Origin of the sequence: Hymenobacter sediminicola (genome assembly GCF_014250515.1) — a bacterium.
Lineage (GTDB): Bacteria > Bacteroidota > Bacteroidia > Cytophagales > Hymenobacteraceae > Hymenobacter > Hymenobacter sediminicola.
The window spans coordinates 115,343-227,116 of record NZ_CP060202.1; the positions used below are offsets into that span (position 1 = coordinate 115,343).

113 protein-coding genes, 1 tRNA gene and 1 riboswitch (2 of these 115 only partly in view) are annotated in these 111,774 nt (G+C 58.5%); of the genes, 58 read left to right on the plus strand and 56 right to left on the minus strand.

The window, feature by feature from the left end:
• The 5 genes from H4317_RS00465 to H4317_RS00485 all read right to left on the minus strand — a co-directional run.
• Positions 1-2,684: the 5' portion of a S8 family serine peptidase gene (locus H4317_RS00465; RefSeq protein ID WP_185888249.1), read on the minus strand. It extends 904 nt beyond the left edge of the window; 2,684 of the gene's 3,588 nt are visible here — the first part of the coding sequence; its start codon is at positions 2,682-2,684; the stop codon falls past the left edge of the window.
• Between the two features lie 123 nt (positions 2,685-2,807).
• Positions 2,808-3,326, minus strand: a complete 519-nt coding sequence (locus H4317_RS00470; RefSeq protein ID WP_185888250.1) for a Riean_0653 family protein — start codon at positions 3,324-3,326, stop codon at positions 2,808-2,810.
• Between the two features lie 254 nt (positions 3,327-3,580).
• A complete protein-coding gene (locus H4317_RS00475) occupies positions 3,581-5,032 on the minus strand; it encodes a T9SS type A sorting domain-containing protein (RefSeq protein WP_185888251.1) in 1,452 nt (483 codons plus the stop codon).
• 12 nt (positions 5,033-5,044) lie between these two features.
• The gene (locus tag H4317_RS00480) at positions 5,045-5,737 is read right to left on the minus strand and encodes a phage tail protein (RefSeq protein WP_185888252.1); all 693 of its coding nucleotides are present in this window, start codon (positions 5,735-5,737) and stop codon (positions 5,045-5,047) included.
• Positions 5,738-5,770: 33 nt separating this feature from the next.
• A complete protein-coding gene (locus tag H4317_RS00485; RefSeq protein ID WP_185888253.1) occupies positions 5,771-7,363 on the minus strand; it encodes a phage tail-like protein in 1,593 nt (530 codons plus the stop codon).
• A gap of 307 nt (positions 7,364-7,670) precedes the next feature.
• Here H4317_RS00485 and radA point away from each other — a divergent pair, with 307 nt between their 5' ends.
• The 3 genes from radA to H4317_RS00500 all read left to right on the plus strand — a co-directional run bounded on the left by radA (position 7,671) and on the right by H4317_RS00500 (position 11,846).
• Positions 7,671-9,053 (plus strand): DNA repair protein RadA, encoded by a 1,383-nt coding sequence (gene radA, locus H4317_RS00490; protein ID WP_185888254.1) that lies wholly within the window; start codon positions 7,671-7,673, stop codon positions 9,051-9,053.
• 193 nt (positions 9,054-9,246) lie between these two features.
• Entirely contained in the window at positions 9,247-10,719 is a 1,473-nt protein-coding gene (locus H4317_RS00495) for a TlpA family protein disulfide reductase (protein WP_185888255.1), read from the plus strand.
• A gap of 104 nt (positions 10,720-10,823) precedes the next feature.
• Entirely contained in the window at positions 10,824-11,846 is a 1,023-nt protein-coding gene (locus tag H4317_RS00500) for an SPASM domain-containing protein (protein ID WP_185888256.1), read from the plus strand.
• 95 nt (positions 11,847-11,941) lie between these two features.
• Here the strand turns inward: H4317_RS00500 and H4317_RS00505 are convergent, their stop codons facing one another.
• The 11 genes from H4317_RS00505 to H4317_RS00555 all read right to left on the minus strand — a co-directional run bounded on the left by H4317_RS00505 (position 11,942) and on the right by H4317_RS00555 (position 20,025).
• Complete coding sequence (locus H4317_RS00505; protein WP_185888257.1) at positions 11,942-12,283, minus strand: hypothetical protein; 342 nt, start codon at positions 12,281-12,283, stop codon at positions 11,942-11,944.
• A gap of 124 nt (positions 12,284-12,407) precedes the next feature.
• Positions 12,408-12,605: a FeoB-associated Cys-rich membrane protein gene (locus H4317_RS00510; protein WP_185888258.1), complete on the minus strand. Its 198-nt coding sequence runs from the start codon at positions 12,603-12,605 to the stop codon at positions 12,408-12,410.
• A gap of 104 nt (positions 12,606-12,709) precedes the next feature.
• A complete protein-coding gene (locus tag H4317_RS00515; protein ID WP_185888259.1) occupies positions 12,710-13,072 on the minus strand; it encodes a hypothetical protein in 363 nt (120 codons plus the stop codon).
• Positions 13,073-13,099: 27 nt separating this feature from the next.
• A complete protein-coding gene (locus H4317_RS00520) occupies positions 13,100-13,531 on the minus strand; it encodes a hypothetical protein (protein WP_185888260.1) in 432 nt (143 codons plus the stop codon).
• 45 nt (positions 13,532-13,576) lie between these two features.
• On the minus strand, positions 13,577-14,254 hold the full coding sequence (locus tag H4317_RS00525) for a carboxypeptidase-like regulatory domain-containing protein (RefSeq protein ID WP_185888261.1): 678 nt from the start codon (positions 14,252-14,254) through the stop codon (positions 13,577-13,579).
• 675 nt (positions 14,255-14,929) lie between these two features.
• Positions 14,930-15,724, minus strand: a complete 795-nt coding sequence (locus H4317_RS00530) for an inositol monophosphatase family protein (RefSeq protein WP_185888262.1) — start codon at positions 15,722-15,724, stop codon at positions 14,930-14,932.
• A gap of 62 nt (positions 15,725-15,786) precedes the next feature.
• Positions 15,787-17,433: an apolipoprotein N-acyltransferase gene (gene lnt, locus H4317_RS00535; protein WP_185888263.1), complete on the minus strand. Its 1,647-nt coding sequence runs from the start codon at positions 17,431-17,433 to the stop codon at positions 15,787-15,789.
• 7 nt (positions 17,434-17,440) lie between these two features.
• Positions 17,441-18,181 carry a 16S rRNA (cytidine(1402)-2'-O)-methyltransferase gene (gene rsmI, locus H4317_RS00540; protein ID WP_185888264.1) on the minus strand — a complete coding sequence of 247 codons (741 nt, stop codon included), beginning with the start codon at positions 18,179-18,181 and terminating at the stop codon, positions 17,441-17,443.
• 24 nt (positions 18,182-18,205) lie between these two features.
• Positions 18,206-18,463: a 4a-hydroxytetrahydrobiopterin dehydratase gene (locus H4317_RS00545; RefSeq protein WP_185888265.1), complete on the minus strand. Its 258-nt coding sequence runs from the start codon at positions 18,461-18,463 to the stop codon at positions 18,206-18,208.
• 11 nt (positions 18,464-18,474) lie between these two features.
• Entirely contained in the window at positions 18,475-19,035 is a 561-nt protein-coding gene (gene ybiA, locus H4317_RS00550) for a riboflavin biosynthesis intermediates N-glycosidase (RefSeq protein WP_185888266.1), read from the minus strand.
• Between the two features lie 261 nt (positions 19,036-19,296).
• Positions 19,297-20,025 (minus strand): GAF domain-containing protein, encoded by a 729-nt coding sequence (locus H4317_RS00555; protein ID WP_185888267.1) that lies wholly within the window; start codon positions 20,023-20,025, stop codon positions 19,297-19,299.
• A gap of 365 nt (positions 20,026-20,390) precedes the next feature.
• On the opposite strand from H4317_RS00555, the gene H4317_RS00560 reads away from it, so the two are divergent.
• From H4317_RS00560 to H4317_RS00580, 5 genes are all read left to right on the plus strand, one after another.
• A complete protein-coding gene (locus H4317_RS00560; RefSeq protein WP_185888268.1) occupies positions 20,391-20,891 on the plus strand; it encodes a hypothetical protein in 501 nt (166 codons plus the stop codon).
• Positions 20,892-20,918: 27 nt separating this feature from the next.
• Entirely contained in the window at positions 20,919-21,128 is a 210-nt protein-coding gene (locus H4317_RS00565) for a hypothetical protein (RefSeq protein WP_185888269.1), read from the plus strand.
• A 90-nt stretch (positions 21,129-21,218) separates the two neighbouring features.
• The gene (locus tag H4317_RS00570) at positions 21,219-21,917 is read left to right on the plus strand and encodes a metallophosphoesterase family protein (RefSeq protein ID WP_185888270.1); all 699 of its coding nucleotides are present in this window, start codon (positions 21,219-21,221) and stop codon (positions 21,915-21,917) included.
• A gap of 624 nt (positions 21,918-22,541) precedes the next feature.
• Positions 22,542-25,058 carry an autotransporter outer membrane beta-barrel domain-containing protein gene (locus H4317_RS00575; RefSeq protein WP_185888271.1) on the plus strand — a complete coding sequence of 839 codons (2,517 nt, stop codon included), beginning with the start codon at positions 22,542-22,544 and terminating at the stop codon, positions 25,056-25,058.
• 191 nt (positions 25,059-25,249) lie between these two features.
• Positions 25,250-26,320 carry a hypothetical protein gene (locus H4317_RS00580; RefSeq protein ID WP_185888272.1) on the plus strand — a complete coding sequence of 357 codons (1,071 nt, stop codon included), beginning with the start codon at positions 25,250-25,252 and terminating at the stop codon, positions 26,318-26,320.
• A gap of 36 nt (positions 26,321-26,356) precedes the next feature.
• Here the strand turns inward: H4317_RS00580 and H4317_RS00585 are convergent, their stop codons facing one another.
• From H4317_RS00585 to H4317_RS00600, 4 genes are all read right to left on the minus strand, one after another.
• Positions 26,357-27,094 (minus strand): TIGR04283 family arsenosugar biosynthesis glycosyltransferase, encoded by a 738-nt coding sequence (locus H4317_RS00585; RefSeq protein WP_185888273.1) that lies wholly within the window; start codon positions 27,092-27,094, stop codon positions 26,357-26,359.
• A 72-nt stretch (positions 27,095-27,166) separates the two neighbouring features.
• A complete protein-coding gene (locus H4317_RS00590) occupies positions 27,167-27,964 on the minus strand; it encodes a tetratricopeptide repeat protein (RefSeq protein ID WP_185888274.1) in 798 nt (265 codons plus the stop codon).
• Positions 27,965-28,051: 87 nt separating this feature from the next.
• A complete protein-coding gene (locus H4317_RS00595) occupies positions 28,052-28,579 on the minus strand; it encodes a helix-turn-helix domain-containing protein (protein WP_185888275.1) in 528 nt (175 codons plus the stop codon).
• A 122-nt stretch (positions 28,580-28,701) separates the two neighbouring features.
• Positions 28,702-29,643 carry an AraC family transcriptional regulator gene (locus H4317_RS00600; RefSeq protein ID WP_185888276.1) on the minus strand — a complete coding sequence of 314 codons (942 nt, stop codon included), beginning with the start codon at positions 29,641-29,643 and terminating at the stop codon, positions 28,702-28,704.
• A gap of 341 nt (positions 29,644-29,984) precedes the next feature.
• Between H4317_RS00600 and pckA the strand changes: the two genes are divergently transcribed.
• The 3 genes from pckA (at position 29,985) to H4317_RS00615 (ending at position 33,814) form a co-directional block, all read left to right on the plus strand.
• Positions 29,985-31,586 carry a phosphoenolpyruvate carboxykinase (ATP) gene (gene pckA, locus H4317_RS00605; RefSeq protein WP_185888277.1) on the plus strand — a complete coding sequence of 534 codons (1,602 nt, stop codon included), beginning with the start codon at positions 29,985-29,987 and terminating at the stop codon, positions 31,584-31,586.
• A gap of 124 nt (positions 31,587-31,710) precedes the next feature.
• A complete protein-coding gene (locus tag H4317_RS00610) occupies positions 31,711-32,355 on the plus strand; it encodes an RNA polymerase sigma factor (RefSeq protein WP_185888278.1) in 645 nt (214 codons plus the stop codon).
• Positions 32,306-33,814, plus strand: coding sequence for a TonB family protein (locus H4317_RS00615; protein WP_185888279.1), 1,509 nt, complete (start codon positions 32,306-32,308; stop codon positions 33,812-33,814). Before H4317_RS00610 ends, H4317_RS00615 begins: the two co-directional genes overlap by 50 nt.
• An 88-nt stretch (positions 33,815-33,902) precedes the next feature.
• Here the strand turns inward: H4317_RS00615 and H4317_RS00620 are convergent, their stop codons facing one another.
• Positions 33,903-34,145, minus strand: coding sequence for a hypothetical protein (locus H4317_RS00620; protein WP_185888280.1), 243 nt, complete (start codon positions 34,143-34,145; stop codon positions 33,903-33,905).
• 198 nt (positions 34,146-34,343) lie between these two features.
• On the opposite strand from H4317_RS00620, the gene fumC reads away from it, so the two are divergent.
• The 6 genes from fumC (at position 34,344) to H4317_RS00650 (ending at position 38,655) form a co-directional block, all read left to right on the plus strand.
• On the plus strand, positions 34,344-35,750 hold the full coding sequence (fumC, locus tag H4317_RS00625) for a class II fumarate hydratase (RefSeq protein ID WP_185888281.1): 1,407 nt from the start codon (positions 34,344-34,346) through the stop codon (positions 35,748-35,750).
• A 106-nt stretch (positions 35,751-35,856) separates the two neighbouring features.
• A complete protein-coding gene (locus tag H4317_RS00630) occupies positions 35,857-36,453 on the plus strand; it encodes a GNAT family N-acetyltransferase (RefSeq protein ID WP_185888282.1) in 597 nt (198 codons plus the stop codon).
• Positions 36,446-36,850: a diacylglycerol kinase family protein gene (locus H4317_RS00635; RefSeq protein ID WP_185888283.1), complete on the plus strand. Its 405-nt coding sequence runs from the start codon at positions 36,446-36,448 to the stop codon at positions 36,848-36,850. The genes H4317_RS00630 and H4317_RS00635 overlap by 8 nt, the downstream gene beginning before the upstream one ends.
• 96 nt (positions 36,851-36,946) lie before the next feature.
• Positions 36,947-37,423: a DUF6970 domain-containing protein gene (locus H4317_RS19330; RefSeq protein WP_260625762.1), complete on the plus strand. Its 477-nt coding sequence runs from the start codon at positions 36,947-36,949 to the stop codon at positions 37,421-37,423.
• Positions 37,424-37,452: 29 nt separating this feature from the next.
• Complete coding sequence (locus tag H4317_RS00645; protein ID WP_185888284.1) at positions 37,453-37,950, plus strand: DinB family protein; 498 nt, start codon at positions 37,453-37,455, stop codon at positions 37,948-37,950.
• A gap of 84 nt (positions 37,951-38,034) precedes the next feature.
• On the plus strand, positions 38,035-38,655 hold the full coding sequence (locus H4317_RS00650) for a thioredoxin family protein (RefSeq protein WP_185888285.1): 621 nt from the start codon (positions 38,035-38,037) through the stop codon (positions 38,653-38,655).
• A gap of 91 nt (positions 38,656-38,746) precedes the next feature.
• Here H4317_RS00650 and H4317_RS00655 read toward each other — a convergent pair whose 3' ends face one another.
• Together H4317_RS00655 and H4317_RS00660 are read right to left on the minus strand one after the other, a co-directional pair.
• Positions 38,747-39,592, minus strand: coding sequence for a DUF4382 domain-containing protein (locus H4317_RS00655; RefSeq protein WP_185888286.1), 846 nt, complete (start codon positions 39,590-39,592; stop codon positions 38,747-38,749).
• 143 nt (positions 39,593-39,735) lie between these two features.
• A complete protein-coding gene (locus H4317_RS00660) occupies positions 39,736-42,834 on the minus strand; it encodes an AsmA family protein (protein WP_185888287.1) in 3,099 nt (1,032 codons plus the stop codon).
• A 403-nt stretch (positions 42,835-43,237) separates the two neighbouring features.
• On the opposite strand from H4317_RS00660, the gene H4317_RS00665 reads away from it, so the two are divergent.
• Positions 43,238-44,254 carry a PorP/SprF family type IX secretion system membrane protein gene (locus H4317_RS00665; protein WP_185888288.1) on the plus strand — a complete coding sequence of 339 codons (1,017 nt, stop codon included), beginning with the start codon at positions 43,238-43,240 and terminating at the stop codon, positions 44,252-44,254.
• 67 nt (positions 44,255-44,321) lie between these two features.
• The gene (gene gldJ, locus H4317_RS00670; RefSeq protein ID WP_185888289.1) at positions 44,322-45,563 is read left to right on the plus strand and encodes a gliding motility lipoprotein GldJ; all 1,242 of its coding nucleotides are present in this window, start codon (positions 44,322-44,324) and stop codon (positions 45,561-45,563) included.
• Positions 45,564-45,617: 54 nt separating this feature from the next.
• Here gldJ and H4317_RS00675 read toward each other — a convergent pair whose 3' ends face one another.
• The gene (locus H4317_RS00675) at positions 45,618-46,322 is read right to left on the minus strand and encodes a ComF family protein (RefSeq protein WP_185888290.1); all 705 of its coding nucleotides are present in this window, start codon (positions 46,320-46,322) and stop codon (positions 45,618-45,620) included.
• A gap of 223 nt (positions 46,323-46,545) precedes the next feature.
• On the opposite strand from H4317_RS00675, the gene H4317_RS00680 reads away from it, so the two are divergent.
• The 3 genes from H4317_RS00680 (at position 46,546) to H4317_RS00690 (ending at position 48,170) form a co-directional block, all read left to right on the plus strand.
• The gene (locus H4317_RS00680; protein WP_073287018.1) at positions 46,546-46,923 is read left to right on the plus strand and encodes a carboxymuconolactone decarboxylase family protein; all 378 of its coding nucleotides are present in this window, start codon (positions 46,546-46,548) and stop codon (positions 46,921-46,923) included.
• The gene (locus H4317_RS00685; RefSeq protein WP_211539195.1) at positions 46,920-47,285 is read left to right on the plus strand and encodes a hypothetical protein; all 366 of its coding nucleotides are present in this window, start codon (positions 46,920-46,922) and stop codon (positions 47,283-47,285) included. Before H4317_RS00680 ends, H4317_RS00685 begins: the two co-directional genes overlap by 4 nt.
• A 123-nt stretch (positions 47,286-47,408) precedes the next feature.
• Complete coding sequence (locus H4317_RS00690) at positions 47,409-48,170, plus strand: exodeoxyribonuclease III (RefSeq protein WP_185888291.1); 762 nt, start codon at positions 47,409-47,411, stop codon at positions 48,168-48,170.
• Here H4317_RS00690 and H4317_RS00695 read toward each other — a convergent pair.
• Genes H4317_RS00695 through H4317_RS00705 form a run of 3 tightly spaced genes read right to left on the minus strand, consistent with a single transcriptional unit; the run spans position 48,167 to position 50,978 of the window.
• Positions 48,167-49,432 carry a protoporphyrinogen/coproporphyrinogen oxidase gene (locus tag H4317_RS00695; protein WP_185888292.1) on the minus strand — a complete coding sequence of 422 codons (1,266 nt, stop codon included), beginning with the start codon at positions 49,430-49,432 and terminating at the stop codon, positions 48,167-48,169. The genes H4317_RS00690 and H4317_RS00695 overlap by 4 nt on opposite strands.
• 56 nt (positions 49,433-49,488) lie before the next feature.
• Positions 49,489-50,265 carry a toxin-antitoxin system YwqK family antitoxin gene (locus tag H4317_RS00700; protein WP_185888293.1) on the minus strand — a complete coding sequence of 259 codons (777 nt, stop codon included), beginning with the start codon at positions 50,263-50,265 and terminating at the stop codon, positions 49,489-49,491.
• A 35-nt stretch (positions 50,266-50,300) separates the two neighbouring features.
• Positions 50,301-50,978 (minus strand): c-type heme family protein, encoded by a 678-nt coding sequence (locus H4317_RS00705; protein ID WP_185888294.1) that lies wholly within the window; start codon positions 50,976-50,978, stop codon positions 50,301-50,303.
• 214 nt (positions 50,979-51,192) lie between these two features.
• Between H4317_RS00705 and prfA the strand changes: the two genes are divergently transcribed.
• The 4 genes from prfA (at position 51,193) to H4317_RS00725 (ending at position 55,037) form a co-directional block, all read left to right on the plus strand.
• Positions 51,193-52,263, plus strand: a complete 1,071-nt coding sequence (gene prfA / locus H4317_RS00710) for a peptide chain release factor 1 (RefSeq protein ID WP_185888295.1) — start codon at positions 51,193-51,195, stop codon at positions 52,261-52,263.
• Positions 52,264-52,409: 146 nt separating this feature from the next.
• Positions 52,410-53,927: a hypothetical protein gene (locus H4317_RS00715; protein WP_185888296.1), complete on the plus strand. Its 1,518-nt coding sequence runs from the start codon at positions 52,410-52,412 to the stop codon at positions 53,925-53,927.
• A 4-nt stretch (positions 53,928-53,931) separates the two neighbouring features.
• On the plus strand, positions 53,932-54,357 hold the full coding sequence (locus tag H4317_RS00720) for a secondary thiamine-phosphate synthase enzyme YjbQ (RefSeq protein WP_185888297.1): 426 nt from the start codon (positions 53,932-53,934) through the stop codon (positions 54,355-54,357).
• 92 nt (positions 54,358-54,449) lie between these two features.
• Positions 54,450-55,037 carry a hypothetical protein gene (locus H4317_RS00725; RefSeq protein WP_185888298.1) on the plus strand — a complete coding sequence of 196 codons (588 nt, stop codon included), beginning with the start codon at positions 54,450-54,452 and terminating at the stop codon, positions 55,035-55,037.
• 9 nt (positions 55,038-55,046) lie between these two features.
• Here the strand turns inward: H4317_RS00725 and H4317_RS00730 are convergent, their stop codons facing one another.
• Together H4317_RS00730 and gpmI are read right to left on the minus strand one after the other, a co-directional pair.
• Positions 55,047-55,622, minus strand: coding sequence for a hypothetical protein (locus H4317_RS00730; protein ID WP_185888299.1), 576 nt, complete (start codon positions 55,620-55,622; stop codon positions 55,047-55,049).
• 13 nt (positions 55,623-55,635) lie between these two features.
• Positions 55,636-57,183, minus strand: a complete 1,548-nt coding sequence (gene gpmI / locus H4317_RS00735) for a 2,3-bisphosphoglycerate-independent phosphoglycerate mutase (protein WP_185888300.1) — start codon at positions 57,181-57,183, stop codon at positions 55,636-55,638.
• Between the two features lie 145 nt (positions 57,184-57,328).
• Here gpmI and H4317_RS00740 point away from each other — a divergent pair, with 145 nt between their 5' ends.
• From H4317_RS00740 to H4317_RS00775, 8 genes are all read left to right on the plus strand, one after another.
• Positions 57,329-57,727 carry a DUF4783 domain-containing protein gene (locus tag H4317_RS00740; RefSeq protein WP_185888301.1) on the plus strand — a complete coding sequence of 133 codons (399 nt, stop codon included), beginning with the start codon at positions 57,329-57,331 and terminating at the stop codon, positions 57,725-57,727.
• Positions 57,728-57,989: 262 nt separating this feature from the next.
• Positions 57,990-58,391, plus strand: coding sequence for a DUF4783 domain-containing protein (locus H4317_RS00745; RefSeq protein ID WP_185888302.1), 402 nt, complete (start codon positions 57,990-57,992; stop codon positions 58,389-58,391).
• 144 nt (positions 58,392-58,535) lie between these two features.
• Positions 58,536-59,396, plus strand: coding sequence for a carboxylating nicotinate-nucleotide diphosphorylase (gene nadC, locus H4317_RS00750; RefSeq protein WP_260625763.1), 861 nt, complete (start codon positions 58,536-58,538; stop codon positions 59,394-59,396).
• Positions 59,397-59,497: 101 nt separating this feature from the next.
• Positions 59,498-60,127, plus strand: a complete 630-nt coding sequence (locus tag H4317_RS00755; protein WP_185888304.1) for a hypothetical protein — start codon at positions 59,498-59,500, stop codon at positions 60,125-60,127.
• A gap of 58 nt (positions 60,128-60,185) precedes the next feature.
• Positions 60,186-60,536 carry a hypothetical protein gene (locus H4317_RS00760; RefSeq protein ID WP_185888305.1) on the plus strand — a complete coding sequence of 117 codons (351 nt, stop codon included), beginning with the start codon at positions 60,186-60,188 and terminating at the stop codon, positions 60,534-60,536.
• A 10-nt stretch (positions 60,537-60,546) separates the two neighbouring features.
• A complete protein-coding gene (locus H4317_RS00765; protein WP_185888306.1) occupies positions 60,547-60,807 on the plus strand; it encodes a heavy metal-binding domain-containing protein in 261 nt (86 codons plus the stop codon).
• A 167-nt stretch (positions 60,808-60,974) separates the two neighbouring features.
• Positions 60,975-61,724 (plus strand): SAM-dependent methyltransferase, encoded by a 750-nt coding sequence (locus H4317_RS00770; RefSeq protein WP_260625764.1) that lies wholly within the window; start codon positions 60,975-60,977, stop codon positions 61,722-61,724.
• 121 nt (positions 61,725-61,845) lie between these two features.
• The gene (locus H4317_RS00775) at positions 61,846-62,583 is read left to right on the plus strand and encodes a ZIP family metal transporter (protein WP_185888307.1); all 738 of its coding nucleotides are present in this window, start codon (positions 61,846-61,848) and stop codon (positions 62,581-62,583) included.
• A 39-nt stretch (positions 62,584-62,622) separates the two neighbouring features.
• On the opposite strand, the gene H4317_RS00780 is transcribed toward H4317_RS00775, so the two are convergent.
• Both H4317_RS00780 and H4317_RS00785 read right to left on the minus strand, forming a co-directional pair.
• On the minus strand, positions 62,623-62,964 hold the full coding sequence (locus tag H4317_RS00780; RefSeq protein WP_185888308.1) for a MerR family transcriptional regulator: 342 nt from the start codon (positions 62,962-62,964) through the stop codon (positions 62,623-62,625).
• Positions 62,965-63,004: 40 nt separating this feature from the next.
• The gene (locus H4317_RS00785; protein ID WP_185888309.1) at positions 63,005-63,946 is read right to left on the minus strand and encodes a DnaJ C-terminal domain-containing protein; all 942 of its coding nucleotides are present in this window, start codon (positions 63,944-63,946) and stop codon (positions 63,005-63,007) included.
• 237 nt (positions 63,947-64,183) lie between these two features.
• Here H4317_RS00785 and H4317_RS00790 point away from each other — a divergent pair, with 237 nt between their 5' ends.
• Complete coding sequence (locus H4317_RS00790; protein WP_185888310.1) at positions 64,184-64,597, plus strand: DUF6799 domain-containing protein; 414 nt, start codon at positions 64,184-64,186, stop codon at positions 64,595-64,597.
• A gap of 89 nt (positions 64,598-64,686) precedes the next feature.
• Here the strand turns inward: H4317_RS00790 and H4317_RS00795 are convergent, their stop codons facing one another.
• The 3 genes from H4317_RS00795 to H4317_RS00805 all read right to left on the minus strand — a co-directional run bounded on the left by H4317_RS00795 (position 64,687) and on the right by H4317_RS00805 (position 66,277).
• The gene (locus tag H4317_RS00795) at positions 64,687-64,881 is read right to left on the minus strand and encodes a hypothetical protein (protein ID WP_185888311.1); all 195 of its coding nucleotides are present in this window, start codon (positions 64,879-64,881) and stop codon (positions 64,687-64,689) included.
• 29 nt (positions 64,882-64,910) lie between these two features.
• Entirely contained in the window at positions 64,911-65,357 is a 447-nt protein-coding gene (locus H4317_RS00800; protein ID WP_185888312.1) for a septal ring lytic transglycosylase RlpA family protein, read from the minus strand.
• 98 nt (positions 65,358-65,455) lie between these two features.
• Positions 65,456-66,277 (minus strand): glycoside hydrolase family 25 protein, encoded by an 822-nt coding sequence (locus H4317_RS00805; protein ID WP_185888313.1) that lies wholly within the window; start codon positions 66,275-66,277, stop codon positions 65,456-65,458.
• A 123-nt stretch (positions 66,278-66,400) separates the two neighbouring features.
• Here H4317_RS00805 and H4317_RS00810 point away from each other — a divergent pair, with 123 nt between their 5' ends.
• Positions 66,401-66,679: a VF530 family protein gene (locus H4317_RS00810; RefSeq protein WP_185888314.1), complete on the plus strand. Its 279-nt coding sequence runs from the start codon at positions 66,401-66,403 to the stop codon at positions 66,677-66,679.
• Positions 66,680-66,731: 52 nt separating this feature from the next.
• Positions 66,732-67,055, plus strand: a complete 324-nt coding sequence (locus H4317_RS00815; RefSeq protein ID WP_185888315.1) for a hypothetical protein — start codon at positions 66,732-66,734, stop codon at positions 67,053-67,055.
• A 93-nt stretch (positions 67,056-67,148) separates the two neighbouring features.
• Here the strand turns inward: H4317_RS00815 and H4317_RS00820 are convergent, their stop codons facing one another.
• From H4317_RS00820 to H4317_RS00835, 4 genes are all read right to left on the minus strand, one after another.
• Positions 67,149-67,532 (minus strand): Hsp20/alpha crystallin family protein, encoded by a 384-nt coding sequence (locus H4317_RS00820; protein WP_185888316.1) that lies wholly within the window; start codon positions 67,530-67,532, stop codon positions 67,149-67,151.
• 314 nt (positions 67,533-67,846) lie between these two features.
• Positions 67,847-68,803: a T9SS type A sorting domain-containing protein gene (locus H4317_RS00825; protein ID WP_185888317.1), complete on the minus strand. Its 957-nt coding sequence runs from the start codon at positions 68,801-68,803 to the stop codon at positions 67,847-67,849.
• Positions 68,804-68,873: 70 nt separating this feature from the next.
• Positions 68,874-69,239 carry a VOC family protein gene (locus tag H4317_RS00830; RefSeq protein ID WP_185888318.1) on the minus strand — a complete coding sequence of 122 codons (366 nt, stop codon included), beginning with the start codon at positions 69,237-69,239 and terminating at the stop codon, positions 68,874-68,876.
• Positions 69,240-69,304: 65 nt separating this feature from the next.
• A complete protein-coding gene (locus tag H4317_RS00835) occupies positions 69,305-69,856 on the minus strand; it encodes a GNAT family N-acetyltransferase (RefSeq protein WP_185888319.1) in 552 nt (183 codons plus the stop codon).
• A gap of 108 nt (positions 69,857-69,964) precedes the next feature.
• On the opposite strand from H4317_RS00835, the gene H4317_RS00840 reads away from it, so the two are divergent.
• A complete protein-coding gene (locus H4317_RS00840) occupies positions 69,965-70,393 on the plus strand; it encodes a hypothetical protein (RefSeq protein ID WP_185888320.1) in 429 nt (142 codons plus the stop codon).
• Positions 70,394-70,403: 10 nt separating this feature from the next.
• On the opposite strand, the gene H4317_RS00845 is transcribed toward H4317_RS00840, so the two are convergent.
• The 5 genes from H4317_RS00845 to H4317_RS00865 form a co-directional block, all read right to left on the minus strand.
• Positions 70,404-70,850 (minus strand): SUKH-3 domain-containing protein, encoded by a 447-nt coding sequence (locus tag H4317_RS00845; RefSeq protein ID WP_185888321.1) that lies wholly within the window; start codon positions 70,848-70,850, stop codon positions 70,404-70,406.
• A 250-nt stretch (positions 70,851-71,100) separates the two neighbouring features.
• Positions 71,101-71,355 carry an acyl carrier protein gene (locus H4317_RS00850; protein WP_185888322.1) on the minus strand — a complete coding sequence of 85 codons (255 nt, stop codon included), beginning with the start codon at positions 71,353-71,355 and terminating at the stop codon, positions 71,101-71,103.
• Between the two features lie 32 nt (positions 71,356-71,387).
• A complete protein-coding gene (locus H4317_RS00855; protein ID WP_185888323.1) occupies positions 71,388-71,975 on the minus strand; it encodes an efflux RND transporter periplasmic adaptor subunit in 588 nt (195 codons plus the stop codon).
• A gap of 125 nt (positions 71,976-72,100) precedes the next feature.
• Positions 72,101-72,559, minus strand: a complete 459-nt coding sequence (locus H4317_RS00860; RefSeq protein WP_185888324.1) for an Rrf2 family transcriptional regulator — start codon at positions 72,557-72,559, stop codon at positions 72,101-72,103.
• Positions 72,560-72,745: 186 nt separating this feature from the next.
• Positions 72,746-73,600, minus strand: coding sequence for a pirin family protein (locus H4317_RS00865; RefSeq protein ID WP_185888325.1), 855 nt, complete (start codon positions 73,598-73,600; stop codon positions 72,746-72,748).
• A gap of 211 nt (positions 73,601-73,811) precedes the next feature.
• Here H4317_RS00865 and H4317_RS00870 point away from each other — a divergent pair, with 211 nt between their 5' ends.
• The 7 genes from H4317_RS00870 to H4317_RS00900 all read left to right on the plus strand — a co-directional run bounded on the left by H4317_RS00870 (position 73,812) and on the right by H4317_RS00900 (position 79,120).
• On the plus strand, positions 73,812-74,879 hold the full coding sequence (locus H4317_RS00870; RefSeq protein ID WP_185888326.1) for an NADH:flavin oxidoreductase/NADH oxidase: 1,068 nt from the start codon (positions 73,812-73,814) through the stop codon (positions 74,877-74,879).
• A 243-nt stretch (positions 74,880-75,122) separates the two neighbouring features.
• Positions 75,123-75,491 carry a BlaI/MecI/CopY family transcriptional regulator gene (locus tag H4317_RS00875; protein WP_185888327.1) on the plus strand — a complete coding sequence of 123 codons (369 nt, stop codon included), beginning with the start codon at positions 75,123-75,125 and terminating at the stop codon, positions 75,489-75,491.
• Positions 75,488-76,813: a M56 family metallopeptidase gene (locus tag H4317_RS00880; RefSeq protein WP_185888328.1), complete on the plus strand. Its 1,326-nt coding sequence runs from the start codon at positions 75,488-75,490 to the stop codon at positions 76,811-76,813. The genes H4317_RS00875 and H4317_RS00880 overlap by 4 nt, the downstream gene beginning before the upstream one ends.
• A 62-nt stretch (positions 76,814-76,875) precedes the next feature.
• Positions 76,876-77,427, plus strand: a complete 552-nt coding sequence (locus H4317_RS00885) for a hypothetical protein (protein WP_185888329.1) — start codon at positions 76,876-76,878, stop codon at positions 77,425-77,427.
• Positions 77,428-77,651: 224 nt separating this feature from the next.
• Positions 77,652-78,068: a hypothetical protein gene (locus H4317_RS00890; RefSeq protein WP_185888330.1), complete on the plus strand. Its 417-nt coding sequence runs from the start codon at positions 77,652-77,654 to the stop codon at positions 78,066-78,068.
• A 221-nt stretch (positions 78,069-78,289) separates the two neighbouring features.
• Positions 78,290-78,595: a hypothetical protein gene (locus tag H4317_RS00895; protein WP_185888331.1), complete on the plus strand. Its 306-nt coding sequence runs from the start codon at positions 78,290-78,292 to the stop codon at positions 78,593-78,595.
• Positions 78,596-78,781: 186 nt separating this feature from the next.
• Positions 78,782-79,120, plus strand: a complete 339-nt coding sequence (locus tag H4317_RS00900) for a hypothetical protein (RefSeq protein WP_185888332.1) — start codon at positions 78,782-78,784, stop codon at positions 79,118-79,120.
• Positions 79,121-79,199: 79 nt separating this feature from the next.
• On the opposite strand, the gene H4317_RS00905 is transcribed toward H4317_RS00900, so the two are convergent.
• Positions 79,200-80,495, minus strand: a complete 1,296-nt coding sequence (locus H4317_RS00905; RefSeq protein ID WP_185888333.1) for a TPM domain-containing protein — start codon at positions 80,493-80,495, stop codon at positions 79,200-79,202.
• A 179-nt stretch (positions 80,496-80,674) separates the two neighbouring features.
• Here H4317_RS00905 and H4317_RS00910 point away from each other — a divergent pair, with 179 nt between their 5' ends.
• On the plus strand, positions 80,675-81,106 hold the full coding sequence (locus H4317_RS00910; protein ID WP_185888334.1) for a hypothetical protein: 432 nt from the start codon (positions 80,675-80,677) through the stop codon (positions 81,104-81,106).
• An 86-nt stretch (positions 81,107-81,192) separates the two neighbouring features.
• Here the strand turns inward: H4317_RS00910 and H4317_RS00915 are convergent, their stop codons facing one another.
• Both H4317_RS00915 and H4317_RS00920 read right to left on the minus strand, forming a co-directional pair.
• Positions 81,193-81,807 (minus strand): Hsp20/alpha crystallin family protein, encoded by a 615-nt coding sequence (locus H4317_RS00915; RefSeq protein WP_185888335.1) that lies wholly within the window; start codon positions 81,805-81,807, stop codon positions 81,193-81,195.
• Positions 81,808-81,993: 186 nt separating this feature from the next.
• Positions 81,994-82,953, minus strand: a complete 960-nt coding sequence (locus H4317_RS00920) for a pectinesterase family protein (RefSeq protein ID WP_185888336.1) — start codon at positions 82,951-82,953, stop codon at positions 81,994-81,996.
• Positions 82,954-83,485: 532 nt separating this feature from the next.
• On the opposite strand from H4317_RS00920, the gene H4317_RS00925 reads away from it, so the two are divergent.
• Entirely contained in the window at positions 83,486-83,926 is a 441-nt protein-coding gene (locus H4317_RS00925) for a hypothetical protein (protein ID WP_185888337.1), read from the plus strand.
• 1,181 nt (positions 83,927-85,107) lie between these two features.
• On the opposite strand, the gene H4317_RS00930 is transcribed toward H4317_RS00925, so the two are convergent.
• Positions 85,108-87,489 carry a ribonucleoside-diphosphate reductase subunit alpha gene (locus H4317_RS00930; RefSeq protein WP_185888338.1) on the minus strand — a complete coding sequence of 794 codons (2,382 nt, stop codon included), beginning with the start codon at positions 87,487-87,489 and terminating at the stop codon, positions 85,108-85,110.
• 466 nt (positions 87,490-87,955) lie between these two features.
• Positions 87,956-88,918 carry a ribonucleoside-diphosphate reductase small subunit gene (locus tag H4317_RS00935; protein ID WP_073287150.1) on the minus strand — a complete coding sequence of 321 codons (963 nt, stop codon included), beginning with the start codon at positions 88,916-88,918 and terminating at the stop codon, positions 87,956-87,958.
• A 473-nt stretch (positions 88,919-89,391) separates the two neighbouring features.
• On the opposite strand from H4317_RS00935, the gene rplU reads away from it, so the two are divergent.
• A complete protein-coding gene (rplU, locus tag H4317_RS00940) occupies positions 89,392-89,697 on the plus strand; it encodes a 50S ribosomal protein L21 (protein ID WP_073287153.1) in 306 nt (101 codons plus the stop codon).
• A gap of 99 nt (positions 89,698-89,796) precedes the next feature.
• Positions 89,797-90,084 carry a 50S ribosomal protein L27 gene (gene rpmA, locus H4317_RS00945; RefSeq protein ID WP_185888339.1) on the plus strand — a complete coding sequence of 96 codons (288 nt, stop codon included), beginning with the start codon at positions 89,797-89,799 and terminating at the stop codon, positions 90,082-90,084.
• 70 nt (positions 90,085-90,154) lie between these two features.
• Here rpmA and H4317_RS00950 read toward each other — a convergent pair whose 3' ends face one another.
• From H4317_RS00950 to hemW, 4 genes are all read right to left on the minus strand, one after another.
• Positions 90,155-90,922 carry a cyclase family protein gene (locus H4317_RS00950; RefSeq protein WP_185888340.1) on the minus strand — a complete coding sequence of 256 codons (768 nt, stop codon included), beginning with the start codon at positions 90,920-90,922 and terminating at the stop codon, positions 90,155-90,157.
• Between the two features lie 126 nt (positions 90,923-91,048).
• On the minus strand, positions 91,049-91,705 hold the full coding sequence (locus H4317_RS00955; RefSeq protein ID WP_185888341.1) for an alpha/beta fold hydrolase: 657 nt from the start codon (positions 91,703-91,705) through the stop codon (positions 91,049-91,051).
• 95 nt (positions 91,706-91,800) lie between these two features.
• Positions 91,801-92,295 carry a hypothetical protein gene (locus H4317_RS00960; RefSeq protein WP_185888342.1) on the minus strand — a complete coding sequence of 165 codons (495 nt, stop codon included), beginning with the start codon at positions 92,293-92,295 and terminating at the stop codon, positions 91,801-91,803.
• A 149-nt stretch (positions 92,296-92,444) separates the two neighbouring features.
• On the minus strand, positions 92,445-93,590 hold the full coding sequence (gene hemW / locus H4317_RS00965; protein ID WP_185888343.1) for a radical SAM family heme chaperone HemW: 1,146 nt from the start codon (positions 93,588-93,590) through the stop codon (positions 92,445-92,447).
• Between the two features lie 131 nt (positions 93,591-93,721).
• Here hemW and H4317_RS00970 point away from each other — a divergent pair, with 131 nt between their 5' ends.
• Both H4317_RS00970 and H4317_RS00975 read left to right on the plus strand, forming a co-directional pair.
• Entirely contained in the window at positions 93,722-95,647 is a 1,926-nt protein-coding gene (locus H4317_RS00970; protein WP_185888344.1) for a BamA/TamA family outer membrane protein, read from the plus strand.
• Between the two features lie 121 nt (positions 95,648-95,768).
• Positions 95,769-95,841 (plus strand) — tRNA-Met (locus H4317_RS00975).
• Between the two features lie 140 nt (positions 95,842-95,981).
• Here H4317_RS00975 and H4317_RS00980 read toward each other — a convergent pair.
• From H4317_RS00980 to H4317_RS00995, 4 genes are all read right to left on the minus strand, one after another.
• Entirely contained in the window at positions 95,982-96,254 is a 273-nt protein-coding gene (locus tag H4317_RS00980) for a hypothetical protein (RefSeq protein WP_073287169.1), read from the minus strand.
• 96 nt (positions 96,255-96,350) lie between these two features.
• Positions 96,351-98,879 carry a DUF5686 and carboxypeptidase-like regulatory domain-containing protein gene (locus tag H4317_RS00985; RefSeq protein ID WP_185888345.1) on the minus strand — a complete coding sequence of 843 codons (2,529 nt, stop codon included), beginning with the start codon at positions 98,877-98,879 and terminating at the stop codon, positions 96,351-96,353.
• A 250-nt stretch (positions 98,880-99,129) separates the two neighbouring features.
• Positions 99,130-100,263, minus strand: a complete 1,134-nt coding sequence (locus H4317_RS00990) for an alkene reductase (RefSeq protein WP_185888346.1) — start codon at positions 100,261-100,263, stop codon at positions 99,130-99,132.
• Between the two features lie 205 nt (positions 100,264-100,468).
• On the minus strand, positions 100,469-101,548 hold the full coding sequence (locus H4317_RS00995; protein ID WP_185888347.1) for a PA14 domain-containing protein: 1,080 nt from the start codon (positions 101,546-101,548) through the stop codon (positions 100,469-100,471).
• Between the two features lie 170 nt (positions 101,549-101,718).
• Positions 101,719-101,832: riboswitch (SAM riboswitch) on the plus strand.
• Positions 101,833-101,905: 73 nt separating this feature from the next.
• On the opposite strand from H4317_RS00995, the gene metH reads away from it, so the two are divergent.
• The 7 genes from metH to H4317_RS01030 form a co-directional block, all read left to right on the plus strand.
• The gene (gene metH, locus H4317_RS01000; RefSeq protein ID WP_185888348.1) at positions 101,906-105,634 is read left to right on the plus strand and encodes a methionine synthase; all 3,729 of its coding nucleotides are present in this window, start codon (positions 101,906-101,908) and stop codon (positions 105,632-105,634) included.
• Positions 105,635-105,775: 141 nt separating this feature from the next.
• Positions 105,776-106,732, plus strand: a complete 957-nt coding sequence (gene metF / locus H4317_RS01005) for a methylenetetrahydrofolate reductase [NAD(P)H] (RefSeq protein WP_185888349.1) — start codon at positions 105,776-105,778, stop codon at positions 106,730-106,732.
• Positions 106,733-106,825: 93 nt separating this feature from the next.
• Entirely contained in the window at positions 106,826-107,305 is a 480-nt protein-coding gene (locus tag H4317_RS01010) for a tetratricopeptide repeat protein (protein ID WP_185888350.1), read from the plus strand.
• A gap of 243 nt (positions 107,306-107,548) precedes the next feature.
• Positions 107,549-108,136 (plus strand): energy transducer TonB, encoded by a 588-nt coding sequence (locus H4317_RS01015; protein WP_185888351.1) that lies wholly within the window; start codon positions 107,549-107,551, stop codon positions 108,134-108,136.
• A 58-nt stretch (positions 108,137-108,194) separates the two neighbouring features.
• Complete coding sequence (locus H4317_RS01020) at positions 108,195-108,734, plus strand: hypothetical protein (protein ID WP_185888352.1); 540 nt, start codon at positions 108,195-108,197, stop codon at positions 108,732-108,734.
• A 108-nt stretch (positions 108,735-108,842) separates the two neighbouring features.
• Entirely contained in the window at positions 108,843-110,327 is a 1,485-nt protein-coding gene (locus tag H4317_RS01025; RefSeq protein ID WP_185888353.1) for an N-acetylmuramoyl-L-alanine amidase, read from the plus strand.
• A gap of 213 nt (positions 110,328-110,540) precedes the next feature.
• Positions 110,541-111,774, plus strand: partial view of an L-lactate MFS transporter gene (locus H4317_RS01030; RefSeq protein ID WP_185888354.1) — the 5' portion only. It continues 170 nt past the right edge of the window; 1,234 of the gene's 1,404 nt are visible here — the first part of the coding sequence; its start codon is at positions 110,541-110,543; the stop codon falls past the right edge of the window.

The following is a 111,774-nucleotide window of genomic DNA, read 5'->3' on the forward strand; positions in this document are numbered from 1 at the left end:
CTGGCCAGCAGCGTCACGCTATATGTGCCGGGCGTGCTGAACTGTACCTGCGGGTTTTGCGAGGCGGCAGTAGTGCCCCCCACGAACGTTACGCCTGTGCTGGGCGTGATGCTCCAGGTCCAGGTAGTCGGCTGCGACTGGCTTCGGTCGGTGAGGGTGATGGGTACGCCGGGGCACACCAGCGTGCGGCTGGCCTGGAAGGCAATGAGTGGTGGGCCGGGGCAATTGTTGAGCAGGGCTGGCTGGTTTAGGGCCCGCGTACGGCGGCCACGCAGCCCATCCGACGCCCGAATAGGCTGGATGCTGTACCACTGCTCGGCACCGGCACCCACGCCGGTCAGCACCACAGAAGTGCGCGTCACGGTCGTCACAGAATCCATGTATTCGGCGCCCAGCTTATATACCACATAGGCTGAGGCTGTTGTAAGAGTGTCCCACTGCAGCTTCACGGTGTTGGCGCACACGTAGCCCAGGCGCAGGTTGCCGGGCAGCGGCGAAATAGTAAGCGGTACCACTGATTGGCTGCTGGCACTGCCGCGGGTCACGCGCACTTTCACGCGGCCTGAGGCCACACCAGCTGGCACGGTCCAGTCGAAATGACGGGCGGTGGCGGCCACAGCGGCCGAAATTGGCAGCCAAGTAGCTCCGTTATCGGTGGTGTAGTCCAGCGCAAAAGTGCCAGTGCCTGCGGGAGCATCCCAGCGTAGTACTTCGGCTTCGCCGGGCACAAATCCTTCTCCACCCAGCGGGTAGGTCAGCTCCACGCCATCCTCGATGTAGCTGTATACCAGATAGTACGTCTGCGGACCTTGCGGTACGGACGCGCCGCGCACGGTTACGGTATAGGTGCCGGCCGGAGTTTCATCCAGCGTCACCTGCTCCACGTTGTTGATGGAGTCGCGGGCCCGGATGGCGTTGGAATTAAGCTGGGCCGCAGTGGGTCGGTGGTCGAGTACCCAAGGCAGGTAGCTGGTGCCATTGGGCGCGGCCACCTGCATGTTCAGGTCATTTACAAGGTTGGAAGTGGAATTGACAGCCGCCTCATAATCATGCCAGTACACCATCACCCGGAACTGCTTTTTGCCGGCAGGTACCGCAATAGTGTGGGTTTTGGTCTGGCCCGTAGTTAGTGAGTCTTTCAGGTAGGTGCGTTGCTCCAGCACGCGCACGGCGCGCAGCGCATTCACGCGGCCGTAGCCAAAGCGGAAGTCGGGGCCGGGGTTGCCGAGGTCTTCGGCGGTGTTCATCAGGGCTGCTTTCAGCAAAGCCGTGGGAGCTTCCTGCTGGCTGTTGAGCGAACGGTAGGCCTGCACCAACTGGGCCGTAACGCCCGCCACGCCGGGGCAGGCCATGCTGGTGCCCGTAAATACGGCATAAGTATTCGGGTCGACGGTAGAGGTGACGCTGGTGCCCACGGCGCATACGTCGGGCTTGATGCGGCCGTCTTTGGCCGGCCCACGGCTGCTGCTGCCGGCCAGGGCATCAGTATACAGCACGTTGCCCACGGTCATGACGTTCTTGCCCATCTTGTGGCCGCCCGTGATGTTGCCCCAGCCCGCGCCTGCGCCGTAGCCGAAGTCAGACGTACCCGAGTTTCCCGACGAAAACACGTGCAGCAGATAGGGCCGCTGACGTGTCTGCTGGTCCATGGTGCGCGTGAAGCTGGTGTAGCCTGCGTTGTTGCCGTCGCCGTAGCTGGAGTTGGTCACGCGCATGCGGCGCGTGCTGGCGTAGGCTGTGGGCGTGTTGTTGAGGTTGCCGGGGTAGGAGTAGTACAGGTTGAAGGCTGCCGTAGCATTGCCCCGCACCCGTGGGTCCATGTTGCCGGCCCCCATAATAATGCCGGCCACATGGTCGCCGTGGTTGCCTTGGCTGGCCCCGGCAGCACTCTGGTCGAAGCGGCCTTGGTAGTCGATGTGCGGCCCGATGCGGCCGTCGTCGCCGTGGCCTACAGTCACGCCGCGCCCGTCGTAGTGGCGGCCGGCGCCGTAGTCAGTGCTGATGGCGTTGGCGCGGTGGTCGGTGCGGCCCCGGAAGTTTTCGGGCTCAGCGGGTGGCGTAGCAGGCTCCACGGCACTCACCCAGGGCAGCGCCGCAATGCGGGCAATATCGGCTGCGCGGCACAGCACCCGCAGCTGCTGGTCGAACATAGGCTTGCCGGCTTCCTGCCACTCCCTCTGGCGCAGGGCCTGGGCCGCTTGGCTGGGCGTGATGGTGGCATAATACTGCACGTTCACCTCCACTAAGCTGCCCCGCCGCATGTGGTCCGGAATAACGTTGCGGGCTAGGTCGCCGGCCAGCTTCCAAGTGGGCGCTACGGGTTGCACACTCCGTAGCCCGAGCCCTGCCAGCCGTTGGTGGCTGAGCGTAGCGGGCAGCGAAGCCGTCCAGGCGTTGCGGGGCAGGTAGTCGAAAAGGCGCACGCCAGCGGCCGCCAAGGCAGCTTTTTGGGCAGCGGTAGGCAACTGCTCAAACTGCAACACCCGAAACACCTGGCCCTGCCACGCGTCAGAAGGAGCGGTGGCAGGCTGCTGCAGCCATTCGGCGCCGTTGGGAACTGGGGTTACCGGGCCCGAGGCCAGCTGCAGGGCGTAGCGGCCGGCAGGCTGGGCAGGCTGGGCCGAAGCCAGCAGCGGAGCCAGTCCCAGCAGGGCCGCCAGCCCCAGGGAGTGAAGGTGTTTCATGCAGAAAGCAGGAGTAGAGGTTGGGTTCAGATGAAGATAGAATGAAGCGTGGCAGGAAGATACACAAGCGCGGGCAGGTTTGGTGCGAGCCCGGAAAATTGTGGGAGCCAGGCGGAAATGTGGCTATAGTCTGTAGTCGAAGCGGCCCTTCGTAACTTTGAGCGGCTCGCAGCCGGGCTTGGTGAGCGTAAACTCGAAGGTGCCGGAAATGATGTGGGCGCTCAGGTCGAAGCGGGTGACGGTCAACTGGCCCTCCGTCACGGTGCCGGGCTCCTGGGTGGCTAAGTAACAATCTTCACTGCGGCTATCATGGAAGCTGGCCTGCCCGTGCGGCATGCCCAGCGGGTAGCGGCCCGTGCGCGCGACACTATCGATATAGAGCTTCATGCTCTGGAAATTGCGCCCATCGGTTTCGAAGCGTCGCGCCCGTATGTACACCAGCCCCTGGTCATAGTCTATTCCGTCACTGCCCGAGCCGGTGGTGCCGAAAGGCAGCCAGGCCTGCCCGTTGACGAGGCAGCCGAAGGTGCCGGCTCCGGTCTGGGTGGCGGGCGGTAGTTTGTCTTCCGGGTCGTCTTTCTTGCAGGCGCTAACCCCTAGCAGGAAGGATAGCAGCAGTAGCAAATACACGGGGTGGCGCATAAGGAGGGAATCAAAGAGTAGAGACAGGAAAGCAAAAAGCCCATGCCACAGCCGGGCCAAGGGAGGCCGGATAGTGTAGCAAGGGCAATAGGCGGTGGTGCGGGAACGAGGCGGAAGTTGAGGGTAAGGTAATGATTTAGTGAGAACTAGTAGAAAATGCATTCCAGGAATTGCCTCGAAAACACCAGCGTACGGCCCAACAAAAAAGCGCCTCCATGCAGGAGGCGCTTTCTCATAGCTTGTAATAGTGATAATTACTCGCGCACCAGCTTCACAACCTGTTGCTGGCTACCCTGCTGCACACTCAGCAAGTAGAGGCCAGCGGGCAGCTCGGCGGCGCGGGAAAGGGGCTGCTCATTCCAGCCGGCCTGTACGGCTCGCGTTTCCTGCCACAGCACCCGGCCTGTGGCCTCATGCACCTTCAGCGTTACAAAGCCGGCCTCCAGCGCCTGCACGCGCAGCGTGAGCTTGCCAGCGTGGTGCGGGTTGGGGAAGGCTTCGGCCAGCAGCTTCGGAGTAGCGCCGAGCACCTGCACCGTCCGGACGGGCGAGAGGGTTTCGGTGCCATCCTGGTCTACTTGGCGGAGGCGGTAGTACACCGGGCTGGCCTGGTAGCGGGCTAGGTTAAGGTCCAGCAGACGGTAGTCGTGGCGCTGGGCGGTGGTGCCGTGGCCTTGCACCTGCCCGATGCGGCGGAAGGTGCTACCGTCGGCGCTGGCCTCCACCTCAAACCGGTCGTTGTTTTTCTCCGAGGCCGTAGCCCAGCGCAGCAGGCCATCTTCGCCCTGGCGCTCTGCCGTGAACTCAATAAGCTCCACTGGCAGCGGGTTGGCGGCGTTGCTCACCGTAAGCACGCCCAGCACGGCCGTGCTAAACGAGAAGGTGCGGTTAGTAGCCGTAGTGGCAGCTGCGGCCTGTGCGCCGGCTTTGGCCCAGGTGGTAGCGCTGGTAGCCCGCCACGCCTGCGCCTGGGCAAAGCTGCTCAGGTTGTGGTCGTTTTCGGGAAGCCAGCTTAGCGCCACGGCTACTGCGGAGTTAGGGTTGTTGCTGCTCGTAATGCTCCAGATCCGGTCGATGCCTTGTAGGGCTGGCAGGGCGTTGTTCTGGCCGTAGCTCACGTTGGGCAGCAGCAGTCCGGCCGTGCGTTTCACGGTTACGGTACCGATGTTGTTGCCGGGGTTGAGCGTGGCGCCGTTACCGAAGTCGGTCGTGCTGTTGACGCCGGTGCGCGTCACCTGCAGGTTGCCCTGCACATAGCGGCCGGGCGCTTCGCCGGTTACTGTAGCGGTGTTAGGCAGGCTGATGGTAGCGGCCACAGCAGTTCGGACCATACCGCTCGTGAGCGTGAGCTGCTGCGTGATGGCTAGGTCCGTAGGTACGCTGACCACGTTTTGGCCGACTACGCCCGTGTTAGCAATTTCCAGCTGCGTGAGGCTGGACCCGCCCGGGGTCAGGGTTTGGTTGTCGGTGCCAACCATTCGTACTAGTCCGGCCGAGGTAAGGGTGCCGGCGTTGGTCAGGTCGCCGCCTACCTGCGTGGTGCCGGCATTCGAGAACGTGCTACCCGCCTTGTTGTCGAGCGTGCCGGATACGTATAGCGTTGCGCCGGCCTGCACCGTCACAATGCTGCCGTTGTTGGTCAGGCTCTGGGCGGCCAGCGGGCCGGCGGCCAGGCTCAGAGCCAGAAATGGGTAGAGTGGCTTCATAGAAATAAGGCCTTAATTCCGGGAAGGAAAGATGCCTTCCAGCGCAATGCAGAAGTTGATAGCCAGATAAGGCGGCATATTGTTATGCGGCTGGTTGCCACCGGCTATGCCAACACTCTGAGGGGCCAGTGCCGCATTGGCCGTGCCAGCTGCGTACTGCGTGCCCCCTCGTCCGTCGTTTGCCAACAGGGTGCCATCAGGCGAAGCCGACGTGCCGGGAGCAGTAGTGGTGGTCAGGGGGTGGTTGTGCGCAGGCATCTGCGTGGCAAGCAGCGTCACGGCTTCCGCGCCAGCTGCCTCACCCAAGTTGCGTTGCGTGAGGCCCGGACCCGCGGAGAAGCCGGCGTGCATGGGAAACCGGCCGCGCAGATCCGGCAATGCAAAAGTCGTCTGGCCATTGCCGCCGTATGTCGTCCCCAGAAGAGAGAAGAGGGCGGTGTTTTGCGCAATGGACAAGATCTGACCATCACAGAAGGCATACCCTCTGGGTGGAAAGTTGCCGGCAAATATGATGATTTCACCAATAAATGGGTCTGCACCCTGCACCGAGGCTGTGCTACGGGTGCCAGCTGCGGCAGTACCCGCCAGTAGGCTGCCCCCAATGAGGGCGCCGAGGCGCTTGAGCCAGCCGCGGCGCTCGGGCTCGACTTGTGCAGGGATGCTGGACGCCGGTACGATGCCGGCAGGAGTAGCAATGAGTCTCATATAAGTAGAGAGAAAAGTCGGGAGTAGGAAAGATTAATTGACGCGGAACCAGCCGGAGGTGCTGCCATTCACGATATAGACGAACTGCGCCGCGAAATTGGGCAGCAGGTTGCCTGTGCCGCTGCTGCTGATCAGGCTTACGGCCTGCACATCGAGGTTGGTGACAACCAGCGTCTGGCCGTTGGTGCCAGTGCCCAGCGTAATGGTACCGTTGCTGACGTTGGTGTTGTCGGTCAGAATCACCACGCCCGTGGTAGGAGCCAGTGCCGAATTGCCGGTGCTAGGAACGGCAAAGGTGCTAGTTGTCTGGATGTTGGTGGCGGCGGTGCTGGCTGCCGGGGTCTGCCACGTGGCTAGGCCGGTAGCGTCGGAGGTTAGGACTTTGCCTGCACCGGGTGTGCCGCCCGTAATCTTTACCTGGCCGGCCACTTCCAGCTTTGCGCCGGGGGCTGTGGTGCCGATGCCAAAGTTGCCGTTGTTGAGGAAGCGGGCCCATTCCGTTACGACATTGGCCTGCGTGGCGCTACCAAAGCGGATGCCCGCATTGGCGCCGCCCAGGCCTTGCTGGTTCAGCAGCCAGGTTTCCCCGTCGGCGTTGGAGCGGTTCCACTGCAGAAACGCACCCTGCTTGCTGATGGGGTTGAATGTGGCGGCCGAAACACCTCCGTTCACTTCCAGCGCCTGCGCCGGGCTCGTAACGCCGATACCTACGTTGCCGTTGGGCAGCAGACGCATCACGTCGCGGTAGTTCTGGGTTGGGTCACCGTAGCTGCCCTGGCCACTGCTGCCTACGCGCAGGGCTAGTCCGTTTTCGGCCCCACCGGCATTCATAAAGGCCGTGCCTCCGTCGTGAGTGAAGTAGAGGTGGTCCCAGGCGGCCCCGTTGCGCATACCCAGCGAGCCAAGCGCGTCCAGCGTGAGGGCCGGCGTGGTGCCGATGCCCAGGCGGCCTTCCTGGCTCAGGGTCATGAAGGTGGTGTTACGGGCAGACGTAACATCGTAGCTCACCCACTGAAACTGCTTGCCGCCCAGCGCTGGCACCCCAAACGTGAGGGTGTTTGCCTCCATAAATACCCCCCAGCGGCCCAAACCGTTGTAGTTGCCGGAAGTGAACTTGTCCCAGCCGCGCGTGATGAGCGGGGCATCGGCTTGGTTCAGCACTACGCCCTTCGAAGAAGTGGCGAACAGCGTACCGTCGATGTCGATGCGCAGCTTTTCGGTGTTGTTGGTGCGCAGCACGAGGTCCTGCGCGTTAGTCGTGCCCAGAAAGTCGGTCGCCGGGTTGGTACCGGCGTTGCCGGCGCGCAGCCAGCTTTGGGCGCCTGTGCCCGAGCCAATGCCCAGTGGCAGCCACTGCCCACCCTGAAAATACCAGAAGCCTGGCTGCAGACCAGTGGTCTGGTACACAAGCATGCCTTGGCTGGTAGTGGTGAGGGCAGTGCGCTGGGCTTCCGTCATACGGGGCACCAGCAGGCCTTTATTGGCTGCAGTGCCTGCCGAAATATCCAGCGCTGCATTCGTATCGGGGGTGGTAGTGCCTACGCCCACAGCCCCGGTTTGAGCCTGTGCCGTGAAAGCCAGGCCGCTGAGGCCAAGCCCCAGCAACAGACGGTAAGAGTGTTTCATGTAGTAGAATGAAAGGAAGAGAAAGGAGCGAACAAATATACCTGGAATAGTATATACTTCACATTGATATTGGAATTTTACCATAAAATATCTTTGGCAACGACTAAGCTGGTATGCCGTGCTCCTGCCGTTCCCTAATGCCTCAGGTGGTGCAACCGCAACGGCCACAGTATCAGGGGCTACCAACTGAGCTCTTGCTCTCGCTGTGGCCTTGGTGAAAAGCCGCGTCGAACCGGTTAAAAACCCCGTTCTTGCCAAACTTTTTAGCAGCCAAAAGCATTAATTTCTTTTACCCCAACCTCTCAGAATGGCCAAGCTTAAAACCCTTTATTTCTGCCAAAACTGTGGTGCCCAGAGTGCCAAATGGATAGGGCGCTGCCCCAGCTGTGGCGAGTGGAATACCTACGTAGAGGAAGTTATCCAGAAAGAAGACAGCTCGGCAGCGGGCTCCTGGAAAGCCTCGACCACCGTAGGCAGCACCAAAGCCGCCAAGCCCCGGGTTATCAGCGAGATTCACTTTGAGGAAGAGTCGCGGTTTGATACCAACGACGGCGAACTGAACCGCGTGCTGGGCGGCGGGTTGGTGCCGGGTTCTTTGGTACTCATTGGCGGCGAGCCGGGTATCGGCAAAAGCACGCTCATGCTTCAGATTGCCATGAGCCTTACCCAGATGAAGGTGCTCTACATTTCGGGCGAAGAGAGCGAGCAGCAGATAAAGATGCGTGCCGAGCGGCTGGGAGAGCAACACCCCAACTGCTACATTCTTACTGAAACCAACACGCAGAATATTTTCAAGCAGATTGACGCGCTGCAGCCCAATGTGGTTATCGTTGATTCTATTCAGACGCTGCATTCGGGGTTGGTGGAGGCTGGAGCCGGCTCCGTTAGCCAAGTGCGCGAGTGCACCACCGAACTGCTCAAATACGCTAAGGAAACCAGCGTGCCAGTGCTGCTCATCGGCCACATCACCAAAGATGGCTCCATTGCCGGCCCCAAGATTCTGGAGCACATGGTAGATACAGTGTTGCAGTTCGAGGGCGACCGGCACCTGAGCTACCGGATTCTGCGCACCATCAAAAACCGTTTTGGTAGCACTTCCGAGCTGGGCATTTATGAGATGCAAGGCACCGGCCTGCGCCAAGTAAGCAACCCCTCAGAAATTCTGCTCAGCCAGCGCACCGAAAGCCTGAGCGGCATGGCCATTGGGGCCACGCTGGAAGGCAACCGGCCGCTGCTGGTAGAGGTGCAGGCCCTTGTAACGCCTGCCACCTATGGCACACCCCAGCGTAGCTCTACCGGCTTCGATACCAAACGGTTGCAGATGCTGCTTGCCGTACTGGAAAAGCGTAGCGGCCTGCGCCTGGGCCAGCACGACGTGTTTCTCAACATTGCCGGTGGCCTGCGCCTCGACGACCCTGCCCTGGACTTAGCCGTATGCGCCGCCGTAGTTAGCTCCCTGAACGATGTAGCTATTCGCGGGGAGGTATGCTTGGCCGCAGAAGTGGGCCTGAGCGGAGAAATCAGGGCTGTGAGCCGCCTCGACCAGCGCCTGAGTGAGGCCGAGAAGCTTGGCTTTGCTGAAATGTACATCTCGCAGTTCAACGCCCGCGGCCTCGATCTGGCCCGTTACGGCATCCGGGTACAGCCGGCGGGGAGGCTGGATGAAGTATTGGAGGGTTTGTTTGGATAATACCTGCAAAAGCTAGCCAGCGAGTGGCGAGTACGAAAAAAAGGGAGTAAATGGATTGGACTATCACAACCTAAAAGCCGTATCTTCGGTACAGGAATTGACTTTTACCGCGAATGATGTGACGAGGTATTTTTATCCTCTGGGCGTTTTTCGCAGCAGTTTCCAAAGTTATCTGCCTGAACTACTTGCTCCGATGTCGTACTCTATTCGTTTTCTTTCCGGGTGGTTGCTGGCCGTTGGCCTAACGGCCCTGTCCTCGGCGGCGCTGGCTCAGGGCACCGTAACGCTTACTGGCAAAGTAAGCGGCCGGACGAATGACACCGTAGCCGTATCGATACGCGAAAATCCGCTCGACCTTAAGGAGCAGATTACGTACGCCCGCCTCGACGACAAAGGCGAGTTCCGGATGGCGCTGAAGCTTGATGGCCCAGCCCGCGCCGACTTGGTATACGGAGAAGACGTAGCCGACCTGTTTCTGGAGCCCGGCGACGCCCTGGAAGTCCGTTTTCGGGGCAGCGACCTGCCCGGTTCGGTACGCTACAAAGGCCGGGGCGCAGAGGCCAATACCTACCTCTCGGACCTAGACGAGCAGTTCATCGAAAACGACGGATTCCAGGTGCTACCCGACAACATTATGCTGTATGAGGCGGGGTTCGTGTCGTTTCTGGAGTACCGCCGCAAAGAGGAGCAGAAGTTTCTGAAGAATGCCGTTGAGGATAACAAGTTCAGCGACGCTTTCCGCAAATACGCACAGGCCGAAATTGACTACAGCTACGCTAACGATAAGCTAACCTTTCAGGACCTGCGTGAACAAGTAGTAGCCACTGAGGGCCGCCTGAAAATGTCGCCTTCGTACTACGAGTTCCTGAATGATAAGAGCATCGTCAATAACGAGGCGGCGATGCAGAGCGAGATGTATCAAGAGTTTTTGCTCAACTACATCCACCACCTGGCCACGGCGGCCGGCAAGCAGCGCTCCGACCCCGACTTCTACCAGGTGTGCTACGATATGGCCAAGAACCAACTCAGCGGCGGTGTGCGGCCTATCATTATGGGCCGCGTAATGCAGGAGTCGTTCCGGTTTGGGCATGTGCGGCAGTCGGAGGCCATGCTGGCCGACTACAAAAACGTCGACAGTAAGAACCGCTATACTCCGGTACTGCGCCAGGATTTCGAAACGCACAAAGCATTTGCTATCGGTTCGATGGCGCCCGATTTTAAGCTGACCACTGCCAAGGGGGATACCATCAGCCTGCAAAACTTCCGGGGCAAGCTGGTATACATCAATTTCTGGCGCACTACCAGCGGCCTGAGCCTGCGCGACCTGCCTTACGCCGCTGATTTGGCCAAGAAGTTTGAGGACAAGAACATCGTATTCCTCAATATTGCTCTTGATGAAAATGAAGGCGCTTGGAAACAATTGGTGGTGAGCAAGCGGCTGCCTGGCGTGCATGTGCGCGCTATAGGTGGCATGCGGGCTCCGGTTGCCCGAGCGTATGCACTGGAGGATGTGCCGGCGTATTTTCTGCTAGCCGAGGATGGTACCTTTCTGAATACCAAGCCGAAGCGCCTGAGCAGCCGCGCCGCCGTCGATGAAATCAAGCAGTCTTTCGGCAAGGCCAGCACCTACACCAGCCTGCTTACTTCGGAAGCCACAGCCAAGTAACAGCAGTTGCTGCAACCAAAATAATGAAAGCGCCTCCCGGAACATCGGGGGGCGTTTTTGTTTGAAGGTGCGCGCTACCGCTGCCGCCGTACCTTTACCCCCGCATGGCTTCTCTCCTTACCGACTCGCTCAACTTCTTATCTAAAGCAACGCCGCGCCGCGTCTGGAATACGGCGCAGGTGGTGGGCGGCTACGCGCTAAGCAAGCTGACAGGCAACGCGCGGCACTGGGGCCTGCCGGTGGCTCTGAGCTTCGAGCCAACCACGAGCTGCAACCTGCGCTGCCCCGAGTGCCCGAGCGGCCTGCGCTCCTTCACGCGGCCTACCGGCATGCTCCCTGATGAGCTGTTCCGCAAGACGATAGACGAGGTAGCGTCGCGGCTGTGGTACCTGATTTTCTATTTCCAGGGCGAACCGTATCTGCACCCCAATTTCCTGGACTTGGTGAAATACGCGGCCGACAAGGGCATCTATACCGCTACCAGCACCAACGCCCACTACCTCAACGACAATAACGCCCGTCGTACCGTGGAAAGTGGCCTCGACCGGCTTATCATTTCCCTGGACGGCACTACGCAGGATGTGTACCAGCAGTACCGCGTAGGGGGCAAGCTGGACAAAGTGCTGGAAGGCACCCGCAACCTCATAAAATGGCGGCGTGAGCTGAAAAGCCAGACGCCGCGGGTGGTGTTCCAGTTTCTGGTAGTGCGGCCCAATGAGCACCAGATGGAGGAGGCGAAGCAGTTGGCCGCCGAGCTGGGCGTGGATGATGTGTGGTTCAAAACGGCCCAGATCTACGACTACCAGAATGGCTCACCCCTGATTCCCACCATCGACTACTACTCGCGCTACGAGAATAACCAAGATGGCACCTGGAGCATCAAAAACCGCCTGCTCAACCACTGCTGGAAGATGTGGCACAGCTGCGTCATCACCTGGGATGGGCTAGTGGTACCTTGTTGCTTTGACAAGGATGCTGAGTACCGTCTCGGTGACCTGAAAACCCAGACCTTCCGCCAGCTCTGGCACGGCACCAAATACCGCCAATTTCGGGCCTCGCTGCTCAAAGGTCGCGACCAGATAGACATGTGCCGCAACTGCACCGAGGGTACTAAGGTGTGGGGCTAAGGGCAGAATCGATAAGGGCATAAGAAGAACGAGCCGTTCTGTTTCCTTAGCGGGAAGCGGAACGGCTCGTTCTTCTTATAGAAAGTTGATTGCCTCTATTTGTGGCCTTTGTCGAGGTTTTTGCCGAGGTCCTCTACAGTTCTCAGGAACTCATCCACATCAGAATCGGCGTAGGTACCGAAGGCCGTGGAAATGGTGCCTTTCACCCCGTCGTTGGTTTGGATGGCGTACAGGATGGACATATCGTCGGGGTTGCTTTCGCCCTCAAAACGGTAGAAGTCCACGATAGTCACCTCGTTGGGGGAGTAGCCCTTGCTCCGGTCGTTGCCGATGGTGTGCAGGCGGCCATCCATCACGCGAAAATCCTCGGTGAAGCCATCCTTGTTGAGCTTGTGCTCCACGTTAACGAGCGAGCGTTCTTCTTCTTTGTCTTGCATGGTTGTGTGGTATTCGGGGAGGGAAATAGCGCAGTAGTAATGGGGGAATAGCAACGCCCCCATACCGGCTATACGAGGCCGATACGGGGGCGGGTTGTCTTAATTTCAGGAAGCTGAAACCGGGCTATTTCGCCTCGGAGCGGGCCGCAGCCAGCTCAATGGTACGCTGCAACCGGTCTACATCGATAGTGGAGCAGGCGCCGCCGCAGCCTTTGGCGCAGCCCGCCTGGGTTTTGTCGAAGAAAGCTCGCCAGAAAAGCCGGCCAACGTAGAATGCCGCACCCACAAAGAGCAGCACAATGATGGAAGTTTGTAACCACATAACAGCCACAAAACTACGCAGGCAAAGGAAAAGTTTGGTGTTTACCAAAACAACAAGGCCCACTGGTAGTACCAGTGGGCCTTGTTGCTGGGAGCGGCGCCGTTTTAGTTCAGCACAGCCGTCTGCGCTTTCAGGACCTGGCGCGCAACGGCCAGGTTCGTGTCGCGCGAGTTCACCGCCAGATAGATGAACTTGTCACCGGCGGGGGAAAGCTTGATAACGTGCAGCTGGTCGGTCAGCGTGAGCAGGATGTCCTGCACCGTCTGGTTGAGCTTCAGAGCCTGTATAGCTTTCAACTTTTGCTTTACCACTTCGGTATTGTAGGCAGCAGCCGTATCAATATCGAAGTCGGCAATGTTAGTGTGAGAAGCCAGGGCCATGCCCGTTTCGGTTTCTACTACTGCAACGGCCAGCAACGTAGGCAGTTCTTCCAGGATTTCTTTAACGGCTTGTTTGGGGGTTGACATCGGAGTGATGATAGTAAAAAAGGTGAGTTATTGAAGCTGTGCGGTTTGGCGACGTAGTATTTCCGATGCCATACCCAAATTGGTGTCAGCGAAACGAACGGCGAGAAAGCAGTACCAGCCGCGGGTTGGCAGTGGGCGGATCAGATGCAGCTGGTCTTCCAGGAGCAGGGTCATCTCAGTGAGCGGCCCACCCGGAATTTGCCGGGCAGCCAGCGCGGAGTCTGTCTGGCGTAGCAGCTTGGCATACCGCAGACTGATCTGGTTTGGATTCAGCGCCGACGCTGTGGTGTAGGAAGCAAGCACACGGCCTGAAGATACTTCCACCAGGCAGGCCAGCAGCATTTCCGGCAACTCGGTGAGCAGCTGCTCAAGGACCGTCCGGGCCGCCTGGCCCGCTTCGTCTTTAGTCCCAACTGTTATTTTGCGGAGGCTGATTCTGCTTAAGAAAGGGAATTGCATGGAAAAAGCGTAGGAGGAAGGCGGCAGCCTACCATGGCTAGCCTACTAAAACTGCCACCAACGGCGCTTTTTGGCAGCTGCTTCTCGTGGGAGCAGAGTCACATTGTGCGTGCCGCGGCCTTTCATTTGTACTTCTTCCTCGCTGTAGCCAGCATAGCCGTACTGCAGCAAAGGAGCTTGGTTGGCTGCCACGGGCAATACATAGTTGCCAGAAGCATCGGTGGTTACACCACGGCCGCTGCTTTTGTCCAGCACGGTTGCTCCGATAAGTGGCTTACCGTTTTCGTCCAGAATGCGGCCCCGCACGGAAGTCATGCGCAAGGCAGCGGCTTCGGCGCTAGCAGCTTCAACCAACTCAGTCGGAGTTTCAGTTGGCAGGTTTTCGGAAGGAGCAGTAGGCAGGTTGGCACCGGCAAATACTGCGCCACCCACCAGCACGCTGCCCGCCACCAGCGACGCCGCCCGACGGCGGAAGCGCTGCGGCTCGGTGCGGATAAGGTCGAACTGGCGCTGTACCCAGCCAATGGGCTTTACGGCATGGCCGGCCTGGTTCAACTCGAAGTAACGGCGCAGCGTGGCATCACCGTACTGGCTGTTCGCCTTCAGGTAGTTGTCTACCGCTTCGGTGTTTTTGCTGGAAAGGTCTCCACGGAGGTAAGCATCCCGGTACGTCGGCAGCAGTTCGCCAGTAACCGGATGAAAGGGTGTAGCACTTAGTTTCATGAAGCTGACAGGTGTAATTAGTTAAAAAGAGCGCTCGGTGTGAGCCGCAAAGTTACAGGGCTAATTACCTGAAAAATATAACATAGTTTATAGTAGTTATTAAAATCCTATTGTAGTATGGTTGTGCTATTTCGGCGAACTGCCACAAACGCTCTATGAAACCAAGCCCTGTCCAGATCAACATAGTTTTACTGCCTATGAATAGTTATCTGGGTGTTTTTTAAAAATAGTTGAAATAGTACAACATTAAATTTCAATGCGGGAATTTTAATCCCAATATGGGATAAAATGGTTGATGTCTATCTTGGACTATTAGCAGCTAAGTGCGCTGTATACTGGGCATTGTGCAGCTTGGTTTCGTATGACTCTAGATTGTACCCTGTTAAGTCCGTGACACTGTCGTGCTAGGTATTTTAGTAGAGCAAAGCAGCAGAGAACCAGGAGAGTTGCGCTGGCCGATTTCCAACCACTGTTACCGCTTATCCCTTGGTTGAGGTAGGCATAGCCAGTAGTTTTTGCAGATGCGCCTGCGGCTACCGCTTTGTAGCTGGCTTGTAGTAAGTAGTGCCACTTGGTTACTAAGTTGTTTCCAGTCAGCTAGCTACCATAAAAACAGCGCTGGCACCTCCTTACATTGAAAGAGGTGCCAGCGCTGCAAATGGGGAAGCAAATAGCCTACTTCCAGTATTCGCGGATGGTGTCCTGCATCTCCTGGTGCACGTGGCCGTTGCTGGCTACCACCTGCCTGCCAAACAGCGGGTCGCCGTCCTGCAGAAACTCAGTGGTGCGGCCACCTGCTTCGGTCACGAGCAACAGGCCCGCAGCCACATCATAGGAGTTTAGGTTGAACTCGAAGAATCCCTCAAAGCGTCCGGCCGCCACATACGCCAGGTCTACGGCTGCGGAGCCGAGCCGGCGCACCCCGTGCGACTTCCGCATGAACGAGCCTAGCACCTGCAGGTAGTCGCTCATCAGCCCAAAATCGGTGTAGGGAAAGCCAGTAGCAATGAGAGCATTATTCAGGTCGGGCACATCGGATACGTGGATGCGCATGTTGTTGCAGAACGCCCCAGCGCCTTTGGCGGCCCGGAAGCATTCGTCGCGCACTACTTCATACACCACGCCTGCCACCAGTTCCTGCCCCCGAATCAGACCCACGCTTACGGAGTATACCGGCAGCCCGTGCACGAAGTTGGTGGTGCCATCAAGCGGGTCAATAATCCAGTTGTATTCCTCGGCCCGGTGGGCGCCCTCAGTGCCTTCTTCGGTGATGAAGCCGGCCTCCGGCAGCACCTCGCGCAGCCCGGCCACCAGCAGCTTCTCGGTTTCCTTGTCCACATACGACACCAAATCGTGCACGCCTTTGCTTTCAATGTGGCCGCGGTCAAAGGTGGCCGATTCTTGGCGAATGAACTGGCCGGCGCGGCGGCATACCTCGGCGAGTTCGAGGCTGAGTTGAGTGAATTCCATGAGGTCGATAAAGTCAGAAAAGCGGCTGCCGGCCTGCGCCTTTGCAGGATGACAGGCGGAAATTAGATGGCAGGTTGTTTACGGCGCCGCAGCCCCTGCACCGCCGTAAAGCCCAGCAGCACTACGGCCAGCACCTGCGTTGCAGGGCCAATCAGCTCCCCGTGGCGGACATAGAAGGTCAGCTCTTCGTTGAGATGCACGGTGTGGCGGCTGGCCGCCTGCACCCACCAGCCCGTGCGCGTCACGATTTCGCCTTTCTGATTGATGAACGCCGAGATGCCGGTATTGGCGGAGCGGGCCACGTCGCGGCGGGTTTCGATGGCGCGGAGCGTGGCGTACTGCAAATGCTGCTCGTGGCCGGGCGAGTCGGACCACCAGCCGTCGTTGGTGATGATGCCGATGAGCGTGGCGCCGTTCTTCATGTATTCGGCCATGAAGTCGCCGTACACCGATTCGTAGCAGATGGAGGGCGCAAGGCGCAGGTTCGGGTCGGAGGTGCGGAACACGGTGCGCTCCTCCTGGCTGCCATACGAGCCCACAAAGCCGCCTAGGTCGATGTTGTTGACGAGTTTGGCCAGCGCCACCGGCACTTTTTCTACGCCCGGCACGAGCCGTGACTTGTGGTAGAACGTAACGGGCGCGGTAGCGCCCGGCAGATGCACTGCCGTATTCGAGACGTCATAGAAACCCAGGTCGTCGCGGAAGCGGGCAGTGGGCGTTGCTGTTTCCTTGGTCGGGTAAGTCGTGACGCTGGTGATGCCCGTAATCAGCTCCAGACCGGGGTGCGTAGCCAGCCAGGAGCGCAGCCGAAACACTTTCGGGTTCGTGTCGAATGTCTGCTCGAAGTAGGACTCTTCCAGCGCCGTTTCGGGCCAGAGAACCAGTTTGGTCTGAGGTGTAAGCTGCTGCTCGGTGAGGCTGATCAGGCGCGTAATCTGCTCGTCGTAGGGAATGAAGTTGGGCGTGCTGCTGAATTTCTCCAGAAACGGGTCGACGTTGGGCTGCACCACGACTACCTCGGCCGTTTTGCCTTTCTCCTGGTATTGGCTGCCAATCAGGAAAGAGGCCAGCATGGGCAGACCAGCGGCTGCCGCCGGTGCCAGCCAGCGCCGGACCGGGTGGCTGGCCGAGGAGCGAAACAGCGCCCCGAATACCAGGATATTCACCAGCCACATCCAGACCGAACCGCCCAGAAAGCCTGTGTATTCGTACCACTGCACCAGATAGTTCGCCTGCGCAAACCCGTTGCCGAGTGTGAGCCAGGGCCAGGTCAGGTCCCAGTGCAGGTGCAGCTGCTCGAAGGCAATCCAGTAGACGGGTAAGGAAAAGTATCCCAGCGCCGGACCAGCCAGCCGCTTGGTGTGGTAGAACGCCATGACAGGCGCACACATCATCAGCGCATTGCAGACCACCGCCGTAATGCCACCACCTAAGGTGCTGTAGCTCACCCAATAAGTAGTAAAGGCGTTCCAGAGCACCAGGCACAAATAGGTGTAGCGGAATACCTTCCAGCCGCTGGCGCCGCGTTGCGTGAGCAACTGCTCCAAACGCAGGTAGGGTACCCAGGCCACCAGTAGCACCAGCGCCAGCCCGGCCGGGTGCACGGGCCAGCCCAGCCACAGCAGGCCGGCGCTCAGCAGGGCCAGCAGGCTGGGCAGCCAATAGGCCAGACCAGTTGGTGAGGAGGTTCGCGTTTCAGGAGAAGCCAAGGTGGGGTTATTCGTCACGGTCGTCGTTTGCGTAGCGGTGCTGCTTGATACGTTCTTCTTTCTCGCGGCCCTGCACCACCAGTACAATCTCGCCTTTGATGGCCGCACGGGCCGCAAAGTTGGCAGCCAATTCGGCCAATGGGGCCGTTACGGTTTCCTCAAACAGCTTGGTCAGCTCGCGGCTCACGGAGGCTGGCCGGTCGGGACCCAGCACTTCGGCCAGTTGCTCCAGCGTCTTCACAATGCGGTGCGGCGACTCGTAGAAAATCATGGTGCGGTGTTCTTGGGCCAGTTCCTTGAGGCGGGTCTGGCGGCCCTTCTTCACCGGCAGAAACCCCTCAAACGTGAACCGCTCGGCTCCGAATCCCGACTTAAGCAGCGCCGGCACGAAGGCCGTAGCCCCGGGCAGGCATTCCACTTTCAGGCCCCGGGCCAGGCACTCACGCACCAACAGAAAGCCAGGGTCCGAAATTCCGGGCGTGCCGGCATCCGATACGAGGGCCATTGTTTCGCCCTTCTCCAGCCGGTCGAGTAGGCGCTGCACCTGCTGGTGCTCGTTGTGCAGGTGGTAGCTAAGCATGGGCTTTTTCAGGCCCAGGTGCTGCAGCAGGCGGCCACTGGTGCGGGTGTCTTCAGCCAGCACGGTATCTACTTCGCCCAGTATCCGGATGGCCCGCAGGGTAATATCCTCCAGGTTGCCGATGGGCGTGGGCACGAGGTAGAGCAGCGTGGGCGTAGGTTCTGACATGGCAGCAAAGGTAGGGGGTGCTGCCTAAGCTACAGACTCCGCCCCATGCCGGGTGGCCAGTGCCTCAATGCGCTCCGCCAGCCGGTGGTCGCGCTTGGTTACAGTGTTGCCGGCATCGTGGGTGCGCAGCCGGAACTCCACGGTATTGTACTCGTTGGCCCACCACGGGTGATGGTCCTGCGCTTCGGCGGCTTCGGCCACGTCGGTCATGAAGGCGAAGGCCGTTTTGAAGTCAGGGAAACGGTAGCGGCGAGTAAGGGCGTTGTCGTGTTCGGTCCACATGGTTACTGGAGTTAAGCAAGGATATTCCGGACTTCCATCAAAGTAAAGCCCAGCAGATTGAGGCCGGGCCATGCAGCCGGATTGGCGGCCTGTGGGTGGTCTTGCGCCAAACCGATTCCCCACACCGGGTCTACAGGGCTGGCCTCCACGAGGACGCGGGAGCCGGTGCCCAGCAGAAACGCGCGCAGTGCTGGGTGCTGCTCGAACTTAGCCGCGTTGCCTTGCACTACAATAGCAAAACGAGCGGCATTCCAGTGGGCTTCCTCGAAGTTGCGGACGGTGCGGCCCAGCTTTTTCGCTTGGTCGGGATGGGTAGACGCCAAGATGGCCTGCCGGGCGGCTTCATCCTGAAACAAGCGGGCTTTTTCAGCCATCATATAGTGCTCGGCGGTGGCGTAGGTGTCGCCGGCCACCTCAAATGGTGCCGGATACCATTGGCTGAACACTTCCTTGCCGATGCGGCCGGCGCCAGTGTGGCCCCAGAAATACAAGTACTTGATGGCCGCCCCGGCTTCCAGATGCTGCAGCAGGCTCTCAACGGAGCGAATGGCGGGCAGAGGGGTAGCAGACATGATAAACCGGGGAAAGGCAGGAGTATTGTAGAAAACTGAAGATGCCAAAGCTAAGCCCATATCGGCGACCCACTCAAGAACGAGGACGTCTGCGGCGGTTTCGGCAACCGGGAAGGCAAGGAAAGCTACGGCACCGACAGTGACGCGGGCATCTAATATCGCGCAGCCATACCCTGAGTTACACAAGACTTCTTTTTAGATACAGCCTTGTATAATGGCAAGGCAGGAAGCCGCAACTCTAGCGCCTTGTGTGGGGTTGGTTTAGCGGCTAATGCTGGCCAACGCCTGTTTCAGCTCCTTCTGCATGGCTTGTACCACCAGTAGTGCTTCCTCCTGGCTGGACTGACGGTAGGCGCGGGCAGCATCGGTGTCTTCGTCTTCCTCGTGCTTGCTCAACTCGGCCAAGGTATCCATTCGGGTAAGCGAAAAATGGATTTGCTGCCGTACCCGCTCCCACAATCCTCGGCTCAGCGTCTGGTCGTTGGCGAAGGCCGCTTCCAATAGTAGAATATCCGACGCTGCTTGCCCCATGTGGTCGAGCAGTATCTGCTCGGTGAGGGAGAGCATACGGGGTTTTCTGTCTATCACGCACAATGTGCCAACGGCAGATCCATCGGGTGAGCGGAGAGGACGGCCCGCATAAAAGCCAAGCTGAAGTCCGCGCACAGCATCCATATTAACCAGCTCGCAGGGATGCTGCGCCAAGTCCTCGAACACTGTAATGCCTTCGTGCAGAACGGCTACCGAACAGAGACTATTGGAGCGGGAGGCTCGCTGCACTTCCTGCAGACCTACGTTACCGGCAAACACCACCTCCTCGGCCCCGACCAAGGACACCAGAGCCACAGGAACAGCGAAAAGCTTCGCCAGAATGCTTACAAACTCATTAAATAATGGCTGGTTAGGCTGAAAAAGCACCTCATACTGGCTGAGCGCATCAATACGTTGGCCCTCATTATCTGGAATCAGCCCAGGAAAAGTAGTTGGCATATCAAAAGGTAGAGAACAAGGCCACGTATCAGAGACACTTATTGGCTCAGGTTCAGGTGTGACGGGCAGGAGGCACCCGAAAAACGGCGTGCTTACAGCTCGGTAGAGTTGTCATTCTTGCGCGCGCTGGCAACACATCTACTACGTTACGGGTAGTATTCCCGTTCAGCAGAGACGAGTATGTAGGTGAAATAGAGTGCAGCATGTAGTTGCGGGCAGGTCGTTGCGGCTGCGTGCTGGAGTCGGCTTTGCTATCGTGTATAACAAGGACAATAGACCGTACAGCGTGGTATAACCTAAACCCAAATCCGCGAACCACAGTACATACCTCCAGACAGTTCGCCCACCTCAACACCTCTATTCCTATGGCAATTGACCCCAACGACCGTCCCGTACGCGTCATCAACGACGATACTACCGAGCAGGAAATGAAGGCCGGCCACATCACGCCCGGCGGCGACCCACCCAAGAACGAGGACGCCCGCGGTGGCTTCGGCAACCGAGAAGGCAAGGAAGGCTATGGCACTGACAGCGGTGCGGGCATCTCGGCCGTGTCGGTGAACGAAAATGCCGACCGCGCCAGCTCGCCGCCCGACAACATCCGCAGCAACGACGAAGGCCGCCCCGACCGCCCCAACCAGGATATGCCCGCTGAAGACGAACCCGATGTGGAAGCCCGCCGCCCGGTAGATGAGCTGGACCGCGACGATGCCCGCCGAGGGCGCGACGAAATGTCGGACCCCGATTCGCGCGTGGGAATGGGCCAGATGGACCGCCCAACCGGCACCAATGCCGACCTGTCGCGTGCCGGCACCAACGCTGACCTCACTGACCCCAACGCCACCGATACAGCCATCGACCAGTAATATTCCGTTCATTTAACGTGTACTGCCATGTCAGATAAAAGCAATAAGAACGAGCAAAGTCAGAATAGTCCGCGCAAGCCCGACACGGAAACGCAGGCAAAAGCTGATGCGCTGCCAGTAAATGACTTCGATGAGCAAACGGAAGAGCGGCTGGAGCAGGAGGCCATTGATGCCGGTCTGCGCCACCCCAACCGCAACCTCGATAAGCCCGACATCGACAAGCCACCCTATAGCTAGTTCACAGCCAGCACCAAAAAAGCACCTTCCCCGCGGAACGGTGCTTTTTTCTTCTCTACGGTTCTGCTTACCATCTTATCCCTACTTATTATGGCCCGTTATGTTACCACCGACCTGCATGGCTGTCTGCGCACGTTTCAGCACTTGCTGGAGCATGAGTTGCAGCTGCAGCCCACCGACGAGTTGTACTTGCTGGGCGACTATGTGAACAAAGGCCCTAACAGCCGCGGGGTGCTCGACTACCTGATGACGTTGCCAGCACAAGGATACCAGGTGCACTGCCTACGCGGCAACCACGACCAAGAACTGCTTGATGCGGCGCTAGGTCATCGTCACCTCACGTGGGCATCTGCTGCCGACCGGGGCCTAACGCTGGAGAGCTTCGGAGTAAGTCGCGCCGAGGATATTCCTGATACGTATTTGCAGTGGTTGAGCGCCTTGCCGTACCAGCTCGATATTCCGGGCTTCACGCTGGTGCATGCCGGATTCAACTTTCAACTCCCGCCCGACCGGATGCGCACCGACTGGCATACCATGCTTAACATCAAGCAATTCACGGTTGATGCCTCCAGGTTACAGGGCCGTCGGCTGGTACATGGCCACGTGCCCACTCCTACTGCCGAAGTGCAGCGCCGGGTGCGAGTGCGAAGTAGTGCACTAGGCTTAGATACCGGCTGTGTATACCGTCATAACCCGGAGCTGGCTCATCTGGCCGCCCTCAACCTCGACACCTTCGCTCTAACGTTAGTACCCAACCGAGAGCAGCCCTATCCTATAGCTCGCCGCTGAACTTACTTCTACACTGATGGACGTGAAAGCGCCCGGCCCCTGGCTTTTGCAAAACGCGAAGCAAAGAGGCTGGGCGCTTTCATATTTGGGAACAATGGTATTTATCCCGCACTTGGCAGATGTAAAATGTGATTATATAATAAATTGTTCATAATGAATCACTGACTTGTATTGTTATAGTTATAATTATACTTCGATTGAAGGCATCTGTTATCAACTATAAAACAAGATTTAAGAAGCTGATGAGTAGCTGTAAAAGTCAAAAAAGGAAGAAGGTGTTCTGGCGTAATGAAGTTAAAAAATGCTTTTATAGCTTTTTGAAGCAGTATAATAATTAGATATATAGGTGACTTACTACTGATAATGCAAAATTAAAGATGATGCCTATTGCATAGATTCAAATTGAATCTATATTTGAACGATCATATAAACTATGGTTAAGCGAAAAAGCCGTAATTAAACTTTGCTAAGAAGTTTGCGGCTGTAGGTGCGCACTGTGCCCTGCGCTTATGCGGTACATCTGCTATGCAGCAGATGGGATACTTGGATTGTGAAGCCGGCCACTCTGTATGGAAATGGCTTGCTCTTTCGCTCGTTCAATCACGCTTGCCCATTTCTGGTACCATGAAAACACCATTACCTATTACCGCTACCTCTTTCCGGCCCCGCCAGTTGCGCGGGTGGTTGGCTGGATCTTTATTTCTGCTGGCTTCCTCGTCGGCATGGGCCGCCCCGATTGTGAAAACGGTAGGAGCAGCCGGGGCCTACACTACCATTGCTCAGGCACTCACCTCTATTGCCGGTGTGCCAGCACAGCCAGTAGAAATTCAGCTGCTGGACGCCTCTTACACGGAAAATGTGGTAATCAACAAGGCGGGCACGGCGGCTAATCCCATCACCATCCGGCCCGCTGCCGGGGTATACACTGAAATCAATGGTACCCTGACCTTTGGGGCCGGCAGCAGCTACGTGGTAATAAGCGGGCACAATGGTGCCAATGCCCGTACGCTCACCCTCCGCCAGACGGATATTTCGCTGGCTACAGTGCTGTTTCAGGGAGATGCTTCGCACAATAGTCTCAGCCAGACGCGCGTACTGGGTAGCTGCCAAATGCCGGGCCTGGGTGTAATTACCATTGGCAACGCTGCTAGCGGCGGTGCCGGCAACGACCACAACACGCTCAGCGACAACCTGATTTCCAGCGCATCTGCCACCAGCCTGCCCAAAACGCTGGTGTACGCTTTCAATATTCAGCCCGGTACGCTGAATGATGCCACAACTGTCATCGACAATGACTTGGCAAACTTCACGAGCAATGGCCTGCAGATACAAAGCGGCAACGGCCTGAACTGGAACGTGTCGAACAACGACTTCTTCTACGACGCGGCCACTATGCCCAACACCGCCCAAACGGCTATTGCGTTTGAGCCAGGCTCTTCCTCGACCAACAATGTCATCAGCGGCAATACCATTGGGGGGCGCGCTGCTGCTGCCAGTGGCGGAGCTTGGGTAAATACCAGTGCCGAGTTCCGGGGCATTGTGGTGAACTGCGGCGCGGGCACTAGCACCACCGTGAGCAACAACCTGATCAGCAACGTAAGCCTGACCAGCACTACGCAGCCCCTCACGGCGCTGCGCCTGGAAAACGGTTGGGCTTCGGTGTCCAATATCAGTGTCACGAACGTGACCAACAGCGGCCAGGGCGGCGTTATCAGCCTCAACTCGCGCGCTGACACTGACCTGAGCAACTTTACGGTGGCCAGCGGCCAGATTGTGAATGTGGAAGTAGGCGGCGCCCTGACCGTAAGCGGCAACCTGCGCAATGATGGGGTGCTCAAAAATGCCGGCGACGTGCTGGTAAGAGGCAACTTCCTCAACAGCGCCTCCGGTACGTACAACCAAACCCAAGGCACGCTCGAAATCAAGGGCGACATGAACAACCAGGGCGGCACCTTCACCAGCGTTGGGGGCTTGGTGAAGCTTACCGGCAACGGGCCGCAGTTGGTGAGCGGTGGCGTGTATTTCAATCTGGAAATCAACGGTTCCGGCAACAAAACCATCACCAACGATGCCGACATCATCAGCCAATTGACCTTGACTAACGGCATTCTGGTAACCGGCACTCACACAATTGAGCTGCTGGAGCAGGCCAACGTCACGGAGTCGGATAACAGCTACGTACTGGGCAAGCTGATGGCTACCCGCACCGTGCGCGCCAACAACACGGAGCTGTTCGGAGGCCTTGGGCTGGAGCTGACCCCAGCCAGCGGTTCGGTGCTGCCCGGCTCTACAGATGTGCTGCGCGTAACCGGTACGGCCGCCGCCAGCGCCAACGGCAACCAGGGCATCAAGCGCTACTTCGATGTGGTGGCTACCACACCCAATGGGCTGAACCTGAGTATGGTGATGCGCTACCTAGCTCATGAGCTCAACGGTATTACGCCAGCCAATCTGCGCTTCTTCAAATCGACGGATGCCGGCGTGAACTGGCAGATGCGCGGCGTGAGCAGCAGTGGTGCCGGCTACGCTACGCTGAACAGTGTCGATGGTTTCTCACGCTGGACCCTTGGCGACGTGCTTCGTCCGCTGCCAGTTGGGCTTAGCGCATTTCAGGCGGTGCGCCAAGGCCGCCAGGCTCTCATTACCTGGAGCACTGCTACCGAAGTCAACAACCGCGGCTTTGGAGTAGAAGTAAGCACCGATGGCCGCCTGTTCCGGCAGCTTGGCTTCGTGGCGGCCCGTGAGGGCGGCTCTGCAGCTAAGCGCAACTATCAGTTTGTTGATCAGGAAGAAGGCAAGCAGGGTGTACGCTATTACCGCCTGCGGCAGGAAGACCAGGATGGCAAGCTCACCTACTACGGCCCAGCCACAGTTTCCTTCCAGGAAGGGCTGCCCACGCAGCTGGCGGCGTACCCCACGGCCTTCGATCAGCAGCTGACCGTGGAAATGAGCATGCCCACGGCGGCTCCCGTCGTCTTCACCCTCACGGATGCTGTAGGCCGCGTAGTGTGGGAGCAAACGGCCCCACTGGCGGCCGGCCTCACCCAGACGCAACTTGCTCCGCAGTGCCCCGCCGGCCCCTACGTACTGACGGCCCGTCTGAATGGTACGGTGCTGCGCCAGCGCGTCGTACGCCAGTAGCGTACGGAACTATCAAGTATATAAAACAGAAAGAGCCGTTCCGGGTGGAGCGGCTCTTTTTTTGAGCGGAAGCAAGAGTTTTGCGTTGCTACTACGCTTTCTAAGTATCTCAGCAGGCGTTTATACGAAAAGAACCAGCCAATTCGTGTAGCTTTAAAAGCATCATATTATCCTTCTCCTCCGCCGCTATTATGTCTGATATTCCAGCTTCTGCTCCTGCTGGCGCTCCGGCGCTGCCCCACCCGCACCTACCCCACACGGCCCTGTCGCCGGCCCGGCGCCGGAAGCGAGCCTGGGTGAAGGAGCGGGCATTTCTGGTCCAGAATATCGTGCGCGGAAACCTAATCCATAATACCGGTGGTGCTTTGCACGTGATGCGCCTGCTCACGCTGCACAAGATGCCAGCAGGGTTGCTGGAGCCGAGCCACCCGTGGGTGAGTGGCCAAATGCCTGATGGCCAGGGTGCCGTGTGGCCATGTAACGTAGTGTTTCGTACCGAGGTAGCCACCGAGTGGGCCGAAGCTGGGTATGCGCCGGAGTCTGATGAGGTACTGGTGAGCAAAGTGGGCAAGTTTCTGGCAACGATGGTGGGCAAATCGGTGCCGACGCCGGAAATACCGCATGGCACGCGCCGCCGGATGCCGCACGCCATCAACTACCTACATGGGGCCGTGCACTACAACGGCCTGACAGTGCTCTTCAACAACTTCGCCGAAGCCCTGGAGTATCTGGCCGATACCCGTTTCCGCAAAGAACTGCGCCGCATGATAAAAACGGAGCGTCGCGAAGTGACGCTGGTGTTCCGGGAGCGAAACTACGACCCGGTGGAGTACGCCTATTTTTCGGCCTTCGTGATGTCGCATCTGCCGTGGTTTGCCAACGTAAACGGGGCCCAGCGCCGCGTAATGTGGGGCAATCCGTCGCCGTATCCGGCCGTAAACATCATCAATGGCAACTGGGTGGCCGATACGGAGCGCCTGCGCCACGGCGACACTACCAGCATCGTGCGTTCACCGGTAGGGCCGGGGCTGTATTTCCAAGGCCAGTATGGTGTTGCTACCCGTGGAGTTAATAAGCTGGAAAAGACCCACGCCTTTCTGATTAACAACTGGGTACGCCGGCGCGGCTTCCGTGGAGGACTCTACTTCGTAGACCGACGCAAGGTGGAGGCGGAGAAATTCCAGCAATACAAAGCCACCGGTGGCCAGAACTTCATCGGTAACGAGTTAATCCAGAATCCGCTGCGCCGCCAAAAAAAGTAGCGAAAAGCCTCGCCCTGCATGCTGCATGGAGCGTGTCTACACCTTGTCCTGCCGGATGAGGCGGCGGTAAGCATCTACCATACGCTGCTGCGGCATGCCCAGCCGGTACATAGCCGTGATGAGGTAGTAGATGCCCTGTAGCCGCACCACCCCGTTTTCGCGGTACTTACGGGCCGATGTGACGATGTATCCCGGCAGCACCCGAAAAGGAGCCAGTTGCTTAAGCCGCCGAGTAATTTCCTGATCTTCAAAGACAATCATATCTTCCCGGTAGCCTCCTGACTGCGCAAACACAGTGCGCCGCACAAACAGGCTCTGGTCGCCGAAGCGAAATACTTCGGCGCCGAAACGCGTGAACCACGCATTAGCCTTCAGAAACCAGCTGGGGTGGTCGAACTGCAGCCGGTAGCAGCCACTGCCTGCTCCTTGCGCTACTGCCGCCCTGATATCCTGCACAAACCCTTCGGGCGGATACGTATCGGCGTGGAGGAAATAGAGAATGTCGCCGGTGGCCTGGCTGGCCCCGAAGTTGAGTTGCGTAGCGCGGCCTTTGTGCGGGCACTGTATCACACGGGCTCCGGCTTGCTGCGCCTCGGTGGCCGTGGCATCGGGGCTCTGCGCATCAGCCACCAGAATTTCCAGCGCTGCATCAGTGCCCGTAGCTGCCTGCAAATGCCATAGCAGCCGCCCGATATGGCCGGCTTCTTTATACGTGGGAATGATGATGCTGATGGAAACCGGCACAGCAGCCGATTGGGCGGGCGCAGAAGTCATACGTATCCAGACGAAGAAGCTACTGCTCCGGTTGCTGAGGCTTCTTCGGCCTCTTCTTCATCAGCCATTGGCTTAGTCGCGCGGAAATACTGCCTCGTCTTGCAGCACTTTCCGGGCCTCTGCCTGATAAGGGTTCTGAGCATCGTCGGCTACTGTCCGTAGGGTTGCTTCGGCCTGAGGAAGCAAGCCCGTGCGCCATTGGGCCATACCCAAATGATAGAGCGCCTTGCCGGCAAGGGCTGAGCCTGGCTGCCGGCTGGCGCGCAGCAGGTAGGTGCGGGCGGCAGTGGCGTCGTCTTGGCGGAGTAGCACCACTCCTGTATAATAATAAAGCGAATCGGGGCTCAGGCTGGCTTCGGAAATCCGACGCATTGACTGCAGCGCTTCCGGATACTGGCCATTGTGGTACTGGCGCATGGCTTCCGTAAGCAGCAGGTTGCCGGTTCTTTGAGTAGTAGCTTCGCTCAGACCGGGGTCGGGGGAGTAGTAGCGCGTCCAAGCTTCGTCGGGGCTCAGGGTGTGCGGGCGTAGCCACAGCCACAGGGCCAAGCCTACTATCACCAGGAGCACCCCCGATGCTACACCCCAGCGTATTTGGGTGCGGCGGCGACGGCGCTGAATGCGGGCCAACGCATCCTGGCGCTGGTCGAGACGCTTGTCGAGCCCCTTGAGACGGTGGCGCAGGGTTTCGTGGCCGGCCACCCAGCGCAGGTCGGCCGTAAACCGCTCGTAGGCTTCGTAGGCCGCGCTTAGCTGCTCGTCCTGCTCCATCCGCAGCTCAAAAGCAGCCTGCTCACTCTCCGACATCTGCCCATCGGCAAAGCGTTCCAGCTCATCGAGGTAGGGGCGCAAATCGATGGGTGGTGTCATAAGCGGAAGGAGGCGAGAAGAAGGATAAGCAGAGAGAAGGATACAGCGGCGAAGCTACGCAGAAGCCCGCCAGAACCAGCAGACAATTTAAGCGCCGCCGGAAGCCGGGTCAGCCGCCAGTTGGGCGCGCAGGTGCAGGTCGTAGAGGCGGCGCAGGCAGCCCGACTTCTGAAGGCGTGCTACGGTAGCGTTGGCGAAGCCCATCTTGCCCGCTACCTTCTCGAAATTATACCCTCGAAAGTAGAAAAACATAAGTACCTGCTGGCAATCGGCGGTGAGTTGCGTGAACAAGCCGAGTAGCCGCCGACGACGCCCCGATTCAGCGGCCGGCAGTACATCAGATTCGTCGGTAGTGGTTTGCAGATTCTGTGCCGCCATGCCGTAGACGTGTGCTCTAAGGTCAGGCGGCAGCTTAGTAAGACGACCGTCCGCTACCTGGTCGTAGAATTCTACCAGCACCGTGCGCAGCAGCTCATGCGCTACTGCTGGCTGCAACTGATGCTGCCGCCGGGCCCAGCGGGCAAATAGGTCGCGGTTTTCCTGGTAAAATTTGATCAGAAACGTCTGATTGCCAACGCGTAGGTGGGTCAGGGTTTCGGCTAAGGGCTGAGTCACGGCACCAGAAATAACAAGTCGAAAACAGGCCCCAATAGCTACTGCCGGTTGGGGGCGGAACAAGATAACGCAGAAAGTTGGGTTGAAGGACAGTGCATACCGCCGGGGCTGAGATTTCAGGCTCAGGCAGGTAGCTGCTTCTCGCGTTGGGTTTCTGCGGCTACCTTGCCGGCATGGGTCTCGTCGCGGTAGGCCTGGGCCCGGTAGGCTACCGGCGACAGACCTGTGTGTTTGCGGAAAAAGCGGGTAAAGTAGCCGGAATCGGCAAACTGCAGGGTATAGGCAATTTCGGAAATCGAGGAAGAGGTATATACCAAGTGGTTGTGCGCCCGCCGGATGGTGTTGGCATTCACGATTTCCAGCGCCGATTTTCCTTTTACTGCCTGGCAAATGCGGTTCAGATGCACCGGCGTAATATTTAGCTCCCGCGCATAGTCCGAAATCTTTTTCTCAAACGGCGCAGCTCGGGCCACGCTTTTCTGGAATTCGTGAAAGTAATGCAGGTTGCGGTTGGAGCTGCCGGCGGCCTTACGCTCCTGATGCTTCAGGAGCCGGAACAGCTTCACAAACAGAAGCTTGAAATAGCCATTCAAGGCCAATTGCCGCTCTGGTAGCTGGGAGTGCATTTCGGCATGGATGTGCCGCTCTAGGTTAAGTAGCTCCGCAAAACTCTCCTCTTCCGTGAAGTCGCTGAGCACATACAGGCTGTTGAGCTCAATCAGAATAGAAGGGCTCACCTGCAGAATGGTGTCCAGCAGCGCCTCAGCTACTGTGAGGGAACGGCCTTTTACCTGGGGGCTGAATGTGAAGCCGTGCACCGTGCCAGCCGGGATGAGTACCACGCATGGCGTTACCAGTTCCATCGGCTCCGCCACAGCATCGAGGGTAGCTTGCCCCGCCTCCAGAAAGAAGAGCTGGTAGAGGTTGCCGTGCAGATGCGGTTTCAGGCCCCAGTTGGTGGTGCGGTTGCGTGGCGCAATTAGTTGGCTGTAGATGTAGGTGTGCGAGACCTGCGCCTTGTCGTCGCCGTAAAGGCCGTTGTAGTGAGCAATTTGCTTGGACATGGCAAAGAGTGTGTGATCTGCTTTTTAACTGATTTAAACGGAATAAGTCTACCATCTCCTAGGTAAAATGTTCTTTTTGTCCTGAGAATATACCGAAACATCTCATTCATTTCCTGAGCTAGTCAGTAGCTTTGTCCTATCAATTTATGCCGTTTTGCTGAAGCAGGTGCTCTGCTGCCTGTCTGGTTTTCACCCCTTGGTCCTCGTCCTAAATGTTTTGTTTGTCCGCTCATTGCACGAGGATCGACTGATGATTTTTTAGGATACCATAGCTCCAATCCGGCAGTCCCTGTTTCCGGATACCGCCTTCCTACTCAAATTCCCACTTTACCCCTACTCCTATGACTACGCTTGACGCCCGCCTGGCTCCGCTGGGTATCACGCAGGCCGCCCAGGTGCACCTGAACCTGACGCCCGAGCAGCTCACGCAGGAAGCCCTGCGCCGCCACGAAGGCGTGCTCACCGACACCGGTGCCCTGATGGCCGACACCGGCCAGTTCACCGGCCGCTCTCCCAAAGACCGGTTCGTGGTGAAGGACGCCGGCACCGCCGACAGCGTGTGGTGGGGTGACATCAACATCCCCTTCGCCGAAGACAAGTTCGAGCAGCTGCACCAGAAGATGGTGCAGTACCTGGCCGACAAGGAACTTTACGTGCGCGACGCCTACGCCGGCGCCCACCCCGACTACCAGCTCAAGCTGCGCGTGGTCAACGAGCTGGCCTGGCACAACCTGTTCTGCTACAACATGTTCCTGCGCCCCGCTGAAGGCGCCGACACCAGCTGGACGCCCGACTTTAGCATCCTCTGCGCCCCCGGCTTCGAGGCCGACCCGGCCGTGGACGGCACCCGCCAGAAGAACTTTGCCATCCTCAACTTCTCCAAGAAGATGATTCTGATAGGTGGCACGGGCTATGCCGGCGAGATGAAAAAGGGCATCTTCGGCGTGCTCAACTACCTGCTGCCCCACGAGCGCGCCACGCTGCCCATGCACTGCTCGGCCAACGTGGGCAAAGACGGCGACACGGCCATTTTCTTCGGCCTCTCGGGCACCGGCAAAACCACGCTGTCGGCCGACCCCAACCGCGGCCTGATTGGTGATGATGAGCACGGCTGGACGCCGGATGCCGGCATCTTCAACTTCGAGGGCGGCTGCTACGCCAAGGTTATCGATTTGAGCGCCGAGAAAGAGCCCGAAATCTGGAACGCCATCAAGGCCGGCGCCATCGTGGAAAACACGCGCTTCGTGCCCGGCACCACCACCGTGGACTACGCCAACAAGAGCGTGACGGAAAACACGCGCACGGCCTACCCCATCCACTTTATTCCGAACGCCATCGAGCCGAGCGTGGCCGAGGCGCCCAAGAACATCTTCTTCCTGACGGCCGACGCCTTCGGGGTACTGCCGCCCATCAGCCGCCTGGACAAGAGCCACGCCATGTACCACTTCATGAGTGGCTACACGGCCAAGGTAGCGGGCACCGAAATGGGTATCACCGAGCCACAGACCACGTTTTCGGCTTGCTTCGGCGCCGTGTTCCTGCCGCTGCACCCGACCAAGTACGCCGAGATGCTGGGCAAGAAGATGGACGAAAACGAGGTGAACGTGTGGCTGGTGAACACGGGCTGGAGCGGCGGCAGCTACGGCGTCGGCTCACGCATGAAGCTGAGCTACACCCGGGCCATGATTACGGCCGCCCTCAACGGTGAGCTGAACGACGTGGCCTTCCACAAGCACCCGATTTTCGGGGTGGAAGTGCCGGCTGCGGTGCCGGGCGTACCCACCGACATCCTGGACCCACGCGCCACCTGGGCCGACCCGGAAGCGTACGACAAAACGGCCGCCGACCTGGCCCAGAAGTTCGTCACCAACTTCCAGAAGTACGCCGATTTCGCCAACGACGAAATCCTGGCCGGCGCGCCTAAAGTGGCAGTAGAGGTGTAGTACCTGACAAATCTGACCTGATTATTGAGCCCGCCTACTCTTCCGCGTGAAGGGCAGGCGGGTTCTGCATTTGGCCCGTATCTTGGCTAAATCTGCGGGCTGTTGCCCGAGTCTTTCTCACACTATGTTCTTCCGCCGTCGTCCTGCTGACCCTAATGCACTGCCCGATGCTGCCTTGCTGGCACGCTACCGGGAGCAGGGCGCGGTAGCTGACCTGGGCGTGCTGTATGAACGGCATATGCCGGAGGTGTTTGCCATCTGCCGGCGCTACCTGCGCGACGATGCCGATGCGCAGGATGCTGTGATGCAGCTGTTTGAGCAGCTGGTAGACAAGCTGAGGCGCCATGAGGTGGATAATTTTCCGGCCTGGGTGCATGCCACGGCCCGCAACCACTGCCTGATGTTGCTGCGGGCCCGGCAACGGCCCGGCCCCGACCGGGGTGGGGGGCTGATCCTGCATTTTCCGGACGCGGCCAGTATGGAATTGGCAGTGGCGGAGCATCTGAATGATGATGACCCCCAAGAAGCCGAATTCAACGAAGCCCGCCTGCAGGCCCTGGAACATGCGCTGGCTACCCTGCCAGATGGCCAACGACGATGTCTGGAGCTATTTTTCCTGGAAAAGAAGTGCTACCGCGACATTGCTCAGGAAACCGGCTACGACCTGAATGCGGTGAAAAGCCATCTGCAGAACGGCAAGCGCAACTTGCGCCACCACCTTGAATCTCCTCCTACGACTTCGCCTTACTCCTCCGATGCGGCCCGATAATCAGTCTCCGTCCTCTCTGCTACCTGCCGGTTCGGCTGGGGAGCATCTGCCGCTGGCTTTGCTGCGGCAGTATGTGGCCGGTACGCTGCCTGCCACTGAGCAGTACCGCGTAGAGCGCCACACCCAAGCCTGTACGCGCTGCGCCGATGTGCTGGAAGGGTTGTCTCTGACCAGCCAAGCGGCTACTGATAAGTCCCTTTCTGAACTGCAGGCCCGTCTTCGTGCCCGCGTAGCCGAGCTGGAGCCCGATGTGGTAGTTCCGGCCGGGATGTTCGTGCGGTCCTGGCAGCAGCTAGCAGCCGTGGTACTGCTGCTGCTGGTAGGCACTGGCGTATGGCTAGGCCTGCGCCGCTCCTCTGATGGACCAACGGCAGCACCACGTGTTGCTCAGCGCCAGCCAGCTGCTACTCCCGAAACATATGCCACCGTTCCTCCAGACGCAGCTTCGCCAGCTCCTGACGTTGAGGTAGCTGACAAGTCCGTCGTCACGCCTGAAGCAGCCGCTTCAGCTCCGTCAGTTGCGCTGAACACAAGCCCAGTGAAAGCCCGCCGCTCAGCAAAACCGGCACGGACACCAGAGGATACAGCGCTTGAATCGGGTAGCGGTGGCATAGCCATGGCCAGCGCCTCTGTTGCCCTAGCCGATGCGGACGGTGGGCAGGGTATTTCGGAAGAAGCAGAGTCTGCTGCCAATAGAATCAGCACGGCTGACGATGAAGCAACGAAACAGACCGTAGCAGCGCCGCAGGTTATGACTAAGGCGAAAAGCAAAGCCGCTACAGCCCGGATGCAGGCTGCGGCCGCGCCGGCAGCTATTGATAATATGGCGAAAACCCGCACTATAGATGCTAAGGGCCTCAACGCTGGCACCCGCACGGTTCGGGGCCGCGTCACAAACTACGTGAGTGGAGAAGGCCTGGGTGGGGTGCAGATACGAGCCAATGGCGTGAGCACCGGGGTAAGTACTGCTGCCGATGGCTCTTTCAGCGTCTCAATACCTGCCGCTGCCACCACGCTGGCCTTCGAAGCTGCTGGGTATCTGCTCAAGGAACAGGTACTTGCCAAGGATTCCGACGAAGTAAAACTGACACTCGCCCCGAAGCCAACAGAGGCGCCTGTATTGGTGCGCCGCGAAAAGGCCCCGGCAACAATAGACCTAGCAGCTACGCCGGCCGGTGGGCAGCGGGCTTTCCGAGACTATCTGCGGGACAGCCTGGAGTACCCTGAAAAAGCAATGAAGGACGAAAAAGAGGGCAGTGTTAAACTCAGCTTCTTGGTGAACGTCGATGGTACGCTGCAGAATATCAAGGTGATGAAAGGACTCACGGAGGAGTGTGATGCCGAAGCCATCCGGCTGCTACAGGAAGGCCCTGCCTGGCATCCGGCTATCATCAACGGCCGCCGCACAGCGCGCACGGTTCAGATCAGCATCCCGTTCCGAATTGCCGACCATCAGTAAGCGGATACAATAAGGAGGCGTTTGCCTTCAGGATGCCACCGGCACTCTGAAGGCAAACGCCTCCTACACTTTTCAGAATGCAAAGCAGTTAGCCGCTGTAGCCGCCGCCGCTCTCGGGCTCGGTGGCGCTGCCACCGGCTTTGTCGGGTGTGGGTAACTCGGGCTCGGTTTTGAGTTCAACCTGGCTATAGTCGGGCGCACCATTGCCGGCGGTAGCTACTGGCGTTTCGGTGGTGCTGTCCGGACGGGTAGTGCTAGCGGCTTGGGCAGTAGTGGGGGTGTCGGGCTTGGCAGATAAGGCGTCGGATTCGTCTTCGAATGTCTTTTTCATGGTGGGTGGCTTCTATAACGGCAGCGGATATACTGCCTGTTGGGCTATACGCAGCCTGCTGGCAAGGGACCATGCCCAGCAACCGCAGAATTTTGGGGTTTCGATAGGGCGCCGGGTGTGGTTGCGTACTTTTGCCCCGGCGGCTCCGGCCGTAGCTACCTTCCCTGTTACTTCATTCCCTTCTCACCCCACAGAAGCATGACGCAGTTCCGCACCGAGAAAGACACCATGGGCACCGTGCAGGTGCCAGCCGACGCCTACTACGGCGCCCAGACCCAGCGCAGCATCGACAACTTTCAGATTGCCCAGGACATCAACCGGATGCCCAAGGAAATCATCCGCGCCTTCGCCTACCTCAAGAAAGCCGCCGCCCTCACCAACCGCGACGCCGGCATCCTCGACGCCGACAAGGCCGCGCTGATTGGCCGCGTGTGCGACGAAATCCTGGACGGTAAGCTCGATAAGGAGTTTCCGCTGGTGGTATGGCAGACCGGCTCGGGCACGCAGAGCAACATGAACGTGAACGAAGTGGTAGCCTACCGCGGCCACGTGCTGCAGGGCGGCAGCCTCGCGGATGAGAAGAAGGTGCTTGCCCCCAACGACGACGTGAACAAGAGCCAAAGCTCGAACGACACGTTCCCGACGGCCATGCACATTGCGGCCTACAAAATCCTGGTGGAAACCACCATTCCCGGCATCGAGAAGCTGCGCGACACGCTCAAAAGCAAGTCGGAGCAGTTCATGCACATCGTCAAAATCGGCCGCACCCACCTCATGGATGCTACCCCGCTGACGGTGGGCCAGGAGTTTTCGGGCTATGTGTCGCAGCTCGACCACGGCCTGCGCGCCATCAAAAACACGCTGGCGCATTTGAGCGAGCTGGCTCTGGGCGGCACCGCCGTAGGCACCGGCATCAACACGCCCGCCGGCTACTCCGAGAACGTGGCCAAGCACATTGCCGACCTCACCGGCCTGCCGTTCATCACCGCCGAAAACAAGTTTGAGGCCCTGGCCGCCCACGACGCCATTGTGGAAGCCCACGGCGCTTTGAAAACCGTAGCCGCTTCGCTGATGAAAATCGGCAACGACATCCGGTTGCTGGCTTCGGGCCCGCGCGCCGGCATTGGCGAGCTGCACATCCCTGACAACGAGCCCGGCTCCAGCATCATGCCCGGCAAGGTGAACCCCACTCAGTGCGAAGCCATGACGATGGTAGCCGCTCAGGTGATGGGCAACGACGTGGCCATCAACATTGGCGGCATGAACGGGCACTTCGAGCTGAACGTGTTCAAGCCGGTGATGATTTACAACTTCCTGCATTCGGCCCGCCTGATTGGCGATGTGTGCGTGAGCTTCAACGACAAGTGCGCTGTGGGCATCGAGCCTCTGGAAGCCAACATCAAGAAGCACGTCGATTCGTCGCTGATGCTGGTAACGGCCCTCAACCCGCACATTGGCTACTACAAAGCCGCCGAAATTGCCCAGACGGCCCACAAAAACGGCTCGACGCTGAAAGAAACCGCGCTGCAGCTCGGCTACCTCACCGAGGAGCAGTTCAATGAGTGGCTGAAGCCCGAGGACATGGTAGGCGAAATCAAGAAATAACGCCAGCCTCTAGTGGCACCCCAAAACGCTGCTGTTCCACCCCGGAGCAGCGGCGTTTCGGTTTTTCGGGCATCTTTACGCGGCGTACTTCATTTGCCGTACCTGCATGGATTTCACCCGCGACATTCTGCTCGAAAACGACCGGGCTCTGCTGCGTCCCTTGGCTGCTACCGATGCAGACTTGCTGGAGCCCGCTGCCGCCGACCCGGAATTGTGGCGCTACACCCTCACCCGCGCCGACGACCGGGCCAGCCTAGAGGCCTATGTGGCAGCCGCGCTGCAAGGCCGGGCGCAGGCGCGACGCTATCCGTTCGTTATCATGGATAAGCAAACGGGCCGGGCGGCGGGCAGCACCAGCTATTACAACGTGGTGCCCGAGGAACAACGCCTGAGCATCGGCTACACCTGGATTGGCACTGATTTTCAGCGTACGGGCCTCAACCGGGCCGCCAAGCATCTGCTGTTGCGCTACGCCTTCGACGAGCTAGGTTGTGAGCGGGTGGAGCTGGAGACTGACGCCCGTAACTATAAGTCGCAGAACGCTATGCGGCAGATGGGAGCCACCGAGGAGGGCCGGCTGCGCAGCCACCGTCCCACGCAGGGCGGCATCCGGCGCGACACTATTATCTTCAGCATTATCCGGCCGGAGTGGCAGTTGCTGCGGCACACCATCTTCGGCGCTTTCGATACGGCCCGTGGCTAAGTCTGCTCCCCAACCCCGCCGCTTTCCGGCGTTGCTGCGCCAGCGGGCTGCCAGCTTCGGCCACGCTTTCCGGGGTGTCGCGGCAGCGCTGCGCACAGAGGTGCACCTGCAGTTGCATGCAGTGGCCACGGTGGCGGTGCTGGGGCTGGGCTGGTACTTTGGGCTGGAACGGTGGGAGTGGGCGTTGGTAGCGCTGGCCGTGGGGCTGGTCTGGAGTCTAGAACTGGTGAATACGGCTATCGAGGCGGTGGTAAATCTGGTGTCGCCGGAGTACCACCCGCTGGCGGGCCGGGCCAAGGATGTGGCGGCCGGGGCGGTGCTGGCGGGTGCCATAGCGGCGCTGGTGGTCGGGCTGCTGCTATTTGGGCCGCGCGTGTGGGCCTTAGTGGCTGAGTAGTTGCCGAACCCTACGACGGATGAGGGCGTAAGCTCGGGTATGCGGCTGGCTTTTTTGGTCGGCCTGCTTATTTTCGCGCCTTCTTTTTCCGTGCTTATGCGCTCCTCTTCGTTTTTGCCAGCTGCGGCGGTAAGTCTGCTGCTGTTCGGGTTTTCCTGTCAGAAAAACGTCAGCGTCACGACACCTACTGACACACCCGCGTCTGGCACAACGGGTATCACCTCTACGCCTGCGCCGGCTGCCAAAAACACCACGACGCCTGTGCCCGATGCGCCGGTTGCGCAGTTTGACACCACGGCCCGCCCCGGCTGGCTGCGTGCCAAAATAGATGCTCATTTAGCCGAGAAAAAGCAGAACCCGCCTATCCAGATTTTCCGTTACCGCTACAAGGATGCCGTAGTGTACTACGAAACGTCGCCGTGCTGTGACCAGTTTACCAACCTCTACGACCAGAAGGGCAAGCTCATCTGCCACCCGGATGGCGGCTTTACCGGCCGCGGCGACGGAAACTGTGCAGATTTCAACAAAAACAAAACCGAGGAAAAGCTGGTTTGGCAGGACCCGAGACAGTAACCGGAGCCCGGCTCTAATGCCCAAGTACCATGATTAATACCAACGAAAAGCTGGGAGCCTACAACGTGTGGGCTAACGAAACCCTGCTGCACCACCTCGACGGCCTTGTGGCCAATGGCCAGGAAATTCCGGCCGTCTGCCTGCGTCTTTTCAGCCATGTGCTCAATGCTCAAGCCATCTGGCTCGGCCGCCTTACGGCTACGCCCAGCCCCGTGAAGGTGTGGCAGGAGCACGACTTACGGGGCCTGCACCACTGGCACGAGCAAACGTCGGAGCGGTTTCAGCAGTACGTGCAGAACGCCGACGAAGCGGAGCAGTTGCGCCTGATTTCCTATACCAACTCGGCCGGCGACACCTACACCAGCCAGGTGTCAGATATTTTCACGCATGTGCCGGTGCATGCCAACTACCACCGGTCTCAGGTAGCCACTCGCTTACGTGAAAACGGCCTCGAACCCATCAATACCGACTATATCACCTACTGCCGCGAGCTGACAGCTGCCGGCAAGGAGCAGGTGAGTCTGTAAGAATATTGCCGCTTTGTCGGTTATAGAGGCCTTTTCGGAATATTGCCGAAAAGGCTTCTGCATTCTGATCTAACCCTTCCGCCCATGTCCACTACCGCCCAGCCCGTTCCTGTTCTCACGCCCGAGCGCCTCGCTACGGCCTATTCTTACGTCAGCTATCGGCTGCTTATTGATGAGTTGTTGGCCGACAACAAAACCACCGGCCCCCAGCAGTCGGAGGAACTGACCGAGTATACCCGCCTGAACGTGCAGCGCATGAAGCGCCTCGACAAAACGGTGCAGTTGCTGCCTGCCATCCAAACCACTCTAAACCGGATGCAGGGCCAATATGTGTGGCTCATCATCACGGAAGGCTGGTGTGGTGATGCCTCGCAGATTGTGCCGGTGCTGGAAGCCGTGGCCCAGGCCTCGGGAGGCAAAATCACAACGCATTATGTATTGCGCGACGAGCACCCGGACCTGATGGACCGTTACCTAACGGATGGCGCCCGTTCCATCCCGAAGCTGGTAGTGCTGCACGCCGACACGCTCACGGAGGCACTGCACTGGGGGCCGCGCCCGGCTCCGGCCCAGAAGCTGCTACTGGACCTGAAAGCTCGCGGCGCCACCCACGAAGAATACGCCGAGCAGGTACACGGCTGGTACGCCCACGACAAAACCCAGACCACCCAGGGTGAGCTGCTCGCATTACTACAAAACCTGTAGAGCCTAGCCCACAGGGATATTCTTTATAAAAGGAAAGCCCCGCTTGCCGAATGTGCAAGCGGGGCTCTTTCTAGTGTTGTACCGACTCGGATTACTGCAGTGAAATCGAGCCCAAATCTGTTACTTGGTCATTTACAATGGTGACACCAGTACGAGTGACAACACGGTAGGTAGGTTGGCCGGTAGGGGCTGTGGTTGTCGGGAACAGCTCGACGCGGTAGGTGCCCGAGGGCAAACCGCTAAACAGGAATGCGCCTGATGTGGCATCGGCTGCGGTGCTGAATGTGTCGGCGGGCGTGATGGACTGGCGGATGGCCAGCACCTGGGGCCGGGCAGCCGCCGGTGTAGCGGTGCCGCGTAGGCTGGCTCGCAACTCCTGGGCCAGCACCCGAATCACGGGCTTCAGCAGATACCGCTCTTTCTTGTCGTTGCCAGGGTTCCAGTTGCCGCGCTCCACAATGGATTTGGCCACGTCGAAGTCCAGCAGGAGTTGGAATGTCTGGTCGGCACGCACGGTCACGTTGTCCAGTTTCAGCTTCACGCCGGAAGACTGGCCGCTGGGCGTTTTCAGGTCGTAGCGCTGTCCGTCGCGCCCGATTACGTACGAGTCGGGGCCTAGTAGCAGGCGAATTTCCTTCAGGTCGCCGGGCTCAAAATCGGTGCTTACCAGTAGGGCCGAGCGGCCATTCACATACTCCAGCACATTGATAGACTGCGTCTGGAACGGCAGCGTCTGCCAGCCGTCGGGGTTATTTTCGTCTTTGAGGTGCACTTCTATCTGGCGCACATCCAGTACCACCTGCTGGAAGTCGCCGGGACCATCCATGAGGCGCACTTCCAGCTTGGTGTTGCCGGAAGCAGAGTCATCGTCTTTGCTGCAGCCGGTGAAAGCCAGGGCAGCCAGTAAAACTAGTGGGAGGAAGCGAGTCGGTTTCATAAGAGTGGAAAAGGAAGCGTGAGAAAGCAAAAACGGAGCAGTGCGGCGGTATACGTCCGCCGAGCTGCTCCGTTGTGGCAACAAGCGGGCCAGCAGATGGCCTGAACGTTGCGCAATAAAATTCTATTGTCCTTCTTTTTGTGCTATCCACCGGTTTTGGTGGTGTCAGGCTTTGTTGGCTCGGGTGTAGGAGTCGGGGTTGCGGTTGGCTCAACTGGCTTGGCGGGCTGCGTCTTGGGCTTGCCGAACAGGGAGTTGAGGCCTTTGGTGGCTTGCTCTTTCAGCTTGGCCTGGGCCTCCAGCTTTTTCTTCTCGAGTTCCTGCTGGGCCTTGGCCTGTAGTTCCAATTGCTTGCGTTGCAGCTCGCGTTGCAGGCTGTCCTGGGCTACTTTGGCTTTGGCCTGCAGTTGCAGCTTGGCGTCGTCTACCTTGGCCTGCACGATGTTGGTTACCAAGTCTTTGGCCTGCGCTTTCACGCTGCCCGTCGTCAGCTTCACCTGCGGGTTGCTCACGGTGCCGCCAATGGTCAGGCCCAGCGTTACCCGGTCCGTACCCTTAATGTCGGAAACGCCGGTGAGGCGCGTAAGCTGGCTGCTAAGCTGCGAGCCAAGCTTACCGGTAGGTACGTTCAGCGCCGTTACGTACTCTAGGCCGCCGCTGCTGATGTTGTTGGAGCCGCCCACCGTCATCTTGATCTGGCCCACGTTCAGGTCAAACGGCTTCACGATGAAGTTGCCGTTGATGATTTCGGCCGCCACATCTTTGTTATTCACCGCGAAGCTCTTCAGCTCCTGAAACTGGGTGAGGCTGCTGATTTTTTCCATCACCGGCGAGCCGCTCACGGCCGCGCGCACCACTTCAAACAAACCTTTGCCGGTGAGCGTGCTGTAGTTGGGCATCATGTCGGGGCCCATTTCGCCACTCACGTTGAAGTTGGTGGAGAACACGCCTTCCAAGTTATCAGCCAGCGGCACCAGCGTCTTGATGGAGTTGAAGGCCGAAAAGGCGTTCTGGAAGTTCAGGTTCTTAATGTTCAGCCCAAAGTTGAACTTGGGATGCGCCAGATTCTTGCTGCTGTAGGAGCCGGTAGTAGCAAACGCGCCGCCCAGTGTGTTAAATGTCAGGCCGTTGAGCGTGGCCGTCTGGTCGCGCACGCCCACGGTGCCCTTCACGTTTTCGAGCTTTAGATTGTCGTAAATCACCTGGCCCACAGTGGTGTTCAGCGTCAGGTCAAACTCCTTCGGAATCTGCAGCACGCCGTCGGCCTTAGTAGCAGCGGTGGGGGCTTTGGTAGCTGCCACCGCACCCTTGGTCGGCGTGGCCGATACCTCGTCTACCATCCACTCATTCACGTTGAAGCGGCTGGAGTTCACCGTCAGATTGCCACGCAAGGGCTGGCCGGGCACAAACAGATAGCCCATGTAATTGCTGATGGTGCCTGAGGCCGCAATATCCGACGAGCCCACGAAGCCGCTCATGTTCTGCAGCACAATCTTGTCGTTGTTGAACGTGGCTGTGGCTTTGGTCACGCGCATGCCCTGCGGCAGGTCGGCACTCTTATAGGTAATGTTCTGGGCATTCACGGTGCCCGAGGCCACCACCGTCTGGTAGCGGCCAGCCTCGATGTCGGCCATGTTGCCTTTGGCGGCCACGTTGCCGTTGAGGCGGCCCGTCACGGTCATGCCTTCCAGCGGGAAGATTTTCGTGATTTTGGTCAGGTCCACGGTGCCTTTCACGTCGGCATCGAAGCGCAGCTTGTCTACGCCCTGTGTACTCACGCGGCCTTCCAGTGGCTCGCCATCTAGCAGCATCCGAAAGTTGCTGATGTCCACGCGCGTATCGTTCAACTGGCCCGTTGGGTTGTTCACTACGCCCGCCACGGTCAGGTTCTCGATGGGCGCCGGAAACTGCTTGCTCTTCACGTAGCCGTTAGTCAGGTTCATTTTGGCCTGCACCACCGGCATCTGGGTCTTGGAGTAGATGCCCTTGGCGGTGCCATCCACGAACAGCTTGCCGCGCAGCAGCAGGTCCTGCACCGGATACACCTTCATCATCTCGGCCAGGTCCACATTGGCCTTCACGCGGCCATCCACCTTCATCGGCTCCAGCCCATCAATGGCCACGTTGCCGTCAATTGGGTTGGCGCCCAGGTCCAGGTGAAACTGCTTCACATTCACTTTCACGTTGTTGGTGAAGCCCGACGGGTTGTCCACCACCATATCTACGTTGATGTTTTTAGCGGCCTGCGGCAACTGCGGGTACTTGAACATGCCGTTCTTCACCTGTAGGTTTACGCCGTAGCCGGGCATTTTCACCTCGTTCTGTACACCCTTAAAGTAGCCGTCAAATGCCACCTTGCCGCTGGCCTCCACGTCCTTAAATTGCTCAGTATATACACCTGGTACCAAGCTCAGAATCGTTTTGAAGTCGGTTTCCAGCGCCTTAAATGTCAGGTCGTATGTGATGTCGGTGGCATTCGGTAGGCCGATGGAGCCCTGAAACGAAGCCGGAAAATCGTTCAGCTGCACCTTGTTGTCCTTGAACGTGAACAGCATTTTGTCCAGGTCCATGGCCATGGTCACGTCGGCCGTCAACTTCTTCTTGCTCACGTATTCGGTGCCGTCGTAGGTCATCGAAAACTGGTCGGCCGTGGTCTGGCTCACCATGTCGAAGATGTTGCTGGCAAAGTCGCCGGAGCCGGTGTGGTTTAGGCCGCGCAGCTCCATGTTAAAGGGAATCGTACGGTCCTCGTAGCGCAAGTGCCCGTCGGTCACTTCCCATTTGCTGATGGCCAGGTTTAGCGAAGTCGTATCCTGTCCCTGGGCGGCCGCGGCCGAGTCCGACAGCATCACGTCCCAGTTGGCCTTGCCGCTCTTTAGCACCTTCGCGCTGATTTCGGGCCGGTCCAGCAGAATGCTCTTAATCTTGATTTGGTCGCCGCTAATGACGCTCATCAGGTCCATACCCACTCGGAAAGAGGGCAGGTAGGCCAGCGTGTCGCGCGCAAACGAGTCTTTGCCAATCACACGCAGCTCGTCAATGCCCAGCGCCAGGTCCGGGAACGTGCTCAGCAAACTAAGGCTGACGTTGCTTGGGTTGTACTCCACCTTCGCATCCACCCGCTCGGCCAGCTGCTTATCGAGGGCCTGCTTGATTTTGTCTTTGAACAGTAACGGGGTGAGAGCCACCGCCGCTACCAGCACCACCAGAAAAATCAGTAAGCCAATCCAGAATTTGCGCATAATATGAAAGGGTAATGAAGGAAAAACAAAGAGCAGGCCGCTGCTAAACTGCTACAGGGCTGACCAAAAGCCAAGCGCAACGCGCCGTACGAGAGAGGTAATACAACCCGCTATAGTTGCACTTTGGTCCGGCGGGCAGAAGCCGGGCAACAATGCTGCCGCTATCCGCAGGCGCATAGCTGGTCTGTTGCAAAAGTAGCAGCCTCAGCTTGCCGGTGCAGTAGGCCCGGTCTGCAAAATCAGGCCTTTGGTCGATTTATGGGTCTGATATACCGTTATTGAGCAGGGAAATTGGCAATTTAGTTTCCGCAAAGAGAACTGGCCGCGTACGATTCGGGGTCGGAAGGCGTTTAACAGCTTGATGATGGGGCTATTGCTACGGAGAAATAACAGCTGCTATTGCGTGCCGCGCCGCCTGCGCCAGCCCCTGACGGCTGTTGCCGTTGTACTGGCCCTGCCTGCCGCCGCGCAGGATCTGTACTTCTCCCAGCCATATGCCACCCGCCTGCACCAGAATCCGGCTTTCGCTGGTTTGCTCGATGATGCTAGCGTTACGCTCAGCTACCGCAACCAGTTCCCAACCCTGGCCGGCACTTTCCAGACCAGCCAGCTCGCCGCCGACCTACGCTTCAAAGACCAGCACAGCGCCGTGGGGCTACTTGTGAACCACGACCGGACCGGCGGACTCGGCTACACACGTTTTGAGGTAGGTGGCATCTACGCTTATCATATCCGCATCAATGAGGCACTGGCCTTTAGCGGGGGCCTACAGGCAGCCTATGGCAACCAGCGTATCAGCTACGGCAACCTAGTGTTCGGTGACCAGATTTCGGAAGATGGGTCCACGGCGCCTACCACCCGTGAGCCGCTCGATTTCAATCCTGTCAGCTACCTGAGTCTGGGCACCGGCCTTATACTATATAGTGAGAACTTCTGGGTGTCGGTAGCAGGGCATCACCTCAATCAGCCTGACTTAGGGTTCCGCTCTCAAAGCAGCCTACCACTCCGCTATGAGCTAAGCACCGGCTACAAGCACTACTTCGTGCGGCGCACAGAGAAGCGCGTCTACCGCGAAATCAGTGTAACGCCTACCGTGCATTATGTACGGCAGGGCGGTTCGCAACGTGCCGAGGCCGGATTGTACGCTACCGTGACACCTATCACACTGGGTGCCCTGTACCGCGGCATTCCATTGCCCGGCGCTCCACGTCCTCAACAAATTCTGACGGCCATTGCCGGCGTTAGTGTAGGAAGTTTTCGAGTGGGCTATGCTTATGATGTGGGCCTGAGCAGCTTGAGTGCCGACTTAGGTGGGGCCCATGAAATATCTTTGACCCTGCGTGCGTTTGATTCGCTGGAAGCGGCATGGCGCCGACTGAAACGCAGAAATTCCCCGGCGCCTCCTTGTCCATCCTTTTGAATTGTTGTATTATTGCAGCAACTTGCCTTGCCTAACCTCTTTTCTAACAGGTAGTTTCAACTCAATCATGAATTTTTCCAAGTACCTGCGTTTTGCTGTCGTAGGAGCCTGTGCCTTGGCTTCCTGCAAAAGCGGTCCGCCCACTGCTACCAAACCCGGTAAGTACAGCTCGACGACGGGCATCGATTACAATACCGAAGAAGGGATGAAGGTGGCCGATTACAAAGGCATTCCGGAAGGTCCCGGCCTGATCTTCATCGAAGGTGGCCGTACGGTGCTTGGCTCGCAGGAAGAAGACGTAACGATGACTCACGACAACGTGGAGCGCACCGTTACTATCGCCTCGTTCTACATGGACGAAGCCGAAGTGGCTAATATTCACTGGCTTGAGTATCTGCACTATATCCGCAAAGACTCGTCGGAAGAATTCTATCAGTCGGCTCTGCCCGACACTACTGTTTGGGCCCGCGAGCTGTCGTTCAACGACCCGTACGTAGACTACTACCTGCGCTACCCCGGCTTCCGCTTCTTCCCAGTAGTGGGCGTAAGCTGGCTGCAAGCCAACGACTATTGCACGTGGCGTACGTCGAAGGTGAACGAAACACTAGCTTCTAACGCCGATGGTGGTGGAGGCGGTGGTGGCCTATTTAAGAAGAAGAACAAAGGCGGCGACGCAGCGGAAGGAACTGATGGCGACGGCAAAGCCAAAATTGCCATCGAAAACGGCAATACTCTGCCGAACTACCGCCTGCCTACCGAAGCTGAATGGGAATACGCCGCGCAGGCGCTTATCGGTACCCAGGAGACTGGCAACGAAAACCAAGAAAACAAGCGCATTTACCCATGGGATGGCCGTCAGGTGCGGAATCCGTACGGTGGCAAAATGGGCCAGTTCCTCGCCAACTTCAAGCGCGGCCGCGGTGACTACGCCGGTATTGCCGGCTCACTGAACGACGGCGCCATGATTACGGAGTACATTTACGCTTACCCGCCGAACGACTATGGCCTGTACAACATGTCGGGCAACGTGAACGAGTGGGTGCAGGACATCTATCGCCCGCTGTCGTTTGAAGATGTGGAAGACCTGAACCCCTTCCGCCGCAACGGCTTCCTCGACCCTTCGGAGAAGTACGACAAGAAAGGCTACCAGTCGCTCATCGATGACCACGTGCGCGTCTACAAAGGTGGTTCGTGGCGCGACGTAGCTTACTGGCTGTCGCCGGGCACGCGCCGCTTCATGGCCGAAGATTCGGCAACCGCTACTATCGGTTTCCGCTGCGCCATGATCAACGCCGGCTCGAACAAGTAAGAAGCCCTTATACCAAAAGAAGCCGCTCCTCATGGGGCGGCTTTTTTTGTTGAGCTATCTGTCGGCGCAGGCGATGGTGGCGATACTGACTTCGGCGGCCCCGGCGGCCAGGAGCACGGCGGCACAGGCTTCAAGGGTAGCGCCAGTAGTCAGCACATCATCAACTACCAGCACGTGTTTGCCCCGCACAGATTCTAGGTCGGCCACTTCAAATACTTCGGCTACGTTTTGCCAGCGTTGGAGGCGGTTCTTGCGGGTCTGCGAATCGGTGTGGCTGGTGCGGCGCAGAGCGGTGGCGTGCCAGGGCGTGTGTAGCGCTTCGGCCAGGCCCTCGGCAAACGGGTCGGACTGGTTGTAGCCGCGCTGGGCCAGCTTGCGCGGGTGGAGCGGCACGGGCACAATCAGGTCGAAGGTGAGGCCGGCGCGGACCAAGTCGTGGCCGTACCAGCGGCCCAGAGCCAGGCCTACGTCACGCTGGTTCTGGTACTTGAGTTGGTGAAGCAAGTGCTGCACCCGGCCGCGCCGTAGAAACCGCAAGTAGCTCAGGGCGTGGCGCACCGGCAGCTTGCCCCAGAACCGGCGAGCCAGCGGGTTTTCGGCCTCGGGCAGCAGGTGGTAGTCGGTGTAGGGCAGCTGGGCGCGGCAGCTGGTGCAGAGGTGTTCCTCGCCGCGGGCTAGCGGCTCCTGGCAGCCCAGGCAGGTGCGCGGAAAAATCAGACCCCAGAAGTCGGAGAGGATAGTGGCAGCGGCGGCGCGCATGGCGGAATAAGCTACAGGATAGATAAAGGTGCAGAAACTGTAACGGGTGAACTTCTGCCTAATTTTGTGGTTTACCCGAACCGGATGGAAAGTAGCAATTTGCCGGCACAATTGCTGTTGCTGCAGTTACTCTTCGCGTATCGCCGGGCGGTGTCAACGCAGGGCATTCACAGCACGAAGCAGCAGCTTCGCGCTACATTCACATCATCACATCATCACCGATATGTCTCAGGTCACTGAATTCAACGAGTACCGTCAGCGCATGAACGAGAAGATCATGGCGGCGGATAACAAAGTCATCAAGCGGTTCTTCAACCTCGATACAAACACCTACCAAGCCGGCGCCGTGGACGTGAAAACCAAGGAAATGCTGGGCCTGGCCTGCTCCATGGTGCTCCGCTGCGACGACTGCATCAAATACCACCTCGGCAAATGCCACGAAGAAGGCCTCACGGACGCGGAAATCTATGAAGTGTTTGCCATTGCCAACCTCATCGGCGGCAGTATTGTGATACCGCACTTTCGCCGCGCCGTGGAATACTGGGAAATCCTGAAAACCGAAGCTGTAGAAGCTGCGCCCGAACACCGGCACGAGGTATGAGCACCATGCACCCCGACGAAACCGAAACCGAGTTCGAGCAACGCTGGTGGGAGTTTATGAACCAGATGCGTGAGCGGTTCGGCAAAAAGCCCGACCTAAACGCGCTGCTGCTGCTGATTGGCGTGCAGGAGCTGGGGCAGGGCGCGGGCCCCTTCACGAAGGAGCAGAAGCAGGACCTGATGCACATTGCCACCTGCCGCCTGTTCAGCCTCTCGGGTTACTACGAGCTGGAGCAGGTGGATGAGGAAGGCTGGCCGCATTTCCGGCTGGTGAAGCCTGTACCGTTTGCCAGCCTCAAAGAGCAGGAACGGATGCTCAAATGGCACATTCTGGAGTATTTCGCCGAAATGGGCGACGAGTAGCTACAGCCTTCTGTCATCCTGAGCCTGCGAAGGACCCTCTCACGCGGGAACAACTGCCGTGAGAAGGTTCTTCGCAGGCTCAGGATGACAGGCATTCACTCATCTATTCATTCAACTCACGCATTGAATATCATCAGCTACAACGTGAACGGGCTACGTTCGGCGCTCAGCAAAGGCCTACTGGAGTGGGTGCGGGAAGCGCAGCCAGACGTGTTGTGCGTGCAGGAAATAAAGGCTGGCCGTGAGCCACTCGATGTGTCGGGTTTTGCGGAGTTGGGTTACACGGCCTATCTGCACCCGGCCCAAAAACCAGGCTACAGCGGCGTGGCCACCTTCTCGAAGTGCACGCCAACGGCCGTCGTGGAAGGCTGTGGCACCGAGCTATACGACTTTGAAGGCCGGGTCCTCCGGCTGGATTTCGAGGATCTATCGGTGCTGAACGTGTACATGCCTTCCGGCACGAGCGGGCCCGAGCGGCAGGCGTTTAAGGTGGAGTGGCTACACTTTTTCCGCGCCTATGTGCGGCAGTTACGGGCTGAAGGCCGCCGGCTGGTTATCGGCGGCGACTTCAACTGCTGCCAAACGGCTATCGACCTGCACAACCCCAAAGCCAACCAGAACAGCCCTGGCTACACCCCGGAAGAGCGGCAGTGGTTTCAGGATTTCCTGGCCGATGGTTTCACGGACTCTTTCCGCCACCACCACGGCGACGCGCCAGGCCATTACTCCTGGTGGAGCTACCGGGCTGGTTCGCGCGCCCGCAACGTCGGTTGGCGCCTCGACCACCTGCTCGTGGATTCTGAACTGTTGCCACGTGTGACTGGTGCCGGGCTGCTGCCTGATGTAGTGCATTCCGACCACTGCCCGGCCTGGGTGACGGTCTAGGCGAGCAGCATTTCGGCCACTTCGCGGCCGGTAGCCATGGCGGCATTCAATGAAGGATAGGCCGTGTAGTCGCCGCAGCGGTAGAGGGTGCTAGTGAGGCGCAGCTCCTGGCAGGGCGGTTGGCCGCCAGGGTACACGGGTAGCGCATGCGGCAGGTCATAGGTGCGTAGGTGCTGCCACCGGGCTACTTCTTCCCCGAACCACAGCATCAGCTCCGCGCGGAGCAAGGCGGTAAGCGTGGTTTCGGGTAAGCCATGTTCGCCGTGGGTGCTTACTGAAACCAGCGTGCGGCCCTCCGGCGCATAGTCCGGCGCCACATCAGAAGGGAAGCTTACGTTGTGGGCCAACTGGCCCGGCATGGCGTTCAGGCGCAGCAGCCTGTCCTGGCGGCCGGGCGAGGAAGGCGCCGAGAAATACGTGCAAGTGGTGCGCCGCCAGGCCGTGGCATGCAACTGCGGCAGATGCGGGAGCAACCGGGCCGTAGTGTTGCCATCGGTAGCTACCACTATGGCTGCCGCCTCCAGCGTTTCGCCGCCGCGCAGCCGGACGGTAGTGCCTTCTACGGCTTCGGCGGGCGTGTTGAGGCGCACGGTGCCAGCAGGCAGGCGTTGGGCCAGCTGCTCCGGAATCTGCTGCATGCCCAGCGCCGGCACGGCAGCTTCGCCCTCGATAAACTGTTGATAGACAAACTCAAAGAAATTGCTGCCCGTGCTCAAGCCCCGGTCGAGGAACACGCCCCCGAAGAACGGCCGGAAGAAACTGTCGATGATATGCTCGCTCCAGCCGTAGCGCCGCAGAAACGTGAGCGTGTCGGTGGAAGGACGCGCCAGGAGCTCCTCGCTGCCGCGTCGGCTTACGTGCTGGGCCAAGCTGGCAATGCGCAACTTGTCAGGAAGGCTACCAATGGGCGACACGGCCGCCGACAGGGCCGCGGCCGGCTGGCGCAACGGGTTGCGCAGCGTCGTTTCCTGGCCCGAAGCCAGCCGGATAACGGCTCCGGATTGAAACGCTTTTAGATTCAGAGCGCCGTAGTCGAGCAGCCGCTGCACTTCCGGATACTTGGTGAGCAGTATCTGAAAGCCATGGTCGAGGCGGAAGCCGTCGGGTGTTACATCGGTCCGGACGCGGCCCCCTACGGCTTCTGCGGCTTCCAGCACCACCACGGCGCGGCCGGCGCGGTGCAGGTAGTTGGCGCAGGTGAGGCCGGCCATGCCAGCCCCGATAATAACAATAGGCGCGGAAGAGGAATCAGGAGTAGTCATATCAGCCCCAAACTCCAAAACCGGCTCGAAGGTTAGGAAACCAGCCGGAAGCCCGACTATTCAGCGGCCGGACAGGGCGGGCCCAACTCATAGGCTTCGGCCTTGCTGTAAGTGTCCCAGTCGGCCAGGTCCAGGCGCGACTCGTCCCGGTACGACTCCATCTGTTCGATAAGTATGCCGCTACGGAAGTGCCCCTTCATGAATGTTTCTCTCGCTACAAGGCTTTGGTCGGATAATCTGCGCAACTGCCAGCGGCCATCAGGAATGCCTTGTACCACGGCACCCCGCAACTCCATACCGATTTCCCGGCGGTACCACGTGCCGTTGCCATCCTTCACCAACTGCTGGCCCGACTCTTCCCAGAACTGCTGAATCAGTGGGTCCTGGCCGTTGCGGAAACTCAGAATCTGGCGTGGCTTTCCTGACGGGTACCAGTAGGCCCAGTCACCCACTTGCCGCCCAGCCATGTAGCGCCCGCGCGCGGCCAGCTCGCCGGTAGCATGGTAGGTTTCGAACACGCCTTCCTTGCGGCCTTCGCGGTAGGAGCCCTGTAGCAGCAGCAGGTTGTTGGTCATGCGGTAGTCGCGCACGTAGCCCATGAAACGGCCGGCACTATCGAGGCGAGTGTGGCGGCGGATGGTAGCGCAGCCCGGCGGGGTCAGAAGGTAGTCTTCGGAATAGAAGAAGCCTACGCTGTCTTTGCCCAGCACCCGGTAGCACTGGTCAAGCGAAGCTTTTGCTGGCAGGCTTCGCTGGGCCCACGCTGCCGAACCGGTAAGCAGCAAGGCACTAATCAGTAAAGCTGGCCGGCAGTTACTCATGAATAGCATCATACTGGAGATAGGCAGCAGATTGGATAGCCAACTAATCAACGTGTCGTGCGATGCCGCGGCAGCTTGCGGGTTTTCATGGTCCAGAATTCGGCCACGCCGGGGCGCTTTAGGGTCAGGCGCCAAGCGCCCATGCTCTGGCCCAGCGCGTAGCCGGTAGCCTGGTCCTGCGGGTACTGCTTTTGGATGAGGGCGTAGTCAGCATTACGGATGTCTTGGCCTACTTCGCCGTGGCAGCGCAGGCATAGCGCATCATTTATCGTAATAGGGCGCTGATAGAAGAAGGTTTCAGTGTTGGGGCGCGCAATTTGGCGGGCAGTATCGGGCTGCAGGTCAGCGGTTGTAAGCTCGGCTAGGTGTGCTGAGTTGCGCGGTTTGCTGCTTACGCGCCGTACGCTGGCCTGCAGGGTTTTCGCCACCGAGTCTACGGCCGGAAAGGTTTCGGGGCGGCAGTAGGGTAGGGCCGCTGCTATGCCGCCCTGAGCCAGTTTCTCGGTGAGTACGCGGAGCAGTTCCCGGTCGGCGTGGCGTGTGAGTGAGTCGCCGGACCAGCGCGTAGCGCGCAGCAGGTCTTCGGGCATAATGCGCTTCACCTGCCAGTTCTCTGCCTCTATGCCAATGCGTTGGCTTTCTTTAAGGTGCTCAATCTGGTCGGGGCGGCAGGCAGCCGAGAGCAGCAACAGGGCCGCTCCGGCGGCGCGAAACAGGTGACGCATGGCGAAAGACGATGGAAAGGAGGGGCAAGATAAACAAGCCACGCCGCCGTTAGGTTAGCCTACCCAGACTTCGTCACGAGCAGCAGATAGGCAGCAACGTAGTTGCTTTTCGCGGGCCTGCGGCAGCGTCTCTGCATTCCGGAACCGGCACCCCTGGCACGCGTGTTTGTTTTCAGTACCTTTGCAGTTGCAAATACAATTCCCTGAAGGCAAGATGCTAGATAAACTGGAGGCCATTCAACAGCGCTTCAACGACGTGAGCGAACTGCTGACGCAGCCCGACGCCATGAGCGACATGAAGCGTTTCAAGACGCTGAACAAGGAATACAAGGACCTCGGCAAAATTGTGACCGAGTATAAGGCCTACCAGAACGTGCTGGCCAACATCGACGGCGCCAAAGAAGTCATTGCTACCGAAAAGGACGAAGACTTCCGCCAGATGGCCAAGGATGAGCTGGAAAGCCTCTATCCGGAGCAGGAGCGCCTGGAAACCGTTATCAAAGAGCTGCTTATTCCCAAAGACCCCAACGATTCCAAGGATGTTATCATGGAAATCCGGGCCGGAGCGGGCGGCGACGAGGCAGCTATTTTCGCCGGCGACCTGCAGCGTATGTACATGCGCTACGCCGAGAAGCACAACCTGAAAATGGACCTCATTGATGCCACCGAAGGCACTTCGGGGGGCTACAAAGAAATTATTCTGGCCCTGAAAGGCGAGGACGTGTACGGCAAGCTCAAGTTTGAGTCGGGTGTGCACCGCGTGCAGCGCGTGCCGGCCACCGAAACCCAGGGCCGCATTCACACTTCCGTGGCCTCCATTGTGGTGATGCCGGAAGCGGAAGAGTTGGACGTGCAGATTGACATGAACGATGTCCGTAAAGACCTCTTCATGTCGTCGGGCCCGGGCGGACAGTCCGTAAACACTACCTATTCGGCCGTGCGTCTCACTCACTTGCCTACAGGCCTCGTGGCGCAGTGCCAGGACCAGAAGTCGCAGCTCAAAAACTTCGATAAGGCGCTGCAGGTACTTCGCTCTCGCCTCTACGAAATTGAGCTGGCCAAGAAAAACGAAGCCGAAGGCGCTGCCCGCAAAAATATGATTGGCGGCGGTGACCGGTCCGATAAAATACGCACCTACAACTACCCGCAGGGCCGCGTAACCGACCACCGCATCGGCTTCACGGTATACAACCTGGCTAGCGTAATGGACGGCAACATCGACGACTTCGTGGAGCAGCTACGCCTCGCAGAAAGTGCTGAGCGTCTGAAGGAAGGCGTTTCGTAATTTATTGCTGATCTACTCGTTCTGTCATCCTGAGCGGAGCGAAGGACCTTATCACGCCAGACGAGTTGTTGTATTGACAACCGTTTAGTTGATGCGAGAATCCTTTGCTCCGCTCAGGATGAACTTGTTTATATAAGTTGCTGCGTATGCGCTTTTTACTCCCGTTGCTGCTCATCTGCTCGGCCCTGCTGTGCCTGCTACCCGGCTGCGAACCGAAGGAAGACCTGCTCACCACCGACGCCAGCGCCAAGCTGGAATTCTCACGTGATACGGTCATCTTCGATACTGTTTTTGCGCAGGTCGGTACCGTCAGCAAGCGCCTGTGGGTGTACAACCGCAACAACCGCGCAGTAAAGGTGGACCAGATCCGGCTGTCTGATACCAACCCCGGCACCTATTCACTTATTATTAACGGTGATGAACGGCAGGCGGCAGCTGGCCTCGAAATTCGGGGCAATGACAGCCTGCTTATTCTGGTGAAGGCTAAGCTCGGGCCTAGCAACCTGACCAACAGACCCTTCCTGGTAACGGATCAACTCCTGTTTACAACCAACGGCAACGAGCAGGACGTGAAGCTGGTTGCCTACGGCCAGAATGCGTATTTCCACGGTCCGGAAGAGCGAATCAGCCGCAACACTACGTGGCCCAAAAACCGGCCGCACGTTATTTATGGCGTAGTGGTGGTGGATGCCGGTGTCACGCTGCGCATTCAGCCGGGCACCCGCATCTATTCTCATGCCGGCGCGGCGCTGGTTGTGCGTGGCACGCTGCTGATCAACGAAAACACTACGCCTGCCACCGAGCTGGCTCCCAACGATACGGCCACATTCGTGCGCTTCCAAGGCGACCGGCTGGAACCTTTCTATGCCGAAATTCCCGGGCAATGGGGTGGCATTCAGTTTGATGCCAGCAGCCGCAATAGCGTGGTGAACTTCACGGAAATCAAGAATGCTGCGTTTGGGCTGGTCATTGCCAACGTCCGCAACCAGTTGCCGCACCCGCTGGTCACGGTTAGCAACTCTATATTCCGCAATATTTCCGGCGCAAATCTGTCCTTCAATGGCAACGGCAACGGGGCTGGCATCATTGGGCTTTCCGGCGACTTCAATCTGACCAACTGCTTGTTTACCAACTGCGGCGAATACGCCATTCTTGGTATTGGGGGCGGTGCTTATACATTGAACTACTGCACTATAGCCAACTATACGCCACAATTTCAGCGCAAAACTCCTTCTCTATTCTTCACCACGGAGCCTGCTTCCGACGAGCCGCTCATCAGCCAAATTACGGCCAGCATCAGCATTCGTAACTCTATTGTGTGGGGCTCCATCACGGAGGAGCTTACTTTCGAAAACAGCGACCAATACCGCAACAACATCAGCGTCCGTAATAGTCTGCTTCGCACCCGGGATTACGCCGGGGCGAGTGATGCAGCCGGCAAACCGGGGTTAGGCAATCCGGCGTTGAGCAACATCCTGAACGAAAGCCCCCGGTTTAAACGCACTCCGGAAACGGTGAACGACCGGTACGACTACCGTCTCGATACCTTGTCGCCAGCCAGCAACAAAGCAGTATATAACTCCGCTATACCGCGCGACCTACTGTTCAAAACCCGTAGCACAACTGCGCCCGACTTGGGAGCCTACGAGCGGGTAAACCCGTAGCCTGATGGTATATATCCAGAAACGACTGCGCCTTCCGGCTGTGCGGCGGGGCTTTCACCTTGTTACTGACTTGTTGGTAGCCGAACTCCCGGAACTAGAGCGGCTGCGGGTGGGCACGGCGCACTTTTTCATTCAGCATACCTCCGCCAGCCTTACCATCAACGAAAATGCCGACCCCACGGTGCGCCAGGATTTCGAGGCGTATTTCAACCATACGGTGCCTGAAAACGCGCCCTATTTCCGCCACACGCAGGAAGGCCCCGATGATATGCCTGCTCACCTGAAGGCCGCCATGCTGGGCCATGCCGTAAGCATCCCGATAACCAATGGAGAACTGGCACTGGGCACTTGGCAGGGCATCTATCTGGGGGAGCACCGCAACCAGGGTGGGCGGCGCTGGGTGGTGGCTACTCTGATGGGAGCGGAGTAGAATAACACTGGCATCACGCAGAATATTTGTGGGTTAGGCAGGCCGCCGCTGGCGCTTTTGCGTATGCAGGCAAAAGTTTTGCTGTTGCCATCATGCTTTCTACTCTGTTCTTATCTGCTTCCAAAGCCCTGCCCGCCGCGCTGCTCTACAGTGCGCTGGGCCTGCTGGGCTGTGGCATGGAGGACACCAGCCGTATGGTAGGAGCTTCAGACCCAAAGCCGGTGCAGCGGCAGCAAGCAAAGCCTGCTGTACGCAAGCAGCCTTCGGCTCCTAAAGCTGTCTGCACTCTCACCAATGATACATTGGCCGGGCAGCCTTTTGGGGCTGAGCCAACAGTGGAAGAACTGATGCGGGCCGGCGCCAAAGTCAGCTCCCGCAAGCCGTTTGCTAACTTGCACGTAGCCGGCCAGATGGATACCATCCTCACGCTGCGCCACCAAGGCAACCAGTTTGAGTTTTACCGCACGTTTGAGAAAGACCTGCTGCGCCAGGCGGTTATCACCAATTTCCGGCCGAGCTACGGGCAGCGGCTGCGGGCTACTCTCACCGAGTCGACGAGGCAGAACGGTGGCCCTTGCAACCAGCTTCGCATCCGGGACACAGAACGCGCGAACAACGTGTCGGCGACCTTTACGGCTGGCCAGCCCAGCGTAGCCCGTGTGCAGCCTTACTGGGACTAAACGCTGCGGTTAGCGTACTACCTTCACTCGTACTGAGTAGCGTACTGTGTCGAAGAGCACGAGCTTTTGCACGCCCTGCACACTATATTCTGCCAGCTGGCCATTAAGTATGCTCAGGCGCAGACGCTTCTGGCTATAGAATAATGGATTGTCCTGCCGGATAACAGCGGCTAGCTCCTGCGTGGGGCTAGCGGTGGCTGTTGCGGCAGCATTACCAATCACCAGCAGCGCCACGGGCGCTTCCGTACTTGGCTTCAGCTTGTAAGTACTGACACCGTCAGGGGTATTGTACGAGGCTGAAACAGATTTGGAGTAGGCACCCCGAAGGGCCGGCTTGTTGATATCGGCTTGGTAAAAAATCTGCAACTCCTTGCTCCAGTCGGTTTTCGTGACCCGGGTGGTGTCAGTGGTGCCGTTGCGCAGCTGCACCTGTTTCTCCACCACCGGCTGTTGCTGATTGAGGCGTGCTACCTGCCCATCCAGCAAGCCTTTCACGTCAAAGTAGTCGGGCTTGCGGTTGGCTGGGTTGGGGCGCACGGTGGCCTCTTCCGGCCCGCAGGCTGCAAGCAACAGTAGCGCCGCCATGGCCCAGCCGCGGTTAGGCACCGGGAGTGGCGTCAGGTTGGAGCAGGCTCTGGCCCGTCATGTCGGCGGGCTGTGGCAGACCCATCAGAGCCAGAACGGTAGGCGCAATGTCGCCGAGCTTACCATCTGTGAGGGTGCCGTGGTAGTTGTTGTCGGCCAGAATGCAGGGTACCAGATTGGTGGTGTGGGCCGTGTTGGGCGAGCCGTCGGCATTCACCATAAACTCGGCATTGCCATGGTCGGCAATAACGATGCAGGCATAGTCGGCAGCTAGTGCCGCTTCTACTACGTCTTTAGCGCACTGGTCTACAGCTTCTGCAGCCTTCACGGCAGCTTCAAATACGCCCGTATGGCCCACCATGTCGGTGTTAGCGAAATTGAGCACCACAAAATCAGCTGATGTAGCCTGCAGTTCCGGCACCAGCGCATCACGCAGTTCAAAGGCACTCATTTCAGGCTGCAGGTCGTAGGTAGCTACTTTGGGCGAGTTGCGCATGATGCGGGTTTCACCCTCAAACTCCTTCTCGCGGCCGCCCGAGAAGAAGAACGTTACGTGCGGGTACTTCTCAGTTTCCGCAATCCGGATCTGCTTCCTCTGATTGGCCTCTAGCACCGCACCCAAGGTGTTTTCGAGGTTGTCTTTCTCGAAAATCGGGGTGACGCCCGTAAACGTGGCGTCGTAGTTGGTCATGGTGAGATAATGCAGGTTCAGCCGGTGCATCTCAAACGCATGAAAGTCCTGTTGCGTCAGGGCCTGCGTGATTTCGCGGCCCCGGTCGGTGCGGAAGTTGAAGCACAGCACCACGTCGCCTTCCTGAATGGTGGCCAGTGGCTGCCCGTCAGCGGCTACTTTCACAATCGGCTTCAGAAATTCATCGGTCACGCCCTCCTTATAGGAGTCGAGCATGCTCTGAATCAGGTTTTGCGAAGCAGTGCCTTTGCCATTCACCAGCAGGTCATACGCCACTTTCACCCGCTCCCAGCGGTTGTCGCGGTCCATGGCATAGTAGCGCCCCACAATAGACGCAATTTTGCCGCTGGCCCCGCGCTGCAGATGCTGCTCTAGGTCATTGACGTAGCTGACGCCGCCTTTGGGGTCGGTGTCGCGGCCGTCGGTGAAGGCGTGAATGAACACATTGTGCACATCGGCGTCATGAGCCAGCGTGCAGAGCGCCTTCAGGTGGTCGAGGTGGGAATGCACGCCGCCATCGGAGAGCAGGCCCATTAGGTGTACCGGCTTGTTGTTAGCGCGGGCGTATTCGAAAGCTTTTTCCAAGGCGGGCATGGCCGCCAGCTTCCGCTCCCGAATGGCTTTGTTGATGCGCACCAGATCCTGGTACACCACGCGGCCGGCCCCAATGTTCATGTGGCCCACTTCGGAGTTGCCCATCTGCCCGTCAGGTAAGCCTACTGCTTCGCCGGAAGCTTGCAGCTTGCTGTGCGGAAACCGCTCAAACAAAGAATCAACGAAGGGCGTGCGGGCCTTGTCGATGGCCGAAACCTCTTTGTTCTGCGCCAGTCCCCAGCCGTCCAGAATCACCAACAATACCTGTTTGTTCATAAGCGCAAAGATAGGCGGCCTGCACCGGACCGACCACATTTTCTTATCTTGGCTCCCACGGCAAAAATAACCTCACGCCTAGAGCCTGCGTAACGGCAGCTTGGCATAATTTTCGCGCACTGGATGGTGAATTCTCTACTCTAAGATGAAACGTATCTTCTTCCCAGCCTTTCTGCTCGTGTGGCTGTTGCTGTCCTCGATGATGGTGCAGGCGCAGGGCGAGGCGTTTGGAGCTGTACGCGGGGCTCTGCGTAACGCTTCTTCCCGCGAATTGTCTCAGTATTTTGGTGCCACAGTTGGTATTAGCTTCGATGGCGACCGGCAGAACTATAGCTCCACACAGGCGGAGTTTGTGATGAAGGACTTCTTCGCCAAAACCGCACCTTCTACGTTCGAAATAGTGCACCAGGGAGCCAGCCAAGGTGGTATTCCGTACGCTATTGGTAAATACAATGGCAAGTCCGGTTCGTACCGGGTTTTCATCAAGATGAAAAATACCAATGGTGCTCTACGCATCGACACGATGGACTTCACCAAAGAATAGCCACGGCTATTATGGCACTAAAGAAAAAGGCTCCCGTGGAAGCGGGAGCCTTTTTTATGCCTGTTAAATCTTCGTTATTTAGGAACCGGTTCCACTACTTCCGCTTCACTGCTGTATTGGTGCCTCACCTACTTAGCGAGACGTAATTAGTCGCTGAAACCTCCTTCCGAAGCTGCTGGGTGCTTTGTTGTCGCCAGTCATAACCGGGTGTTACAGTTTGGCATAGTTCTCGTATATAGGGTTATACATGTTCAAGAACCTGATGAAACCTACTTTACTCTTCGCGTCTCTGACCCTGTTCTGGCTGACTCTGTTTGTGGGTGTCACGCAGGCGCAGAACGACACGTTTGCTCCCATCCGCAATGCTATCCGGAGTGGCTCGTCTCAGGAGCTGGCGCAAAGCTTTGGGCCCGCCGTGGAAATCAGCTTCGATGGTGACCGGAAGGGCTATAGCGCCACGCAGGCGGAAGCCGTGATGAAAGACTTTTTTGCTAAGAATGCCCCGGCCAGCTTTGATTTCGTGCATTCCGGCGGCAGCAACGACGGCAAACCATACGCTGTAGGCAAGTACGTGAGCAAAAGCGGTACGTACCGTATGTTCGTGAAGATGAAGCCGGAAGGCGGCCGGCCTGTGATTAACGCCATCGACTTTACGAAGGAATAGCGGCACCAGTCTTTATTTATCCGCCCCTGGCACTACGTAGTGCCAGGGGCGGTTTGCGTTTCGGGCTCTGGAGGCTTGTAGGACAGATTAAGGCCCACCGCTTTATATGGCCGGGTAATGGGGTGTTTTTGCTATTTTTGCACCGTGCAAAACACCCCCTACCTCACTTCCGAAGCTCTAGTTGATTTTATCCGCACTGCCCTCCGCGAGGATGTCGGCGACGGCGACCATTCCTCCCTGGCCTCAATTCCGGCCGACGCCCGCAACCGTGCCCGGCTGCTGGTGAAGGATGAAGGAGTGCTGGCGGGCGTGGAACTGGCCCTGCTGATCTTTAAAGAAGTAGACCCGGAGTTGCAGGTGGAGCCGCTACTGGCCGACGGCGCCCGTATCAAGCACGGCGACGTGGTGCTGACGGTGGAGGGCCGCGCCCAAAGCATTTTGACGGCGGAGCGGCTGGTACTCAACTGCATGCAGCGCATGAGTGGCATTGCCACGCATACGGCTCACCTCAACAGCCTGCTGGCTGGCACCAAGGCCCGCCTGCTCGATACCCGCAAGACCACGCCTAATTTTCGGATCTGTGAGAAATGGGCGGTGCTGATTGGCGGCGGCGTAAACCACCGCTACGGCCTCTTCGACATGATTATCCTCAAGGACAACCACGTGGATTACGCGGGAGGTATCCGGCAGGCTATTGAAGCCACGCAGGCGTACCTGGCCCGCACTGGCCGCAAGCTCCCCATCGAAATAGAGACCCGCACACTGGCCGAGGTGCAGCAAGCCTTGGATACCGGCGGCATCGACCGGATTATGCTCGACAACATGCCACCGGCTCAGCTTCGGGAAGCGGTGCAGCTGATAGCTGGGCGCTTTTCCACTGAAGCCAGCGGCGGTATCACAGAGCATACCATTGCGGAAGTAGCGGCTACCGGCGTCGATTTCATTTCGGTTGGGGCCCTGACTCATTCCACCAAAAGCCTCGATTTGAGCCTGAAAGCGTTTTAAATTCTGCGCGAATGGGTAGATGAACACTTGAGTGAAGGTTCATTTGCAGAGGCCACAGTAGGCTGCTCATTTGCCTTTTCACGCACTCACTATTTCTGAAAATGCAACTCCCCAACCAACGCGGCAGCTACCGCCAGCAGCAACAGTCCGCTGGCTCGCCGCTGGCTATCCGTACCAAGAAGCACCAGCTTGATACCAATATGTATACCCGTGTGGCCATGGCCCACGTGTGGCGCAAAGAATGGTGGTATGCCCTGATTCCCTTTGTACTAGGGGTGCTGCCGGCCGCCATCTGGCCCTCGTGGTGGTGGCTAGCTGCTGGGTTGGTACTGGCGCTGCTATTCGTGCTGCTGCGTTCTTCCCAGATTACGGCCGTGACGCAAGTAGAGCAGACCAAACCGCTGTTTGAGCGCATGAGCTACGTTATTGATCAGCGCCAGATTGGGCTGATGCAGAACGAGAAAGAAGGCCGTGGCATGGGCGTGAACTGGGACATGATTGGGAAAGTAAAGCGTGAGCCCGACGGTTATGTGCTGTGGTTCCGCACCCAGGAGGTACCCGCCGAAATTACGGGGTGGCGTGCCTGGGTAGCCCGCACCTTCGAGACGCCCATGTTCCTGCACATTCCGTTTAAGATCTTCAATTCGCCCAACGACCAGAAGCTGTTCGAATCATTGTTGCGGCGCAAAAATCTGCTGCCTGCTCTTGATGCGCCGGCAGACACTAAATAAGGAGGCGCCACCTCGGCGACCCACTTGCATATCTACTCAACATCATTCTCTTCTTCTCATGACTAAGCAACTCCTGCTTTCTGCCCTGGCCGTAGCCGCCCTTTCCCTGTCTGCCTGCAGCAGCGAGCCTTCTGACTGGCGCCCCGACAAGAAAGTATCCTTGGACATGGTGGAGCCCGGCTCCCGCTCTTCCGACAACTTCGACCAGCACACGGAAGCGGCTGCCAGCCAGCATAAAGGCGGTGCCATTGCAGAGCCTATCAGCTCGCATGCAACTCTGGACCAGCGTGAAAAGCCCTCGGCTGAGCATGCTACATCGGCGAATGCGCACGAAACGCTAAAGAACAAGAGCGACGAGACGGCAGAAGAAAAGGCTACTGTTGCTGACCCGGAAGCTAAAAAGCAATAATCGGTAGCGCATGCGTTTTTCTTTTCTGCGCTCTGTAGCGGCTGGTTTGCTGCTAGCCGCTGGCCTGACGGGTTGCGAAAGCAACACAGCAACAGTTAGCACTCCGGCCGCAACGGCCGCTGCTGCTGACAGCACTTCGGCTCCTGTAGTAGCCGCTGCCTATATCTGCCCGATGGCCTGCGAAGGCAGCGCCAGCGACAAGCCCGGCAAATGCCAGGTGTGCGAAATGGCACTTGAGCCCAATCCGGCTGCCAAAACCACCGTTCAGTAGGCTATTCCCTTTCTGTTCCACTTGCCCCGCAGCTTGGTAGCGTACTAAGTGCGGCGCAAGTGGAACAACTGTTGTTGAAGTTATTTTGTAACATTGTTGCAAAATAACCGTTTCTCTGATTTCGCTCCTTTAGCTGGCTTTTCTGTCGGCCCGCTTTGCCTTCCACGATGATGTCACCTGCTGCCGTTGAGCCGGAATGGTTTAGTACCTGGTTTGATTCTCCGTATTATCACCTGCTGTACCACGACCGGGACCAAGCCGAGGCGCAGGCCTTTATCGATGCACTGCTACGGTATTTGCACCCGAAGCCTATGGCGCAGCTGCTGGATCTGGCCTGCGGCAAAGGCCGGCATTCCATTTACCTGAGCGAGCAGGGCTACAGCGTGACCGGCGTAGACCTGTCGGCGGAAAGTATTGCGGCGGCGCAGGCTTCTGCACAGGAGCATCTGCATTTTCGGGTGCATGACATGCGTGAGCCGCTGCCCTGTGGTCCGTTTGACTTTATTTTCAACCTGTTTACCAGCTTCGGCTACTTCCAGCACGAGAGTGAAAACGTGGTGGCCTTGCGCAATGCGGCCGCAGCGCTACGGCCAGGTGGCAAAATGGTCATTGATTTCTTGAACACGGAGCGCACTGTGCGGGAACTGGTAGCGCATGAGCACAAGCTGGCGGGAGGCATTGAATTTCACCTGCACCGCCACCTCTACCACGACTTCATTGTGAAGGAAATCGACTTTCAGACGCCCGATGGTGAGCAACTACACTACGAAGAGCGGGTGCGGGCACTCAGCAAGGAGCGGTTCGAGGAATATTTCCTGATGGCTGGTCTGCGGCTGGTTGAGGTGTTCGGCGACTACCGCCTCACCCCGTATGATGAGCAAGCCAGCCCACGTATGATATTCATTCTTAAAAAGTGACGAGGTGATAGAGTAGCGAGACGACATGTGGCCAGCATACTCCTGCAAGGGATACTACTGGCCACGTTCACCTCACTGCTCTGCTAGCCTTCACCCCATCACCCTTCACCTTATCACCGCTATGTGGTTTGCTGTCCTGCTGTTGTTTCTTACCGTACTCGGGGCCGGCTGGTCTACGCGGCTAGTACCAACGGCCAGTACTATCTGGATGAAGCCTCTGCTGGCATTCAGCGGGGCATACCTGTTTACGCTTACCATCACGCACCTGCTGCCTGAGGCGCTGCTATTGGTGCCCGATGATATGCACCGCATCGGCTATTTTGTGCTGGCAGGGTTCTTTGGGCAATTGGTGCTGGAAGTATTTTCGCAAGGAGTGGAGCACGGGCACGTGCATCATCATACTTCTCATGTAGGGCATGTACCCTTTCTGCTGTTGTTCTCGCTTATTATCCACTCGTTTCTGGAAGGCAGCATTCTAGTGAAAGCCCCCGAGGCAGGCACCGTGAGCGACAATTTCTACGCCATTCTGACGGGTGTGGCGCTGCACCATATCCCGGCGGCTTTTGCCCTGATGGCAGCCCTGATGCTTCGACTGGGTACTTTCCGCCGGGCACTACCCTTTCTGGTGCTGTTTGCGCTGGCGGCTCCAGTGGGCATTGTGGTAAGTAACTTTGTGGTGCTGGAGCAACTACTTACCGGTGGCCTGTATGCGGCCCTGCTGGGTTTTGTGGCCGGCAATTTCCTGCACGTATCTACTACCATTCTTTTCGAAACCAGCCCGGAGCACCGCCTGAACATGCCCAAGCTGGCCGCTACAATGGCCGGCACGGCGCTGGCACTGGCAGTAGAGCTACTCTAGCTAAACGTTAGAGATGCAGCCTTAGCACTGCCTAGGGAGCTAGCTTATGCCCGCTAACTCATCGGCATCCAGCAGCGGACCTGTATTCTGTAACAGCGACTCCAACTGCCGGGCCCGGGCCCGCTGGTATACCAGCTCTGCCTGCAAACTGAGCAGCCGCTGCCGCATAGCCAGCACTACATCAATGCCCTCCCGGCTTAGGCCCAACTCGTGGTGCAGGCGGGCGAGGCGGGCCAGATGGTCGGGCTCGTCGCGGATGGTGCCCGGTGTGGGGCCCGTGCCCAGCAAGCCCAGTTCCACAAAGCCCTGCAAATCAGTTTCACTTAGCTCATACTGGCTGGCGCAGTCGTGGTACGTGATGGTGATGATGTGCGTTTCCATAGCAGTTGGGTTGATTGCTGCCGGTAAATAGGTTGGTTTTTCAGGCTGCAGTTCCGTCAGGACGCAGGGCCGCCAGTTGGCGGAGCAGCTCTTTTTCCTGCTCGGTAAGGTGCTGCGGAAGCTGCACCGTCAGGTGCAGATACAGGTTGCCGAACTGGCCTGCCTGCTTATACACCGGAAAGCCTTTGCCGCGCAGGCGTAGGCGGGTGCCATTCTGGGTTTCGGGCTTGATGTTGATTTTGACGGTTCCTGATAAGGTTTCTACTACCTGCTCACCACCCAGTAGTGCCCGGTACAGCGGTACCTTCACCTCCTGCGTCAGGTCGTGGCCGGTGCGGACGTAGCGCGCATCGGGCCGTACGCGTAGTGTGATGAAGAGCGAGCCATTAGGCCCGCCATTGCGGCCGGGCGCGCCCTGGTCGCGTAGCCGGATGGTTTGGCCGTCTTCCACGCCGGGCTGAATAGTGAGGCGCAGCTTCTTGCCGTTTACTGTGAGCGTGCGCGGGCCACCTTGGTAGGCGTCTTCCAGCGTCAGCTCCAGCTCGGCTTGGTAGTCCTGGCCAGCGCTGGCCCTGGTAGAGCTACGGCCGCCAGCGCCACCCATATTGCCGAAAATGGAGCTGAAAAAATCGGAGAAGTCGCCGCCTTCGCCAAACTCAGCACCTCCAAAGCCCCCGCCAAACCCACCAGAACCGCCCTGCTGTTGGTACTGGCCCCAGTCGAAGCCACCCCGGCCACCGGCACCGGCCTGCTGATAACGCTGCCAGTCGGCGCCCATTCGGTCATACTTTTGCCGCTTATCGGGGTCCGACAGCACTTCATTGGCCTCATTCACTTCTTTGAACTTGCGCTCCGCCTCCGAGTCATTAGGGTTTACATCGGGGTGATGCTGGCGCGCCAACTTTCGGTAGGCTTTTTTAATCTGGTCGGTGGTAGCAGTTTTGTCCACTCCCAGTATTTTGTAATAGTCCTTGTAATCCACGGGGCAAAAAGGTGAAGGAGGATGGTAGTGTGGAGCTTGTCAGATTTGTTTTTGGGCTAAGTCGAAGTTCAGACGAGAAACAATATCGGAAAAAGGCAAAAAAAGAATGCTTACTGCATGCTCCAAAGGCTATTTTTCAAACGAAGGCAGCTACAGGCAGGTTGCCGGAACATAACTGGCCCAGCTTTTGTAAATTACGCTTTCATTCCCACTTACATTTTTCACTTTTTCTCTAGAATGAAACGGACTTCAACGTTTGTTCTCACTTTGTTGCTGGCTGCCGGCTGTTTTGCTGCTCAGGCCCAAACCAAGCTCCCCCCCCGCAAGCCTGTGCAGCCCAGAGGGCGTATGGTTAGCAAAGGCGCTGCTACCCGGGATGGCGCCGTGATGAAAGACGGCAAGGTAGTACTGACCCAGAACGGTCTTACCAACCCCGTGTTGCAGGAAACAGCCCTCATCAACGGCACCAAGATCAAACCCGACGGTACGGTGACCATGACTGATGGCACCAGCACCGTCATGAAGGAAGGCGACTACATGTCGTTGACGGGCCGCCTGACTACTGCCGTAATGAAGGCGCAGCAGGATAGCCTCGCGAAAGCCGCGCAGCTAGACCCCAAAGGCAAAAAAGGCAAGAAGAAGGGCCGGTAAGCAATTCGCATACTACGGCCAGCAAAAGCGGGACGCCCTGAACCAGTGAGGTTTGGAGCGTCCCGCTTCTTGTTCATCACCTTGTGGCCTCAGCGCTGCGTGTAGTCCTGCAGAATCTCCACTGCCTCGGTATCACTTGTGGCTTCCACTACTTCGTTGATAACGAACTGCACCTCGGCTTCCGACCAATGTTGGGCTTCTGCGGCTTTGATGAAGGCTTCGAGCAGTACAAACCGGCCGGGTTTGGCGGGTAGCGTCCAGCTTACTTTTTTCTTGATTCGCATGCAGCAACTAGTTGTTGTGTTGTGGGCTCCTATCCTTTCTTTACCACCTTCAGTTGTACCGGCGCTACTCCGGCATCGATGATGCCTATTTTGCGGGCCGCTTTCTTGGACAGGTCGATAATGCGGCCTTTGGCGTGCGGGCCCCGGTCCGTGACGGTCACCTTGACGGAGCGGTGGTTGCGCGGATTTGTGACCTTTACTACCGTGCCGAACGGGAGGGTGTTGTGGGCCGCAGTGCGTTGGCCAGACCGGTAAATTGTGCCGCTGGCGGTTTTCCGGCCATCGAACTTGTCGGCGTAGTAAGAGGCATTTCCGCTCTGCGTAAAGCCTTTACCACCCGCGCATGCCCCCAGAAGAAGCGGACCGGCTAACAGCAGCGCCACGGCAGTAGCCGCCCGCTGGCAACAGGCCCACACGGTGCGTAAGGCGAAGTCTGATGAGGAAGGCTGCTCAGTCGGTGAAATACTCAGGTTCATACACAATGGGTTTATGATCAGCAGGACAACATCCAACGCCGCCCTTGCTTAGATAGGGCAAGATACCGTGGCATCACCAGCCAGCTGCCTGGGGTGGCTTAATTGGGCGCTCCGCTGGACTTGGGTGGGATGCGCATGGCCAGCAGCGTTTCAAAATTGCCCTGAAAAACATTGAAGTCCACAGTGCCCCGGATACCTGGGATATACGCCTCATCGGAGTGCTGCCAGATAATCCATTTTTCGCGGGGCAGGCTAGGCTGAGCTACCTCGTAGTGAGCCAGCCAAAGCGGATATTTATCGAAATGGCCGGCCAGGTGGCGCTTGTAGAAGCTGTAGTTGGAGTACAGAATAGGCCGAACACCGTAGTGGCGCTCTACCAGCCGTAGCCAAGTAGCTACGTTACGGCGCATATACGCTACGTCATGAAATTCAGCGTGTTCTACATCCAGCACAGGCGGTAAGTCGCCGGGCTGCAACGGGACGGTACGCGTAAACAGGTTAGCCTGCGCAGTACCGTCGTAGTTGGGCTGGAAGTAGTGGTATGCCCCTCGGTACACGCCTGCCTTCCGGGCGGCTTCCCAGTTGCGGCGGAACCGGGAGTCACGCAGCGTCACACCTTCCGAGGCCTTGATGAAGGCAAACTTTACGTTGTGGGTGGCCACTTCCGACCAATCGATACGGCCCTGATACGCGGATACATCAATGCCATGTACGGAGTAGCCATCCAGCAGCGGCGTTTTCTCGCGGCCGGTGAGGTGGCTGCTGATAAGCGTGGCCCAGGTCCGCCGTGCGTATCGGTTCAGCTGCCGCCGATAGTGCCCGTAGAGCGCCAGCCCCGCTACTACCAGCAACACCAGCGCCCAGCGTAGCAGCGGGCGTGACTTAGAGCGGCGGTAGGATGTGGAAGCAGGGCGTTTCATCAGCGTGGTCATGGCAAAAGTAACGCCGGACGGTTTGGGAATAGTGCCCACCCTAGCAAAAGGTACAGGGTGGCCGCTTTTTCCCGAACTTGCTGCTTCTCCTGCTTCATCCGCTGCTACTCTATGTCTGCCTCTTCAACTCCTGCCGATGCCCGCGACGAAAACGGCCGCCTTATTCGTGAGCTGCATGGCGTCACGTTGGCCTCTATCGTGGAATACCTGCATGGGCACTACGGCTGGCCCGGCCTCGATCAGCGCCTGCGTATGAACTGCTTTGCTGTGAATCCTAGCATAAAATCGGCGCTGGCTTTTCTGCGCCGTACGGCCTGGGCCCGCACCAAAGTAGAGGAGCTGTACATCCAGACGCGCACGGCAGAAGTGCAGGGCAAACCAATGCAATAGCCAGCGCCGCATCTGCCTTATCCTTCCGCTTCCCCTTTGTCTTTTACTTTATATGGCTGACGTTACCGAAAAATCAAGTCCGCTGGCTACGGCAGCGGGGGCTGTCGGCTTTCTGGCTTTCGAAATAGGGACCTATTACCTGTTGCGCTGGGTTACGTCGCCATTGGGTATGCCCGACCAGTATCAGCCGGAAAACACGATTGTGCCGAACTGGGCGAAAGCCGTGATAGTGCTGCTGCTCTATCTGCTGCTGGTAGTAGGGGCTGTCCTGACGCTCAGCAACCAGCTGCCTCGCCGCTACCGTGGCCAGATAATGGGGTGGTTTTACCTCTCGCTGCTGGCAGGCTTTGTTGTAGTGTTCATGATAATGGTCTGATTAGAAAGTAATAGAAATAAAAAAGCCACTGCGGAAGCAGTGGCTGGTGAGACAAGTGCCGGTCGGTCCCGGCGTTATAGGCAAGTGCTGAAACTAGCGCTGCTTGATTTTGATTTCGCGCTGCTGGCTGGTAGGGTCAGCGTACGGAATGCGTACGCGCAACTCGCCCTGCTCGTGTACCGCGTCGATGCGCGTCAGGTCCAGGTCAGCGGGCAAATCGAGGACGCGGGTGAACAGTGGAGCAGCCAGCTGGTCTTCGGGCTGATGACGGAATTCGCCAAACACCGACAGGCGGCTGTTTTTGAGCACCACATGGATATTTTCCGGGCTGACCGATGGGGCAGCCACTCGAATAACTACGCCCTGCTCCTGCTTGTCCACGCGCAGCTGGGCTTGCGCGATGCCCCCACCCAGCGTGTTGAGCAGATCCAGCTGCGGGGCCAGGTTACGGATGAATTCTCGGCTTATCAGGTTCATAGAGTGTGTTCCTCTCTTAGTGGTATGAGCTCTATTGCAAAGCATGTACCAACCTAGAATAGCTGTCTTAGATATCTGTTTGTTGCCAGTATGGCTGATTTAAATGTTTTCGTGGCTTCCTGTGCAGCCACTATGTCAGGCGTAGTAGGATGATGACGGTATACTACGTGCCAGCAGAAACCTTCTTGGGAGCCGAAAGAGGCGTACTTGCTTTAGGTATTACCTCAGAGCACTCAGCCTCTTTGAACTGGCTAGATCAAAAAAGCCCTGCCAGTATAACTAGCAGGGCTTCCTGACGAGAGAAGTTATAGCAGCTAGTGTGCTACCTGCACACGATGAACTTCGGTTAGCTCATTGTGCGATGCACGCACCATATAAGTGCCAGCAGCCAGGTCGCTCAGGTCCAGCAAGCCGCTGGCGGGCAGCTGCAACGTCCGCAACGTCCGCCCGGTCGCATCGAGCACCGTCAATTCTACTTTTTTGCCGGCAAATGCTGGGTTGAGCTTCAGCTTGATTGGCCCGGCCGTTGGGTTGGGATACGCCTCACCCGAAAGCAGCAACTGCCCACGGGTACCATTGGTGCGGGTGTACGTAATGCGGATCTTGGGCCGCAGGTTGTCCAGCGTACCAATGCTGTTTGAGGAAGGGGAGAGCGGTGCCGTAATGGCCGCGAAATTGGAATAGCCCAGGATATGGTCGACGACTGTGTACTGCGCCCAGTTAAAAGCATCAGTGGCAGCATTGCCGGTACCCACGCTGTTGTCCCAGTCGGTAAATATTTCCAGCGCCTGCCCGTTATAAGCAAAGGGTGCCGTGAGTGGGAATGCCACGAACCCTATGGTAGCAGGTAGGGCTTGGGTAGCATTGTTGTACACCTGCGTGGCACCAGTGGTGAGAGTCGCCCAGGGAGTAGCCGTAGTATAGGTGGCCTGAGTCGAGTTCTTCATCAGAATGCGGAATACACCCGTGCGAATAGTGGCAGCGGTATTCGTCTTTTCCCATTCTACCTGCGTGATGGCCGAACCGGGGGTAATACCGGCCGCTGTCAGCTCAGCCGCATCGAAAAGGTAGGCATACTGGCTGTAGTAGTAGCCGCTAGAGGCCGATGAGCGGTAGATAGGCCCTGGGTGATAGGATGGAGTGGCTACCGTACCGGTCGTGATAATGGCCGGGCTCTGTGCCTGCGCCACCGAAGAGGAGAGGCAAGTAACAGCCGTTATGGCTGCCAGCCCAAGGTAGCGCAAAGAAAACAGGGAGGAGAAGTGTTGCATACGCAAGGAGTAAAGTGAAACGGTACCGTAATATATAGACAAAAGATATGCTGTTGGCAATGAGAGGTGACTATTCGGCCGGAAGACGGAAGTGCGGGTTCTCAATGACTCCCAGTAGGTTGCCGAACGGGTCCTGCACGGAGCCCAGCAGAATACCGCCTCCCACGTCATGAATAGCTTCGTGGGCCGCCGCTCCCAACGCCAACAGGTGGGTGTAAGCTGCATGGGCCTCCGGTACGCCCCAGTACGTAATAGGGCCGCACTGTCCAGCCACCGGCGCGTCCGGCACCAGGCCTAGCTCATAGCCTCCCACATTGAAGCCCACATAAAATGGCTCATCGAAATACGGCTCTTGGCGTAGTGCCTGGCTATACCACAACTTGGCTTTTACAATATCCCCAGCGGGGTACACAACGGTGCGTAGGCCTTGAAGCATAGTAAGTAGGTGAGGAGTGAAGCAGTGAAGTTGGTAGAATAAGTGTGGATGGTAGCGCTGGCTTCTTATAGCGTGTCGGTTGCGGGTGTCACTGCGCGCTCAAACCGCATGCGGCCCTCAGTGTCGGGGTCGACAAGCTGAAAGTCATTGCGAAGCAGTACCTGCTCCGAGGCTGCATTATCGGGGCGTATATGAGCTATGAGGCGGCGCACCATACCCGTGCTTTCAGCCTGCTGAATCAGGCCGGCTACCAGTTCCGTCGCTAGTCCTTTGCCGCGCCAGTCGGCCGAAATAGAATAGCCGATTTCGGCGGTGCCAGCCGCGTCTGGTGGGCCCCAGAAACCGCCGGCCCCAATCAGCGTGGCTGGTTGCTCATCGGTTGCGCGCAGAATAGCATACCAGCCATACCAGCCGGCTGCCGTGCGTCCGCCGGCCGTGAGCTGGGCCAGGAAGTAGCGGCCGGCTTCCTCGTCGTACTCGCCCGGGGGCCAGTCGGCGGGCATGGCGGCCCCAAGCAGTACCGGAAAATAGTGTGGTTTATGTAGCTCGGCAGTGAGCAGCGCCCGGCTGGCAGCCAGCAGCGTGAGGCGGGGCGTACGGGTAATAAGCGGAATCATGGGCGAAATATACGGTTCGCTGCGTATGGGAGCGGCGGAAATACCTGGCCGCCGTATAGCAGATGGCTGGCTAGCCCCTAGCTTTGCACTTCTCGTTCCGCTTATTCCATGTCTGTGCCTGCCGCCGAATTTCTATTGCTTTCCTATCGAGCTGATTTACAAGTGCTAGTAGGCCGGTGGATGCGCGTAGTGACACTAGCCGAAATGCAGCAGGGCTACGAGCTGCTGTTGCAGGCTGCAGTGGAGCACAGATGCCGCCAATGGCTGCTGGATACCCGCCGCCGCAACAACACCGACGAGGAAGGCGCCCACTGGATGACCCAGGAGTTTCTGCCGCGTCTGCAAGGCCAGTTGGGTGGCACCACGGCGCTGGCGTATCTGCTGCCGCCTGTGCACCTGCGCAACGCCGCCGCCGATGCTGCCTTTCCGCCGGCGAGCTATTTCAAGGACAAACCCTTTATCTCAGACCGGTTCATTGATGAGCGCCTAGCCATAGAATGGCTGCAGTTGCAACAGAGCCTGGCTCCTGCCAGCTGAGAAGAACTACTCAGACCTCCTGAAACGGCAGGTCCATCACAATGGCCTCTAGTGCTTCGGCTACCGTAGCGCCAATGTAGTATAGGCCTTCTTCGCAGGCACCGTAGAAAGCCCCATTAGAAGCCACCAGCAAACAAAGCGGATCGGTATAGGCTTGGCCGATGATGCTGAGTGTGCCCCCGGGCACGCGTGGGACATAGTCGCGGCGCAGGCGCTGCAGGTCAAGTACGGTGGCCGCCTGCTGCACCTCAAACTGCACTGAGGCAATGCTGTGGTCTTGCCGGGCAAAGTAGCAGTGCAGGCCTCCAAACTCGCTGAGAAAAGCGGCTGCCGTCGGCAGCCAAGGCATCTGCACGGCGTGGGCCGCCTGTTGGTAGGCCTGCGTGGCTACGGCCCGGCCGGGGTGCCAGCCGGCTTCCGTCAGTATGTGGTGTACTTCTCCTGAAAAAACAACCATGGAAGCAGGGCAGGCAATGGAAGGCGCAAGATACGGAAGGTTGAGCCGCATTACTACTCCGCAACCTGTGGTCCAGGTTCGTAAAACAGAACAGGGGGTGGATATAACTAACTGTAAGCAAGGTGAATGATACTCGAATATGGATTCTGCGCGCAGTGCAATCGAGCCCTGCAGCCACCCATAATCTAGGCGGATGAATACAGCAACAGGCCCTACTACGGAGCGGGTAGCAGGGCCTGTTATGCGCCGATTAATAACTATGGCTGGCAGCAAGGTGCGTGTCAACGCAGTCCAGCACGTCCTGCACGGTACGCAGTTCCTCGAGCTCGGCGTCGGGAATTACAATATGGAACCGGTACTCTAGGTTCATCGTCAACTCTATCAGGTCGACGGAGTCAAGCCCGATATCGTGTACTAGGCGGGTGGTGGGTTGAAGCAGGAGGTTAGGGTTGCGGCGTTTGCGGCGGAGCATCCGTTCCACCTGATACTTAATCAGCTGTTCCATGGGACAGGAAAAAAACGGGTGTGAATAGTAGCCTAGTCGATGCTGGAAAGCAGCAGTGTGGTATCGTCGGCCGGCGGGGCTGCTAGGGTGGCTACAATGGTGGCGGGGGCCAGATAGTCGCCGGGGGCAACCGTGCGGGTCGCCACAATGCCATCCTGAGGAGCCGTCACGAACAGAAAGCTTAGTTGTGCAGGCGCTTCTGCCAGCTTCTTTTGCGTGCCGGACACTAGGTCTTGCGCGGCGGCCAAGGCGTTGGCTGAAGCGGCCGGACGCTGAGCGGCCAGTACGGTATAGGCCTGCTGCTGCTGCGCCAGCAGTAGCTGAAGCCGGTGCTGTTCGGCGGTGCGGAGCTTTTCTGTCACTTTTACCAGCACTTGACCTTTGCGCACGCGCTGGCCCGCTGAAAAGTACACTTCCCATACCCGCCCTGCTATGTTGGCGGGTACGGCTGTGCCGGGAGCGGCAGAAGGTAGTGGTGCTTCAGTAGGCGGCGCGAGGTAAGCGGTGATGGTAGAAGGAAGGGTGTCCTGGGTGGCTTCGGGCAGGGCACTGCGCAACAAGGCAATGCTTCCGGTGGCTCCCAGCAGAACGACAAATGTCGTCCTAATGAGCTTTTTCATATAAGGAGGTAGTCAGCGCAGCCGGACCCTGAGCAGATGCGCGACAAGTGTTTGGGTGTGCACAAGGGTAGTGCCTGAGAAAGAGTAGGTAACTGACTTGGTTACATTTAGCGACGTATAAAAGCTTATGCCGCTGCCGTGCCGGGACAGCCACAGTCGGTGGGCAGGCGGGCGGCCAGCTCCTGCATCACCTGCTCCAGCGACACAGCCGCCAGCGCCTGATGCATGGCTTTTTCGGCGCTGCCCAGCAGGTCTTCGAGTGTATGCTGCATCACGCGGCCCAGGTCGCAGTGCGAGTTGGGGTTGGTGCTGCCCACCGCAAACAGGTCGGGTTCCTGCTCCCGCATTGCCTTGAACACATCCAGCAGCGAAATGCCGACTGCGGGCCGGGCCAGCAAGGCACCGCCGCCCGCTCCCAGTTGGGTGCGCACAAGGCCGGCACTGCGGAGCGTACCCATCAGGCGGCGCACTACCACCGGATGCGTGCCCGCACTGCTGGCCAGTACCTCCGACGATACTGGCTGGCCCTCAGCGTGAGCCAGATAGGCGAGAATGTGGGTGGCAACCGCGAAACGGGTGTTCATGAAATAAGTGTAACTGATTCGGTTGCAAATGTACGCATTTAAAAGAGGGTGGACAATTTTCTGGAGCAAGTAAGCAAGTAGCCTGGCCGCAGCGTATTCGGGCAGACGTCTGCCTGTCCGAATTACTTTATAGTAGCTCGCCTAATTTTCGGCAGCTACCAGACAGGTCGATTCCCGGATGTGGAATTAGTCCTTCCAGACCCCAAACTTTCCTGCCTGATAATCTTGGTATGCCTGCCGGATTTCTGCCTCCGTGTTCATCACGAAAGGCCCGTGGGCAATAATAGGCTCCTGAAATGGCGCGGCGTGGCCCAGTAGCAGCACGGCATCTGCAAGGGCTTCTACTTGCAGTTCCTCACCATCATAGTTGAACTCCACCAACTGGCGCGCTTCGGTTTCCTGCCCATTCACGCGCAGCTTCCCCCGGATGGTGTAAAAGAAAACCGTCCGCTCGGCCGGAATACGAAGTTGCAGCTTGCCACCCGCCTCAAAATTGATGGTAGCCAGTTGCACATCGGCCAGGGGCTGCACCGCCCCAGCCGTGCCGGCCCATTCGCCCGATACGGCATGCACTGTCACGCGGCCCTCATCGAGCGAAATGGCTGGAATTTCGGACTCCTGCAGGCCCACATAGCGCGGCGCTGTCATCTTGTCTTTGGCTGGCAGGTTCACCCAGAGCTGCAAAATCTCCAGCGGCCCACCCGTGCGCTTGAACTCGTCGGAGGATATTTCAGAGTGAATTAGGCCGCTGCCGGCAGTCATCCACTGAATGCCGCCCGGCCCGATAACGTTCTGGTGCCCGCCCGAATCCTGGTGCATAATGTCGCCGTCCAGAATAAAGGTCACGGTTTCGAAGCCGCGGTGCGGATGAGGGCCGAAGGGTAGGCCACGGTTGGGGGCCGGATATACCTGCGGGCCATGGTGGTTCAGAAACAGAAACGGGTCGAGGTGCTCAACTGCACGTGTAGGCAGGGCGCGATACGTAACCAGGTCGTTGATGGGGGCGCTGATGGCGCGGTGCTGCTGCTTGATGGTGCGCATAACGCGGAACTTGAAGAAAGAGGAAAGATCCTGCAGACAAGTACCCAAAACGCGGCTACATGTTTGGTCTGTGGGCCGGTTTTATAGAGCCCACTATTCCGCCGCTGCTACTGCGGTTTTCTGGAAAGCCGATTACCCGGCTACGATGGCGCCCCGAAACCCCCAGCCCGCCCCAGGAGTTATTCGCTTCTGTATCGAACCACTTCTTTGTATGTCACAGCTATTTTCGCCGCTTACACTGCGCGGCCTTACACTGCGCAACCGGATTGCCATTTCGCCGATGTGTATGTACAGCGCCCAGGATGGCTTCGCCAACGACTGGCATCTGGTGCATCTGGGTAGCCGGGCGGTAGGGGGCGCTGGCCTCATTATCCAGGAAGCTACGGCAGTAGCCCCGGAGGGCCGCATCACCCCCGACGACCTTGGTATCTGGAAACAGGAGCACGTGCCATTTCTGCGTCGTATCACTGATTTTATCAAGGCACAAGGTGCCGTAGCCGGCATTCAGCTGGCCCACGCCGGCCGCAAAGCCAGCCATACCAGCCCCTGGAAAGGCAACGAGGTGGTCCCCGCCGAAGCTGGCGGCTGGACTACGGTGGCGCCCAGTGCTACGCCTTTCACTCCGGAGGAACCTGCGCCGCATGCCCTGAACCTGGAGGAAATCCGGCAGGTAGTAGTAGATTTTCGGGCGGCTACGCTGCGGGCGCTGGAAGCAGGCTATGAAGTAATAGAACTGCATGCGGCCCACGGCTACCTGCTCCACGAGTTCTTTTCCCCGCTGAGCAACCACCGCACCGACGCGTATGGCGGCACCTTCGAAAACCGGATTCGGCTGCTGCTGGAAGTAGTAGAAGCCACCCGCGCCGTGCTACCCGCGCAGTTGCCGCTGCTGGTGCGCGTGTCGGCTACCGACTGGGTGGAAGGCGGCTGGACGCCTGCAGACACGGTAGCACTAGCCTCTATTCTGAAGGACAAAGGTGTAGATCTGTTAGACTGCTCTACGGGCGGCAATGTGGCCGTAGCGCCCATTCCCGTTGGGCCGGGCTACCAAGTGCAGTTTGCCGAGCAGGTTCGGCGCGAAACCGGGCTGCCAACCGGCGCCGTGGGCCTTATTACCAGCGCGCAGCAGGCGGAGGTCATCATTTCTTCCGGCCAAGCCGACTTGGTGCTGCTGGCGCGTGAAGCGCTGCGCGACCCGTATTTTCCGCTCCATGCGGCCCACGAGCTGGGAGCTTCCATCACCTGGCCCGACCAGTATCTGCGGGCCCGCCCCCGCTAGCAACGTTGAGGGCTAGACTTACTGAGAATTCGTTCTAAGAAAGGAGCAATGCGTGAGGGAATGCTTCGCAGAGGCCGTTCTATGCGTCGCCTGTATACAGATTCCAGTAAAAATTATCGGGTACCAAAAAGGCTCTGGCGTCACGCTAGAGCCTTTTTGATTTTAGCTGAAAATTATTTTAAAGGATTGTATATCAGTTATTACGAAATATTCGTAGAATTACGAAAGAATCGTAGATTAATTATGGAACGATTAACGCAATCTGAAGAAGAAGCCATGCGTGGCTTTTGGGAGTTGGGCGGCGGCTTCATCAAAGACGTGCTGGAACTGCTGCCTGAACCCCGGCCTCCCTACACGACGTTGGCTTCCACAGTTCGCAATCTGGAACGCAAAGGCTATGTGAGCAGCCGCAAGCTCGGCAACACCTACCGTTTTGTTCCGGTAGTGACGGCAGAGGAATACCGGCGGCGGTTTCTGGGCACTTTCGTCGGCGACTATTTCCGCAATTCCTACAAAGAGCTGGTTTCGTTCTTTGCGCAGGAGCAGAAAATCAGCCCCGAGGAGCTACAGGACATCATCGACATGATCGAAAACCGTAAGTCCCGGCCATGACTCCACTGCTGCTGTATCTGCTGAAGGCTAACCTGGCACTGCTGGTGTTGCTGGGGCTTTACTACGGTCTGTTGCGTAGCCTCACCTTTCATTCCCTGAACAGGTTGTATCTACTGTATGCAATGATTTTCGCGGCTATGTGTCCGCTTCTGAAACTGAGCTATTGGAACGCTACGGCTCTGGCTCAGCCTTGGGCCGTGGTGGTGTACGAAGGGGCCGCTACACCGGTAGCCACGGTGGCCGCAGCGTCGCCGGAGTGGTTGTTACAGGCTGTGCCAGTGTTCTATAGCCTAGGAGTGGCGGTGCTGGCCGGGCAGCTGTTGCTACGGCTGGCGGCTCTGTTACGGCTGCGCAACACTTCCGTGCCCGGTAGCGCCCACGGCATTGCGTACCGGCAACTGGCCGTTGCGGCCAGTCCCTTCACTTTTGGCCCTGATATCTACATCGGAGCAGGGCCCCACACCGCCGCCGACCTGCACGCTGTGCTGTTGCATGAGCAGGTGCATGCCCGGCAGGCCCACACTCTGGACGTACTGCTGGCGCATCTTCTCAGAACCTTATGTTGGTTTAATCCGGTGGCATGGCGGCTGCCAGAACTGGTGCAGCGCAACCTGGAGTTTCTGACGGATGCCATGGTGCTGGAATCGGGCCAGCTGCCTCGCAAAGCATACCAGTACAGCCTGTTGCGTGTGAGTAGTTTGTTGCCGGGGCCGCCGCTTGCCTCTTCCTTCTCCTTTCTACCCCTTAAACACCGCATTGCTATGATGAACCAACCGAAGTCTAAGCGCCCTCAAACTTTGCGGTATTTTCTGGCCCTGCCGGTAGCATTTGCGTTGCTGCTGGCCCTGCCGTCTGCTGTGCCGGTCAGTACTTCGGCGGCCAAAGCCGCTCCGGCGGCCCCGCTGGGGTTGCCCACCAATGCCGTATTCTATCTGGACGGAAAACAGGTGCCCTTGGCCGCCATACAGCAGCTGGACGCCAAAACCATAGCCGGCGTAGCCGTGCTGAAAGGAGCCGACGCGGCGCGCGTTTTTGCCGGTATTACCCAACCAGTTGTAGTGATTACCACGCAGGCAGGAGCCTCTTTGCCGGAAGCGGAGGCGTTGGCTGCCCGCCTGCCTCATGAGCAACAGGTGGACGTGAGTTACCTGTCGGCGGAAGCGCTGGCGTACATCGTGAAAACCTATCCTGGCCACCGGCTTACCGGCGTGTGGAAAGTAACTACCCAGGGCCAGCCGGTGCGCTACCGCGCCGAAATAGCTAAAGGCCGCCGGCCACTGTCCGTGCTGTTCGATGAGCAGGGCCACGCACTTACTCAGTAGCCTACGGCCGGAGCCGCGCTTTATCCCACCTTCTGTTTTCTCACTTTTGATAAAAGACCAGTATGACAACTAATTTCCTTCCTGCAGCCTATGCGCTGCGCCGCCGCTTGATCCTGGCTCCGCTTGCATTAGGGCTGGCCTTAGGCGCTGCTAGCACTGCCACCGCTCAGACTGCTGCTCCGGCACCAAGCCAGATGGAACTGCCGGAGGCGGCCTACTATATTGATGGACTGCCTGCCACGGCTGCCGACGCGAAGAAGCTGGAGAGCGAGAAGGGCGCTATTGTCAATATGCACGTGTTGAAGGGCGAGGCAGTGCGAAAATTGCTAGGGGATGGAGCACCTACCAGTGCCATTATCATCACTTCCAAGAAAAACAAAGACTCGGCTGCCGTCCAGGCCTTCAACAAGCGTGTGGAAGAAGTGACGCCCACCCAGAAAATGGACCTGGCCACCGCCTACATCTTGGTAGATGGGAAAGAAACCACAGAGGCGGAGCTCAAGAAAATCCCGCCGGCGCGCATCAAGGATATGCGCGTTTACAAAGGGGCTGAAGCCGAGAAGCAGTATGGGGCAAAAGGCCGTAGCGGGGTAGTGGTCGTCACAACCCGGTAAACCATTCTCATTGTTATTTACACAAGCTAACAGGGCCAGCCGAACGTGTTTCGACTGGCCCTGTTAGCTTGTGTAGGCGGCTACGTGAAGCTGTTATTTTCCGGCTAAAACAGGTCCGGCAAGGGCCCAGCAACTGTTCAGCTCCGGAGGAGTAGCCGAACACAAGTCTGCTGGCCCGCGTACCTTTGCGCATTCGTACCCTGACCGATTTGGTCGTTTTGCGCATGACGCCATCCACTCAGCTTGACTTTCTGGACCTGAGCCACCGTCCGGATCTTGGGATTGTAGCCGCCCGCTGGACCCGCCCCACCGCCTCGCACGAGTTGCGCGCCGGCTACCACGAAATGCTTCGATACGCCACCTCCTGTGACAGCTGTACGCGCTGGCTAATTGACTCGCGCCGCCGGGTCCAGGTAGATTTGCGGGATGTTCACTGGCTGACTGAGGAGTTCTACCCGACGCTACGCCGCCACCTGAATGCCCACGTGTACGTGGCTTTCCTGATTGCCCCGTACCAAGCCGGGCATGTGCACGACGACTCCCTACCGGCTCTGCCATACACACACGGCGACTATTGCTCGCTCAACCAGTTCGTAGACGAAGGAGAAGCAGTCCGCTGGCTGGTGTCGAGGCAAGCATAGCACTGTGAGTGCATAGGCAAACAAGCTGCTTCTGTAGAGGTGAGTTATATTAGAATTGTTTAAAAATACACTAATCCTCAAAAGGATTGGATATTATATATAAAAAGGAATTTTGGCCTGGTAATGGATAATATTATGCGTATTTAGTACGTGTAACGTAGGTAACTTGCGCAGATGGACTGGCGCTTTGTGCCTTCATTGTCTCCTTTTTCCTCCTTCTTATGACCAGAATAATACTATTGCTCATGTGCGTGCTGATGGCATTGCTGGAGCCGGAGACAGCACATGCTACTCCTAATACAGAAACCACCGCTTTGGCAGGTGCTACGGAAAGCGAGGCTATTCCCCGGCCCAACTACAAGCGCTACAAAGGCAACAGCCGCACCAAAAAGCACAAGATGGGTTTCTTCCGTAAGCGGGCGGCTCGGCGCAAGGCCATGCGCAAGCGCCGGCAGAAGGTTACGGCGCCCAAAGGAGTAATCAGGGTAGATAAGCCTACTGGCACCATGCCGAAACCGGCCAACTAACCCCCGGCAATACTGCACACACCAGTAGCCGCCGCACTTCTCCAGCCGGGAAAGTGCGGCGGTTTGCGTTGAAGACTATAGCAGCGCACCGCACGCAGCAAGTACCAAGGCAGAGGCGGCTGCGCAACTAGTTGGCCACACACCACAAGTGCTCCGTATACCTACTGTATCCTAGCCCTTACTTCTATGAACTTCCGCCTCCTTACCACCACGCTGCTATTGGCTCTGCTGGCCGGCAGCGCCGCTACAGCCCAGAACCGGGCGCCCTCAGCCCCCACGCAGCGCAAGCTGGGAGCCGTGAAGGTACCGCCCCCCAATACGCCAATGCCGGCTCCATCTACTGCTTCCGGCACTACCAGCACATCGGCAGGGCAGGGGGGCAAGTACATTGCGCCGGGCCTCACAGGAGAGCCCGCCCGCCAGGCAACGGCCGACAATGACCGGCTGTTGCGTCAGCCGGTGCCCGCCCCGCCGCTGGCTGCCCCGGCTGCTGCTCCGGCCGCAGCACCCAAAAAAACACAGTAGCACCGTTCCTGCCCCACGCAAAAGCGCCCCGGCCATATCTATGGCCGGGGCGCTTTTGCGTGGAGTAGCCGCAGGTAGTTTACCAGGAGCCGCTGTTGCTGTTGTCATCATCGAACCCGCCACCGCCAGTGTCGCCGGAAGAGGCATCGTCGTAGGATGAGGACCCATCGTTGTCGGAAGAGAAATAATCCGGCGACGCGTCGGGTGCATCAGAGAAATAGTCTGGTGCGGGCTCGGGTGCGGCACCCGAATCGTTGAGAAACGGAAAGCCACCCGCACCGGCGGCTCCACCTGTGGCGGCACCAGAGTCGAGGTTGGGGGAAGGCGTATCAGGATGCAATGGGGGGCTGTCGGGCTGGTTCTGGCCATTAGCCATGCGGTTGCCGAGGTAGGCACCGGCCGCCGCTGCCGCGCCCGTCAGCAGCACGCCTCCCATACCACTACCACCCCCGGTGCGGTTCGGCAGAAAGTCGGGGCTCTGGCGGTTGCCGTAGCCGGGGCCGTAGTTGCCGGCTGGCCCGTTGGGTTGAACAGGAGGCTGGTTGTTCTGGGGCGGGTAGAAAGTAGGGGCAGAGCTTCCCTGTGGGCTGGCAACAGTAGCCGCGGAACGCCGCCGAAACATGCGCACCAGCAGCCATATACCCCCAATGACTACCACTGCTCCTACCAGTAGCACGCCCCCGCTCAGGCCCAATACGGTCGAAGGAGCCATATAACCAATACCGGAAGAGGAAGAATTGGGGTTGAACGGCTCACTGGCTGGCTCGTCAACAGCACTGCGTTGGTCTGCTACGGTCGGTTCGGAGTTCGGAAGTGTGCCGGCTGCGGCGGCATCAGTTGCCGCTTCTGCTTGGGGTTGCATCGGGGCCGAATCGGGGTTGGCGGCCTGCATCAATGTGTTCAGGCCGTTGCGCAGGCCCGTAAAGTAGCGGCCCTGTTTGAAGCTGGGCGTCATCTGCTCACTAATCACGCGGGCCGTCAGGGCCGGCGTGATCTGGCTGCGCAAGCCCGAACCGGCCTGAATCGTGACCTGATGCTCCTGAGCGGCCAGCAGAAGCACAATACCGTTGTTCTTGTCGCGCTGGCCCACACCCCAGGCCGTGCCCAGCGCCCGGCCATAATCGGCTATGTCGCGGCCGCCCAGGGTAGGCACCGTGACGATTACCAGCTGGGTGCCGGTATTGTCGGCGTAGCGGCGCAGGCCGTTTTCCAGCTTCTGGGCGTCGGCGGCACTCAGCAGTTGTCCCCCGTCATTCACAAACCGAAACGGACTGGGCCGGGCCGGTAGCCCATCAGCCGATTGGGCACTGAGTGGCGCGAATCTACTTCCACCAAGGAGTAGCAGCAGAAGCAGCAAGAAAGCAAAGCGAGGCATAGGACGAAAAGCTAGGTGAAAGGAAGGGAGAGTGCCTGTTTCGCAGCATACGCAACTCGCCTTGCAGGGATAAGAAAAGTCACCGCAATTGTGATACACGTCAATTCCGCAGTGGCAAAACGTGGGTTGGAAGGTTCTGCAGAACAAATCATGTACCTACGTGTGTTAGCTTTGTATCTATGAAACCAGCTCCGCAACTACGTCTCTACTTTGAAAATGCAGCCGCTTTGCTGCAGGAAGACCCGGCTGGTTTTCTGAGAGTTACCTGGAAACAGCATCCACGCCAGCCCCAGGACACCCGGGCCGTTTTCATGCACATGATGCAGGGAATCAGCCGCAACAACTGGAGCCGCATCCTCATCAACCAAGCTAGCATGGTGCCGTTTGCGCCGGACGAGCAGGAGTGGGTAGCGCGGGAATGGCTGCCTCGTGCGGTGGAGGCCGGCTACCGCCATGGCGCCGTGGTGGTTTCAGCCGATGTGATGGTGCGCCTAGCCACGGCCTACATTACCACGCAGGCGCCGGTTTCGGCTTTGGTGTACCGCTCCTTCGAAACGGATGCCGAGGCCGTAGAGTGGCTGTTGCAGCACCCCCGGTCGGCTTCTTTCTAACAAGTCCTTTCTCAGTACATACTGAGAAGTAAAAAGAAAGGCCTTCCCGCTTAGGAGGAAGGCCTTTCTGTTGGCTGTAAGGACCGCTAGGCTCCTACCCCGGAGCTTTTTGGCCGCTTCTGCATTTCAGACGCGGCAGTAGAGCCCTTGCTCTTCTCCGTACTGCCGCCGCTTTGGCCCGACTGCACGTTGACGTCGGTGGCCTGCTCGCCGAGGCGCTCCGACATCTGACCCTGGTTCTGGCCGGAGCTGCTGCTGTGGCTGCCGCGCACCTCTATCTGGTGGCGCCGGGTTTTCTGCTCGTCTTTGGGTACGCTCACGCGCAGCACGCCGTCCTCGAAGCTGGCCTCAATCCGGCTGGCATCTACCATGTCGGGGAGCTGTAGGGAACGGTTGAACGAGCCGTAGGAGCTTTCTACCACGTGGTAGCGACGCTGGCTCTGCTCGTTGCGGAAGGTCCGCTCCCCGGAGATGGTAAGGCGGCCCTGGTGGAAATCTACCTTGATGTCTTCGCGCTTCAGACCGGGTAGCGCGGCCTCCACTTCGTAGCTGTTCTCGGTTTCGTACGCGTCTATGTGGGGCGAGAAGCTGCTGACGCGGCCCCGCGAGGCCAGAGAGTCGCTAAAGAACCGGTCGAGCATGGAACTGAAGCTCGAGGAGGACGGATCGGAAAACGAGTCCTGATACTTTTGAATAGCCATGGCTGTGAAAGGTTGAGGTGAAACAAACGAACACAAGCGCCCCTAATACGCAGGCCGAAACGGCGTTGTTTCACGAATAAACCTTGTTTTTGCCAGTGCTGGCTCACTTTTTCCTGTGTCGGCCGTAGCCATTGTTTCGTCATCTGCCCGGCCCGGATGCCAGCAGATATGCGTTGCGGCGCGGCCTTACTCTACCGGCGCCGGCGACCAGCCGTGCATGGCCGAAGAAGGCGTGTAAAATGCCGCCTGCTGCGGATTCAGTTGCCGCGACCAAGCCGCCCGCTGCTTAGGGGTGGCACCTGGCCCTTTCGACTTATACTCGGCAAAGAATGACTCCTGCTTGTTGTCTTCTTTGCCCCAATGGTCCCAGCCTTTGGGGGCTACCACCGGACCCATTTCACAGTTCAGAAACACGGCTTTGGCAAAGGGCTTCCAAGGGCGGGCCAGGAAGTAGGAGCCGTCGGGAGCGTTGCCCGTGATGGTGCAGCGCTGAAACACGAACCCAAACGTTACGGTGTCGGGGGTGGAAGGGGCCATGATGCAGGTGCCTTTGGGCTTGCAGAACAGCGTGCAGTTCTCGAACCAGGCCGTGCCCGAACCCAGAATAAAATCGGTAGTACCCTCGATGTAGCAGTCCTGGTAATACTGGCGGCTACCGTAGCCATACACATACAGCGTGTCGCGGAAGCCCAGGAAACGGCAGTTGCGGAATTGCGCCTTGTCGCCGTAGACCCACATGGCCGGGGCCTGGCCCAGCAGGCCCGCCGAGTTCTGGAATGTTATGTTTTCGGCCGAGAAGTCGTTGCCGAACACCCGGAACGCGGCGGCTTCGGAAGTGCCCAGCGGCTTGTCGGAGCCTTCTACCACGCGGCCGTTGTAGTCGTCGTAGACCAGCACCGTTTCCTCCGCCGACTCGCCGACCAGCCGCACGAAATTCTGCTTCTTGGCCAGGTTCAGCTTCTCCTTGTAGGTGCCTTTCTTGATAAAAATGGTGATGGGGGTCTTGTTGCCGAGAGGCACCGCATCCAGCGCGGCCTGCACGGTGCGGTAGGTGCCGCTGCCGTCTTGGGCTACCGTGAGCTGCTGTGCCTGTAGCCGCCCAGCAGCAACTAGCAACAAGACAAAGAATAGTATAACTTTTTTCATGTTAAAAATGGTGGGAGGATGGTGGAAGTAGCAGCAATAAGAGCAGGCTTTGGTAGCAGCGGGGTATTGCCAGCTGCACTGGCGCCTTGCATAAGCGCCTATAATCTTGTGTCACGCAGTCTGAGCCGTGGTACTGCCTTGCCGCACAGAGGAGTGGGGCGCAAAGCAGGACCGGCTATGCAGCATACAGAGAACAAGCTAATTGGGCAGGCTAATATATTCTGATTTGCACAAAATACAGACAGGTTGCACTATGAAAATCCTGTTTCTCGTCCACTAGTTGTGGCCCGGCCAAGGCGCGGGGCCTAAACAGCTGGAAGGAGCCGCCTGAAACCGGACGCCAGTGCCCGCAGCCGGACACCTTTCTGCGAATGGATAAGAGGCCAATGCGGGGTAAGAAACTGATAAAAAGTGGTTTGGCGAAATGGCACGGCGCTTGGCTTTTCTACTCCGAAACTGGGGTGGCGCTGTCCGATAGCGCACAGGTGCCCGCCCCGGCTGCCCGTTGTGTCACCCTTTTTCCTTCTTCGCTATGCGCCGCTTTTCTCTCGCCGTTTCTGCTGCTGCTACCCAGCTGCTTACTCGTTCCGTTGCTTCAGCTGGCCTGCTGCTGGGGCTGGCCGCCGCAGTGGCCTCTCCGGCCCAGCACGCCTCCCCCGTATCCGTTACCAGTCCCGATGCCGAAAGCATCCGGGTGCGCATCAGCCATGCGGCCCAGCAGCCCGGCCGGGTGCAGGTAGTGAGCCTGGGCAGCGGACAGGTCCTGTTCGACGAGGCCTACGATGCGCCTGCCTATGGGCACCGCTTCAACTTCCGGGCGCTGCCCGCCGGCCGCTATGCCCTACTGCTGCACGCAGCCGGCACGCACTACCGCTACACGCTACAGGTGCAGCATGGCTCGGCCGGCCAAGCCGTATCGGTGCGCCAGTTGAAAACCCGCGGGCCCCAGCAGCTACTGGCAGACGCGCAATAGGGGCTGTGCCAGGCAGCTTCTGAAAGCCAAAAGACCCGCGCTAGTAGTAGCGCAGGCCTTTTGGCATGCTGAGCGGATCCGAAGCATCTCTATCACAATAGCTACGACTGCAAGCAGGTAGGTGGCCTCAAGGAATGAAAACATTCATCTCCGTGCTCCGAGAGATTCTGGCGGCAAAAAAGGCAGATTGGTACGCTTGCCCAGCCGTATAGTTGTACAAATACGGTCAAGAAGGCCTATTTGCGTTTGTATAGGCGTACCGTAAAACCACCAGAAGTCCTATACACTAAGCTATCCTTTGTCAGTTTTCTGATTCTACCAACATAGGGACCGTCCTCATTGAAAATCGTGAGGGTAGTAGGGGTGAGGCTGTACCGAACAGGGGTATCCGGAAATTCAACGTAAGTCAAGCTGCTACCTCGCACCTCAAACTCGGCATTCCCGCCAGTGCCAACTGCCTAAACCCCCTGCAACAAAGTGGTTGGAGCTACTGCTTTGGGTTTGCGCGCCTGTCCCTGTGCTGATAGGCAAGCAGTTGAGAGAAACAGCAGGATGCTGACGTATCTGTATAGCATGAAGTAGAAAGCGCGCTTTTTCTCTTTTTGGGTGCTGCTGTGCGCAGTCAAGCATGTACGAAGTGCTTGAGAAATCTTAGGGAAGGTGAGTAAAAGTTGAGAAAACTTTCTCACTTTTACTGAGGTTTAAACGGAAAGCGGGCTACTCAGATGTGAGTAGCCCGCTACCAAGAACCTTTCAGACTATTTAATTAGTCCTCTTTTCTCCCATCTTTTAGAGAAACGTTTTCATCCAGCTTACAGCATCCCACAGCTTTTTTCCAGCTGTACCGATGGTTGCGAGGCGAGAAAGAAAAGCAGCAGTTCGACGCATATAGCGCAAAAAAGCATTCCAATTCATAGGGTAACTACGGTTGGGTGTATGAGGCGAACAGCCTCGCTGAAAGACGGAAGGCGGCAACCTTCCGTCTTTTGCGTTTACGGCCTTAGCATGGGCTGTAGCCTCCAACCGTCTCTCGGTTGACGAATACATACTGAGGTCCATGGTTCTACATAGGCACGGGCATTTAGTGACTCAAGACTAAGGTAAGGGTTAGCGACTGGTATTGTTACCTAGCCGCGTTATAAAACGGGCGGGGGACTTTCGTCTCCCCGCCCGTTTTAAACTTACGAACCGCAGGCCTCGCAGGCGTCGGGGTTATCCAGGGAGCAGGCCATGTCGGCGGCGTTCTGGGCCGATACGTTCAGCGGCTCCAGGGTCTCGGCGGCTTGCTTCTGCACCGTGAACTTGATGGCGTCGGCGGCGGCTTTGGTGCGCAGGTAGTACATGCCGGTTTTCAGGCCCTTCTTCCACGAGTGGAAGTGCATGCTGGTGAGCTTGCCGAAGTTCACGTTCAGCACGTGCAGGTTCAGGCTCTGGCTCTGGCAGATGTACGCGCCCCGGTCGGCCGACATATCAATAATGCGGCGCTGCGAAATCTCCCACACCGTTTTGTACAGGTCCTTGATGTTCTGCGGGATGCTAGGAATGTCCTGCACCGAGCCGTTGGCCGCAATGATGGCCGTCTTCATCTGGTCGTTCCAGAGGCCCAGCTTCACGAGGTCTTTCAGCAGGTGCTTGTTTACCACCATAAACTCGCCGCTGAGCACGCGCCGCACATAAATGTTGCTCGTGTAAGGCTCAAACGACTCGTTGTTGCCCAGAATCTGGGCGGTGCTGGCGGTAGGCATCGGCGCTACCAGCAGCGAGTTGCGCACGCCGTGCTCCATCACCTGGGCGCGCAGCGTGTCCCAGTCCCAGCGGCCCGAGTCCGGCGTCACGTTCCAGAGGTCGAACTGGAACTTGCCCTGGCTCAGCGGCGAGCCGGGGAAGGTTTCGTAGTGGCCGTCGCGCTGGGCCAGGTCCTTGGAGGCCGTCATGGCCGCGAAGTAGATGGTCTCGAAGATGTCTTTGTTCAGGCCGCTGGCTTCGTCGCTCTCAAACGGCATGCGCAGGGCAATGAACGTATCGGCGAGGCCCTGCACGCCCAGCCCGATGGGGCGGTGGCGGCGGTTGCTGCGCTCGGCCTCAATCACGGGGTAGTAATTGATGTCGATGACCTTGTTCAGGTTCATCGTGGCGTGGTACGTAACGTCGTAGAGCTTCTGGTGGTCGAAGAACAGGTTGCCGGCGTCGTCGGGGCGCACGTAGCGGGGTAGGGCCAGCGAGGCGAGGTTGCACACGGCAATTTCGTTCTCGTCGGTGTACTCCATAATCTCGGTGCAGAGGTTGGAGCTCTTGATGGTGCCCAGGTTCTGCTGGTTGCTCTTGCTGTTGGCGGCGTCCTTGAACAGCATGTAGGGCGTGCCGGTCTCGGTCTGGCTTTCCAGAATGGCAAACCACAGGTCCTGCGCCTTGATGGTTTTGCGGCCGCGGCCTTCCCGCTCATACTTCTGGTAGAGCTTCTCGAAGTCGTCGCCGAAGCACTCGTCGAGGCCGGGGCACTCGTTGGGGCACATCAGGGTCCAGTCGCCGTTGGCTTCCACGCGCTTCATGAACAGGTCGGGCGTCCAGAGGGCGAAGAACAAGTCGCGGGCGCGCATCTCCTCCTTACCGTGGTTCTTCTTCAGGTCCAGGAAGTCGAAGATATCGGCGTGCCAGGGCTCCAGGTAAATAGCGAAGGCACCTTTGCGCTTGCCGCCACCCTGGTCCACGTAGCGGGCCGTGTCGTTGAACACCTTCAGCATGGGCACGAGGCCGTTGGAGGTGCCGTTGGTGCCTTTGATGTAGGAGCCGGTGGCGCGCACGTTGTGCACCGCCAAGCCAATACCGCCCGCGCTCTGCGAAATCAGGGCGCAGTTCTTCAGCGTGTCGTAAATGCCCTCGATGGAGTCGTCCTTCATCGTGAGCAGGAAGCACGAGCTGAGCTGGGGCTTGGGTGTGCCGGCGTTGAAGAGGGTAGGCGTAGCGTGCGTAAACCACCGCTCCGACATCAGGTTGTAGGTCTCGATGGCGGCGGCAATATCTTCTTTGTGAATGCCCACGGCCACGCGCATCAGCATGTGCTGGGGCCGCTCCACTACCTTGCCGTCGAGGCGGAGCAGGTAGCTCCGCTCCAGCGTCTTGAAGCCGAAGTAGTCGTAGTTGTAGTCCCGGTCATAGATAATGGCCGAGTCGAGGGTGGCCGCATTGGCATGCACGATTTCCCACACGTCCTGCGCAATCAGGGAGGCATTTTCGCCGGTTTTGGGGTCTTCGTAGGTGTGCAGCCGCTTCATGGTGCTGCTGAACGACTTGCTCGTGACCTTGTGCAGGTTGCTCACGGCAATGCGGGCGGCCAGAATGGCGTAGTCGGGGTGCTTGGTGGTGAGCGAGGCGGCGGTTTCGGCGGCCAGGTTGTCCAGCTCCACGGTCGTCACGCCGTCGTAGATACCGTCGATAACCTTTTTGGCTACCTCAATCGGCGAAATGAAATTCTGGTTGAGCCCGTAACAGAGCTTTTCGATGCGGGCCGTGACTTTGTCGAATTTCACGGATTCGCGGCGGCCGTCGCGTTTGAGTACCAGCATAGACATGTGATGTGGGGAGTTGGAGTATGTTGCTACCGGCTCAGCCAAGAGCCCGGCAATAATTCAGAAGAGGCGCCAAAAGTGCCCGTTCAGCGGCGGGCAGCATGCATTGATAGCGGAAGATATTTCTATCTGGGTTGTAGGACAAACCTTCTTTTCAGAAGTTTTCCACATAAGCGTAAAACAGTGCAGTTCAGCCGCTTTTTCGTGATTCCGGGGTAGCTATATAGTCCAGCCTGCGCCAAGAATTTTAGGTTGGCTAATTGGCGAGGAAGTGCTATTGTCTGTAGGTAGGCGTGGAAAGCAATGGCAATAAAAAACGTGTCATCCTGAGTGAAGCGAAGGACCTTCTCTCAGTGGAACAAAACGGCACTTTATCCGTCGTTCTTATGTGAGAAGGTCCTTCGCTTCATTCAGGATGACACGAAGAAGAAAGAGTAGCAGAAGGGCCTGAAGACCCTAGTTATTAAAACTCCTCGTCCAGCGAGAAGGCGTTTTCGGTCCGCTCGCTCATCACGCCGGCCTTCTGGTACTCGGCTACGCGCTTCTCGAAGAAGTTGGTTTTGCCCTGCAGCGAAATCATCTCCATGAAGTCGAAGGGGTTGGTGGCGTTGTAGATGGGGCTGTAGCCCAGGCTCACCAGCAGGCGGTCGGCCACAAACTCAATGTACTGGCTCATGGTTTTGGCGTTCATGCCAATCAGGTTCACGGGCAGCGCATCGGTCACGAACTCCTGCTCAATCTGCACCGCGTCCTTGATGATGTCGTGCACGCGGCTCTCGGGCAGCTTGTTTTGCAGGTGCTTTTCGTAGAGCAGGCAGGCGAAGTCGCAGTGCAGGCCTTCGTCGCGGGAAATCAGCTCGTTGGAGAACGTCAGGCCGGGCATCAGGCCGCGCTTCTTCAGCCAGAAGATGCTGCAGAACGAGCCCGAGAAGAAGATGCCTTCCACGGCGGCAAACGCAATGAGGCGCTCTGTGAAGTTCTCGGAGTTGATCCACTTGATGGCCCACTCGCCCTTTTTCTTCACGCACGGCACGGTTTCCAGCGCGTTGAAGAGGCGGTCCTTCTCCTTGGGGTCTTTGATGTAGGTGTCAATCAGCAGGGAATAGGTTTCGGAGTGGATGTTTTCCATCATCACCTGGAAACCGTAGAAGCAGCGGGCCTCAGCCATCTGCACTTCCTGCATGAAATTCACGGCCAGATTCTCGTTCACGATGCCGTCGGAGGCCGCGAAGAACGCCAGTACGTGGCTGATGAAGTGCCGCTCACCATCGTTCAGGCTTTCCCAGTCTTTCTGGTCCTGCGACAGGTCTATTTCCTCAGCGGTCCAGAACGAGGCCTCGGCCTTCTTGTACATCTGCCACACATCGTTGTGCTGGATGGGAAAGAGGACGAAGCGGTTAGGGTTTTCGGTGAGCAAGGGTTCCATAAGCAAAGACGTAGCGGGTGAATAATGCGGCAAAAACAGCGGGTTGGCAGAAGCAATCCGGCGGCTGACAACCCCACCGCGCACCGGTTTGTTCAGGTGGGCAGGCCGGCACAGCTGCGGGGTGGAGCACCAAATATAACCCCCTATGATGGGATGCCTGGTGAGGCAAACCCGTTTTTTCTCTGTTAATTTTTGAGTATAGCCTATTCTCCCGGGAGTGGTGGTCTTTCCCAAAAACACCCAAAAAAGATCGTAAAAAGCCCGATTTTGGAAAAGTTATCCACAAATCATCTGTGGACAATCAAGGTTTTCCACAAAAAAAGCTATTCGCGTACCCGCTGGCGTGTTCTGCTTATATCCCTGCCCAGAGGCTCAGAAGGCCTGTGTAATGATGTTTAGTGAGTTAGGGTTTGGATATATGAAATGATCCTTCTACTTTTGCCTTCCATTTTTCAGAAACCGCGAAGACGCCGATGTACGCAATTGTCAACATAGCTGGGAAGCAGACGAAAGTCGAAGCCAATAAATTTGTATACGCCCACCGCTTGGCTGGCAATGTCGGCGACACGGTGGAGCTGGGTAAAGCACTGCTCACGGATAGCGACGGCACCATCACTATTGGTTCGCCGCTGCTGGACGTAGCCGTAACGGGCACCATCCTGGCGCACGTAAAAGGCGACAAGGTTCTGGTGTTCAAGAAGAAGCGCCGCAAGGGCTACAAGAAGCTGAACGGCCACCGTCAGCAGTTCACCAAAGTAATGATCAACAGCATCGGGTAATTGAGTTGCCTGTTTTGTGTTGCCAGTTGCCAGTCTGTTTAGGATTCGGCTACAACGTTCTGGCAACCGGCAACTGATAACTCTCAACTTAACAATACCATGGCACACAAGAAAGGCGTAGGTAGCTCCAACAACGGCCGCGAATCGGAATCCAAGCGTTTGGGCGTTAAAATCTTCGGCGGGCAGAGCATCATTGCCGGCAACATCATCGTGCGTCAGCGCGGCACCAAGCACCACCCCGGCCAGAACGTGGGTATCGGCAAGGACCACACGCTGTTCGCTATGGTAGACGGCACGGTGCAGTTCCGCAAGGGCCGCAAAGACCGTTCGTTCGTATCGGTAGTAACTGCCGGTACTGAAGTAGCTGAAGTAGCCGCTGCCGAGTAGTTTCTGACTGCTCCCATTCTACAAAAAGGGACGCCTCTCGCGGGGCGTCCCTTTTTGCGTTGCGGCTTTGTCAGGTCAGGGCGTAGAGCACCGGCTTGCTGGGACTGGCATCCAGCTCCAGACTCGTGACCTGCAGGTTGAGCAGATAGAGGCCGTCCTCTACTTCGTCGGGCACAAAGATGAGTTCCGTGATGGTAGCATGGTTGCGGGTGGCGTGCGGGTACTGCCAGAACGCATGGTGGGCCAGCAACTGCCCGGCGTCTTCTTCCCTGTCGACGCTGGGCAGGTCGAGTAGCAGGTGCTCGATGTGGTGCTCGGCCAAGTAGTGCGCTAGTGCGGGCTCCAAGTAAGTAGGGTTGGTGCCTGAGTACTGGCGGGTGCGCTTGGCTTTGTGGTTGGGCAGGGTGCGTAGAATAATAGCTCCGGGGCGCACGGCAGCATCCGGGCCGCTTTCCAGTTCGCGCCGAAAGTCTTCCAGCAGTACTACATCGTCGCCGTTGGGTTGCGGCCGGGGCTGCACCGATACTAGGCGCGCCACAAACAAAAAGCGACGCAGACAGCGGTTGAGCGTCGCCAGTGGGTCGGACGAGATGTGGCCGTAGCATTCGGTGTGCGTGCCGTTGCCGTGGGGCGTGAGATGCACGCGCTTGTAGTTGGTGCTGCCGCCCTCCGCCACGCTGCCCACAAAGCTACCCACCCGAATCACATCAAACTGCACGGGCTCAGCCCAGAAACAATTCACCTGGTTTGCGCCGGGCGCCAGCGGCAGGGAAATATCCAGCGGCGCAGCCGGATTGAAGGAAAACGTGCGGCCGTGGTGCGGGTATGTGGCGAGCATTGTTTTTGGCGATGAAGTAAAAGGTGGTACGCTATAAAGGTGGTAGGCAAGCAGTACGTGAGGGGCTGGTGTAAGCGAGGTAAACGAGCATCCTGTATGGCAAGTCACCATTCACCTCGTCACCATTCACCTTATCACCTCATCAGGCTCAACTACCAACTGATTCAGAATCTGCGCGATTTCCTTAGCGTGGCTGATAATCATGAAGTGGCCGCCGCCAGGGATGAGGTAGTCGACAGGAGTAGGGCCGGGCGGAAATACCCGGTCGTGGGTGCCCAGAATCTGGATGCTGCGGCCCACACTGGTACTGTCCCAGTGCAGGAGGCAGTGAATCGCCCAGCGCGTGTAGCGTGGCTCCATGTCGCGCAGAATTTCCCTGAACAGCGGATACTCATTCTGCTTCACTCCGAAGTACCACTGCCCAGCCCGCGGAAACAGCTTAAGCCACTGCGGCGGAAAGAGCTTGTAGACCCCACTTCCCCGAATCAGACGCAGCAGCGGGGGCATGCAACTGGCATCGGGCACGCTGCTCACGAGTACGGCCCGGGCTAATGGCCGTATCCGGCAGATTTCCAGCGCCACTACCCCTCCAAATGATACACCCACCAGCAGGCAGGGCTGCTCCGGCGGAATGGCTTCCGCCATGCGGGCTACGTAGTGGGGCAGGGTTTCATCGGGTTCGGGCGTAAGCCAGTGCAACACGTGGGTGTCGCCGTGCAACAGGGGCAGGATCGAACGGAATACTCGTTCGTCAGCTCCCAAGCCAGGTATCAGATAAAACATGGCCTTGTGTGTGCCTGCTCAATAAGAAATGAATATTTCTTATTGAATGTCAGATGGTTATGGTAATTCGTGCGTGAGCAGATATGCCCTTTGGCTTATGGCTCCACGCGCAGGAACACGCCTTCGAGGTAGAAGATATTGTGCGGCATCCCGGCTTCGAATTCTTCCGCGTCTTCAGCATCGGGGTCCACACTGATATCAAACGTTTCTTCCGCATCCTGCTCTTCTTCACCTTCCTCGAAAGGCCCGTCGGCGGGGTAAGTGCAGGAGAGTTTAAGAGCTACGTTGGGCAGCGGTACAGGGGGCTCCGCTTCGGACGTGTACTCCAGCAGGCAGGGCCATTCTGTAACAGTGGCCAACGCATCGGCTACATCTTCCTGTAATCTTTCGGCCCGGTCGGCAGCTAGGCGGAGCAACAGGTCGAGTTGCTGAAACTGCAGGCCCAGATGAAAAAAGTGTGGCTCCTGGTCGAAATGAGTGGTGCCCCAGATAGTGACGTCATCCGAGTTATCGAACACGATGGCGGTTATCTGCACCTGCTCGATGAAAAAGTCTGTATCGTCGGCTAAGGCATCAATCAGTCGTCTCATAATCGAAGATTACGCGGATTTTTTAGATTCTGCCGCAGCTCATCATGAAAAATGCCCGGCCTACTGCTGCGCACGCCAGAAACTGCCAGAGTGCAAGCACGGTAAGAAAGTAAGAAATTTATGATTGCCTCTCCGCACCGAAGATGACGCTACTGCGCAGTGCTCTGAAACAGCGTCAGCGTGATATGGTCGGCCAGGAGCTTGCCTTTGTCGGTGAGACGGAGCACATTGGCGGAGTCCAGCGTGGCGAGGCCAGAAGCTTGTATCTCGCGCAGGTAGGCTGCCTGCTGCGTCAGCAGATCTACGCCCAGCGTGTCGCGCAAATGGTCTAGGTTGGTGCCGTAGGCGGTGCGCAGGCTGGTCATCAGATACTCGTTGGCGCGATCTAGGGGCGAAAGAACTTCGACAGTAGCCGGGACTTCGCCGCGCTCCAGCACAGCTGCCACATACTGCGGATTGTTGGCCACGGTGTATTGCCGGCTGCTGCCGTTGAAGGAGTGCGCGCTCGGCCCGAGGCCCAGATATGGCACACCACGCCAGTACGCTGAGTTGTGCCTCGACTCGCGGCCGGGAAGGCAGAAGTTGCTGATTTCGTATTGCTGGTAGCCGTGGCGGGCCATTTCCAGCAGCAGCATCTCAAACTGCTGGGCCACAAAATCGTCGGGCGGCGGGCGGAACGTGCCTTTCTGCTGGCGGCGACCAAACACGGTATCAGGCTCCACGGTGAGGGCATAGCAGGAAAGGTGCGGTACGCCCAGCGCAAAAGCCGCGGCCATGTCCCGCTCCCAGATACTATGATCCTCGGCTGGCACGCCATAAATCAGATCCACCGAAATGTTCTCGAAGCCCGCGTCCTGCGCCAGCCGCACCGCCACCCCCGACTCCTGCGCCGAATGGGCCCGGTTCATCAGGCGCAGATGCGGCTCGTGGAAGCTTTGCAGCCCAATGCTGAGCCGGTTGATCGGGGAAGCCGCCAGTTCGCGCAGCTTGTCCGCTGTCAGGTCGTCGGGGTTGGCTTCGAGCGTGATTTCCGCGTCGGCACTCACCCGAAAGTGCCGGTGGATGGCTTCGAACAGCTGATCCAATTCGGCAGCCGTAAGCAAAGACGGAGTGCCCCCGCCAAAATAGATGGTTTCCAGCGTGGCCTGCGGGCCCAGATAGTCGGCGCGCAGGGCCAGCTCCTGCGTCAGGGCTTCCACCAGGCGGCTTTTCAGAGCCATGCTCGTGCTGAAGTGGAAGTCGCAGTAGTGGCAGGCCTGCTTGCAGAAGGGGATATGGAGGTAGAGTCCGGGCATGAAGGATGGCGCAGTGGCACAGCCGTACTCAGTAGCATCCGGAGCGGTAGTGCCTACCGGTTTTGCCCCGCTCGCGGGAGCGGAAGTACTTTCGGGAAATTAAATGCGCGTTTTCGCGTTTGTGTTCCCAAATGTACGCCCGCCTCTTTGGTTTCTGGTTGTTATGGTGCTGGCTGCTGATGGGCAGCGCGGGCGGCGCGTGGGCTCAAACCACACCTGCCACACCGCTCAACCTGAACCTGCCGCCGGTCCAGACCCCGATGCCGCCGGATACGGCTCGTGCCCTGCGGCCCGACAGTACCCAGCGCGCCGTACGCCCCGATTCTGCCCGCTCGGCCCGGCCCGCACGCGTAGCACTGCCCGTGCGGCGGCCCCGCGTGCTGGCATTCGATACCGAAGCCGCCGACCGCGCCGTGCTGCGCCGCTACCGAACCAGAGCCGTAGTTCCTGATTCGCTGACGGCCCTGCGGGAGGTGCGCGAACTGGTGCTGGCGCTACAGGCCCAGTCCTACCTCACGGCTTCCGCCGACGACATCCGCTGGCGGCGGGACACGGTACGGGTGCGGCTCTATATCGGGGAGCAGTTTCGGTGGGCACGGTTGCGCAACGGCAACCTCGGCGACGGGCTGCTGACGCGGGCCGGCTACCGCGAAAAGCTTTACCGCGAGCAGCCTTTCCAGCCGCAGGAGTGGAGCCGGCTGCAGCAGCGTGTCCTCACCGAGGCCGAAAACCAGGGCTTCCCCTTCGCTACCGTCCGCTTGGACTCCGTGCAGCTACGAGGGGCCGATATTGAGGGCCGGGTACTGCTGGAACGCGGCCCGGCCATCGTCTTCGATTCATTACAGATTGTCGGCAATACTAAAACTAAGAAACGGTTCCTGACCAAGTACTTGCAGATTTTTCCTAACCAGCCTTTTAGTCAGCAGCGCATAGACGAAGCCGCCCGCCGCCTGCGTCAGCTGCCGTATCTGCAGCTCAAAGCCGAGCCCGAAGTACGCTTTGCCAAAGGCCGGGCGCGGGTCTACCTACTGCTCGAAGACCGCACCGCCAATCAGTTCGATGCCATTGTAGGCGTGCTGCCCAATCCCACGCCTACTCTCGGCCAGAAGCGCGTGCAACTCACCGGCGACGTAACCATTGCGCTGCGCAACATCAAGGGTGGGGGCAAAGGGCTGGGGCTGCAGTGGCGCAAGGTAGATGCCAACTCCCAGCAGCTAGACGCGCAGTACAGCCACCCCACTTTCTTCGGGACGCCGCTGGAACTGGGCGGCACCTTCAACCTTTACCGCCAGACTGACCCCATCAACGCCTTCCAGACGCTGCGGCCGCGCCTGCAGGTGACGTATCCTACGGCGCGGGCCGGGCGCATTGGCTTTTTCACGGAGTGGCGCAGCTCCCGGCTGTTGCTCGTCGATAGCCTTGCCACGGCCCTGCCGCCCAACATCGATACCCGCTTTACCTCCTACGGCCTCGACTATACTTGGACCACGCTCGATGATCCATACTTTCCGCGGACCGGCGTGCTGGCCGGCGGCCAGGCGGCCGTGGGCAGCAAAATCATCAGCAAGAACGCCCAGCTGAAAGAAGAGCTTTACTCCAGCCTGCCGCTGCGCACCACGCAGGTCAGCGTGAGCACACGGCTGGAACGCTACAACCGCATTGGGCGAGGCGGGGTGCTGCTGGCCCGCGTGCGAGGCGAAGCCCTGTTCAACCGCCGCCTGTTTCTGAACGACATGTTCCGGGTGGGCGGGCTGGCCACGCTGCGCGGCTTCAATGAGCTGAATTTCTATGCCAGCCAGTACGCTATTGGTACACTTGAATACCGGCAGTTCACCGGAGCCGATGCGTACGTATTCGCCTTCGTAGACCAAGGCTACCTGCGCCTCGACATCGAAACCGCCTCCGACGAGAATACGCCTACCGGCTTGGGAGTAGGCCTGAGCTTCCGCACCGGGGCCGGGCAGTTCCAGTTCGTGTACGCCCTCGGCCGCGACGAGCAGCAGAAGTTGGCGTTGGGTGCCGGCAAAATCCACTTTGGCATTACCAGCCGCTTCTAACCTACAGAAGTTGTTGAATTTTTCTGACTGACAGTCAGGTTGCAAGCAACAAATTGGGGTCTATTGTAACCTTTGATAGTGTTTCCCCGAAAAACCCTCTTACATTTGCATCACCAAACAGTGCGGGGTGGAGCAGTTGGTAGCTCGTTGGGCTCATAACCCAAAGGTCACTGGTTCGAGTCCAGTCCCCGCTACCTCAGACGACCCGGTTGCCATTACGGCAGCCGGGTCGTTCTTTTTTAGCCAGATTTTTCCGGCGTTGTTACAGGCATTAAACAGAACGGGCCGGCCTACATAGTGTAGGCCGGCCCGTTCTGTTTGGGAAAATGTTAGGCTAATTCAGCCACACCGTCAGGATAACTTCGAAGCGGTGCGGGGCAAAGGCGTTATAAAAGGGAGCCTCGCCCTGAAAGCCTAGTACATGGATTAGACCCATACCTTCGGTGCGGGAGTCTACCACGCGTACGGGGTATAAGCCGCCCTCTTCGGGCCAGTCACCTACGTGGTTATAAGGGCGTTGGCTGGCGTCGACGCAACGGGCGTAGTCCACAAAGGGAGCGTGGCGGGTGGCTTCGGCCAGGGTCAGGTTGTCTACTTCGTATGCCATAAGTTCTCTTACAAAAAGCGGAGAAGTTTGATTCATTAAGGAGCCTGAAACCAACTCGGAGGTTGCATTGGGCTAGGCTACTAGTACGTCACGGCCTCACAGCCGGAACTGTAAGCTGAATTTCACCCCAAAGTTACGAGCCCCGGGCGAGTTACGATAGGTAAGTCGATGAAGCAAGTCAACGCGGGCTACCCGAAAGATATTTTCCACGCCATAGCCCACTTCAGCATAAGGTAGGCGTCCCAGTGGCTGAAACCGGGGCAGTGGCTCGCCACTTTCGGGGTCGAGGCGCGGAATAATGGCATCGTTGGCGCGGGCTACGGCCCCGTACAGTATGTTGCCGGTGGCTACCAAGCGCCAGTTGAGTTTCTTGATAGCAGGTACCGAGTTGAGGAGAAAGCCTTCAAAATGATGGTCGAGACGCAGGGCTACATACCGGTCACTCACGAACTCGAAGTAGCGCATCAGGTTATAGGCGCCGGCATTGTAGAACGGCGACTGGTTACCGAGGTGTGCTTTCAGCACCGGATACGGCACGGTGCTCGGGATGTACCCTGCATCGAGCGTGTAGGTGCTCCGCCCCAACTGGCCCAGCCGCACGCTTTGCGTCACCAGCAGATTGAGCTTATGGTAGCGGAAGTCGCCGCCCAAGAACCGGTTGAGGCCCAGCGTGTAGCGTAGCGTCGTGACCGGCAGTCGCTTCAGTCCGATGGACGTGCGGCGGTTCTGATTTTCGTTCTGTACCAGCACTTCGTCGGGCCCGTAGCGCGACTCCAGTACAATCTCCGAAACGCCGAACTGGTCTTCAGTAGGAGCTCCCAGCCGCGAGTCGCCGGTGTAGTAGGCAAAGCGGTAGAGCGGGCGGAACTGCTGGTGGCGGAAGGTTACTTTCTGGGTGAAGCCCCGGAACAGATCCGACTGCAGCGACAGAGAAGACAGGTCGCGCAGGATAGGGCGGCCCCGATCAATGTTGCCGAGGCGAGCCGAGGCCTCAAACAGTGGATTTTCAAGGGCGTAGTCGTTATCAAGTAACGCTACCTGGTCCAGGTCGTGGCGGTATTCGAAGCCGATGGTAGTCCAGGTGCGGCGGTCGAGGACGTGGGTAGCCCGGGCGCCGTACTTGAAGCGGCCGTCGCGGGTGCCGTAGGCCAAATAGGCGCGTAGTGTCCAGTCGCGGCTGATTTCGGGGGTAGTTCGGAACCCAATGCGGGGCCGCAGCCCTTCAATGTTGTTGTAGCCGAGCGTGGCCAGTACCGGCCCTACATCGAATTTGCCCACCCGGTAGTAGCCGTTCACTACCACATCGGCCACTTCCAGCAGCGAGCGGACCGCCGGCAGTTTGCGCACCGAGTCCAGTACCATTAGCGTGCGTTGCTCCTGCACTGAAAGGGTATCGGGCCGGTTCTTCTCAAAAAAGTCGGCGGGCAGCTTCGGGGCGTTGGTCACGGTTTCCAGCGGCCGGTCGTAGAAGGCCAGCGGGTGCGGCTTCTGCGCCTCAAAAGCTGAATTGACGGTGACGAAGCGAGCCACTACGCCGGTGCTCTGCTTGGTAGGCCGGATGCCGACCACCACGCGGGTACGCAATGGCAGCCACGGCCCGGCAGCCGTTGGGGTCAGCTCCTGCCACACCCGAATCTGATCAATGAAGTTGAGGTTAGCCTCCGGACTCACATGCACATTGATGCGGCGCAGGGCATACGTATCGGCCGTAATCCAGATAGTGCCAGTGAAGGCCAAATCCTGCGGCCGGCGCGGCGTCACGGCCAGCTGGTAGCAGTAGTCCTTGCCGATGAACAGCGAGTCCTGCAGCTCATATTCGTAGGAGAACTTCCAGCCGTCAGCAATCGGCGACACGAAGTCCTTGCCCATGATCTGCTGCCAGTTGCGGTAGAAGTCCCAGTCCTGAAACGACGAGCCTGTAACCTGCGAAACCACTGAGCCTTCACGCGGGGCCATGCCGCGCATCTGGGTATGCCGGATTTCCTCGCGCCGCCGCACTGGCTGGCGCAGCACATAGTAGCGGGAAAGCATCTCAGAGGCGAAAATAGGAACCACCGGCTTGCCATCGGCTCCGCGCTCCAGCCCCAGGCTGTCGGCTACGGCGGTCATCTGGCGCAGCACTTTGCGCCGGCTTACTTGGTCAGGTAGGTTGTTGAGGCTGATTTCGGTGCGGTTGTAGGAATCGAACTCGAAGGCATCCAGCTGCTGCTTGTTGTTGCGGTCCTTGTGCTGCTGCACGCGACGCATAATCACGTAGGCCGGGTTTTCGTGGGGGCGTACTACCACTTCCCCCAGCGATACAGCTCCTGAGCCCAGCGCAAAATCAATGGTTTGGCGGGCCGCCTGGCGTTTTAGCGCTTTTCGGAGCGGAGCAAAACCCATTGCTGAAGCCACCAGCGTATCGGCAGGCGCCGTGCTGAGCTGGTAGCGGCCGTTTTCGTCGGCGGTAGCGCCGGTTGTAGTGCCGGGCACGAATACGGACGCAAACGGAACCGGCTTGCCAGTAGCAGCCTCCGTAATGCGGCCTGTTACCTGCAGTTGTTGCGCCCAGCCTGCTGGTGCTCCTGCCAGCAGCAGTGCCCAAAACAAGGTAAAATAGCTGATGCGCGAGTACAATAGAAGCAAGTAGATAGGCCGATAAGAACCTGAGAGCGAAGGACAGAGCAGGCGTAAGATACAGAATCCGGCTGCTCATGCGCCAGAAATCTTCAATATATCCGGCAAATTTCTGGTGCTCTTTCTACGCTGAAGTTATGGCCAGCAACTTCTTGCTGCTATTGGGGAAATATCTACTGATGAGCCGCACAGCACATGAAAAAACCCGCCCCAGCTTACGCCAGGACGGGTTTTTGTCGGAGCAGCCGAAGATCGGGGCTTAATTATTCTGATAATCAACAGGCTCTTTTGTGTGCACCCCTTGCTCCTGCAACGACGGGTAGTCGATGTAGCCTTTGTCGCCGGGCACGTAGAATGTGGCGGGGTCGGGAGTGTTGAGGGCGGCCCCGATGCGGAAGCGCTCCACCAAGTCGGGGTTGGCAATGAACGGCACGCCAAAAGCAATTACGTCAGCTTCCTTGTTGGCCAACGCCTCTTCTGCGGTTTCTTGGGTGTAGCCACCGTTTAGGATAAAAGTGCCGTTGAAAATCTTGCGCAGGTGCGCGGCTACGGCCGGCGCCTGCGGTTGCGCCATCGGGTGGCCGGGCAGGGCCTCGATAACGTGCAGGTAGGCTAGGTTGAACTGGTTGAGCTGTTCGGTGAGGTAGCTGAACGTTTTCACTGGGTCCGAGTCCTGGATACTGGCGCTGCCTTGCGGCGAGAGGCGGATGCCCACCCGGTCGGCACCCAGTTCGTCTACTACGGCCTGCACCACTTCCAGAGCAAAGCGGGCACGGTTTTCCAGGCTGCCGCCGTACGCATCGGTGCGCTGGTTCGAGCCATCCTGGATGAACTGGTCGAGCAGGTAGCCGTTGGCCCCGTGAATCTCGGCGCCATCAAAGCCGGCTAGTTTGGCGTTGCGGGCAGCCTGGCGGAACTGGTCTACCACTCCTGGAATTTCGTTCAGTTCCAGTGCGCGTGGTGCGGGAACATCCTCGAAGCCCTGGCCGGTAAAAGCCTTGGCGCCTTCCGGCTTGATGGCCGAGGGGCCTACGGGCAGTTCGCCGTTATGGAAAAAAGGGTGCGACACGCGGCCCACGTGCCAGAGTTGAATGAACATGCGGCCCCCTGCCGCATGCACGGCATCTGTTACTTTCTTCCAGGCTGCTACCTGCTCTGCGGTGTAGATACCGGGTGTGTTGATATAGCCCACGCCTTGAGCGGATACCTGCGAGCCTTCCGTGATGATGAGGCCTGCCGAAGCGCGCTGCACGTAGTATTTCACTACAGATTCGGTGGGGGCAGTGGCCTTATTGGTGGCGCGGCTGCGCGTCATGGGAGCCATGGCGAAGCGGTTGGGCAGGGTAAGCGCACCCACTTGCACGGGCGTAAAAAGATGGCGAGTCTGGCTCATGTATAGAAACGGTTTCAGGAATCAGCTGTGTGCCGATTCGCGAACTGTAACTGATGTTGCTACACATATGTTTTCGACTTCACTATTTTTTTCTACTACCTCTTCAAGCAGGTGCGGGCAACAGGCACAAAGCACAGCTTACTGCTGAGTAATATCCTGAAACTCTAGATACATCTACCTGGCTGGAGGCAGTAATTCGTACTGTTTATTGCACCACCACTTCCACGCGGCGGTTGCGGGGGCGTTGCTGCGGGTCACGGTTGTCCACTATGGGGTGGGTGCCGCCGTAGCCACGGGCCGTTAGCCGCACCGAGTCGATGCCTTGCTGCACGAGGTACTGCCGCACCACGCGTGCCCGCTGCTCGGACAGGCGCAGGTTGAGAGCAACATCTCCCACATTATCCGTGTGGCCTCCTATTTCGAGGCGCAGTGTAGGCTGAGCCCGCAACGTACGGGCCAATTCATTCAGCACCGGCCGCGACGAGGGCAGCAGTGCAGCTGTACTCTGCGTGAAATACAAGTTAGGCAGCGTAACAGCGGAACCAGCCCGTAATGCACCTAAGTCAGGTAGCGTGGCAGCCGTATCCGTAGTAACGTTGGCACGGGGTGGGGCTACATCCGCCGTTGCTCTGGACTGCGCTACCGCCACCGACCGGCGTGTTTGGCGCGCGGCAGCGGCGGGCCGGGGCGCCGGCTGCACCGCAACAGGTGGCGCGGGTGCGGGTCTGGTGGGCGGGCGAGTGGGTTCAGGAATCGGTTTAGCCGTGGCCGGAAGAGCGGCAAAAAGCTGTTGCTGGCTAACGGGCTGGAATTCAGATGTTGGCTGGTCGGTGCGGCGCCACTGTAGCAGTGCCCTTGACTCCCAGCGGTTCTGAAAATATTCGACTCGCAACGGATAGTAGCGGCCTCCTTCCAGCCGAATGCGCACGGAAGCCGGCACGTGGTCCTGGTCGCGCCAGAAATCGATGAGGCGTTTCCTGCCCAGCCAGAAACGCAGCCCGTCATCCATCACGGTACTGAACTCATACTCGCCGGTTTCAGGCACCAGCAGCCAGCCTTCCCAGCGCACCGAGAAATATTCGGCCTGCACCCCGGGCGCAGGCGGCTTCTTGTCCCAGTTGAAATCAATAGCTGCGTCGGAGCGGGTAAGCACCTTCTGCTCGAAATTCATCCCATTGTAATACGTGCCCTGCAGGCCAGTACCGGCCGGCATTTTCTGTGCCAGGCTATTTCCGGCCCATAGGAGCAGCCCCGGCAGCACAACAGTGTAGAAACGAAGTAGCATAGTCAACCATTAATGGGAAACAGAAACGACCAACTAGGAAACGATACTATATGCCAGCAATTATATTAATTCAGCTCAAAACTTCTTTGCTCTTCCGGCTGGCTCCTGGCTTGCTAGGCCTCTTTTCTACGAATTGAAATTTGAAGATTCCGGTTGTATCTTCGCTGTGTTACTTATCCAGAAAGACCGAGGGACTGGGCCCGACGACGTCTTAGCAACCTGAAATAAAACAAGGTGCTAATTCCCTTTCCAGGGCCTTTGCGGGCAATGGAAGAAGATAAGTACGGAACCGGCCTTCGCGCCCGGCTCTTTCTGGATAGGCACTTTTTGCCGCTGATTCCCCTTAGAAGAGCCGATATGCCGACCGTCCTCCCTGCCTCCGCCACTACTGCGTCTCCCCTCCACGACATCCTGCGTCAGCGCGTGCTGATTCTCGACGGCGCTATGGGCACCATGATTCAGCGCCATACGCTCACGGAGGAGGATTTCCGGGGCACGCGCTTCGCCGACCACCCCAAGCCTCTGCGCGGCAACAACGACCTGCTCAGCCTCACGCGGCCTGATATTATCCGCGGCATTCACGACGAGTATTTCGCGGCCGGGGCCGACATGGTGGAAACCAACACGTTTAGCGGCACCACCATCGCCCAGGCCGACTACGGGCTGGAGCATGTGGTATATGAGCTGAACTACGAGTCGGCGCGGCTGGCGCGGGAGTCGGCTGATGCGTTTACGGCCCTCACGCCCGACAAGCCGCGCTTCGTGGCCGGGGCCGTGGGGCCCACCAACCGCACCGCCAGCCTCTCGCCCGACGTGAACCGCCCCGGCTTCCGGGCCGTGACGTTCGATGAGCTGGCCACCGCCTATCTGGAGCAGGTGCGCGGCCTCGTGGACGGCGGCTCCGACGCGCTGCTCATCGAAACCATCTTCGACACGCTCAACGCCAAAGCAGCTTTGTACGCGGTGCAGAAGTTCTTCGACGAAGGCGGCAAAGTGGTGCCCGTCATGATTTCGGGCACGATTACCGACGCTTCGGGCCGCACCCTGAGCGGGCAGACGGTGGAGGCCTTCTGGAACTCCATCCGCCACCTGCCGCTCTTGAGCGTAGGGCTGAACTGCGCCCTCGGTGCCGACCAGCTGAAGGTGTACATCAAGGAGCTGAGCCGCATTGCCGACGTACACATTTCGGCTTACCCCAACGCCGGCTTGCCCAACGCGTTTGGTGGCTACGATGAGTCGGCCCAGGAATTTGCGGGCGTGGTGGAAGGCTACCTGGCCGACGGACTGGTGACGGTGGTGGGCGGCTGTTGCGGCACCACGCCCCAGCACATCGGTGAGCTGGCCCGGCTGGCGGAGAAATACGCGCCACGGGCGTTACCGGAAGTACCCAAAGCCACCCGCCTGAGTGGCCTGGAACCGTTCGGCGTGTATCCCGACAGTCTGTTCGTGAACGTGGGCGAGCGGTGCAACGTGACGGGTAGCCGAGCCTTCGCCCGCCTCATCCGCACCGGCAACTATGAGCAGGCCCTGCAGGTGGCCCGCGACCAAGTGGAAGGCGGCGCGCAGGTCATCGACGTGAACATGGACGAAGGCATGCTGGACTCGGAGCAGGCCATGACTACGTTCCTGAACCTGATTGCTTCGGAGCCCGACATTTCGCGGGTGCCCGTCATGATTGACTCCTCGAAGTGGAGCGTGCTCGAAGCCGGCCTCAAGTGCGTGCAGGGCAAGAGCATCGTCAACTCCATTTCGCTCAAGGAAGGCGAAGAAGTATTTAAACAGCGGGCCCGTACCGTGCGCCAGTACGGCGCGGCCGTGGTGGTTATGGCCTTCGACGAGAACGGCCAGGCCGACAACTACGAGAAGCGCATCGAAATCTGCCGGCGCAGCTACGATATCCTGGTGAACGAAGTCGGTTTCCCGGCCGAGGACATCATCTTCGACCCCAACATCCTGACGGTGGGCACCGGCATGGAAGAGCACCGCAACTACGCGCTGGACTTCATCGAGGCCGTCCGCTGGATTAAAGCCAACCTGCCCGGCGCCCTCACCAGCGGTGGCGTCTCAAACATCAGTTTCTCCTTCCGCGGCAACGACGTGGTGCGCGAGGCCATGCACTCTTCCTTCCTCTACCACGCCATCCGCGCCGGCCTGGACATGGGCATCGTGAACCCCAGTCAGCTGGCTGTGTACGACGAGGTTCCGAAGGACCTGCTGGAGCTGGTGGAAGACGTGCTCCTGAACCGTCGCCCCGATGCTACTGAGCGTCTCGTGGACTTTGCCGACACGGTGAAGCAGAAGGACAAGGTGGAAGTGGTGGCCGACGCCTGGCGCAGCCTCCCGGTGAAGGAACGCCTGCAACACGCGCTGGTGAAAGGCATTACCGAATTCATCGACCAGGACACCGAGGAGGTGCGGCAGCTGGTGGGCCGCCCGCTGGAGGTGATTGAAGGCCCGCTAATGGCCGGTATGAACGTGGTGGGTGACCTGTTCGGGGCGGGCAAAATGTTTTTGCCCCAGGTGGTGAAATCGGCCCGGGTGATGAAGAAAGCGGTGGCCTACTTGGAGCCCTACCTGCTGGCCGACAAGCAGAGCGGCGACCGGCAAACAGCCGGCAAAATTCTGCTGGCCACAGTGAAAGGCGACGTGCACGACATCGGCAAGAACATCGTGGGCGTGGTGCTGGCCTGCAACAACTTCGATATTGTGGACCTGGGCGTGATGGTGCCGCTGGAACGTATTCTCGACGAAGCCGCCAAGCAGCAAGTGGACGTCATCGGGCTAAGCGGCCTGATTACACCGAGCCTCGATGAAATGGTGTACGTGGCGCAGGAAATGGAGAAGCGCGGCCTGAAAACGCCGTTGCTCATCGGTGGTGCTACCACCTCACGCCTGCACGCCGCCGTGAAGATTGCGCCCAACTACTCCGGACCCATCGTGCACGTCAACGACGCGTCCCGCTCGGTGGGTGTGGCGGCAGCGCTGTTGGGTTCGGCCGATGCGGAGTACGCCCGCACCGTGCGTGAGGAGTACCGCCAGCTCCGTGAAGACTACGCCGGCCGCCAGCGCGACAAAAACTACCTCACCATTGAGGCCGCTCGTGAGAATGGCTTCAAGGCTGACTGGGAAACCACGCCCATCGTGAAGCCGACCTTCTTGGGCACCAAAGCCCTGGAAAACTACGATTTGGCTGAACTGGCCGAGTACATCGACTGGACGCCGTTCTTCCAGACCTGGGAGCTAAAAGGCCGCTACCCGCGCATCCTCACCGATGAAAACGTGGGCGAAGCTGCCACCCAGCTCTTCAACGACGCGCAAGCCATGCTCAAGCGCATCATCGACGAGAAGCTGCTCACGGCCCGCGCGGTAGTGGGCTTCTGGCCGGCCAACACTGTCGGCTACGATACCGTGCAGGTATTCAAGGACGATACCCGCCAGGAAGTGCAAACCGAGTTTTTCACGTTGCGTCAGCAGAGCGAAAAAGCCGCCGGCGTGCCCAACCTCGCCTTCTCCGACTTCGTGGCGCCGCGTGAAACCGGCCGCGCCGACTACATCGGTGGCTTTGCCGTGACGGCCGGTATTGGTATTGAAAAGCACCTGGAGCGGTTTGAAGCCGAGCACGACGACTACAGCAGCATCCTGATGAAAGCCTTGGCCGACCGCCTCGCCGAGGCCTTTGCCGAGCGCCTGCACCAGCGCGTGCGCGAGGAGTTCTGGGGCTACGACCCGGCCGAAAACCTCACCAATGAGGACCTGATTCAAGAGAAGTACAAAGGTGTGCGGCCCGCCCCCGGCTACCCCGGCTGCCCCGACCACACCGAAAAAATCACCCTTTTCAACCTGCTCGACGCCGAAACCGCCACCGGCATCCGCCTCACCGAAAACCTGGCCATGTACCCCGCCTCTTCCGTGAGCGGCCTCTACTACGCCCACCCCGACAGCCGCTACTTCGGCCTCGGCCGCATCGGCCAGGACCAGGTAGCCGACATGGCCCAGCGCAAACACATGCCCCTGCCGGAGTTGGAGCGCTGGCTGATGCCGAACCTGAACTACGAACCCAGCAGCGTGCCGGTAACGGCGCTATAGCGCGAATTGTCTGTGTACAGTACGCTGCTGATGTTGTAGTTTAATCAACTGAAACAGCGCTTCTTATTCCCAGTAACGAAGTGCAAAGCACAAGCTTCGCGCTACATCCCACGACTCGCCACCTGACAGTTGGCGCTCCTGATGAAAGTAACCGAACACCTGAACCGCGCCGAAGGCAAAACGCTGTTTTCCTTCGAGGTTCTCCCCCCAAAAAAGGGCGAGAACATCCAAAATCTGTTCTCCAACATCGAGCCGCTGATGGAGTTCAAGCCGCCGTTTATTGACGTCACGTACCACCGCGAGGAGTACGTGTACCGCCAGCATCCCAACGGTCTGCTGGAAAAGAAAACTGTGCGCAAGCGGCCCGGCACTGTGGGCATCTGCGCGGCCATCAAAAACCGCTTCGACGTAGACACCGTGCCGCACCTGATCTGCGGCGGCTTTTCCAAGGAGGAGACAGAAAATGCCCTCATCGACCTGCATTTTCTGGGCATCGACAACGTGTTGGCTCTGCGTGGCGACCCTATCAAATCCGAAGGCAACTTCATTCCCAATCCTGACGGCCACGCATATGCTTGCGACCTGATTGGGCAAGTGGCGGACCTGAACAAAGGAGCGTATCTGGATGAAAAGCAGGATGATGTGTGGGCTACCAGCTTTTGTATCGGTACGGCCGGCTACCCCGAAAAGCACTTCGAGTCGCCAAACTACGGGGCCGATTTGCGCTATCTTAAGCACAAAGTGGACCGCGGCGCCGACTATATCGTGACGCAGATGTTCTTCGACAACGAGCAGTTTTTCGCCTTCGAGAAGCGCTGCCGCGAAGCCGGTATTACGGTGCCTATCATCCCCGGCCTCAAGCCGCTCACTACCAAAAGCCAACTCACCATGCTGCCGCGTGCCTTCTACCTCAACATTCCAGAGGAGTTGGCTGATGCCGTACATTTGGCCCCAGACAACACAGCAGCCCGCGAAATCGGGATTGAATGGTGCATCAACCAAAGCAAGGAGCTAATGGCCCACGGTGTGCCGGTGCTGCACTACTATAGCATGGGCAAGTCGGAGAGTATCCGGCGGGTGGCGGCGGCTTTATTTTAGCCGAGACAGTAAGCAGAAATACGCAGACGGACCAGCCGCGACGGGTCCGTCTGCGTATTTCTGCTTACTGTCTCACCTCTCAAGTTTTTGCTTTTGGATACGCTGAATGAGCTATTTGAGCGTCTGCGCGTGGCTACTACGCCTACCGAGATAGAGGCCCTGCAAAACGGTATCTGGCAGCTATGGCTGGCCACGGGTAATCAGCGGCTGGACAAGCATCTGGAGGCCGGTATGCGGGCTATGGCTGCCGGCGACTATAGCCACGCCATTGCAGATTTTACGGTACTGGTGGAGGAGCACCCCACGTATGCAGAAGGCTGGAATAAGCGCGCAACTGCCTACTACCTGCGAGGAGAATACCGCGCCTCCATCAGCGACATTCAGCAGACACTTCGCCTGGAACCGCGCCATTTTGGGGCACTGAGCGGCTGGGCGACAATGATCCGCATGCTCGGCGACGATGCAGGCGCCTTGCGCGTGTTGTTGCGCCTGCAGCGCATCTGCCGCCACTGGCCGGGCCTGCAGGCCCAGTTGCACGATTTGCGCAACCGATTAGGGGATACAGAAAGCTAAATAGACGGGTTTGTATATGTGTGAGGACATTTGTAAATTTCCGGAGTCTAACCTGCTGCCTTTCAGTGTATCAATAGGTTGTTTGGTCATATAAAGCGCCTTCTAAGGTGTTCCAAGTGATAAAGCATCCAGTTGGGACAAGGAACAGCAAAAAGGTTGATATTGGATTTAAATATTATTTTTTTGCTCTTGCGGTTTACTGCCTAATCCCCCCAGGCTTGCCGTACCTCTTCCCACCCACGCATGAAACACGCTTACACTTTAGGGGCACTCTGTGCCCTTTCACTGCTATTGATAAGCCCTGATACTACCGCCCAGCGCCGCAAAAGCGACCTGGAAGCCGGCGAAATGGTGAAAGGAAAAAAAGTAGGTGTCTGGGAATATTTCAGCCTGACCCGCGACGGCCGACAGGTGCTAGTACAACGCTACGACCATACCGCCAACAAACTCATTTTTTACCGGCCTATCGAGGACATTCCGTATGAAACGGAGGTGCAGCCAGGCCAATGGACCCGGACGCGCGTGGAACAGCCGCCGCTTTTTATTGGCGGTGAAGCGGCACTAGCAGCCTATATGGCCCGCCTCAACTACCCGCAGCAAGCCCAAAGCCGCAATATTCAGGGCCGCGTGCTGGTTTCTTTTGCCATTGATACGCTGGGCCGTGCTACCTCCCACAAAGTTCTGATGGGTATTGGGGGCGGGTGCGACGAAGAGGCGCTACGTCTTAGCCGTACTATTCCGGCGCAGTGGATTCCGGCCCGCCTGAATGGCCGTGCCGTGCCGGTGGTGTATGAACTACCGTTTACGTTTCGGCTTCAGGCACCGCGTTAGCCGCAGTATGCCGCGTATAGCCTAACCTCAACCGGCCCTACCTGCGTACATTGGCTCCATGAACCTGTTCCTAACCTTTCGCCTCCTGACAGCCACGAGTGTGGCGGCCGTTCTGCTCACCGCCTGCGACTCTACTCCGCGTGAGCGGCAGGAAGCAGTGCGCGAAGAAGCCCGCAACCTCGACACGCTGGCCAACCGAGCCGCTGATAAGCTGCGCACTGTAGGCCGCCGGGCTGCTCGCTTCGATTCAGTGTCGCGGGAGCGAAGCCGCCAGCCGCTCGATACGGTGGCCGCCCGCGCCTTTGCCAGCCAGCTGCTGGGCAGCTACGGCAACATCGAACAACTGACGCCGACCACTATTGAGCCGGCGTTCGTGCAGTTTATGCAGCAGGTACGCACTAACCGCAAGCAGTGGACCCAGCGCGACTGGGACTATGCCACGGCGCTCAGCCGCCGCCTCAATGGGCGGTTTCGTACCATTCGGCTCGATATCAGAGGCCGCGACGAGTTACACATCCGGGCACTACAGACCGAGTTTACGGCGCTTGAAACGGGCCGCGACGTGAAAGACCTTGGCGACGCGGTAAAGGAAAAATAACCAGCCACAACTCAATGTGTAATGAGCCCCGCCGCAGTGCGGGGCTTTCTTTTTCCGGCAATGGTGCAGAAAACTAGCACGGCAAAGAGTAGCAAATGGATAGCCTGCGTGGCAGCTCTCCTGCTGTTGGGGCAGGTGGCACAGGCGCAGCGCCTTATTCGTAAGGCGGAAACTATACCAGCCGGCGAACTATGGCTAAGTCCTGGCGACGCGCTGCAGGTGCGCTTGCTGGGAGAGCCGGGCGGCCAAGCCTCTTTCCTGAACGGCCAGCTCCTGACGGAGCTAACCACTGAGCAGGCCCAAGGTGTGCGAGGTGTGTATCAAGGAACCTATCAGGTGCAGCCCACTGATACCCTGAGCGGAGGTAAGCCGCTGTGGCTGCACCTGCGCCTGCCCGATGGCCGCCATGATTCGCTGCAAACGTCTTTCCCAGTGCGGCTGCTAAACCCAAACCAGCCACAGCTGGCCGTGACCAAAGGCGCACTGGCCCACCTCAACTACGGCCTCGGCGATGACCGGCTGGGTGGGGCCAAGATGGGCTACCTCGATTCGTTGGTGCTGCTGCATGTGGTAGGCCGGGTGGCAGACCAATACCGCGTGCGGCTGGCGGAAGGCCACTATGCTTGGGCACCGGTAGCAGGCGTCCGGCTGCTTCCTGCCGGCGGCTTTGTGCCTGCTTCCCTCACCGGTTCCTGGAGCGTGCTCGGCGACTCCCTCTACGACTATGTGCGTATGCCCCTAACACAGCGGCTGCCTTACCGTTCTCAGGTGCTTCAGAACCCCACGCGGCTAGTGATAGATGTATTTGGAGCCACGTCTAACACCAACTGGATAACCCAGCGGGCTGGCTTGCGCGAGCTAGGCACCATCTACTACGAGCAGCCGCAACCCGATGTATTCAGGATGGTACTGCCTTTGCGCCACCACCAAAGCTGGGGCTACCACATTGGATACGAGAAAAATACGTTGGTTGTGCAGGTGGCGCGCCCACCCGCCAAACTACGCCTGAAGGGGCTGTTGGTGGCTATTGATGCCGGGCACGGCGGCACCAATGTAGGAGCTATTGGCGCCAGCGGAGCCCGTGAGAAAGACCTTACACTGGCTATAGCCCAACAGCTGCGGCAGGAATTGGAGCGCCGGGGAGCCCGCGTACTTATGACCCGCGAAACTGATGTGAGCCTGGAAATAGCAGAACGGGTAGCATTGCTGCGGCGGCGGCGGCCGGCCCTGTTGGTCAGTATCCACGTCAACTCTACTGGTGGCACCACGGCGCGTGGTACCAGTGCTTTCTACCGCTACCCAGCCTACAAGCCGTTGGCTGAGGCACTGTATGGGCGTATGCAGGAAACCGGCTTGCCAGGGTGGGGGCTAGTTGGCAATTTCAACTTTGGCCTCAACGGACCGACCGAATACCCGAATGCGCTGGTAGAAACGGCTTTCGTATCAAATCCGGAAGACGAGAAACTGCTGACTGACCCCATCCGGCAGGAGCAGATGGCCAATGCTATGGCGGCCGGAATCGACGACTTTCTGAAGGCTGCACGGAAGAAAGGCCTGGGCGGGTGGCTGAGTAAGCAGGCAGCTACAGAATAAAGCGTGAAGCAAGGCTTCGGACGTCGCAACGGCTTTCACAGCAGGTAAAATGATGTTGCTACAGGGGTTGCTATAGTTTTTTAGCAAAAAATAGTTGAGTATTTGCTGAATATCGGCGTACAAAGCCGATATCTTCCTCATTCTCAGTCCTGCCTATCAGGTAGATGCTGGGAGTGCCGACGCTCCTTTTTCCCAACCAAACCCACCATGCACATGGCAGAAGACTCCTTACTGGACCGCAGCCGCACCGTAGCCGGGCCCGGCTACAATCGTTGGCTGGTGCCCCCCGCCGCCCTGGCCATTCACCTGGCAATTGGGCAGGCATATGCATTCAGCGTATTCAAAAAGCCCCTCGGTGCCCTCATCAGTGGCAACCCCGATGCCCCCGCACCTACTGACTGGACACCTGGGCAGTTGGGGGTTATCTTTTCTATTGCTATTGTGCTGCTAGGTCTTTCCGCGGCCATTTTTGGAAAATGGCTGGAGCGGGTAGGTCCTCGCAAAGCCATGCTGGCGTCGTCGCTGTGCTTTGGTGGTGGCTTCTTTATTGCGGCTTTGGGTGTACATCTGCACAGCATCTGGCTGGTATATTTCGGCTACGGCTTTGTAGGCGGCATTGGGCTGGGCATTGGCTATATCTCACCGGTGAGTACACTCATTAAGTGGTTTCCAGACCGCCGCGGCGTGGCTACAGGCATGGCCATTATGGGCTTTGGCGGCGGCGCCATGATTGGCTCGCCACTGGCCGTAACCCTCATGGACCACTTTAAGGCGGCTGGAACCGGCACGCTGGGCGTAGCCGCCACGTTCCTGGCTATGGGCCTGATTTATCTGCTGTTCATGCAGTTCGGTGTCTGGACCATTCGGGTGCCGGCGGATGACTGGAAACCAGAAGGCTACGTGCCTTCCAACGAGCACAACGCCTTGATTACGACCGGTAACGTCACGGCCGACAACGCCATTAAGACGCCGCAATTCTGGCTGCTGTGGGTGGTATTGTGTATGAATGTGACGGCCGGTATCGGGGTGCTCGAAACGGCCTCGCCCCTTATCCAAGAGTCTTTCTCAGACGGAGTGATGGGCGCGGGCCGGGGCGTTACTGCTGCTGCTGCTGCGGGCTTTGTGGGGCTGCTGAGTCTGTTCAACCTGCTAGGGCGCTTCTTCTGGTCGTCGGCTTCGGACAAGATGGGTCGCAAAACCACTTATGCCATCTACTTCGGACTGGGGATTCTGCTCTATGCCTTGGTGCCCACATTGGGAGCCGGCGCCCAGCTTACGCTGTTTGTGGTAGTAACCTGTGTGATTCTGAGCATGTATGGTGGCGGCTTTGCCACCATCCCAGCCTACCTCTCCGATTTGTTCGGCAAGCTACAAGTGGGCGCCATCCACGGCCGCCTGCTTACGGCCTGGAGTACGGCTGGTGTGCTGGGCCCTGTCATCGTGAACT

Bases quoted from the DNA above. Each gene is read 5' to 3' on its own strand.
- H4317_RS00470 (WP_185888250.1), bottom strand. From the start codon at position 3,326: ATGCGCCACCCCGTGTATTTGCTACTGCTGCTATCCTTCCTGCTAGGG.
- H4317_RS00475 (WP_185888251.1), bottom strand. From the start codon at position 5,032: ATGAAGCCACTCTACCCATTTCTGGCTCTGAGCCTGGCCGCCGGCCCG.
- H4317_RS00480 (WP_185888252.1), bottom strand. From the start codon at position 5,737: ATGAGACTCATTGCTACTCCTGCCGGCATCGTACCGGCGTCCAGCATC.
- H4317_RS00485 (WP_185888253.1), bottom strand. From the start codon at position 7,363: ATGAAACACTCTTACCGTCTGTTGCTGGGGCTTGGCCTCAGCGGCCTG.
- radA (WP_185888254.1), top strand. From the start codon at position 7,671: ATGGCCAAGCTTAAAACCCTTTATTTCTGCCAAAACTGTGGTGCCCAG.
- H4317_RS00495 (WP_185888255.1), top strand. From the start codon at position 9,247: ATGTCGTACTCTATTCGTTTTCTTTCCGGGTGGTTGCTGGCCGTTGGC.
- H4317_RS00500 (WP_185888256.1), top strand. From the start codon at position 10,824: ATGGCTTCTCTCCTTACCGACTCGCTCAACTTCTTATCTAAAGCAACG.
- H4317_RS00505 (WP_185888257.1), bottom strand. From the start codon at position 12,283: ATGCAAGACAAAGAAGAAGAACGCTCGCTCGTTAACGTGGAGCACAAG.
- H4317_RS00510 (WP_185888258.1), bottom strand. From the start codon at position 12,605: ATGTGGTTACAAACTTCCATCATTGTGCTGCTCTTTGTGGGTGCGGCA.
- H4317_RS00515 (WP_185888259.1), bottom strand. From the start codon at position 13,072: ATGTCAACCCCCAAACAAGCCGTTAAAGAAATCCTGGAAGAACTGCCT.
- H4317_RS00520 (WP_185888260.1), bottom strand. From the start codon at position 13,531: ATGCAATTCCCTTTCTTAAGCAGAATCAGCCTCCGCAAAATAACAGTT.
- H4317_RS00525 (WP_185888261.1), bottom strand. From the start codon at position 14,254: ATGAAACTAAGTGCTACACCCTTTCATCCGGTTACTGGCGAACTGCTG.
- H4317_RS00530 (WP_185888262.1), bottom strand. From the start codon at position 15,724: ATGGAATTCACTCAACTCAGCCTCGAACTCGCCGAGGTATGCCGCCGC.
- rsmI (WP_185888264.1), bottom strand. From the start codon at position 18,181: ATGTCAGAACCTACGCCCACGCTGCTCTACCTCGTGCCCACGCCCATC.
- H4317_RS00545 (WP_185888265.1), bottom strand. From the start codon at position 18,463: ATGTGGACCGAACACGACAACGCCCTTACTCGCCGCTACCGTTTCCCT.
- ybiA (WP_185888266.1), bottom strand. From the start codon at position 19,035: ATGTCTGCTACCCCTCTGCCCGCCATTCGCTCCGTTGAGAGCCTGCTG.
- H4317_RS00555 (WP_185888267.1), bottom strand. From the start codon at position 20,025: ATGCCAACTACTTTTCCTGGGCTGATTCCAGATAATGAGGGCCAACGT.
- H4317_RS00560 (WP_185888268.1), top strand. From the start codon at position 20,391: ATGGCAATTGACCCCAACGACCGTCCCGTACGCGTCATCAACGACGAT.
- H4317_RS00565 (WP_185888269.1), top strand. From the start codon at position 20,919: ATGTCAGATAAAAGCAATAAGAACGAGCAAAGTCAGAATAGTCCGCGC.
- H4317_RS00570 (WP_185888270.1), top strand. From the start codon at position 21,219: ATGGCCCGTTATGTTACCACCGACCTGCATGGCTGTCTGCGCACGTTT.
- H4317_RS00575 (WP_185888271.1), top strand. From the start codon at position 22,542: ATGAAAACACCATTACCTATTACCGCTACCTCTTTCCGGCCCCGCCAG.
- H4317_RS00580 (WP_185888272.1), top strand. From the start codon at position 25,250: ATGTCTGATATTCCAGCTTCTGCTCCTGCTGGCGCTCCGGCGCTGCCC.
- H4317_RS00585 (WP_185888273.1), bottom strand. From the start codon at position 27,094: ATGACTTCTGCGCCCGCCCAATCGGCTGCTGTGCCGGTTTCCATCAGC.
- H4317_RS00590 (WP_185888274.1), bottom strand. From the start codon at position 27,964: ATGACACCACCCATCGATTTGCGCCCCTACCTCGATGAGCTGGAACGC.
- H4317_RS00600 (WP_185888276.1), bottom strand. From the start codon at position 29,643: ATGTCCAAGCAAATTGCTCACTACAACGGCCTTTACGGCGACGACAAG.
- pckA (WP_185888277.1), top strand. From the start codon at position 29,985: ATGACTACGCTTGACGCCCGCCTGGCTCCGCTGGGTATCACGCAGGCC.
- H4317_RS00610 (WP_185888278.1), top strand. From the start codon at position 31,711: ATGTTCTTCCGCCGTCGTCCTGCTGACCCTAATGCACTGCCCGATGCT.
- H4317_RS00620 (WP_185888280.1), bottom strand. From the start codon at position 34,145: ATGAAAAAGACATTCGAAGACGAATCCGACGCCTTATCTGCCAAGCCC.
- fumC (WP_185888281.1), top strand. From the start codon at position 34,344: ATGACGCAGTTCCGCACCGAGAAAGACACCATGGGCACCGTGCAGGTG.
- H4317_RS00630 (WP_185888282.1), top strand. From the start codon at position 35,857: ATGGATTTCACCCGCGACATTCTGCTCGAAAACGACCGGGCTCTGCTG.
- H4317_RS19330 (WP_260625762.1), top strand. From the start codon at position 36,947: ATGCGCTCCTCTTCGTTTTTGCCAGCTGCGGCGGTAAGTCTGCTGCTG.
- H4317_RS00645 (WP_185888284.1), top strand. From the start codon at position 37,453: ATGATTAATACCAACGAAAAGCTGGGAGCCTACAACGTGTGGGCTAAC.
- H4317_RS00650 (WP_185888285.1), top strand. From the start codon at position 38,035: ATGTCCACTACCGCCCAGCCCGTTCCTGTTCTCACGCCCGAGCGCCTC.
- H4317_RS00655 (WP_185888286.1), bottom strand. From the start codon at position 39,592: ATGAAACCGACTCGCTTCCTCCCACTAGTTTTACTGGCTGCCCTGGCT.
- H4317_RS00660 (WP_185888287.1), bottom strand. From the start codon at position 42,834: ATGCGCAAATTCTGGATTGGCTTACTGATTTTTCTGGTGGTGCTGGTA.
- gldJ (WP_185888289.1), top strand. From the start codon at position 44,322: ATGAATTTTTCCAAGTACCTGCGTTTTGCTGTCGTAGGAGCCTGTGCC.
- H4317_RS00675 (WP_185888290.1), bottom strand. From the start codon at position 46,322: ATGCGCGCCGCCGCTGCCACTATCCTCTCCGACTTCTGGGGTCTGATT.
- H4317_RS00680 (WP_073287018.1), top strand. From the start codon at position 46,546: ATGTCTCAGGTCACTGAATTCAACGAGTACCGTCAGCGCATGAACGAG.
- H4317_RS00685 (WP_211539195.1), top strand. From the start codon at position 46,920: ATGAGCACCATGCACCCCGACGAAACCGAAACCGAGTTCGAGCAACGC.
- H4317_RS00695 (WP_185888292.1), bottom strand. From the start codon at position 49,432: ATGACTACTCCTGATTCCTCTTCCGCGCCTATTGTTATTATCGGGGCT.
- H4317_RS00700 (WP_185888293.1), bottom strand. From the start codon at position 50,265: ATGATGCTATTCATGAGTAACTGCCGGCCAGCTTTACTGATTAGTGCC.
- H4317_RS00705 (WP_185888294.1), bottom strand. From the start codon at position 50,978: ATGCGTCACCTGTTTCGCGCCGCCGGAGCGGCCCTGTTGCTGCTCTCG.
- prfA (WP_185888295.1), top strand. From the start codon at position 51,193: ATGCTAGATAAACTGGAGGCCATTCAACAGCGCTTCAACGACGTGAGC.
- H4317_RS00715 (WP_185888296.1), top strand. From the start codon at position 52,410: ATGCGCTTTTTACTCCCGTTGCTGCTCATCTGCTCGGCCCTGCTGTGC.
- H4317_RS00720 (WP_185888297.1), top strand. From the start codon at position 53,932: ATGGTATATATCCAGAAACGACTGCGCCTTCCGGCTGTGCGGCGGGGC.
- H4317_RS00725 (WP_185888298.1), top strand. From the start codon at position 54,450: ATGCTTTCTACTCTGTTCTTATCTGCTTCCAAAGCCCTGCCCGCCGCG.
- H4317_RS00730 (WP_185888299.1), bottom strand. From the start codon at position 55,622: ATGGCGGCGCTACTGTTGCTTGCAGCCTGCGGGCCGGAAGAGGCCACC.
- gpmI (WP_185888300.1), bottom strand. From the start codon at position 57,183: ATGAACAAACAGGTATTGTTGGTGATTCTGGACGGCTGGGGACTGGCG.
- H4317_RS00740 (WP_185888301.1), top strand. From the start codon at position 57,329: ATGAAACGTATCTTCTTCCCAGCCTTTCTGCTCGTGTGGCTGTTGCTG.
- H4317_RS00745 (WP_185888302.1), top strand. From the start codon at position 57,990: ATGAAACCTACTTTACTCTTCGCGTCTCTGACCCTGTTCTGGCTGACT.
- H4317_RS00755 (WP_185888304.1), top strand. From the start codon at position 59,498: ATGCAACTCCCCAACCAACGCGGCAGCTACCGCCAGCAGCAACAGTCC.
- H4317_RS00760 (WP_185888305.1), top strand. From the start codon at position 60,186: ATGACTAAGCAACTCCTGCTTTCTGCCCTGGCCGTAGCCGCCCTTTCC.
- H4317_RS00765 (WP_185888306.1), top strand. From the start codon at position 60,547: ATGCGTTTTTCTTTTCTGCGCTCTGTAGCGGCTGGTTTGCTGCTAGCC.
- H4317_RS00770 (WP_260625764.1), top strand. From the start codon at position 60,975: ATGATGTCACCTGCTGCCGTTGAGCCGGAATGGTTTAGTACCTGGTTT.
- H4317_RS00775 (WP_185888307.1), top strand. From the start codon at position 61,846: ATGTGGTTTGCTGTCCTGCTGTTGTTTCTTACCGTACTCGGGGCCGGC.
- H4317_RS00780 (WP_185888308.1), bottom strand. From the start codon at position 62,964: ATGGAAACGCACATCATCACCATCACGTACCACGACTGCGCCAGCCAG.
- H4317_RS00790 (WP_185888310.1), top strand. From the start codon at position 64,184: ATGAAACGGACTTCAACGTTTGTTCTCACTTTGTTGCTGGCTGCCGGC.
- H4317_RS00795 (WP_185888311.1), bottom strand. From the start codon at position 64,881: ATGCGAATCAAGAAAAAAGTAAGCTGGACGCTACCCGCCAAACCCGGC.
- H4317_RS00800 (WP_185888312.1), bottom strand. From the start codon at position 65,357: ATGAACCTGAGTATTTCACCGACTGAGCAGCCTTCCTCATCAGACTTC.
- H4317_RS00805 (WP_185888313.1), bottom strand. From the start codon at position 66,277: ATGAAACGCCCTGCTTCCACATCCTACCGCCGCTCTAAGTCACGCCCG.
- H4317_RS00810 (WP_185888314.1), top strand. From the start codon at position 66,401: ATGTCTGCCTCTTCAACTCCTGCCGATGCCCGCGACGAAAACGGCCGC.
- H4317_RS00815 (WP_185888315.1), top strand. From the start codon at position 66,732: ATGGCTGACGTTACCGAAAAATCAAGTCCGCTGGCTACGGCAGCGGGG.
- H4317_RS00820 (WP_185888316.1), bottom strand. From the start codon at position 67,532: ATGAACCTGATAAGCCGAGAATTCATCCGTAACCTGGCCCCGCAGCTG.
- H4317_RS00825 (WP_185888317.1), bottom strand. From the start codon at position 68,803: ATGCAACACTTCTCCTCCCTGTTTTCTTTGCGCTACCTTGGGCTGGCA.
- H4317_RS00830 (WP_185888318.1), bottom strand. From the start codon at position 69,239: ATGCTTCAAGGCCTACGCACCGTTGTGTACCCCGCTGGGGATATTGTA.
- H4317_RS00835 (WP_185888319.1), bottom strand. From the start codon at position 69,856: ATGATTCCGCTTATTACCCGTACGCCCCGCCTCACGCTGCTGGCTGCC.
- H4317_RS00840 (WP_185888320.1), top strand. From the start codon at position 69,965: ATGTCTGTGCCTGCCGCCGAATTTCTATTGCTTTCCTATCGAGCTGAT.
- H4317_RS00845 (WP_185888321.1), bottom strand. From the start codon at position 70,850: ATGGTTGTTTTTTCAGGAGAAGTACACCACATACTGACGGAAGCCGGC.
- H4317_RS00850 (WP_185888322.1), bottom strand. From the start codon at position 71,355: ATGGAACAGCTGATTAAGTATCAGGTGGAACGGATGCTCCGCCGCAAA.
- H4317_RS00855 (WP_185888323.1), bottom strand. From the start codon at position 71,975: ATGAAAAAGCTCATTAGGACGACATTTGTCGTTCTGCTGGGAGCCACC.
- H4317_RS00860 (WP_185888324.1), bottom strand. From the start codon at position 72,559: ATGAACACCCGTTTCGCGGTTGCCACCCACATTCTCGCCTATCTGGCT.
- H4317_RS00865 (WP_185888325.1), bottom strand. From the start codon at position 73,600: ATGCGCACCATCAAGCAGCAGCACCGCGCCATCAGCGCCCCCATCAAC.
- H4317_RS00870 (WP_185888326.1), top strand. From the start codon at position 73,812: ATGTCACAGCTATTTTCGCCGCTTACACTGCGCGGCCTTACACTGCGC.
- H4317_RS00875 (WP_185888327.1), top strand. From the start codon at position 75,123: ATGGAACGATTAACGCAATCTGAAGAAGAAGCCATGCGTGGCTTTTGG.
- H4317_RS00880 (WP_185888328.1), top strand. From the start codon at position 75,488: ATGACTCCACTGCTGCTGTATCTGCTGAAGGCTAACCTGGCACTGCTG.
- H4317_RS00885 (WP_185888329.1), top strand. From the start codon at position 76,876: ATGACAACTAATTTCCTTCCTGCAGCCTATGCGCTGCGCCGCCGCTTG.
- H4317_RS00890 (WP_185888330.1), top strand. From the start codon at position 77,652: ATGACGCCATCCACTCAGCTTGACTTTCTGGACCTGAGCCACCGTCCG.
- H4317_RS00895 (WP_185888331.1), top strand. From the start codon at position 78,290: ATGACCAGAATAATACTATTGCTCATGTGCGTGCTGATGGCATTGCTG.
- H4317_RS00900 (WP_185888332.1), top strand. From the start codon at position 78,782: ATGAACTTCCGCCTCCTTACCACCACGCTGCTATTGGCTCTGCTGGCC.
- H4317_RS00905 (WP_185888333.1), bottom strand. From the start codon at position 80,495: ATGCCTCGCTTTGCTTTCTTGCTGCTTCTGCTGCTACTCCTTGGTGGA.
- H4317_RS00910 (WP_185888334.1), top strand. From the start codon at position 80,675: ATGAAACCAGCTCCGCAACTACGTCTCTACTTTGAAAATGCAGCCGCT.
- H4317_RS00915 (WP_185888335.1), bottom strand. From the start codon at position 81,807: ATGGCTATTCAAAAGTATCAGGACTCGTTTTCCGATCCGTCCTCCTCG.
- H4317_RS00920 (WP_185888336.1), bottom strand. From the start codon at position 82,953: ATGAAAAAAGTTATACTATTCTTTGTCTTGTTGCTAGTTGCTGCTGGG.
- H4317_RS00925 (WP_185888337.1), top strand. From the start codon at position 83,486: ATGCGCCGCTTTTCTCTCGCCGTTTCTGCTGCTGCTACCCAGCTGCTT.
- H4317_RS00930 (WP_185888338.1), bottom strand. From the start codon at position 87,489: ATGCTGGTACTCAAACGCGACGGCCGCCGCGAATCCGTGAAATTCGAC.
- H4317_RS00935 (WP_073287150.1), bottom strand. From the start codon at position 88,918: ATGGAACCCTTGCTCACCGAAAACCCTAACCGCTTCGTCCTCTTTCCC.
- rplU (WP_073287153.1), top strand. From the start codon at position 89,392: ATGTACGCAATTGTCAACATAGCTGGGAAGCAGACGAAAGTCGAAGCC.
- rpmA (WP_185888339.1), top strand. From the start codon at position 89,797: ATGGCACACAAGAAAGGCGTAGGTAGCTCCAACAACGGCCGCGAATCG.
- H4317_RS00950 (WP_185888340.1), bottom strand. From the start codon at position 90,922: ATGCTCGCCACATACCCGCACCACGGCCGCACGTTTTCCTTCAATCCG.
- H4317_RS00955 (WP_185888341.1), bottom strand. From the start codon at position 91,705: ATGTTTTATCTGATACCTGGCTTGGGAGCTGACGAACGAGTATTCCGT.
- H4317_RS00960 (WP_185888342.1), bottom strand. From the start codon at position 92,295: ATGAGACGACTGATTGATGCCTTAGCCGACGATACAGACTTTTTCATC.
- hemW (WP_185888343.1), bottom strand. From the start codon at position 93,590: ATGCCCGGACTCTACCTCCATATCCCCTTCTGCAAGCAGGCCTGCCAC.
- H4317_RS00970 (WP_185888344.1), top strand. From the start codon at position 93,722: ATGTACGCCCGCCTCTTTGGTTTCTGGTTGTTATGGTGCTGGCTGCTG.
- H4317_RS00980 (WP_073287169.1), bottom strand. From the start codon at position 96,254: ATGGCATACGAAGTAGACAACCTGACCCTGGCCGAAGCCACCCGCCAC.
- H4317_RS00990 (WP_185888346.1), bottom strand. From the start codon at position 100,263: ATGAGCCAGACTCGCCATCTTTTTACGCCCGTGCAAGTGGGTGCGCTT.
- H4317_RS00995 (WP_185888347.1), bottom strand. From the start codon at position 101,548: ATGCTACTTCGTTTCTACACTGTTGTGCTGCCGGGGCTGCTCCTATGG.
- metH (WP_185888348.1), top strand. From the start codon at position 101,906: ATGCCGACCGTCCTCCCTGCCTCCGCCACTACTGCGTCTCCCCTCCAC.
- metF (WP_185888349.1), top strand. From the start codon at position 105,776: ATGAAAGTAACCGAACACCTGAACCGCGCCGAAGGCAAAACGCTGTTT.
- H4317_RS01015 (WP_185888351.1), top strand. From the start codon at position 107,549: ATGAAACACGCTTACACTTTAGGGGCACTCTGTGCCCTTTCACTGCTA.
- H4317_RS01020 (WP_185888352.1), top strand. From the start codon at position 108,195: ATGAACCTGTTCCTAACCTTTCGCCTCCTGACAGCCACGAGTGTGGCG.